110 protein-coding genes, 1 tRNA gene and 1 pseudogene (1 of these 112 running past the window's edge) are annotated in these 115,343 nt (G+C 54.4%); 33 read left to right on the forward strand and 79 right to left on the reverse strand.

Translation table 11 applies throughout. The features are described from left to right. The first annotated feature begins 38 nt into the window (after window positions 1-38). Window positions 39-1,697, forward strand: a complete 1,659-nt coding sequence (locus NYE92_RS07475) for a glucan biosynthesis protein D (protein WP_014605382.1) — start codon at window positions 39-41, stop codon at window positions 1,695-1,697. Between the two features lie 89 nt (window positions 1,698-1,786). On the opposite strand, the gene NYE92_RS07480 is transcribed toward NYE92_RS07475, so the two are convergent. The 16 genes from NYE92_RS07480 to lrhA form a co-directional block, all read right to left on the reverse strand. Next, the gene (locus NYE92_RS07480; RefSeq protein WP_259018820.1) at window positions 1,787-2,245 is read right to left on the reverse strand and encodes a GNAT family N-acetyltransferase; all 459 of its coding nucleotides are present in this window, start codon (window positions 2,243-2,245) and stop codon (window positions 1,787-1,789) included. Window positions 2,246-2,285: 40 nt separating this feature from the next. Next, complete coding sequence (locus tag NYE92_RS07485) at window positions 2,286-3,209, reverse strand: alpha/beta hydrolase (protein WP_064374125.1); 924 nt, start codon at window positions 3,207-3,209, stop codon at window positions 2,286-2,288. Between the two features lie 200 nt (window positions 3,210-3,409). After that, window positions 3,410-4,867: an NADH-quinone oxidoreductase subunit NuoN gene (gene nuoN / locus NYE92_RS07490; protein ID WP_013026503.1), complete on the reverse strand. Its 1,458-nt coding sequence runs from the start codon at window positions 4,865-4,867 to the stop codon at window positions 3,410-3,412. 6 nt (window positions 4,868-4,873) lie between these two features. Further along, window positions 4,874-6,394, reverse strand: a complete 1,521-nt coding sequence (gene nuoM / locus NYE92_RS07495; RefSeq protein ID WP_013026504.1) for an NADH-quinone oxidoreductase subunit M — start codon at window positions 6,392-6,394, stop codon at window positions 4,874-4,876. A 204-nt stretch (window positions 6,395-6,598) separates the two neighbouring features. Next, entirely contained in the window at window positions 6,599-8,434 is a 1,836-nt protein-coding gene (nuoL, locus tag NYE92_RS07500) for an NADH-quinone oxidoreductase subunit L (RefSeq protein ID WP_064374127.1), read from the reverse strand. Continuing rightward, on the reverse strand, window positions 8,431-8,733 hold the full coding sequence (gene nuoK, locus NYE92_RS07505; RefSeq protein ID WP_013026506.1) for an NADH-quinone oxidoreductase subunit NuoK: 303 nt from the start codon (window positions 8,731-8,733) through the stop codon (window positions 8,431-8,433). Before nuoK ends, nuoL begins: the two co-directional genes overlap by 4 nt. Then, the gene (nuoJ, locus tag NYE92_RS07510) at window positions 8,730-9,281 is read right to left on the reverse strand and encodes an NADH-quinone oxidoreductase subunit J (protein ID WP_014605380.1); all 552 of its coding nucleotides are present in this window, start codon (window positions 9,279-9,281) and stop codon (window positions 8,730-8,732) included. The genes nuoK and nuoJ overlap by 4 nt, the downstream gene beginning before the upstream one ends. Window positions 9,282-9,291: 10 nt before the next feature. Next, complete coding sequence (gene nuoI / locus NYE92_RS07515) at window positions 9,292-9,834, reverse strand: NADH-quinone oxidoreductase subunit NuoI (protein ID WP_013026508.1); 543 nt, start codon at window positions 9,832-9,834, stop codon at window positions 9,292-9,294. An 11-nt stretch (window positions 9,835-9,845) separates the two neighbouring features. Beyond that, window positions 9,846-10,823: an NADH-quinone oxidoreductase subunit NuoH gene (gene nuoH, locus NYE92_RS07520; protein ID WP_013026509.1), complete on the reverse strand. Its 978-nt coding sequence runs from the start codon at window positions 10,821-10,823 to the stop codon at window positions 9,846-9,848. Then, complete coding sequence (nuoG, locus tag NYE92_RS07525; protein ID WP_078828820.1) at window positions 10,820-13,543, reverse strand: NADH-quinone oxidoreductase subunit NuoG; 2,724 nt, start codon at window positions 13,541-13,543, stop codon at window positions 10,820-10,822. The genes nuoH and nuoG overlap by 4 nt, the downstream gene beginning before the upstream one ends. Window positions 13,544-13,654: 111 nt before the next feature. Then, window positions 13,655-14,995, reverse strand: coding sequence for an NADH-quinone oxidoreductase subunit NuoF (nuoF, locus tag NYE92_RS07530; protein ID WP_026021016.1), 1,341 nt, complete (start codon window positions 14,993-14,995; stop codon window positions 13,655-13,657). Window positions 14,996-14,997: 2 nt separating this feature from the next. After that, window positions 14,998-15,513 (reverse strand): NADH-quinone oxidoreductase subunit NuoE, encoded by a 516-nt coding sequence (nuoE, locus tag NYE92_RS07535; protein WP_013026512.1) that lies wholly within the window; start codon window positions 15,511-15,513, stop codon window positions 14,998-15,000. Window positions 15,514-15,515: 2 nt separating this feature from the next. Further along, a complete protein-coding gene (gene nuoC, locus NYE92_RS07540) occupies window positions 15,516-17,315 on the reverse strand; it encodes an NADH-quinone oxidoreductase subunit C/D (RefSeq protein ID WP_013026513.1) in 1,800 nt (599 codons plus the stop codon). A 117-nt stretch (window positions 17,316-17,432) separates the two neighbouring features. After that, a complete protein-coding gene (locus NYE92_RS07545; RefSeq protein ID WP_006120026.1) occupies window positions 17,433-18,110 on the reverse strand; it encodes an NADH-quinone oxidoreductase subunit B family protein in 678 nt (225 codons plus the stop codon). Window positions 18,111-18,125: 15 nt separating this feature from the next. Beyond that, on the reverse strand, window positions 18,126-18,569 hold the full coding sequence (locus NYE92_RS07550) for an NADH-quinone oxidoreductase subunit A (RefSeq protein WP_013026514.1): 444 nt from the start codon (window positions 18,567-18,569) through the stop codon (window positions 18,126-18,128). A 638-nt stretch (window positions 18,570-19,207) separates the two neighbouring features. Continuing rightward, window positions 19,208-20,131 carry a transcriptional regulator LrhA gene (lrhA, locus tag NYE92_RS07555; RefSeq protein ID WP_013026515.1) on the reverse strand — a complete coding sequence of 308 codons (924 nt, stop codon included), beginning with the start codon at window positions 20,129-20,131 and terminating at the stop codon, window positions 19,208-19,210. 959 nt (window positions 20,132-21,090) lie between these two features. On the opposite strand from lrhA, the gene NYE92_RS07560 reads away from it, so the two are divergent. Together NYE92_RS07560 and yfbR are read left to right on the forward strand one after the other, a co-directional pair. Beyond that, entirely contained in the window at window positions 21,091-22,308 is a 1,218-nt protein-coding gene (locus NYE92_RS07560; protein ID WP_014594167.1) for a pyridoxal phosphate-dependent aminotransferase, read from the forward strand. Window positions 22,309-22,378: 70 nt separating this feature from the next. Continuing rightward, window positions 22,379-22,978, forward strand: a complete 600-nt coding sequence (gene yfbR, locus NYE92_RS07565) for a 5'-deoxynucleotidase (RefSeq protein WP_013026517.1) — start codon at window positions 22,379-22,381, stop codon at window positions 22,976-22,978. Window positions 22,979-23,006: 28 nt separating this feature from the next. Here the strand turns inward: yfbR and NYE92_RS07570 are convergent, their stop codons facing one another. From NYE92_RS07570 to yfbV, 3 genes are all read right to left on the reverse strand, one after another. After that, window positions 23,007-23,666, reverse strand: coding sequence for a sugar phosphatase (locus NYE92_RS07570; protein WP_013026518.1), 660 nt, complete (start codon window positions 23,664-23,666; stop codon window positions 23,007-23,009). Window positions 23,667-23,679: 13 nt separating this feature from the next. After that, window positions 23,680-24,174 carry a YfbU family protein gene (locus tag NYE92_RS07575; RefSeq protein WP_026021018.1) on the reverse strand — a complete coding sequence of 165 codons (495 nt, stop codon included), beginning with the start codon at window positions 24,172-24,174 and terminating at the stop codon, window positions 23,680-23,682. Between the two features lie 143 nt (window positions 24,175-24,317). Continuing rightward, window positions 24,318-24,767 carry a terminus macrodomain insulation protein YfbV gene (gene yfbV, locus NYE92_RS07580; protein ID WP_014605378.1) on the reverse strand — a complete coding sequence of 150 codons (450 nt, stop codon included), beginning with the start codon at window positions 24,765-24,767 and terminating at the stop codon, window positions 24,318-24,320. A 334-nt stretch (window positions 24,768-25,101) separates the two neighbouring features. Here yfbV and ackA point away from each other — a divergent pair, with 334 nt between their 5' ends. Both ackA and pta read left to right on the forward strand, forming a co-directional pair. After that, window positions 25,102-26,304, forward strand: coding sequence for an acetate kinase (ackA, locus tag NYE92_RS07585; protein ID WP_014594170.1), 1,203 nt, complete (start codon window positions 25,102-25,104; stop codon window positions 26,302-26,304). 84 nt (window positions 26,305-26,388) lie between these two features. Beyond that, entirely contained in the window at window positions 26,389-28,518 is a 2,130-nt protein-coding gene (pta, locus tag NYE92_RS07590; protein ID WP_014594171.1) for a phosphate acetyltransferase, read from the forward strand. A gap of 50 nt (window positions 28,519-28,568) precedes the next feature. On the opposite strand, the gene NYE92_RS07595 is transcribed toward pta, so the two are convergent. Both NYE92_RS07595 and NYE92_RS07600 read right to left on the reverse strand, forming a co-directional pair. After that, complete coding sequence (locus NYE92_RS07595; RefSeq protein WP_105078779.1) at window positions 28,569-29,654, reverse strand: ABC transporter ATP-binding protein; 1,086 nt, start codon at window positions 29,652-29,654, stop codon at window positions 28,569-28,571. A 265-nt stretch (window positions 29,655-29,919) separates the two neighbouring features. Continuing rightward, complete coding sequence (locus NYE92_RS07600; RefSeq protein WP_029569024.1) at window positions 29,920-31,413, reverse strand: PLP-dependent aminotransferase family protein; 1,494 nt, start codon at window positions 31,411-31,413, stop codon at window positions 29,920-29,922. A gap of 118 nt (window positions 31,414-31,531) precedes the next feature. Between NYE92_RS07600 and NYE92_RS07605 the strand changes: the two genes are divergently transcribed. From NYE92_RS07605 to NYE92_RS07620, 4 genes are all read left to right on the forward strand, one after another. Then, window positions 31,532-32,794, forward strand: coding sequence for a 4-aminobutyrate--2-oxoglutarate transaminase (locus NYE92_RS07605; RefSeq protein ID WP_259018824.1), 1,263 nt, complete (start codon window positions 31,532-31,534; stop codon window positions 32,792-32,794). Window positions 32,795-32,910: 116 nt separating this feature from the next. Further along, a complete protein-coding gene (locus NYE92_RS07610) occupies window positions 32,911-33,936 on the forward strand; it encodes an ABC transporter substrate-binding protein (protein ID WP_013026527.1) in 1,026 nt (341 codons plus the stop codon). A 45-nt stretch (window positions 33,937-33,981) separates the two neighbouring features. Then, complete coding sequence (locus tag NYE92_RS07615) at window positions 33,982-35,247, forward strand: ABC transporter permease (protein WP_259018825.1); 1,266 nt, start codon at window positions 33,982-33,984, stop codon at window positions 35,245-35,247. Between the two features lie 10 nt (window positions 35,248-35,257). After that, window positions 35,258-36,082 carry an ABC transporter permease gene (locus NYE92_RS07620; RefSeq protein ID WP_014605373.1) on the forward strand — a complete coding sequence of 275 codons (825 nt, stop codon included), beginning with the start codon at window positions 35,258-35,260 and terminating at the stop codon, window positions 36,080-36,082. Window positions 36,083-36,410: 328 nt separating this feature from the next. On the opposite strand, the gene yfcD is transcribed toward NYE92_RS07620, so the two are convergent. Beyond that, the gene (gene yfcD, locus NYE92_RS07625) at window positions 36,411-36,935 is read right to left on the reverse strand and encodes an NUDIX hydrolase YfcD (RefSeq protein WP_014594178.1); all 525 of its coding nucleotides are present in this window, start codon (window positions 36,933-36,935) and stop codon (window positions 36,411-36,413) included. Window positions 36,936-37,045: 110 nt separating this feature from the next. Beyond that, on the reverse strand, window positions 37,046-37,687 hold the full coding sequence (yfcF, locus tag NYE92_RS07630) for a glutathione transferase (protein WP_029570323.1): 642 nt from the start codon (window positions 37,685-37,687) through the stop codon (window positions 37,046-37,048). Window positions 37,688-37,869: 182 nt separating this feature from the next. Between yfcF and NYE92_RS07635 the strand changes: the two genes are divergently transcribed. Further along, the gene (locus tag NYE92_RS07635; protein ID WP_014605370.1) at window positions 37,870-38,769 is read left to right on the forward strand and encodes a TIGR01777 family oxidoreductase; all 900 of its coding nucleotides are present in this window, start codon (window positions 37,870-37,872) and stop codon (window positions 38,767-38,769) included. Window positions 38,770-38,802: 33 nt separating this feature from the next. On the opposite strand, the gene NYE92_RS07640 is transcribed toward NYE92_RS07635, so the two are convergent. Genes NYE92_RS07640 through dalD form a run of 3 tightly spaced genes read right to left on the reverse strand, consistent with a single transcriptional unit; the run spans window position 38,803 to window position 42,982 of the window. After that, window positions 38,803-40,083, reverse strand: a complete 1,281-nt coding sequence (locus tag NYE92_RS07640; protein WP_013026533.1) for an MFS transporter — start codon at window positions 40,081-40,083, stop codon at window positions 38,803-38,805. A 34-nt stretch (window positions 40,084-40,117) separates the two neighbouring features. Beyond that, entirely contained in the window at window positions 40,118-41,581 is a 1,464-nt protein-coding gene (gene xylB, locus NYE92_RS07645) for a xylulokinase (protein ID WP_015699838.1), read from the reverse strand. A 9-nt stretch (window positions 41,582-41,590) separates the two neighbouring features. After that, window positions 41,591-42,982, reverse strand: coding sequence for a D-arabinitol 4-dehydrogenase (dalD, locus tag NYE92_RS07650; RefSeq protein ID WP_259019494.1), 1,392 nt, complete (start codon window positions 42,980-42,982; stop codon window positions 41,591-41,593). Window positions 42,983-43,174: 192 nt separating this feature from the next. Here dalD and NYE92_RS07655 point away from each other — a divergent pair, with 192 nt between their 5' ends. Further along, on the forward strand, window positions 43,175-44,125 hold the full coding sequence (locus NYE92_RS07655; RefSeq protein WP_022623441.1) for a sugar-binding transcriptional regulator: 951 nt from the start codon (window positions 43,175-43,177) through the stop codon (window positions 44,123-44,125). Window positions 44,126-44,130: 5 nt separating this feature from the next. On the opposite strand, the gene hisP is transcribed toward NYE92_RS07655, so the two are convergent. The 14 genes from hisP to pdxB form a co-directional block, all read right to left on the reverse strand. Then, a complete protein-coding gene (gene hisP / locus NYE92_RS07660) occupies window positions 44,131-44,904 on the reverse strand; it encodes a histidine ABC transporter ATP-binding protein HisP (RefSeq protein ID WP_013026537.1) in 774 nt (257 codons plus the stop codon). Window positions 44,905-44,912: 8 nt separating this feature from the next. Next, complete coding sequence (locus tag NYE92_RS07665; RefSeq protein WP_089528026.1) at window positions 44,913-45,629, reverse strand: ABC transporter permease; 717 nt, start codon at window positions 45,627-45,629, stop codon at window positions 44,913-44,915. Continuing rightward, complete coding sequence (locus NYE92_RS07670; RefSeq protein WP_014594185.1) at window positions 45,626-46,312, reverse strand: histidine ABC transporter permease HisQ; 687 nt, start codon at window positions 46,310-46,312, stop codon at window positions 45,626-45,628. The genes NYE92_RS07665 and NYE92_RS07670 overlap by 4 nt, the downstream gene beginning before the upstream one ends. 166 nt (window positions 46,313-46,478) lie before the next feature. After that, window positions 46,479-47,261: a lysine/arginine/ornithine ABC transporter substrate-binding protein ArgT gene (argT, locus tag NYE92_RS07675; protein WP_014594186.1), complete on the reverse strand. Its 783-nt coding sequence runs from the start codon at window positions 47,259-47,261 to the stop codon at window positions 46,479-46,481. Window positions 47,262-47,531: 270 nt separating this feature from the next. After that, on the reverse strand, window positions 47,532-48,101 hold the full coding sequence (locus tag NYE92_RS07680; RefSeq protein WP_013026541.1) for a UbiX family flavin prenyltransferase: 570 nt from the start codon (window positions 48,099-48,101) through the stop codon (window positions 47,532-47,534). Window positions 48,102-48,202: 101 nt separating this feature from the next. Further along, window positions 48,203-49,720, reverse strand: a complete 1,518-nt coding sequence (gene purF / locus NYE92_RS07685; RefSeq protein WP_013026542.1) for an amidophosphoribosyltransferase — start codon at window positions 49,718-49,720, stop codon at window positions 48,203-48,205. A gap of 37 nt (window positions 49,721-49,757) precedes the next feature. Continuing rightward, on the reverse strand, window positions 49,758-50,243 hold the full coding sequence (gene cvpA, locus NYE92_RS07690) for a colicin V production protein (RefSeq protein ID WP_026021019.1): 486 nt from the start codon (window positions 50,241-50,243) through the stop codon (window positions 49,758-49,760). Between the two features lie 265 nt (window positions 50,244-50,508). Then, window positions 50,509-51,300, reverse strand: coding sequence for a cell division protein DedD (gene dedD / locus NYE92_RS07695; RefSeq protein WP_015699833.1), 792 nt, complete (start codon window positions 51,298-51,300; stop codon window positions 50,509-50,511). After that, window positions 51,290-52,558 (reverse strand): bifunctional tetrahydrofolate synthase/dihydrofolate synthase, encoded by a 1,269-nt coding sequence (folC, locus tag NYE92_RS07700; protein ID WP_259018827.1) that lies wholly within the window; start codon window positions 52,556-52,558, stop codon window positions 51,290-51,292. Before folC ends, dedD begins: the two co-directional genes overlap by 11 nt. 91 nt (window positions 52,559-52,649) lie before the next feature. Then, window positions 52,650-53,564, reverse strand: a complete 915-nt coding sequence (accD, locus tag NYE92_RS07705; RefSeq protein ID WP_013026546.1) for an acetyl-CoA carboxylase, carboxyltransferase subunit beta — start codon at window positions 53,562-53,564, stop codon at window positions 52,650-52,652. Window positions 53,565-53,725: 161 nt separating this feature from the next. Then, the gene (locus NYE92_RS07710) at window positions 53,726-54,376 is read right to left on the reverse strand and encodes a DedA family protein (protein ID WP_013026547.1); all 651 of its coding nucleotides are present in this window, start codon (window positions 54,374-54,376) and stop codon (window positions 53,726-53,728) included. A gap of 25 nt (window positions 54,377-54,401) precedes the next feature. Next, the gene (gene truA, locus NYE92_RS07715) at window positions 54,402-55,205 is read right to left on the reverse strand and encodes a tRNA pseudouridine(38-40) synthase TruA (RefSeq protein ID WP_013026548.1); all 804 of its coding nucleotides are present in this window, start codon (window positions 55,203-55,205) and stop codon (window positions 54,402-54,404) included. Next, the gene (locus NYE92_RS07720; RefSeq protein ID WP_014594188.1) at window positions 55,205-56,215 is read right to left on the reverse strand and encodes an aspartate-semialdehyde dehydrogenase; all 1,011 of its coding nucleotides are present in this window, start codon (window positions 56,213-56,215) and stop codon (window positions 55,205-55,207) included. The genes truA and NYE92_RS07720 overlap by 1 nt, the downstream gene beginning before the upstream one ends. A 106-nt stretch (window positions 56,216-56,321) precedes the next feature. Further along, window positions 56,322-57,455 carry a 4-phosphoerythronate dehydrogenase PdxB gene (pdxB, locus tag NYE92_RS07725; protein ID WP_259018828.1) on the reverse strand — a complete coding sequence of 378 codons (1,134 nt, stop codon included), beginning with the start codon at window positions 57,453-57,455 and terminating at the stop codon, window positions 56,322-56,324. A gap of 149 nt (window positions 57,456-57,604) precedes the next feature. Between pdxB and NYE92_RS07730 the strand changes: the two genes are divergently transcribed. After that, complete coding sequence (locus NYE92_RS07730; protein ID WP_105088688.1) at window positions 57,605-58,504, forward strand: DMT family transporter; 900 nt, start codon at window positions 57,605-57,607, stop codon at window positions 58,502-58,504. Here the strand turns inward: NYE92_RS07730 and NYE92_RS07735 are convergent. Beyond that, on the reverse strand, window positions 58,485-59,873 hold the full coding sequence (locus tag NYE92_RS07735) for a sensor histidine kinase (RefSeq protein ID WP_105078788.1): 1,389 nt from the start codon (window positions 59,871-59,873) through the stop codon (window positions 58,485-58,487). The genes NYE92_RS07730 and NYE92_RS07735 overlap by 20 nt on opposite strands. Beyond that, a complete protein-coding gene (gene tctD, locus NYE92_RS07740) occupies window positions 59,864-60,535 on the reverse strand; it encodes a transcriptional regulator TctD (protein WP_014605360.1) in 672 nt (223 codons plus the stop codon). Before tctD ends, NYE92_RS07735 begins: the two co-directional genes overlap by 10 nt. Window positions 60,536-60,654: 119 nt before the next feature. On the opposite strand from tctD, the gene NYE92_RS07745 reads away from it, so the two are divergent. From NYE92_RS07745 to flk, 4 genes are all read left to right on the forward strand, one after another. After that, window positions 60,655-61,635, forward strand: coding sequence for a tripartite tricarboxylate transporter substrate binding protein (locus NYE92_RS07745; protein WP_080695281.1), 981 nt, complete (start codon window positions 60,655-60,657; stop codon window positions 61,633-61,635). Between the two features lie 12 nt (window positions 61,636-61,647). Then, window positions 61,648-62,079, forward strand: coding sequence for a tripartite tricarboxylate transporter TctB family protein (locus tag NYE92_RS07750; RefSeq protein ID WP_013026555.1), 432 nt, complete (start codon window positions 61,648-61,650; stop codon window positions 62,077-62,079). An 11-nt stretch (window positions 62,080-62,090) separates the two neighbouring features. After that, window positions 62,091-63,593: a tripartite tricarboxylate transporter permease gene (locus NYE92_RS07755; RefSeq protein ID WP_026021021.1), complete on the forward strand. Its 1,503-nt coding sequence runs from the start codon at window positions 62,091-62,093 to the stop codon at window positions 63,591-63,593. A 114-nt stretch (window positions 63,594-63,707) separates the two neighbouring features. Next, entirely contained in the window at window positions 63,708-64,748 is a 1,041-nt protein-coding gene (flk, locus tag NYE92_RS07760; protein ID WP_014605358.1) for a flagella biosynthesis regulator Flk, read from the forward strand. Window position 64,749: 1 nt separating this feature from the next. Here flk and NYE92_RS07765 read toward each other — a convergent pair whose 3' ends face one another. Beyond that, window positions 64,750-65,193, reverse strand: coding sequence for a rhodanese-like domain-containing protein (locus tag NYE92_RS07765; protein ID WP_014605357.1), 444 nt, complete (start codon window positions 65,191-65,193; stop codon window positions 64,750-64,752). 88 nt (window positions 65,194-65,281) lie between these two features. Here NYE92_RS07765 and NYE92_RS07770 point away from each other — a divergent pair, with 88 nt between their 5' ends. Next, window positions 65,282-66,721: a PLP-dependent aminotransferase family protein gene (locus tag NYE92_RS07770; RefSeq protein WP_259018830.1), complete on the forward strand. Its 1,440-nt coding sequence runs from the start codon at window positions 65,282-65,284 to the stop codon at window positions 66,719-66,721. A gap of 92 nt (window positions 66,722-66,813) precedes the next feature. Here the strand turns inward: NYE92_RS07770 and fabB are convergent, their stop codons facing one another. Then, a complete protein-coding gene (gene fabB / locus NYE92_RS07775; RefSeq protein WP_013026560.1) occupies window positions 66,814-68,034 on the reverse strand; it encodes a beta-ketoacyl-ACP synthase I in 1,221 nt (406 codons plus the stop codon). 152 nt (window positions 68,035-68,186) lie between these two features. On the opposite strand from fabB, the gene mnmC reads away from it, so the two are divergent. Continuing rightward, the gene (gene mnmC / locus NYE92_RS07780) at window positions 68,187-70,199 is read left to right on the forward strand and encodes a bifunctional tRNA (5-methylaminomethyl-2-thiouridine)(34)-methyltransferase MnmD/FAD-dependent 5-carboxymethylaminomethyl-2-thiouridine(34) oxidoreductase MnmC (protein ID WP_019106019.1); all 2,013 of its coding nucleotides are present in this window, start codon (window positions 68,187-68,189) and stop codon (window positions 70,197-70,199) included. 27 nt (window positions 70,200-70,226) lie between these two features. On the opposite strand, the gene NYE92_RS07785 is transcribed toward mnmC, so the two are convergent. The 6 genes from NYE92_RS07785 to prmB are packed head-to-tail and all read right to left on the reverse strand — an operon-like array spanning window position 70,227 to window position 74,808. After that, window positions 70,227-70,508 carry a YfcL family protein gene (locus NYE92_RS07785; RefSeq protein WP_013026562.1) on the reverse strand — a complete coding sequence of 94 codons (282 nt, stop codon included), beginning with the start codon at window positions 70,506-70,508 and terminating at the stop codon, window positions 70,227-70,229. A 34-nt stretch (window positions 70,509-70,542) separates the two neighbouring features. Next, window positions 70,543-71,088 carry an elongation factor P hydroxylase gene (locus NYE92_RS07790; protein ID WP_019106020.1) on the reverse strand — a complete coding sequence of 182 codons (546 nt, stop codon included), beginning with the start codon at window positions 71,086-71,088 and terminating at the stop codon, window positions 70,543-70,545. A 20-nt stretch (window positions 71,089-71,108) separates the two neighbouring features. After that, window positions 71,109-71,912 carry a sulfite exporter TauE/SafE family protein gene (locus tag NYE92_RS07795; RefSeq protein WP_014594199.1) on the reverse strand — a complete coding sequence of 268 codons (804 nt, stop codon included), beginning with the start codon at window positions 71,910-71,912 and terminating at the stop codon, window positions 71,109-71,111. An 8-nt stretch (window positions 71,913-71,920) separates the two neighbouring features. Further along, a complete protein-coding gene (gene mepA, locus NYE92_RS07800) occupies window positions 71,921-72,739 on the reverse strand; it encodes a penicillin-insensitive murein endopeptidase (RefSeq protein WP_022623444.1) in 819 nt (272 codons plus the stop codon). A 4-nt stretch (window positions 72,740-72,743) separates the two neighbouring features. Beyond that, window positions 72,744-73,829 (reverse strand): chorismate synthase, encoded by a 1,086-nt coding sequence (gene aroC, locus NYE92_RS07805; RefSeq protein WP_014605353.1) that lies wholly within the window; start codon window positions 73,827-73,829, stop codon window positions 72,744-72,746. A gap of 46 nt (window positions 73,830-73,875) precedes the next feature. Continuing rightward, entirely contained in the window at window positions 73,876-74,808 is a 933-nt protein-coding gene (gene prmB / locus NYE92_RS07810; protein WP_014605352.1) for a 50S ribosomal protein L3 N(5)-glutamine methyltransferase, read from the reverse strand. Window positions 74,809-74,968: 160 nt separating this feature from the next. Between prmB and smrB the strand changes: the two genes are divergently transcribed. Next, on the forward strand, window positions 74,969-75,517 hold the full coding sequence (gene smrB / locus NYE92_RS07815) for an endonuclease SmrB (RefSeq protein ID WP_013026568.1): 549 nt from the start codon (window positions 74,969-74,971) through the stop codon (window positions 75,515-75,517). A 274-nt stretch (window positions 75,518-75,791) separates the two neighbouring features. Then, on the forward strand, window positions 75,792-77,612 hold the full coding sequence (locus tag NYE92_RS07820; RefSeq protein WP_014594202.1) for a methyl-accepting chemotaxis protein: 1,821 nt from the start codon (window positions 75,792-75,794) through the stop codon (window positions 77,610-77,612). Between the two features lie 77 nt (window positions 77,613-77,689). On the opposite strand, the gene sixA is transcribed toward NYE92_RS07820, so the two are convergent. From sixA to NYE92_RS07840, 4 genes are all read right to left on the reverse strand, one after another. Beyond that, window positions 77,690-78,172 carry a phosphohistidine phosphatase SixA gene (gene sixA / locus NYE92_RS07825; RefSeq protein ID WP_013026570.1) on the reverse strand — a complete coding sequence of 161 codons (483 nt, stop codon included), beginning with the start codon at window positions 78,170-78,172 and terminating at the stop codon, window positions 77,690-77,692. A 201-nt stretch (window positions 78,173-78,373) separates the two neighbouring features. Continuing rightward, window positions 78,374-80,494, reverse strand: a complete 2,121-nt coding sequence (fadJ, locus tag NYE92_RS07830) for a fatty acid oxidation complex subunit alpha FadJ (RefSeq protein WP_259018833.1) — start codon at window positions 80,492-80,494, stop codon at window positions 78,374-78,376. After that, on the reverse strand, window positions 80,494-81,804 hold the full coding sequence (gene fadI / locus NYE92_RS07835) for an acetyl-CoA C-acyltransferase FadI (protein ID WP_014594204.1): 1,311 nt from the start codon (window positions 81,802-81,804) through the stop codon (window positions 80,494-80,496). Before fadI ends, fadJ begins: the two co-directional genes overlap by 1 nt. 162 nt (window positions 81,805-81,966) lie before the next feature. Beyond that, entirely contained in the window at window positions 81,967-82,263 is a 297-nt protein-coding gene (locus tag NYE92_RS07840) for a YfcZ/YiiS family protein (RefSeq protein ID WP_014594205.1), read from the reverse strand. A 358-nt stretch (window positions 82,264-82,621) separates the two neighbouring features. On the opposite strand from NYE92_RS07840, the gene fadL reads away from it, so the two are divergent. After that, window positions 82,622-83,896, forward strand: a complete 1,275-nt coding sequence (gene fadL / locus NYE92_RS07845) for a long-chain fatty acid transporter FadL (protein ID WP_078828831.1) — start codon at window positions 82,622-82,624, stop codon at window positions 83,894-83,896. Between the two features lie 166 nt (window positions 83,897-84,062). Here fadL and mlaA read toward each other — a convergent pair whose 3' ends face one another. From mlaA to ccmA, 10 genes are all read right to left on the reverse strand, one after another. Next, complete coding sequence (gene mlaA / locus NYE92_RS07850) at window positions 84,063-84,827, reverse strand: phospholipid-binding lipoprotein MlaA (protein WP_014605347.1); 765 nt, start codon at window positions 84,825-84,827, stop codon at window positions 84,063-84,065. A 131-nt stretch (window positions 84,828-84,958) separates the two neighbouring features. After that, complete coding sequence (gene ccmI, locus NYE92_RS07855) at window positions 84,959-86,170, reverse strand: c-type cytochrome biogenesis protein CcmI (protein ID WP_259018835.1); 1,212 nt, start codon at window positions 86,168-86,170, stop codon at window positions 84,959-84,961. Beyond that, on the reverse strand, window positions 86,170-86,625 hold the full coding sequence (locus NYE92_RS07860) for a cytochrome c-type biogenesis protein (RefSeq protein ID WP_022623449.1): 456 nt from the start codon (window positions 86,623-86,625) through the stop codon (window positions 86,170-86,172). The genes ccmI and NYE92_RS07860 overlap by 1 nt, the downstream gene beginning before the upstream one ends. Then, a complete protein-coding gene (locus NYE92_RS07865; protein WP_014605344.1) occupies window positions 86,622-87,176 on the reverse strand; it encodes a DsbE family thiol:disulfide interchange protein in 555 nt (184 codons plus the stop codon). Before NYE92_RS07865 ends, NYE92_RS07860 begins: the two co-directional genes overlap by 4 nt. Continuing rightward, the gene (locus NYE92_RS07870) at window positions 87,173-89,131 is read right to left on the reverse strand and encodes a heme lyase CcmF/NrfE family subunit (protein ID WP_078828833.1); all 1,959 of its coding nucleotides are present in this window, start codon (window positions 89,129-89,131) and stop codon (window positions 87,173-87,175) included. Before NYE92_RS07870 ends, NYE92_RS07865 begins: the two co-directional genes overlap by 4 nt. Continuing rightward, window positions 89,128-89,613, reverse strand: coding sequence for a cytochrome c maturation protein CcmE (gene ccmE / locus NYE92_RS07875; RefSeq protein ID WP_028715425.1), 486 nt, complete (start codon window positions 89,611-89,613; stop codon window positions 89,128-89,130). Before ccmE ends, NYE92_RS07870 begins: the two co-directional genes overlap by 4 nt. Next, the gene (gene ccmD, locus NYE92_RS07880) at window positions 89,610-89,843 is read right to left on the reverse strand and encodes a heme exporter protein CcmD (protein WP_013026580.1); all 234 of its coding nucleotides are present in this window, start codon (window positions 89,841-89,843) and stop codon (window positions 89,610-89,612) included. The genes ccmE and ccmD overlap by 4 nt, the downstream gene beginning before the upstream one ends. Next, entirely contained in the window at window positions 89,840-90,580 is a 741-nt protein-coding gene (locus NYE92_RS07885) for a heme ABC transporter permease (protein ID WP_014594213.1), read from the reverse strand. The genes ccmD and NYE92_RS07885 overlap by 4 nt, the downstream gene beginning before the upstream one ends. A gap of 54 nt (window positions 90,581-90,634) precedes the next feature. Continuing rightward, on the reverse strand, window positions 90,635-91,294 hold the full coding sequence (gene ccmB / locus NYE92_RS07890) for a heme exporter protein CcmB (protein ID WP_259018839.1): 660 nt from the start codon (window positions 91,292-91,294) through the stop codon (window positions 90,635-90,637). Beyond that, on the reverse strand, window positions 91,294-91,911 hold the full coding sequence (gene ccmA, locus NYE92_RS07895) for a cytochrome c biogenesis heme-transporting ATPase CcmA (protein WP_259018840.1): 618 nt from the start codon (window positions 91,909-91,911) through the stop codon (window positions 91,294-91,296). Before ccmA ends, ccmB begins: the two co-directional genes overlap by 1 nt. A 243-nt stretch (window positions 91,912-92,154) precedes the next feature. Between ccmA and NYE92_RS07900 the strand changes: the two genes are divergently transcribed. The 11 genes and pseudogenes from NYE92_RS07900 (at window position 92,155) to NYE92_RS07950 (ending at window position 102,583) form a co-directional block, all read left to right on the forward strand. After that, complete coding sequence (locus NYE92_RS07900) at window positions 92,155-93,087, forward strand: formate/nitrite transporter family protein (RefSeq protein ID WP_259018841.1); 933 nt, start codon at window positions 92,155-92,157, stop codon at window positions 93,085-93,087. 73 nt (window positions 93,088-93,160) lie between these two features. Then, window positions 93,161-93,235 (forward strand) — tRNA-Arg (locus tag NYE92_RS07905). A 179-nt stretch (window positions 93,236-93,414) separates the two neighbouring features. Beyond that, window positions 93,415-94,062: pseudogene (locus tag NYE92_RS07910) on the forward strand (tyrosine-type recombinase/integrase); the annotation flags it as partial. A gap of 71 nt (window positions 94,063-94,133) precedes the next feature. After that, window positions 94,134-95,254 (forward strand): IS3 family transposase gene (locus tag NYE92_RS07915; RefSeq protein ID WP_085980269.1). Its coding sequence is split into 2 segments (ribosomal slippage): window positions 94,134-94,392 and window positions 94,392-95,254, totalling 1,122 coding nucleotides; the frame shifts between segments, so codons are not numbered across the junction. Beyond that, the gene (locus NYE92_RS07920) at window positions 95,223-95,753 is read left to right on the forward strand and encodes a DUF4755 domain-containing protein (RefSeq protein ID WP_259018842.1); all 531 of its coding nucleotides are present in this window, start codon (window positions 95,223-95,225) and stop codon (window positions 95,751-95,753) included. The genes NYE92_RS07915 and NYE92_RS07920 overlap by 32 nt, the downstream gene beginning before the upstream one ends. Window positions 95,754-95,888: 135 nt before the next feature. Then, complete coding sequence (locus NYE92_RS07925; protein WP_058707759.1) at window positions 95,889-96,536, forward strand: EcsC family protein; 648 nt, start codon at window positions 95,889-95,891, stop codon at window positions 96,534-96,536. Between the two features lie 165 nt (window positions 96,537-96,701). Next, the gene (locus NYE92_RS07930; protein WP_210523906.1) at window positions 96,702-97,895 is read left to right on the forward strand and encodes a DUF4236 domain-containing protein; all 1,194 of its coding nucleotides are present in this window, start codon (window positions 96,702-96,704) and stop codon (window positions 97,893-97,895) included. Window positions 97,896-98,018: 123 nt separating this feature from the next. Further along, window positions 98,019-99,179, forward strand: coding sequence for a hypothetical protein (locus NYE92_RS07935; RefSeq protein WP_238493646.1), 1,161 nt, complete (start codon window positions 98,019-98,021; stop codon window positions 99,177-99,179). Window positions 99,180-99,335: 156 nt separating this feature from the next. Further along, window positions 99,336-100,133 (forward strand): malate dehydrogenase, encoded by a 798-nt coding sequence (locus NYE92_RS07940; RefSeq protein WP_210523909.1) that lies wholly within the window; start codon window positions 99,336-99,338, stop codon window positions 100,131-100,133. Window positions 100,134-100,538: 405 nt separating this feature from the next. Next, window positions 100,539-101,650 (forward strand): IS3 family transposase gene (locus NYE92_RS07945; protein ID WP_409035018.1). Its coding sequence is split into 2 segments (ribosomal slippage): window positions 100,539-100,800 and window positions 100,800-101,650, totalling 1,113 coding nucleotides; the frame shifts between segments, so codons are not numbered across the junction. 114 nt (window positions 101,651-101,764) lie between these two features. Then, window positions 101,765-102,583, forward strand: coding sequence for a DUF4225 domain-containing protein (locus tag NYE92_RS07950; RefSeq protein WP_013026585.1), 819 nt, complete (start codon window positions 101,765-101,767; stop codon window positions 102,581-102,583). Here the strand turns inward: NYE92_RS07950 and NYE92_RS07955 are convergent. The 6 genes from NYE92_RS07955 to NYE92_RS07980 form a co-directional block, all read right to left on the reverse strand. Then, window positions 102,580-102,903, reverse strand: coding sequence for a hypothetical protein (locus NYE92_RS07955; protein WP_013026586.1), 324 nt, complete (start codon window positions 102,901-102,903; stop codon window positions 102,580-102,582). The two genes, NYE92_RS07950 and NYE92_RS07955, sit on opposite strands and share 4 nt — an antisense overlap. Before the next feature lie 781 nt (window positions 102,904-103,684). Continuing rightward, window positions 103,685-104,398, reverse strand: a complete 714-nt coding sequence (locus tag NYE92_RS07960) for a glycerophosphodiester phosphodiesterase family protein (protein WP_014594217.1) — start codon at window positions 104,396-104,398, stop codon at window positions 103,685-103,687. A gap of 15 nt (window positions 104,399-104,413) precedes the next feature. Next, entirely contained in the window at window positions 104,414-105,523 is a 1,110-nt protein-coding gene (locus NYE92_RS07965; RefSeq protein WP_158150816.1) for an ABC transporter ATP-binding protein, read from the reverse strand. Window positions 105,524-105,528: 5 nt separating this feature from the next. Beyond that, window positions 105,529-106,593 (reverse strand): carbohydrate ABC transporter permease, encoded by a 1,065-nt coding sequence (locus NYE92_RS07970; RefSeq protein ID WP_158150814.1) that lies wholly within the window; start codon window positions 106,591-106,593, stop codon window positions 105,529-105,531. After that, window positions 106,593-107,507 (reverse strand): carbohydrate ABC transporter permease, encoded by a 915-nt coding sequence (locus NYE92_RS07975; protein WP_217697374.1) that lies wholly within the window; start codon window positions 107,505-107,507, stop codon window positions 106,593-106,595. Before NYE92_RS07975 ends, NYE92_RS07970 begins: the two co-directional genes overlap by 1 nt. A 44-nt stretch (window positions 107,508-107,551) precedes the next feature. Beyond that, the gene (locus tag NYE92_RS07980; protein WP_013026591.1) at window positions 107,552-108,928 is read right to left on the reverse strand and encodes an ABC transporter substrate-binding protein; all 1,377 of its coding nucleotides are present in this window, start codon (window positions 108,926-108,928) and stop codon (window positions 107,552-107,554) included. Window positions 108,929-108,988: 60 nt separating this feature from the next. Here NYE92_RS07980 and NYE92_RS07985 point away from each other — a divergent pair, with 60 nt between their 5' ends. Further along, on the forward strand, window positions 108,989-110,179 hold the full coding sequence (locus tag NYE92_RS07985) for an ROK family transcriptional regulator (RefSeq protein ID WP_259018844.1): 1,191 nt from the start codon (window positions 108,989-108,991) through the stop codon (window positions 110,177-110,179). Between the two features lie 201 nt (window positions 110,180-110,380). On the opposite strand, the gene NYE92_RS07990 is transcribed toward NYE92_RS07985, so the two are convergent. From NYE92_RS07990 to NYE92_RS08030, 9 genes are all read right to left on the reverse strand, one after another. Next, on the reverse strand, window positions 110,381-111,238 hold the full coding sequence (locus tag NYE92_RS07990) for a hypothetical protein (RefSeq protein ID WP_013026593.1): 858 nt from the start codon (window positions 111,236-111,238) through the stop codon (window positions 110,381-110,383). 136 nt (window positions 111,239-111,374) lie between these two features. Continuing rightward, complete coding sequence (locus NYE92_RS07995; RefSeq protein WP_015699804.1) at window positions 111,375-111,908, reverse strand: fimbrial protein; 534 nt, start codon at window positions 111,906-111,908, stop codon at window positions 111,375-111,377. A gap of 33 nt (window positions 111,909-111,941) precedes the next feature. Further along, window positions 111,942-112,445 carry a fimbrial protein gene (locus NYE92_RS08000; protein WP_014594224.1) on the reverse strand — a complete coding sequence of 168 codons (504 nt, stop codon included), beginning with the start codon at window positions 112,443-112,445 and terminating at the stop codon, window positions 111,942-111,944. Window positions 112,446-112,454: 9 nt separating this feature from the next. Continuing rightward, the gene (locus NYE92_RS08005; RefSeq protein WP_019106036.1) at window positions 112,455-112,967 is read right to left on the reverse strand and encodes a fimbrial protein; all 513 of its coding nucleotides are present in this window, start codon (window positions 112,965-112,967) and stop codon (window positions 112,455-112,457) included. After that, the gene (locus tag NYE92_RS08010; protein ID WP_015699801.1) at window positions 112,957-113,751 is read right to left on the reverse strand and encodes a fimbria/pilus periplasmic chaperone; all 795 of its coding nucleotides are present in this window, start codon (window positions 113,749-113,751) and stop codon (window positions 112,957-112,959) included. Before NYE92_RS08010 ends, NYE92_RS08005 begins: the two co-directional genes overlap by 11 nt. Further along, window positions 113,730-114,404 (reverse strand): hypothetical protein, encoded by a 675-nt coding sequence (locus NYE92_RS08015; RefSeq protein WP_014605331.1) that lies wholly within the window; start codon window positions 114,402-114,404, stop codon window positions 113,730-113,732. Before NYE92_RS08015 ends, NYE92_RS08010 begins: the two co-directional genes overlap by 22 nt. Continuing rightward, a complete protein-coding gene (locus tag NYE92_RS08020; RefSeq protein ID WP_014605330.1) occupies window positions 114,404-114,622 on the reverse strand; it encodes a FaeA/PapI family transcriptional regulator in 219 nt (72 codons plus the stop codon). Before NYE92_RS08020 ends, NYE92_RS08015 begins: the two co-directional genes overlap by 1 nt. Before the next feature lie 161 nt (window positions 114,623-114,783). Further along, on the reverse strand, window positions 114,784-115,338 hold the full coding sequence (locus NYE92_RS08025) for a fimbrial protein (RefSeq protein WP_019106037.1): 555 nt from the start codon (window positions 115,336-115,338) through the stop codon (window positions 114,784-114,786). Continuing rightward, window positions 115,338-115,343, reverse strand: the end of a protein-coding gene (locus tag NYE92_RS08030) for a fimbrial protein (RefSeq protein ID WP_217268014.1). Its footprint extends 573 nt past the window's final position; the window shows 6 of its 579 coding nt (coding positions 574-579); its start codon lies beyond the right edge, outside the window; its stop codon occupies window positions 115,338-115,340. The genes NYE92_RS08025 and NYE92_RS08030 overlap by 1 nt, the downstream gene beginning before the upstream one ends.

The following is a 115,343-nucleotide window of genomic DNA, read 5'->3' on the forward strand; positions in this document are numbered from 1 at the left end:
TCACAGCAAACTCGAACAGCTAAGGAATGATCTCTGGCATGAATCGCAGAATGTTTATGAAAGCGTCAATGGCCTTTTCCGCCGTAAGCGGTATGACAGGCTTATCAACGCTGTTCGCGCAATCCGCCTGGGCAGATGATGGCATTGCTGACGGAACCGCAGTACGCTTCGATTTCGATGAGTTGAAGAAGAATGCGGCCGCGCTGGCTAAAAAACCCTGGGGCGGCGCACCCGGCCCCCTTCCCCCCACGTTGGCAACCCTGACACCACAGGCATACAACGACATTCAGTATGATGCCAACCACTCTCTGTGGAACAATATTCCCAATCGCGAACTGGATGTGCAGTTCTTCCACGTAGGCATGGGATTTAAACGCCGCATCCGCATGTTCTCTGTGGACAGCGCCAGTCGTGAAGCACGCGAAATTCATTTTCGTCCTGAGTTGTTTAACTACAACGATGCCAAAGTCGATACCAAACAACTGCAAGGTAAAACGGATCTTGGCTTTGCCGGTTTCCGCGCCTTCAAAAAACCTGAGCTGGCCCGCCGCGACATTGTCTCGTTTCTGGGTGCCAGCTATTTCCGCGCGGTCGATGACACTTATCAGTACGGCCTGTCCGCGCGTGGCGTGGCCATCAACACCTTCAGCAACGGTCAGGAAGAGTTTCCAGACTTTACGGCCTTCTGGTTTGAAACGCCGAAAGCGGAAGACACCACTTTTACCTGCTATGCCTTACTGGACGGCGCCAGCATCACCGGGGCCTATAAGTTTGTCATTCACTGCGAAGCAGAACGCGTGGTCATGGAGATTGAGAATCATCTCTTTGCCCGCAAGGATATTCGTCAGTTAGGCATCTCGCCGATGACCAGCATGTTCAGCTGCGGCACCAACGAACGCCGGATGTGTAACACCTATCATCCGCAGATTCATGACTCCGATCGCCTGGCGATGTGGAGCGGCAAAGGTGAATGGATTGCCCGGCCGTTAAATAATCCTCAGCGCCTGCAGTTCAACGCCTACGAAGACGAAAACCCGCGCGGCTTTGGCCTGCTCCAGCTTGACCATGACTTTGAGAACTATCAGGACGTGATTGGCTGGTATAACAAACGCCCAAGCCTGTGGGTGGAACCGGTAGGCAAATGGGGCAAAGGCGCCATTAACCTGATGGAAATTCCAACCACCGGCGAAACGCTTGATAACATCGTCTGCTTCTGGCAGCCCGCAGAGCCGATCAAAGCCGGTAGCGAATACAGTTTTGCCTACAAGCTTTACTGGAGCGCCCTGCCGCCCGTTCAGAGCGATCTGGCCCGCGTAGATGCGACCCGCACCGGCATTGGTGGTTTCCCCGAAGGCTGGGCGCCGGGCGAGCACTTCCCGGATGTCTGGTGCCGCCGTTTCGCTGTGGACTTTATCGGCGGCGACTTGCAGGCAGCCGCACCGAAAGGCATTGAACCGGTGATTACGGTTTCCTCAGGCACCTTTAAACAGGTAGAGATCCTGTATGTCGAACCGATAAAAGGTTACCGCATCCTGTTCGACTGGTATCCCAACAGCGACAGCGTACAGCCCGTCGAGATGCGCCTGTTCCTGCGCACCAAAGACGAAACCCTGAGTGAGACCTGGCTCTATCAGTATGTGCCACCGCCGCCGGACCAGCGTAAATACGTTGACGATCGCCAGATGACCGTGAGCTAACGCTTCCGCCTCACGTGAAATGCATCTCAGGCCAACCGCCGGGATGCATTTTTTTTGCCCGACAGGGCACCTGAGCCGTGAGCAGCGCTTTACTGCCCTGCTCTGCGCATATCGATATGGGGAATACTGTCCTCAAGATAGCTGTCGCTGACCGTAATAAAGCCATGTCGCTGATAGAACGCCTCAAGATGCGCCTGAGCAGAGAGAAACTGTGAACGCCCCGGCCAGTGCTGCTCACAACTGGCGATTGCCTGTGTCATCAGCTGGTTGCCTAAGTTCAGGCCACGTGCCTTACTGGATATGATCACGCGTCCGATTTTCACCTCTGCCCCCGCGCGATCGGGTGACAATATGCGCGCGTAGGCCAGCAGATCCCCCTGTGCCATGCCGAGAATGTGGCGATTCTCGCCCTGCAAATCCAGGCCATCGACGTCCAGATAGGCGCACTGCTGCTCCACGACGAATACCTCACAGCGTAAAGCCAGCGCCGCGTAGAGCTGCGGAACGCTTAAGGCTTGATGCTGAAGATCCAGCCAACTGATATGCATGTCTTATCCTTACTAAAATGGGCCGCCAGCCCGGGAGGCATCACATCACTTTACCGCGCCGGCCTTTCTGCAGCCAGTGAAGATAATGTTGAGGCCAGGCCATGGTCGGCGTGCCGGGTTTTCCCATACCAAAGCCATGCCCGCCCGTGAGATAGCGCACCAGCTCGACGTCAACCTGATGCTGTTGGCAGGCGCTGGCCATGATCAGGGTGTTATGGGGATCGGAAACCGGATCGTCTTCGGCCTGGACCAGAAAAAAGGGAGGCGATGTCGATGACACGTAATTCTGAACCGACCAGGCTGCGTCCTCTGCCGCCGTCGCATGCGTTCCCACCAACATACGGTGCGTTGCGGTGTGCGTATAGGGCGCTTCCAGGGTGATCACCGGATAGATCAGCGCCGCCCCGTCAGCATAAGCTGGCGCACTGTCCAACGCATCAAGGGCAGCATAGCTTTGAAAGTCATGGCGCGTCACAGCCATTCCGAGTAAATGCCCACCCGCGGAAAAACCCAGCACCGAGAGCCGCTTTGCCTGCGGCCGTAACAGCCGCAGCGCGCGCTGGGCATCCTGCAGCGCGACTATGTTGCCCGCTGCCCAGCCCTCGCCGGGAAGCCGATAGCGCAGAATCGCCGCCGTATAGCCGCGTGCCGTTAACCAGCGTGCCGCAGGCCAGGCTTCTTTCGCCATTTCTATCCGTTTGTACCCCCCGCCGCCGGCTATCAGAACAACATGGCCGTTGGGCATGTTCGGTTTGATCACTGTCAGCGTCGGCACCGCGATATTGCGCTGTGCGCCCGAAGATGAGGTCTTAACGGCACCGACAGGGCCGCCGCCGCCGGGTGGCGTGCCAGGCCAGAGCGGAATCACCGTGTGTGAGATTTCCGGCTGGGATGCCCGCGACAGCGTGCTCTTTGCGACTATCAGCACAGCGGTGAAGCCTAATAAAAAATGACGGCGCTCCATAGGCCATGCTCCTGTAACAAGCCAGAGGACATTGCAGCAGAAAAATAGGGAGACAGAATGAAGATGACGCATTTTTTTAGGGCAGCAGCAACCCTTGCGTCGTCACCGGTCGTGCGGTTAAGTCGCTGCATGGTGCAGTAGGCAGATTTCAGACAAAAAAAATCAGGCCCTAGGGCCTGATTCAGTATGACAATCGACGATTACATCAGGGGCTGAGCCATCTGTACCAGTCTGATTAACGGCTGCGGATAAACACCTAACAGCAGTACCAGAATCGCTGAAATCAGTACCACCACGCCGCCCGCGGTGAAGGCCCAGTTATCAGGCGTATCGCGGTTGAGCAGTTCTGGTGGGCTCAGGTACAGGCTCACGGTCACGCGCAGATAGTAGTACAGGCCGATAGCACTCCCCACCACCACCGCACCGGTCAACCACCACAGGTGCGCACTCACGCCAGAGGCAATCACGTAGAACTTACCGATAAAGCCCAGCGTCATTGGAATACCGGCCAGCGACAGCATCATCACCGTCATCACCGCAGACAGAACCGGACGACGCCAGAACAGACCGCGATACGAGTAAAGTGAATCCGCATCCGGACCGCGATAAGGGCTCGACATCAGGCTCACGACACCAAAGGCACCCAGGCTGCTGAACAGGTAACCGGCCAGGTAAACCCCAGAGGTTTCCAGCGACAGCTGATGATCTTTCACCGCAATCAGCGCCACCAGCAAATAACCCAGATGCGCGATGGAGGAGTAACCCAACAGGCGCTTAATGTTGCTCTGCGAGATCGCCATCAGGTTACCGAACAGGATGGAAACGAAGGCGATGATACCCAATACCGTTCGCACCGCTTCGCTGTCGGTCACCGGCGCATACATGAACAAGCGCATGACGACACCGAAGATGGCGATTTTACTGGCCGTGGCCAGGAACGTTGATACCGGAGCCGGTGCCCCCTGATACACGTCTGGCGTCCACAGGTGGAACGGCACCAGCGACAGCTTAAAGCCCAGACCAATAATCAGCATTCCCAGGCCCACCAGCAACAGTGGCGCCTGAATCATGCTGTCAGTCAGGCTTTTGCCCAGGCTGACGAAGCCCAGGTTGCCAGAGTCAGCGTAAATCAGCGCAATACCAAACAGCAGGAAGGACGATGCCGCCGCCGACAGGATAGTGTATTTCAGGGCCGCTTCCAGCGAACGTTTCTGGCGGAACGCGTAACCAATCAAACCAAACAGCGGCAGTGACAGCAGTTCAATTCCGATAAACAGCGATGCCAGGTGGTTAGACGCTGACAGCACGATACCGCCCAGTGCGGCAATCAGGACCAACAGATAAAACTCGTCCTTGTTATCCGGGAAAGTCGCCAGCCATGGATAGGCAAACGTACAGGTTGCCAGGCTGGCCAGCATCACCAGTGCGGTATAAAACATCGAGTAAGCATCAACGCGCAGCAGCGGCGTGACGTCCATCGCCCCGACCTGGCCCACAAAATACAGCGACAGCAGAGCCAGGTTCAGGCCAACCACTGTTAGCGTGGCGTTAACAAAGTGATTGCGTCGCCAGGCAATGGACAGCATCACAACCACCACCGTCAATCCGACGATTAACAGCGGCAGCAACGCGATCAATTGTTGAGGAGTTATTGTCATGGCGAATTACGGCCTTGTAGTTGAAATTGAAGCGGTAAACCACTGCTGAATATTGCTCATTGCAGCATGTGAGGTATCCAGAATCGGCTGGGGATAAATACCCAACAGCACCAGCAGAACCACGAGCACGCCAATGGTCAGGAATTCACGTGCCGACATTCCCGGCAGTGGATCTTTAGATTTCGCTTCGCCGTAGTAGGCACGCTGCATCATGACCAGCGAATAAACCGAAGCGAAAACCAGACCAAAGGTCGCAATCACAATAATGACAGGAACGACCTGGAAGCTGCCGGTGAGGATCATAAACTCACCCACGAAGTTACCGGTGCCCGGCATCCCCAGGTTGGCGACAGCAAAGAACAGTGATAAACCCGGAATCCATTTGATGCGCGACCACAGACCGCCCATCTGACGCATATCACGCGTGTGCAGGCGCTCATACAGCTGACCACACAGGATAAACAGGGCCGCCGCAGACAGGCCGTGCGCAATCATCTGTATCACCGCGCCCTGAATGGCCAACTGGCTGCCGGTGTAAATCGCAATCAGCACAAAGCCCATGTGGGAAATCGAGGTGTAGGCAATCAGGCGTTTAATATCCGTCTGTGAGAAGGCCATCCAGGCGCCGTAGAAGATACCGATGATACCTAACCACATCGCGATAGGGGCAAACTCAGCGGATGCATTAGGGAACAGCGGCAGGCTGAAACGCAGCAAACCATAGGCCGCAGTTTTCAGCAAAATACCCGCCAGGTCCACTGAACCGGCCGTTGGCGCCTGACTGTGCGCATCGGGTAACCAGCCGTGAAGCGGCACCACCGGCATTTTCACCGCAAACGCGATAAAGAAGCCCAGCATCAGCAGATATTCGACGGTGTGCGACATGGGCGTTTTCAACAACTGCTCGTAGTTGAACGTCCAGACGCCGGTCGCGTTGTAGTGGACAAACACCAGCGCCAGAATCGCAATTAACATCACCAGACCTGATGCCTGGGTATAGATAAAGAATTTGGTGGCCGCGGTGATACGGGTTTTCCCGTCCGAGGCTTTATGTCCCCACAGTGCGATGAGGAAGTACATCGGCACCAGCATCATTTCCCAGAAGAAGAAGAACAGGAACATGTCGATGGCAAGGAACACACCGATAACGCCGCCCAGAATCCACATCAGGTTAAGATGGAAGAATCCCTGATACTTCTCGATCTCGTTCCACGAACACAGCACGGCCATCAAACCGAGCAGCCCGGTCAGCACCACCATTAATAGCGAAAGGCCATCAAGCGCTAAATGGAAATTAATGCCGAAACGGGGGATCCAGGGTACTGAGAAGCTCGATTGCCACTGCGGAATACCCGCTGCCTGCGTCAGTGAATAGCCTCCCTGCAACCACAGCTGCAGTGAAAGCGCCAACGTCAGCCCCATGGTGATCAGTGCAATCCAGCGTGGCACTTTCGCGCCGAAGCGCTCGGCGAGCCAGCAGATAAAACCACCGAAGAAGGGTATGAAAATTAGCCAAGGTAATAACACGGCATACTTCCCTTTTATGGCCTTTTATGAGCTATCTTACTTACCATTTTCATTCCCGGCAGTGCTCGCAATCCTCACGTACTTCAGTACGCTCCGGTTGCTGTGCGCTGGCGGTAATGAAACTGGCTGCGACGATTGCGCTCATTACTCGGTTATTTGGACATTCTTAACTGGGGTAAGCGAACTCACCCCGCTCATCAATCTTTAAATTACCAGCAACAGGGCCAGAACCACGACGGCACCCACGCTCATCGACGCCACGTACCAGCGCAGATAACCGTTTTCACTGACCACCAGACCTTTATTGGCGATACGTGAAAGCAACGCAGGGAGGTTCATCAGGCCGTTGAGCGGATCGCGTTTTAACAGCCACGCAATGCCCAGGTACGGTTTGACAAACACCTTGTCGTAGAGCCAGTCGAAGCCCCAGGCGGCGAACCACCAGGTGCCGAAGAAGCGGCCCGGTGCGCTGTTGGCAATACGGGTCACCAGCTGACGTTTGCCCAGCCAAAGTGCGGCTGCAATCACGATGCCGGAAACCGCGACCAGACCCGATGCAATCTCCAGCGTCACTTTACCGTTTTCACCAAACTCATTCGCCGGCAAAACGCCCGCCAGTGGTGGGGTAATCAGTGCGCCAACGAAGGTGGAGAGCACCAGCAGCACCAGCAGCGGCAGATGATGGGTAATGCCTTTACCCGCATGAGCATGAATCTTCTCTTCACCGTGGAACACGATGAAGATCATGCGGAAGGTATAAATTGAGGTCAGGAATGCACCCACCAGGCCCGCTACCATCAGGTTAAGATGACCGTTCGCCAGCGCACCAAACAGGATTTCATCTTTACTGTAGAAACCGGCGGTAATCAGTGGCAGTGCCGCCAGCGCGGCGCCGCCCACCAGGAAGCAGGTGTAAACCAGCGGGATGCTCTTACGCAGTCCGCCCATCTTAAAGATGTTCTGCTCGTGGTGGCAGGCCAGAATAACCGAACCTGAGGACAGGAACAGCAGGGCTTTAAAGAAGGCGTGGGTCATCAGGTGGAAAATCGCGGCATCCCACGCCTGTACGCCCAGCGCCAGGAACATGTAGCCAATCTGGCTCATGGTGGAGTAAGCGAGGACGCGTTTGATGTCCGTCTGAACCAGGGCAGCAAAGCCTGCCAGCACCAGGGTAATGGCACCGATAATGCCGACCAGATGCAGCACCTCAGGCGTCAGCAGGAACAGGCCATGCGTGCGCGCAATCAGGTAAACCCCTGCCGTTACCATGGTCGCGGCGTGAATCAGTGCCGATACCGGTGTCGGGCCTGCCATTGCATCGGCCAGCCAGGTCTGTAAGGGCAACTGGGCCGATTTACCGACCGCACCGCCTAACAGCATCAGGGTAGCCCACTGCAGCATGTGATTGTCCGCCGCAAAGTGTGCCGGTGCCAGCTCAACCATCTCGCGGAAGTTGAGCGTACCCAGTTCGTTGTAAAGGATGAACAGCGCAAAGGCCAGAAACACATCGCCGACGCGGGTGATGATAAAGGCTTTCATCGCCGCTTTGCCGTTTTCCGGATTGCTGTAGTAGAAGCCGATCAGGAGGTAAGAACACAGCCCTACCCCTTCCCAGCCCAGATACATCAGCATCAGGTTATCCGCCAGCACCAGAACCACCATGCTGGCGATAAACAGGTTGGTATAAGCGAAGAAGCGTGAATAGCCCTCTTCTCCGCGCATATACCAGGAGGCGAACATATGGATCAGGAAACCGACGCCGGTAACCACCGACAGCATGGTAAGCGAGAGGCCATCCAGAGTCAGATTGACCTGAATGTTAAAATTGCCCACGTGAATCCAGGTCCACAGCGCTTGGGTGAATGCCTGCTGCCCGTTAGCAAAGAAGTCAACGCCAACATACAGGGTAGTCAGTGCGGCTAACCCCACCGATCCCATTCCGACCGTCGCCGACAGATTCTCTGACCAGCGACCACGGGAAAACGCTAACAGCAAAAAGCCGATCAGCGGAAACAAGACAGTTAAATAGAGAAGGTTCATCCGCGCATCTCGCTCACAATATCAATGTTCAGCGTCTGACGACGACGATAGAGCTGAAGCAGCAGGGCCAGACCGATACTGGCTTCCGCTGCGGCGAGGCTGATTGCCAGAATATACATCACCTGACCATCGGCCTGTCCCCAGTAGCTGCCCGCGACGACCAGCGCCAGCGCCGCGGCGTTGATCATAATTTCAAGGCTGATCAGCATAAACAGCAGGTTGCGGCGCAGTACCAGCGAGGTCAGGCCAAGAACGAACAGCACCGCGGCCAAAATCAATCCATGTTGTAACGGGATCATGCTTGCTCCTTATTCGCCTGCGCGGCATCGTTTGAACGGTTGCTCAGGACTTCACCCTGGCGCTCTTCACGTCCCAGATGGAAGGCAACAACCAGACCGGCCAACAGCAGCATTGATGCCAGTTCAACCGCCAGGACATACGGGCCAAACAGGCTAATACCGACCGCTTTCGCGTCGATGATTTTACCGTCAATGCCCTGATCCTGTGCCGTCATGATGGCGTAAATCATGACCGCCAGTAGCAGAAAGGACACCAGACCGGGACCGATCCACAGGGACGGGCTGAGCCATTCGCGTTCCTGTTTCTCCGTGGCCTTGCCCAGGTTGAGCATCATCACGACGAACACGAACAGCACCATGATGGCACCGGCATACACGATGATTTCCAGCGCACCGGCAAAGTAGGCACCCAGGGAGAAAAAGACACCCGCCACCGATAACAGCGAAACGATCAGGTACAGCAACGCATGTACCGGATTAGTGTGGGTAATGACGCGTAACGTCGTCACCACCGCCACCAGTCCGCAAAGATAAAACGCAAATTCCATGCCTTGCTCCTTAAGGTAATAAGCCTTTGACGTCGATGGGTTTCGCTTCATTTTCAGCGTCACCTTTATCTTTACCGTCAATCGCCATACCTGCCATGCGGTAGAAGTTGTACTCCGGATATTTACCCGGCCCCGAGATCAACAGATCGTCTTTTTCATACACCAGATCCTGACGCTTGAACTCGCCCAGCTCGAAATCCGGCGTCAGCTGGATAGCGGTGGTTGGGCAGGCCTCTTCGCACAGGCCGCAGAAAATGCAGCGTGAGAAGTTAATACGGAAGAACTCTGGATACCAACGACCGTCTTTGGTTTCGGCCTTTTGCAGTGAAATACAGCCTACCGGACAGGCTACTGCACACAGGTTACAGGCAACGCAACGCTCTGCCCCATCGGGATCGCGCGTCAAAACGATACGACCACGATAGCGCGGTGGCAGGTAGACCGGCTCTTCCGGATACATCTGGGTTTCGCGTTTCGCGAAGGCGTGCATGCCTATCATCCAGATACTGCGAACTGTCGTGCCGAAGCCTACGACAATATCTTTTAATGTCATTTGTTTACCCCTTACTGCGCTGTGTACAGAATCACTGCGGCGGTCGCCAGCAGGTTCAACAGCGTCAACGGCAGACACACTTTCCAGCCGAACGACAGCACCTGGTCATAGCGTGGACGCGGAAGCGCAGCACGAATCAGGATGAACATCATCATAAAGAACGCCGTTTTCAGGGCGAACCAGATGAAAGGCGGCAGGAAAGGCCCATGCCAGCCCCCGAAGAACAGCGTCACAATCAGTGCTGAGACGGTGGTAATCGCGACGTATTCGCCCACAAAGAACAGGCCGAATTTCATCCCGGCATATTCAATGTGGTAACCGTCGGCCAGCTCTTGCTCAGCTTCTGGCTGGTCAAAAGGATGACGGTGACAGACCGCGACGCCCGCAATACAGAAGGTCAAAAAACCAAAGAACTGCGGGATGATGTTCCACAGGTGCGTCTGGCTGTTGACGATATCGGTCATGTTGAACGATCCCGCCTGGGCCACTACGCCCATCAGCGACAGTCCCAGAAACACTTCGTAACTCAGCGTCTGCGCAGAGGCGCGCATGGCACCTAACAGCGAGTATTTGTTATTACTCGCCCAGCCGGCAAACAGTACGGCATAGACAGCCAGGCCCGCCATCATCAGGAAGAACAGCAGCCCGATGTTCAGGTCGGTGACGACCCAGGTCGGCGAAACCGGCACGATGGCAAATGCCAGCAGCAGTGACACAAAGGCGATGACCGGCGCCAGGGTAAAGATAAAGCGGTCGGTGAACGGGGGAACCCAGTCCTCTTTAAAGAACATCTTGATCATGTCAGCAACCAGCTGCAAGGATCCGCCCCAGCCCACGCGGTTCGGTCCATAGCGGTTCTGGAACAGGCCGAGCAGACGACGCTCGGCGAAGCTCATAAACGCACCGCAGCCCACCACGACCAGCAGAATCACCAGCGCTTTACCCACGGCGATCAGAATGTCGATAACACCTGGAGTTAACCAGCTCATTGCGCCGCCTCCTGCAGAGAATCAATTTTTGCATTCGCCAGGAATGGCGGTACGCCCGGCAGACCGAGTGGAAGCCCCACCTGCCCTGCCTGCAGCGACGCGGAGAAACGCACAGGCAAGCGTACGGTTTCACCGGCACAGGTTAATTCCACAGACGCGCCACTGTTCACGCCCAGCTTAGCCGCATCCTCCGGGTTCAGGACCAGAGTGGGTGCCGACATACGCTGTTGGATAACCGGCGCGCGCTGCGTCATCTCTTCACTACCGAATAGCTGATAGTAAGGCGCGACGCGGAACTGACCGTTAGTGGTATACGCGCCAGGTACGCTGCTGAACCAGGCTAACTGTGCGTCGCTGGCTTCGAACAGACGCACGCCGGGATCGCCGTGACGCAGTTTACCGCCCACTTCATCCTGGAATTTGTTCCATGCCTGAGGTGAGTTCCAGCCTGGCGCCCAGGCAAAGGGGATCTGCGAACGCGGTGCGTTCGGCTGGTTGTTCCCTTCCATTGAGAAGGCAAACATCGTGTCCTGATCCTGCGGCTGACGCGGCTCGTGCACGCTGATGTTGGCGCGCGCGGCGGTACGGCCACTGGCACGATGCGGTGAACGCGCCAGTTTCTGACCACGGATACGGAAGCTGGCATCCGGTGCCGCCTCTTTAATGCCCTTCAGCTGTGGCAGACTGGCAACCACGGCATCAATGACGTGATCCAGCTGCGTCCAGTCAACGTGGCGGCTTTCCAGCGCGCTGTGCAGCGAATGCAACCAGCGCCAGCTTTCCAGCATCACGATGCTGTTGTCATAATAGGCAGGATCGTACACCTGGAAGAAACGCTGTGCGCGCCCTTCGTGGTTGATTGAGGTGCCGTCGCTTTCCGCGAAGCTGGCCGCGGACAAAACCAGTCCGGCTTTCTCCAGCGTGGCGGTGCGTTGATGATCAACGACGATCACGTTAGCGGCCTGATTCAGCGCCGCATCCACCTGCGCTTTTGGCGCATGGCGATAGAGATCGTTTTCCAGTACCACGACCGCATCGGCTTCGCCGCTTTGCAGTTGTTCTAGCGCCTGGTCCAGGGTGTTTCCGCCCATCAGGCCCAGCCCCATGCTGTTCGCATGGCCTGCCAGTAAGGTGATACCGACGTCTGCGCCGCGCGCTTTCAGCGCTTTCGCCACGTTCGCGGCCGCTTCAATCATGGCAGTGCTGCCTGAGTGAACACCGGAAACGATCAGCGGTTTTTTAGCGCCGGCCAGCGCCTGCACGACGACATCCAGCTTGCCGTTCAGCGCAGCGTCGAAATCGCTTACGGCCGGGGCGCTTTCGTCCAGCGCATTGGCGATGGCAAATCCAAGACGTGCCTGATCTTCCACTGGGGCACGATAGCTCCACGCGGCAATATCATCGAGACGCGTTTCATCGACGTTGGTGACAAAGAGCGGATGCTTAGCGTGCTGACCGATATTCATGATGGCCGCGATTTGCCAGTCTGCGACTTTCTGCGCAGCGGCCATTTCACGGGCCTTACCTTTCACAGCCTGGCGCACAGACAGGGCCACGCGCGCGCCAACCTGGGTCAAATCTTCCCCCAGCACCAGCACCGCATCGTAGCTTTCAATTTCACGCAGCGATGGCGTATAAATTCCGCCGTCACGCAGCACTTTTAACAACAGTTCAAGGCGTTCCTGCTCACCGGCAGGCATGCCGGTAGAAAAGTTTTCGGCCCCGACCAGTTCACGCAGCGCAAAGTTGCTCTCGACGCTGGCACGTGGCGAGCCGATACCAATCACGCGTTTCGCCTGGCGCAGCACGTCTGCCCCGACGTTCACCGCCTGCTCCGCATTCAGCGTCACGCGATCGCTGCCGCGCAGCTGCACCGGATGGTGAGGGCGGTCCTTCAGGTTGACGTAACCGTAACCAAAGCGACCACGGTCACACAGGAAGTAGTGGTTAACGCTGCCATTGTAACGGTTTTCGATGCGGCGCAGCTCGCCATAGCGCTCACCCGGACTGGTGTTACAGCCCACGCTGCACTGCTGACAGATGCTGGGCGCGAACTGCATATCCCATTTACGGTTATAGCGTTCAGAGTGGGTTTTATCGGTAAATACGCCGGTTGGGCAGACTTCAACCAGGTTGCCGGAAAACTCGCTTTCCAGCGTGCCGTCTTCCGGGCGGCCAAAGTAAACGTTGTCATGCGCGCCATAAACGCCCAGATCGGTACCGTCAGCATAATCTTTGTAATACCGCACACAGCGGTAGCAGGCGATACAGCGGTTCATCTCATGCGAAATGAACGGGCCAAGGTCCTGATTACGGTGGGTGCGTTTGGTGAAGCGATAGCGGCGGAAGCTGTGGCCGGTCATTACCGTCATATCTTGCAGATGACAGTTACCGCCCTCTTCGCATACCGGACAGTCGTGCGGGTGGTTGGTCATTAACCACTCAACCACGCTTTCACGGAACTCTTTCGCTTCGCCATCATCAATAGAGATGAAGGTGCCGTCAGACGCCGGCGTCATACAGGACATGACAAGGCGGCCGCGGGTATCTTCAGCGTTCTGGAATTGCTTTACCGCACACTGGCGGCAGGCACCCACGCTTCCCAGCGCCGGATGCCAGCAAAAATAAGGAATATCAAGGCCCAGAGACAGACATGCCTGTAGCAGGTTGTCCGCTCCGTTCACATCATATTCTTTACCGTCTACATGGATTGTAGCCATAGTGACATGCTTCCGTAAGGCTCGTCATAAACGAGCGTTAATCAAATTCTTGTTCCTGCACACTGCAGCAGGAACGGCGGCACAGGGCCAGCTCCCGTGGATAACGGCGAATTACCAGCGCGCTTTCAGCAGGTTTGGCTGAATACCACCGATCGATCGGGTATTACCAAACACCTGCGGCGCGATACCGGCTTCAAACTCTTCACGGAAATATTTAATGGCGCTTTGCAGCGGTTCGACTGCACCGGGTGCGTGGGCGCAGAACGTCTTGCCTGGGCCGAGCTGGCGGCAAAGCTGCTCCAGGGTTTCGATATCCCCCGGCTGGCCTTTTTTCTGCTCCAGCGCGCGCAGGATCTTCACGCTCCACGGCAAACCATCGCGGCATGGCGTACACCAGCCGCAGGATTCACGGGCAAAGAACTCTTCGAGATTGCGCACCAGTGAAACCATATTGATTTCATGGTCCACGGCCATGGCCAGCGCCGTACCCAGACGGCTGCCCGCTTTACCGATGCTGGCGAACTCCATCGGCAGATCCAGATGCTGTTCCGTCAGGAAGTCTGTTCCCGCCCCGCCCGGCTGCCAGGCTTTAAAGCGCAGACCATCGCGCATGCCGCCGGCATAGTCTTCCAGGATTTCACGGGCCGTGATACCGAACGGCAGTTCCCAGACGCCAGGGTTTTTCACCCGACCCGAGAAGCCCATCAGCTTGGTACCCGCATCGTCGCTCTTAGACAGGCCCTGATACCACTCAACGCCGTTTGCCAAAATAGCCGGCACGTTTGACAGCGTTTCAACGTTGTTCACGCAGGTCGGCTTACCCCAAACGCCCGCGCTCGCCGGGAAAGGCGGCTTAGAACGTGGGTTAGCACGGCGTCCTTCCAGCGAGTTAATCAGTGCGGTTTCTTCACCGCAAATATAGCGGCCTGCGCCGGTGTGGACGATGAGTTCGAAATCGAACCCTGAGCCCAGGATATTTTTACCCAGTAACCCGGCTTCGGTCGCTTCAGCGATGGCACGGCGCAGATGCACCGCCGCTTCAATGTATTCGCCACGCAGGAAGATGTAGCCACGGTAGGCTTTCAGGGCAAACGCACTGATCAGCATGCCTTCAACCAACTGATGCGGCATCTGCTCCATCAACAGGCGGTCTTTATAGGTGCCCGGCTCCATTTCATCGGCGTTACACAGCAGGTAACGGATGTTCATGGATTCGTCTTTCGGCATCAGGCTCCACTTCAAACCGGTAGAGAAGCCTGCACCACCGCGTCCCTTCAGGCCGGAATCTTTCACCAGCGCCACGATCTCGTCGGGTGCCATGCCCTTCAGTGCTTTTTCCGCACCGGCGTAGCCGTTTTTGCTGCGGTACTCATCCAGCCATACCGGCTGCTGATCGTCGCGCATGCGCCACGTCAGTGGATGGGTTTCGGCAGTACGAATGATCTGTTTAATTGTCATTGATACTGCTCCAGCAAAGAGGCGATGCCTTCCGGCGTCAGATGAACGTGCGTATCTTCATCCACCATCATGGTTGGGCCTTTATCGCAGTTACCCAGACAGCAAGTCGGCAGCAACGTAAAGCGGCCGTCGGTCGTGGTCTGGCCGGGCTTGATATTGAGGTTTTCTTCCAGCGCAGCCTGAATGCCCTGAAAACCGGTAATGTGACAGACCACGCTGTCGCAGTAGCGGATCACGTGGCGGCCAACCGGCTGGCGGAAAATCTGGCTGTAGAACGTTGCCACACCTTCTACGTCGCTGGCGGGAATGCCCAGAACGTCGGCAATCGCATGAATCGCGCCGTCTGGTACCCAGCCACGTTGTTTCTGTACGATTTTCAGCGCTTCAATTGACGCGGCGCGTGCATCTTCGTAATGGTGTTTTTCGTGCTCAATCGCATGGTGCTCTTCCGCACTCAGCACGAAGACCTCGTTAGGGTCGATCGTTTTAATAGCAATGTGTTGATCGTGCATAATTAGCGGTCCACGTCTGACATAACAAAGTCGATACTACCGAGGTACACGATTAAATCGGATACCAGGCTGCCACGGATTACCGAAGGAATCTGCTGCAGGTGCGGGAAGCTCGGCGTACGCACACGTGTGCGATAACTCATCGTGCTGCCATCGCTGGTCAGGTAGTAACTGTTAATCCCTTTGGTCGCCTCAATCATCTGGAAGGATTCATTGGCCGGCATAACCGGGCCCCATGATACCTGCAGGAAGTGAGTGATCAGGGTTTCAATGTGCTGCAGCGTGCGCTCTTTTGGCGGCGGGGTTGTCAGCGGATGATCGGCTTTAAACGGCCCTTCCGGCATGTTGTTCAGGCACTGTTCCAGAATACGCAGCGACTGCCACATCTCTTCCATTTTCAGCTGTACGCGCGTGTAGGCATCGCTGATACCGGCACCCACGGGCACTTCGAAGTCGAAGTTTTCATAGCCTGAATAGGGACGCCATTTACGCACGTCAAAATCGAGACCGGTGGCGCGCAGGGCTGCACCTGTGGTGCCCCAGGCGAGCGCTTCTTCCATATTGTAGGCTGCCACACCTTGCGAACGGCCCATCAGAACGGTGTTGCGCAGCGCCGCTTTGTCATACTCTTTCAGGCGCTTTGGCATCCAGTCCAGGAAGTCACGCAGCAGGCGCTCCCAGCCTTTCGGCAGATCGTGTGCCACACCGCCAATACGAAACCAGGCCGGGTGCATACGGAAACCGGTAATCGCCTCAACCACATCATAAATTTTCTGACGGTCGGTAAAGGCAAAGAACACCGGCGTCATTGCGCCAACGTCCTGAATAAAGGTCGAGATGTACAGCAGGTGACTGTTGATGCGGAACAGCTCAGAGAGCATGACGCGAATAACATTCACGCGGTCAGGCACCACGATACCAGCCAGTTTCTCAACGGCCAGTACGTAAGGCATTTCGTTAACGCAGCCACCAAGGTACTCAATACGGTCGGTGTAAGGAATGTAGCTGTGCCAGGACTGACGTTCGCCCATTTTCTCTGCGCCACGGTGGTGATAACCAATATCCGGGACGCAATCGACGATCTCTTCCCCATCCAGCTGCAAAATGATGCGGAAAGCACCGTGCGCTGACGGGTGGTTTGGACCGAGGTTGAGGAACATGAAATCTTCGTTGGCGGTGCTGCGTTTCATGCCCCAGTCTTCCGGCTTGAACGTCAGCGCTTCCATTTCCAGATCTTCTTTCTGCTTCGTCAGCGTGAAAGGATCGAATTCGGTCGCACGCGCAGGATAGTCCTTGCGCAGCGGATGCCCTTCCCAGGTCTGCGGCATCATAATACGCGTCAGATGCGGGTGACCATCAAAGGTGATACCAAACATCTCCCAGGTTTCGCGCTCGTACCAGTTGGCATTGGCGAAAATATTGGTGATGGTCGGCACATGCATATCGTTTTCAGATAAAGCCACCTTGAGCATGATGTCGCGATTGCGTTCAATCGAGAGCAGGTGGTAGAAAACGGAAAAATCCGCAGCAGGTAAACCGGCGCGGTGGGTACGTAAGCGTTCGTCCATGCCATGCAGGTCATACAGCATGACGTACGGCTTAGGAAGTTTTCGCAGGAATGTAATGATTTCCAGCAGCTGTTCACGCTTTACCCAAACAACCGGAATACCGGTGCGGGTCGCCTGAACGGTAAAGGCATCCGGCCCAAAACGATTACGCAGCTCGCCGATCACCGGGTCATCCAGGTGATCCCGGGTTTGCCATAGCGGCTGAGCGAGATCTTGCGTGGTCAAATCTGTCATACGTTACTCACCATTCCGGCCTGATAACAGGCGCTCAAATGAAGGCGTCAGGATGGTGCCATGCATTAATTTGTGGTGTTGTCTGCTGCAGGCACTGATTCCATCCATACGGTTAACTTAAACTTCGTCTGGTGTACGCAGGTTGGTTACTGCAATACGTTCGCCACGCTTACGTTCACGCTCAGACTGCATATTGGCACGGTAAACGCCCTGGTCTCCGACCACCCACGAAAGGGGACGGCGCTCTTTGCCAATGGATTCCTGCAGCAGCAGCAGTGCCTGCATGTAAGCTTCAGGGCGCGGCGGGCAACCCGGGATATACACGTCAACCGGCAGAAACTTATCAACGCCCTGCACGACAGAATAGATATCGTACATGCCGCCTGAGTTGGCACAGGCACCCATGGAAATCACCCATTTCGGCTCCAGCATCTGATCGTACAAACGCTGAATCACCGGGGCCATTTTGGTAAACGGCGTACCGGCAATGACCATGAAGTCGGCCTGACGTGGCGATGCACGCATAACCTCTGCACCGAAACGCGCGACGTCGTGCACGGCGGTGAAGGAGGTGGTCATCTCAACGTAGCAGCATGAAAGACCAAAGTTGTAAGGCCACAGGGAGTTTTTACGTCCCCAGTTCACCATGTCGTGCAGGGCGTGTTCGAGCTTGCCCATGTAGACGCTGCGATGAACGTGCTGCTCCAGCGGATCGCTGACGATTTCCTGCTTTTGCAGAGGGTAACGGTCGTTCTCACCACCGTTTGGGTCTATGCGGGTGAGCGTATAGTCCATCTTATTGCCTCTCTTTTACTGCTTATGAGGATTGGTGTGACTTACCGTGGGCGTTTTAACCACGATTCGCCGGCGTGCAGGCGTCCAGTCCAACGCGCCAATGCGCACCAGATAAACCAGGCCCGCCAGGAGCACCAAAATGAAAATTGCGGCTTCCACAAAGCCGACCCAGCCGCTTTCACGGATAGAGGTCGCCCATGCGTATAAAAAGAGAGCTTCTACGTCGAAGATAACGAAGAACATCGCTACCAGGTAGAATTTTGCTGATAAGCGGAGGTGAGTGTCACCGACGGATTCAATGCCGGACTCAAAAGGTGTGTCTTTGTAACGGGCACGCGCTCTGCCGCCAAGCAGCCAGCCTCCGGTTAACATGAACGCACAGAGGCCAAAAGCGATGACGATAAATACGACGAATGCCCAATGCTGAGCGATGATTTCGGTGGTAGTTGACATACTCATTGCTTACTCATCAAAAGTGGCGCGGGCATCCTGCTCGGGTTCTGGCAGCAAACTCACCACATCGATTCAAAGGGAAGGATAAAAACCTTACAAATTTTGCTGTTACTCTGCAATAAGCAGCAATTTTATGGGGTTTTTTACTCCTTTCTATAACCTTTTGTCAACTTTGACAAAAGTATCCAAACTTTATTTTACACCTACATCATATTATTAACATATGATGCGCGTGTTTCCAGCTAAATCGCTTCAGTCTGTAAGGGTAATTTTAGTGTAGCGGGTATTTGCGCGCATGGATCGTGCAATTAACCCTCATATTTTGACAGGATTTCGGGGGTTTTCCTTCCCTTGGGAATGGCTATTTTGTTGATCCAGAACACAGAATTATCTTTTTTGTGTTAAATTTCAGCAGTTATCAGACTGATTCGAATCAAATATTTTACATTTTGCCTCTCGCCCGCCATTTACATCGCGCTGAAATGCTTGCGGGCAGGCGATAAACTCAGCGTCTCCGGGCGGGTTTTTATTTCGCAGGAAAAAGGTCAAAAAAAAGCCTCCTGTTCTTTTTACAGAACAAGAGGCCTGTTTACAGCCATTATCTTACCGGTGAATGACGTTTTTTTTGCGACAGCGTGAAAATGTTACTCTTCGTCATCCAGCAACAGCGTGCCGTCAGCGTTGGCCACCATGTTGTACGGATCGTGCGTGGACTGCATAGCATTAAAGATAGCCAGCGCCAGCTCGTTGTCGCTGTCGGCATTACGGCACAGCAGATACTGCGTATCCGGTAAAACCGGCAAGCCTTCTGCTGCGCCCATCACGCGCAGTTCCGGGCTCATCATTTCTACCGGACGCGCCGTTACACCCAATCCTGCTTTGACTGCCGCACGAACGGCCGCCAGGGTTGATGCAACGTAAGAGATACGCCACGGGATACCGGCTTCGTTGAGATGATCAATCGCCATATCACGATACGGACTGGGTTCATCAAGCAGTACCAGTGGAATAGCTTCTCCACGCTGGAACACATAATCCGCCGCGCAATACCACAGGGTCGGAGAGGTACGCAGAACCTGATGGGTAAAGTTACCCGGGCTTGACGTCGTGACGACTAAGTCAACTTCGCCCTGATTCAGCATTTCCATCATGAACGGATTGCGTTTCACGCGAACATCAATCGCCAGTTTTGGATAGACAGAGGTCACGCGGTTTAACAGGAACGGCAGAATGGTATCTGAGGTATCGTCAGAAGCGCCAATCGTCAGTACACCCTGGATGTTGCTGTACATCAGTGAAGTACAGGCTTCATCGTTAAAACGCAGGATTTTCCTGGCATAGCCCAGAAGCTGAATGCCGTGTTCAGTTAACAACTTGTTGCGGCCATGTCTGGCAAACAACTCTTTACCGACCAGTTGTTCCAGACGTTGCATCTGCTGACTCACTGCCGATTGCGTTCTGCACACCGCAGCAGCAGCGGCTGCAAAGGTGTTCAGGTCAGCTACAGCAACAAAAGTCCGGAGCAGATCGAGATCGAGATTGAGTATCGGACGATTTGCATTAGTCATGTTTTTTCTTCACTTATTAGATTTTTAAGAACTACTATCCTGGTGTTATTACAAGCTTATCAAAGCGATAAGCGGTAATGATGCTTCATGACGTCCCGGCAAAGGGCCGACATAAAATTTACTTACGGAGGAAGACGGTACTTCCCTGCAAAACAGGGAAACCGGGTCCTGAAGACAGAGACAACTTCTGTACCGAAGGCACTGGATGCAAAAATGCGGGAAGCTGTGTAGTTGTCTTTTCCTACCCCCAAAGTGCCCTCAGGCAGGGGTAAACGGGTCTGTAATACGCTAACGGTACGCAGCGTTTAATCTCATCAAATATTAAATTATACTTAATCATTTTTGACCGCAAAATGGAAATGTTTTTGTGAAAAGCATTGCATATTTTGATCAAATAGCATCTTACATCCCTTCGAGAATGTCCTGAGCGGACGTAACCTGCCTGAAAACAGGAAATACGACTTTTCAGCGATGAAACATGCATTGATGATGCTCCCGGTTGTCTCTCCCGGCCCTGAAAATCTTATAAAAAACCTTTGATATAAGATAGTTAACATTATGCACCATCGTTTTTTTTCAGGTTACTCTGAGTTGAGGCCGCTTTTTGCGTGCAAATTTTATGCATCAATAAAGCATAATTAAACTATTTCACTCATGACGCATCACAGATTCTCAGATTGTTTTACGGCCTTCAGGTTCATTATCGGCAAAATAAAAGCAGACATTACCCAGCGCTCAATTTTTAATCGCAGCATAATAAACTAATAAAACTCAAAAAAACAAACGTTACAACCGGCCTGCTTGATAACCAATACGCATTCCATCGTCTGGCTGGAGACAAAGATGCTGAACACGCCAAAACCGCGCCCTGCCCTTCTTTTGTCGGCCTGAGGAGAGTACATTGTGCAGGTTTGTTTTCAGCGGCAGGCACAAGGATTCTGCACATTAAGGCGGCCACAATGACTTTTCAAATTGATAAATCCGGCAAACTGGACAATGTCTGTTACGACATTCGTGGACCGGTTTTAAAAGAGGCTAAACGCCTCGAAGAAGAAGGTAATAAAGTTCTTAAGTTGAACATCGGCAATCCGGCCCCCTTTGGCTTCGAAGCGCCGGACGAGATTCTGGTTGATGTCATCCGTAACCTTCCCAGCGCACAGGGATACTGTGACTCCAAAGGATTGTATTCTGCTCGTAAAGCCATCATGCAGCACTACCAGGCGCGTGACATGCGCGACGTCACGGTGGAAGACATCTATATCGGCAACGGTGTTTCTGAACTCATCGTCCAGGCCATGCAGGCGCTGCTGAACAGCGGTGATGAAATGCTGGTGCCGGCACCTGACTACCCGCTGTGGACCGCGGCCGTGTCGCTCTCAAGCGGCAAAGCCGTGCACTACCTGTGTGATGAGTCCGCAGGCTGGTTCCCGGATCTGGATGATATCCGCAGTAAAATTACGCCACGCACGCGCGGCATCGTGATTATCAATCCCAATAATCCAACCGGTGCGGTTTACAGCAAAGCACTGTTGATGGAAGTCGTTGAGATTGCCCGCCAGCATAACCTGATTATTTTCGCTGACGAGATCTACGATAAAATTCTGTACGACGACGCACAGCATCACTCTATTGCTGCACTGGCGCCGGACTTGCTGACCGTAACCTTTAACGGCCTGTCTAAAACCTATCGCGTAGCGGGTTTCCGCCAGGGCTGGATGGTGCTAAACGGCCCCAAAAAGCATGCTAAAGGTTATATCGAAGGGCTGGAGATGCTGGCATCCATGCGTCTGTGTGCCAACGTCCCCGCGCAGCATGCCATTCAGACTGCGTTGGGCGGCTATCAGAGCATTAGTGAGTTTATTGTGCCTGGCGGGCGGCTCTATGAACAGCGTCAGCGCGCATGGGAACTGATCAACGATATTCCCGGCGTGAGCTGTGTGAAGCCGCAGGGCGCACTTTATATGTTCCCGCGTATTGATGCCAAAAAATTCAATATCCACGACGATCAGAAAATGGTGCTGGATTTCCTGCTACAGGAGAAAGTGCTACTGGTTCAGGGAACGGCGTTTAACTGGCCGTGGCCCGATCATCTGCGCATCGTGACGCTGCCGCGCGTCGACGATCTGGAAATGGCGATCAATAAGTTTGGCCGTTTTCTGCAAGGCTACCGCCAGTAGTCCGGATGCGCCTATACTGATGTGATTTCGGGGAGAGCACGCCTCTCCCCTGTCGCAAACAGGAATTACCATGACTCAGAGCCATTTCTTCGCCCATCTTTCCCGTCTCAAACTCATCAACCGCTGGCCGCTGATGCGCAACGTGCGCACCGAGAACGTCTCTGAACACAGTTTGCAGGTCGCGATGGTTGCCCACGCGCTGGCCATCATTAAAAATAAGAAGTTTAACGGCAACCTTAATGCCGAGCGCATCGCCATGATGGCGCTGTATCACGACGCCAGTGAAGTGCTGACCGGAGACTTACCCACGCCGGTGAAGTACTACAACGCGCAGATCGCCCACGAATACAAAAAGATTGAGAAAATCGCGCAGCAGAAGTTGATTGAGATGCTGCCGGACGAGTTGCAGGATGTTTACCGTCCGCTGATTGATGAGCATCTGCACAGTGAGGAAGAAAAAGCCGTCGTGAAACAAGCCGATGCGATCTGTGCCTACGTAAAATGCCTGGAAGAGCTGTCGGCCGGCAATAATGAGTTTTTGTTAGCAAAAGCGCGGCTGGAAAAAACCCTGAATCAGCGTCGTTCGCCCGAAATGAGCTATTTCGTGGAGGTCTTCATTCCCAGCTTTAGCCTGTCTCTGGACGAAATCTCGCAGGACACGCCGCTCTGACAATGGCGGCTTCACGCCGCCCTTTTACCTAGCCTTGATGGTGAAACGCAAACTTGCCCGTCGATCGTTTGGTGACCACCAGCGATTCCAGTGAAGTCAGGCGCAGCGCCACTTCGTCAATGCGTGGCGTATCATCAGGCGCATTCGCGGCGATCACGGCACAGCCCGCAGCTAACCCGGCGATCACGCCGGCCGGCGCATCTTCTACCACTACGCAGTCGGCTGGCGACAGCTTTAACCTTTCTGCACCCAGTAAGTAAGGATCGGGTTCTGGCTTGCCCTTCGCCACCTGTTCGGCCGTAATAAACACGGCAGGCTGAGGTAAACCTGCTGCTTTGTGACGCGCATGCGCCACCGGAACGGAGCCGGAGGTGACAATCGCCCAGGGGATTTGCAACGCATTCAGCTGCGTGAGCAACGCTTTTGCGCCTGGCAGCGCCCGCACGCCGTCCGTGTCTTCTGCTTCCGTTTTTTCCAGCGCCAGAAACTCGGCCTGGATTGCGGCTTCTGACTGGCCCGCCATAAAGTGGCGCAGTGAAGTAATCGCCTGCTTTCCGTGAATGAAGTCCAGAATCTCATCAGCCGCAATGCCATGACGTGCACCCCAGTTGCTCCAGGCGCGTTCAACCGCGGGTAGCGAATCCACTAAGGTGCCATCTAAATCAAATAAAAAACCACTGTACTCCACGCGTCACTCCTCATCAGGCGTTAATGATTTGCGCAATCTCGTTTACGCTTAAATGGTATTGGCGAGGACAAGTCTGCCACAAAGCCAGCATACGTTGATACTTTTCCCACATCGGCGTTTGCGCATTAAAGCCATGCGTTCCCGCATCAAAATGGGTATAGCGCCCTTCGATGTTCACCATAAACCGCACATAACCGAGATAGCGGGATTCCGTGGCGGCATCAAACCCCAGAAATGCCAGACGTCGTGGGTCGATATCGCCTTGGGTCTTGAGATTAGCCCAGGAGACCTGCAGCGCGTGGTGCATTTCCATAATGTCGATAAGCGTCCGGCAGGTCTCTTCGGGAAGCTTGCCAAACTCTTTGTCCAGCTCCCGCATTTGCAGGCCATAGCCACGCTCAATGATAGTCTGGTAGCGACGAAAACGTTCGGCGCTCTCCGGTTCCAGCATTGCCATGATTTTGTACTGGTTAGTCAGGATCAAACGTTGCGCGTGGGTCATTTCCATCATCTTGTCCTCCAGCCCGCGGGCTGTTCAGGTTTTATACGATGGAAAGATAATTACACAGGGGAAGCGATGCGGGCGTAGCCACATCGCTTTTCATTGATTTAACCGCAGGTTTGCGTGCAATAATTTCTGCACGGTGCGGATTAAAGATCGTCCAGAAAGGTGCGGTCCAACTGTTTAAAGGCGCGCTTAAGCAGATCGGCCAGTGCCTGGTAAGTTGGTTTGCCTTCAACCGGTGCGATCGCCTGACCTGCGGCTTCCAGCTTCGTGCGCACTTCATGGAACCAGCGCAGCAGCGTGGGCGGCAATGGGGTGACGGATCGCTTACCCAGCCACCATAATCCCTGCATAGGCAAACTACAGGCAAAGAGAGCCGTTGCTACTGCCGGGCCCAATTGCCCACCCATCGCGATCTGCCATGTGAGCGTAAAGACCGCCAGCGGCGGCATAAAGCGAATCGCAAAGCGCGTAGCCGTCGATACCCGGTTCTCAGGAAAGACCGGTGCCAGGCGTTTATCGTTGGGCCAGGTCTTCATATAATGCTGTCCGCGTTGAAACATCCGGAACCAGCCGGTGTGAGATTCATTCGCCATGGCTCGCCTCAACTAATACTGTATTTTTTGAAAAATAATTATAACCACACAACTTTACGTAACATCCTTCAAATATTTTTGTCTTTAAAGGTGACTCCGGCTATTCTGACGCCGTTTTAACAGCGTCACTGCCGCAACTTCCCTTGTAACAGAGACGACAAGGCCCGTTTTAAGCGAAATTTCAAATTTATGCGTAAAGACTCAATTTTTTTTTGCATAAAACGCACTATTTTGACCTGGGTATGACTTCTGTCATTAATCTGGCTGCGTCGATGGGCTACGCTGTAAGTCTGATTGCGTTATTTTTAGCCACTTTTAACAAATAGGTACTTCCATGTCGAGTAAGTTAGTACTGGTTCTGAATTGCGGCAGCTCTTCTCTCAAGTTTGCCATTCTTAATCCCACCAGCGGTGAAGAATTCCTCTCGGGTCTGGCTGAATGCTTCCACCTGCCCGAAGCACGGATCAAATGGAAACTTGATGGTCAGAAGCAGGAAGCACCTTTAGGTGCTGGCGCAGCCCACAGCGAAGCGCTGAATTTCATTGTTAAAACAATTCTGGCACAAAAACCAGAGCTTTCAGCACAAATCGCTGCAATAGGTCACCGTATTGTTCACGGCGGCGAAAAACTTACGCAGTCAGTGGTCATTTCTCAGTCTGTTGTGCAGGGTATCAAAGATGCATCATCTTTTGCACCACTGCATAACCCAGCGGGCCTGATTGGCATTGATGAAGCCATGAAAAACTTCCCGCACTTATCTGACAAGAATGTGGCGGTTTTTGACACGGCTTTCCATCAGACAATGCCGGAAGAGTCCTACCTTTATGCGCTGCCGTATGCCCTGTATAAAGAGCACGGCGTGCGCCGCTACGGTGCGCACGGTACCAGCCACTACTATGTCACCCACGAAGCGGCAAAAATGCTGAATAAGCCGCTAGAAACGCTGAACATCATTACCTGTCATCTCGGTAACGGCGGGTCTGTTTCTGCTATCCGTAACGGTGAGTGTGTGGATACGTCTATGGGCCTGACCCCGCTGGAAGGCCTGGTCATGGGGACCCGCAGCGGCGATATCGATCCGGCCATTATCTTCTTCCTGCACGACACGCTGGGCATGAGCGTCGATGCCATTAACAAGATGCTGACCAAAGAGTCGGGGCTGTTAGGGCTGACCGAAGTCACCAGCGACTGCCGTTATGTTGAAGACAACTACGCCACCAAAGAAGATGCTAAACGCGCAATGGATGTCTTCTGCCACCGTCTGGCCAAATACATTGGCAGCTATACCGCGCTGATGGACGGTCGTCTCGATGGCGTGGTCTTCACCGGCGGTATCGGTGAAAATGCGGCGATGGTGCGTGAGCTGACCCTGGACAAGCTGGCGCTGCTGGGCTTTGACATTGACCACGAGCGCAACCTGGCGGCTCGCTTTGGCAAGTCAGGTTTTATCAACAAAGAAGGCACTCGCCCGGCAGTGGTGATCCCCACTAACGAAGAGTTAGTGATTGCCCGAGATGCCGCTCGCCTTACCGCCTGATCTCATTTCGTCGTCAGCTCCGGCTGACGGCGTTGTTTTGACACCCAGTGAAATCTGAGAGGTTCAATCGTGTCACGTACAATTATGCTCATTCCGACCGGCACCAGCGTCGGTCTGACCAGCGTTAGCCTTGGCGTTATTCGCGCCATGGAACGTAAAGGCGTTCGACTGAGCGTTTTCAAACCCATTGCACAACCGCGTGCGGGCGGCAATGCACCTGACCAGACCACCAGCATTGTGCGCAAGAGTTCAGGCATCCCGGCCGCAGAGCCGCTGCCGATGTCCCGTGTGGAATCGCTGCTGGGTTCTAATCAGCAAGACGTGCTGATGGAAGAAATTATTGCCCGCTACCACGCCAATGCGCAGGATGCTGAAGTGGTTCTGGTTGAAGGCCTGGTGCCTACGCGTAAGCACCAGTTTGCCAGCGCGCTGAACTATGAAATCGCCAAAACGTTAAACGCTGAAATCGTCTTCGTGACCGCGCTGGGTAACGATTCTCCCGCACAGCTCAAAGAGCGTATTGAACTGACACAAAGCAGCTTTGGCGGTTCGAAGAATAAAAGCATCACCGGTGTGATCATCAACAAGCTGAACGCGCCCGTTGATGAGCAGGGCCGTACGCGCCCTGACCTGTCTGAAATTTTCGATGACTCATCGAAGGCCAGCATCGCGAATATCAATCCTGACCAGCTGTTTGCCAACAGTCCCTTGCCCATTTTGGGTTGTGTGCCGTGGAGCTTCGACCTGATTGCGACCCGCGCCATTGATATGTGCCGCCACCTGAACGCCCGGATTATTAACGAAGGTGAAATTCAGACCCGCCGTGTCAAATCAGTGACCTTCTGCGCACGCAGCATCCCGCACATGCTTGAGCATTTCCGCCCGGGCTCGCTGCTGGTCACCTCGGCTGACCGCCCTGACGTGCTGGTTGCCGCCTGTCTGGCCGCGATGAACGGTATTGAGATCGGTGCCATTCTTTTAACCGGTAACTATGAAATTGACGAGCGCATCGCCAAACTGTGCGATCGCGCCTTCCAGACTGGCCTGCCGGTCTTCATGGTCAAAACCAATACCTGGCAGACCTCGCTCAGCCTGCAAAGCTTTAACCTCGAAGTACCGGTTGATGACACGCAGCGCATTGAAAAAGTCCAGGAATACGTCGCAAGTTACATTAACGCGGACTGGATCGAGTCGCTGACCGCCACGTCTGAGCGCAGTCGCCGCCTGTCGCCGCCGGCTTTCCGCTATCAGTTAACCGAACTGGCTCGCAAGGCTGGCAAGCGCATTGTTCTGCCGGAAGGGGATGAACCCCGTACCGTTAAAGCCGCAGCAATCTGTGCCGACCGCGGCATTGCGACCTGTGTCCTGCTGGGCAATCCGGATGAAATCCAGCGCGTTGCGGCAGCCCAGGGCGTTGAGCTGGGTAAAGGCATTGAGATAGTCGATCCTGAAGTGGTGCGTCAGAACTATGTTCCGCGTCTGGTCGAGCTGCGCAAAAGCAAAGGAATGACCGAGGTGGTTGCGCAGGAACAGCTGGAAGATAACGTGGTGCTGGGCACCATGATGCTGGAAAGCGGGGAAGTTGACGGGTTGGTCTCGGGCGCGGTACATACAACGGCCAACACCATTCGTCCGCCGTTACAGCTGATCAAAACCGCGCCCAACAGCTCACTGGTGTCATCCGTGTTCTTTATGCTGCTGCCAGAGCAGGTGCTGGTCTACGGCGACTGCGCGATCAACCCCGATCCAACGGCTGAACAGCTGGCAGAAATTGCCATTCAGTCTGCCGATTCAGCGAAAGCCTTCGGCATCGATCCACGCGTCGCCATGATTTCCTACTCAACCGGTAATTCAGGTGCCGGTAGCGACGTGGAGAAAGTGCGTGAAGCCACGCGTCTTGCGCAGGAAAAACGCCCGGATCTGGTGATTGATGGGCCGTTGCAGTACGACGCGGCGATTATGGAAGACGTGGCAAAATCCAAGGCGCCCAACTCGCAGGTTGCCGGACGCGCAACGGTCTTTATTTTCCCGGATCTCAACACCGGTAACACCACCTACAAAGCGGTGCAGCGTTCCGCTGACCTGATTTCAATCGGGCCAATGCTGCAGGGCATGCGTAAGCCGGTCAACGACCTGTCACGCGGCGCACTGGTAGACGATATCGTCTACACCATTGCCCTGACGGCGATTCAGTCGCAGCAGGCTGAAGGTTAATCCCTTCCCGTTGAACAAGAGCATGCAGACTGCATGCTCTTTTTTTATGCCTATTGCAGCGTAACGTCGAGCGCGCGCAGGTGCTGAGGTTGCCAGGACAAGGTCACTTCACTGCCCGCCGTCCAGCCGGGTGAGACCTCCGATGAGGCCATTTTCACCATAAAGTTTCCCTGACCAGCAACTTCCGTCAGCATTCTCACGTGGTCACCCAGATAGATAAACTGCTGGATTTGGGCCTGGACCGACTGATCGCCCGGTTTGGCTGCATTTACGTTGATGCGTTCAGGGCGGATACTGAGCTGTATTTTCTTGCCCGGAGAACTGGGCCGCACCTTCAGCGCATCCAGCTGGATACCGTTATCCAGCGTCACCTGATAGTAATCACCCTGCTGCCCTGACTGGGTTGCCAGCAGGCTGTTATTCTCGCCAATAAACTGCGCCACGAAGGCGTTGTCGGGCTGTTCATAAAGCTTATTCGGGCTGTCCATTTGCTGAATCATGCCGTCGTTAAAGACCGCCACCCGGTCAGACATGGTCATAGCTTCGCTCTGATCGTGAGTCACGTAAACAATGGTCAGCCCGAGCATGTTATGCAGCTGCTTAATTTCCATCTGCATGTGTTCACGCAGCTGTTTATCCAGCGCCCCCAGCGGCTCGTCCATCAGGATCAGTTTAGGTTCAAATACCAGCGCCCGCGCCAGGGCCACCCGCTGCTGCTGGCCGCCAGACATCTGTGCGGGATAACGGTCTGCCAGCGAAGTGAGTTTAATCATATCCAGCACCCGCTTAACTCGCTGGGCAATATCGGCCTTGCTCAAACGACGAATCGACAAAGGAAACGCCAGATTTTCGGCCACCGTCATGTGGGGAAAAAGCGCGTAGTTCTGGAATACCATACCGATATCACGCTGATGCGGCGGCAACGTGTGCAAAGGTTTATCACGAAGCAGTATCTCGCCATCGGTGGGCGTTTCAAATCCTGCCAGCATCATGAGGCTGGTCGTTTTCCCGGAGCCTGACGGCCCTAACAGGGTCAAAAACTCGCCTTCTGCCACATCCAGATTGAGGTTGCGCACCACCAGCTTGTCGCCGTCGTAGCTCTTTTTGATATTCCGAAAACTGACAAAATTTCTCATGGCGTAATCTCGTAAACAGGATGAAAAAGGGTTTCGGCACGATTCATGCATCATCCTTTTGACGTGCGAATCCTGTCGGGCCTTTTTTTAGCACTACCACAACGCATTTGATTTGCACAAGCAGAATTTGACAATCTAAAAAGAAATGGCTTACAAATTTACTTTGCAGGCCATTGTATTTTATTGTCTTTTTAAATTTAACATTAAATTAACGTGACAGTTATCACAGAATCAGGCAATACCAGGGATGCGCACTGATGGTGCATCAGGGCGAGACAGACGCCACCTGCAGGTGATGTTGCAACCGGGTCAGGATAGGCGCGAACGCGGCGGGAATGGCGGCTTCGTCAACACAGGCATAACCCAGCAGCAATCCGCGCTGCGGCGTGCCCCGAAGATAATAGGACGACAGGGGACGTGTTAATACACCGCACTGTTCCAGCTCTGCGCTAAAGGCCACATCGTCAATGCTGTCCGGCAGCCTGAGAACCAGATGCAACCCCGCATTGCTGTGATGCACTATCCAGTCGGCGCCCAGCGATGTGCTAATCACCTCCACCAGCGCAGCACGGCGGCGGCTGTAAATCTGCCGCATGCGTCGTACGTGGGCCGCATAGTGCCCTTCCCGAATAAACTCCGCCAGCGTGAGTTGTACTAACCCGTAGCCGCCGCGATACAGCTCGGAGTGCGCCATTTTCATCCGTGCCGCCAGGGATTTAGGCACCACCATGTAGCTGAGCCGGATGCCGGGATACAAGGTTTTACTGAAGGTGCCCAGATAAATCACTGGGGCATCCGCCGCCAGGCCCTGTAGCGCAGGAATGGGACTTCCGGTAAAGCGGAACTCGCCATCGTAGTCATCTTCCACCACCCAACTGCCGCTGCTTTTTGCGCGCTCCAGTAATTCATGGCGCCGCTGCAGGCTCATGACCGCCCCGAGAGGATACTGGTGAGAAGGCGTCACACAGATCAGGCGAGGCACCGGGCTGTCTGGCTGCTCGGGCGGCAAAACCAGCCCCTGATCGTCAACCTGCGTGGGGATCAGCGTGACGCCGTTCACCGCCAGCACATTGCGGATCCCCCAGTATCCCGGCTCTTCGACGATGGCCCTGTCTCCCGGATCGCAAAGCATTTTCGCCAGCAGATCCAGCGACTGATGGGTTCCGGCGGTGATCAGTACCTGTTCGGGGGTGCAGTTCACCGAACGGATCACCCGCAGGTAATCCGCCAGCGCCTGTTGTAACTCAACACAGCCGCCGTGGCTGGCATAGCTCAGGTTTTCAACCGGCAGCCGTCGGCTCAGGCGGAGCTGAATTTTGCGCCAGATGTCGTGCGGCATATGGCTGACGTCCGGCACACCGGGCATAAATGCCCCCCACTGATGGCTCCCGGCACCGCTGCTCGCCAGCAGGCGTGAACCCCGTCGCGACAGTCTGACGGGTTTCATCGGCGGCGTGACGGGCCTGATCAGCGGCTCACCCGGCACCTGTTCCGGCAGCACGGTACTGACGAAGGTGCCGCTTCCGGTGCGGGTTTGTACATAGCCCTCAGACTGAAGCTGTTCATAGACTGCCAGCACGGTATTACGTGAGACAGAAAGTTCGCGAGCAAGGTCGCGGCTGGCGGGCAGTCGCGTCGCGGTGGCAATGGATCCGTCCTGAATCGCTGCCTGCAAGACATCATACAATCGCTTATTCAGCGTACCGCCGGAAAGCGAGGCCAGACGTTGTGCAAGCAGGTCACCGAGTAAGCTTCGCAAAATTGGTACCTCAAAATAAAAAAAACTGGCTCTGGATTATAAAACCCTGAAAACGCTAAAAAGCAAGGAGGCAGATTCCACTGTAACAATATGGCAACAAACACCATGAGGTCGCGTTATGAGTAACAGTGAAGTGCAGGTCCGTCGTCTCAATGCTACGCCGCGCGGCGTGGGCGTGATGTGCGATTTCTATGCGGTGAAAGCAGAAAACGCTACGTTATGGGATCACCAGGGCCGTGAAATTATCGATTTCAGCGCAGGCATTGCCGTGCTGAATACCGGACATCGTCATCCCAAAGTGATCGCCGCCATCAAAGAACAGCTCGATCATTTTACCCACACCGCGTTTCAGGTTGTGCCTTACGAAAATTATATTGCCTTGGCGGAAAAACTGAATGCGCTGGTGCCGGTAAGCGGCCCCGCCAAGACCACTTTTTTCTCCACCGGCGCAGAAGCCGTTGAGAACGCGGTCAAAATTGCCCGCGCGGCAACCGGCCGTCCCGGCGTCATCGCCTTTACGGGGGCCTTTCACGGCCGCACCAACATGACGATGTCGCTGACGGGCAAAGTGGTCCCCTACAAAACCGGTTTCGGCCCCTTTGCCAGCTCAGTATTTCACGCCCGCTACCCGAATGCACTGCATGGCTGTAGCGTCGATGACGCGCTGGAGAGTTTACAAACCATTTTCCGCTGCGATATCAGCCCGCAACAGGTTGCGGCCATTATCTATGAACCCATTCAGGGTGAAGGCGGCTTCAATGTCGCGCCGCCAGCGTTTGTGACCGCCCTGCGCACGCTGTGCGATCAACATGGCATTCTGCTGATCGCCGATGAAATCCAAAGTGGTTTTGCCCGCACCGGCAAGCTGTTTGCCAGTGAATACTATCCTGACGTGCAGCCAGACCTGATCACCATGGCAAAAAGCCTGGCGGGCGGTATGCCGCTATCGGCGGTTTCAGGGCGGGCTGACGTAATGGATGCGCCCCTGCCCGGCGGCCTGGGTGGCACCTATGCAGGAAGCCCACCGGCCATTGCCGCTGCGCTGGCCGTGCTGGAGGTCATTCGCGATGAAAACCTGTGCGAGCGCGCCCTGCTGTTAGGCGGGCAACTGACGGAAACGCTGCAGGGCGCAGGCTGTAGTGCGCTGGCAGAGGTGCGCGGTCGCGGTTCTATGATCGCGGCTGAATTCACCAACAGCGAAGGCCAACCCAGCGCAGAGATCGCCAAAGCTATTCAGCAAGAGGCGCTGGACGAAGGGTTGCTGCTGCTCACCTGCGGCGTACACGGCAACGTTATTCGTTTCCTCTACCCTCTCACCATTCCGGATGCGCAGTTCCGCACGGCACTGAATCTGCTGAACCGTATCCTGGGCAAGTATTAGGTTTCGCGGGCTGACGCGCCGCACGTTCCGCTGCGGGTCAGCCCCTGGCATCATGATTGCAAGGCAAACACCGGGCAGAGGAATCTGCCTGAACATAATAATTCAGGAGTTCGGGGATGATGAAAAACATAGCGGCACTGGTTCTGGCAGCGGTGGCCATCCAGGCACAGGCCGAAAATCTTACGGTGGTGTCCTTTGGGGGCACCAACAAGGACGCACAGGATAAAGCGTTTTATAAGCCTTTCATGGCCTCGGGGAAGGACAGCATTGAAGCCGGTGAATATAACGGCGAAATGGCACGCATCCGCGCAATGGTTGAAACCAAACAGGTCGGCTGGGATGTTGTAGAACTTGAAACCCCGGAACTGGAGCGGGGCTGTGAAGAAGGGCTGTTTGAAACCCTGGACTGGAGCAAGTTAGGCAACAAAGCCGACTTTGCCAAGGGGAGCGTGAGCGAATGTGGTGCGGGCTTCTTCGTCTGGTCTACCGTACTGACCTACGATGGCAACAAGCTCAAAACCGCCCCCACCAGTTGGGCAGATTTTTGGGATGTGAAAAAATTCCCCGGCAAACGCGCCCTGCGTAAGAGCGCGAAATACACGCTGGAAATCGCGCTGATGGCGGACGGCGTGAAGCGCGAAGACGTTTACAAGGTGCTGGCAACCCCGGCGGGCGTCGATCGTGCCTTCAGGAAACTGGATGAGCTAAAGCCGAATATTCAGTGGTGGGAATCGGGCGCGCAGCCCCTGCAGTGGCTGGTTTCAGGCGACGTGACGCTGGCATCGGCCTATAACGGCCGCATCGGCACCGCTCAGGCAGAAGGTCATAATTTCAAAATCGTCTGGGACGGCAACCTGTACGACTTCGATAACTGGGCGATTGTGAAAGGCTCAAAGCACAAAGCGCTGGCAGAGAAATTTATCGCCTTCTCGCTGCAGCCCGAGAACCAAAAAGTGTATGCCGAAAATATTCCTTATGGCCCCGCCAATATCAAGGCAGGCAAACTGCTGACGGCCGATCGTCTGGCTCAGTTGCCAACGGCACCGGAAAACATGGCCAAAGCCGTTCAGGTTAACGCCACATTCTGGCTGGAACATGGCGAAGAGCTGGAACAGCGTTTTAACGCCTGGGCCGCGAAATAACCCGCTGCCGGACCCGCTCCGGCAGCCCCCTTTCAGGAGATCGGCATGAGTCAAAACCCCGTGATGAATTCAGCGCCCGTCAGACGTACGGAAGGCGCGTTCAGTCTGCGCCAGCAATTTAACCGGGCAGGTTGGTTAAAAACACAACGCTCCCTGTTTTTAGTTGCCCCGTTACTGATTTTCGTCGTGGTGTGCTTTTTGTTCCCCATCGGCTCTATCCTCAGTATGAGCGTCAATAACCCTGAGCTTCACGACGCACTTCCGCAAACCAGCCAGGCCCTGGCTAAATGGAACGGCAAGGCGCTGCCGGATGAAAGCCTGTTTGCCACGCTGGCGAAGGAAGTCAGCGCGGCGCGCGAGCAGGGCCAGATCTCTGGCATTGCGAAGCGATTGAGTTATGAAGACAATGCGTTTCGTCGCCTGATCCTGGCCGTGCCCCGCCAGGCCCCCGAGGATGGGGTTAACGTCAAAGCCACCCTCATTGATAAGCAGCCCCTGTGGGGCGAGCTGTCTACATGGCAAACCCTCAAGCGCGTAGCCAAACCCTATACCAGCTATTACCTGCTGTCAGTGTTTGACCACAAGGTTGATGCAAAGACCGGCGACATCGTCGCGCAGTCCCCCGATCAGGCGCTTTATGTGAACGTTCTGCTACGTACGCTGTGGATGGCGACCGTGGTCACCTTGCTGTGCGTGGGCCTGGGCTATCCGCTGGCATACTGGCTGGCGAAGCAGCCGTCCAACCGCGCCAACCTGCTAATGATTATGGTGCTGTTGCCCTTCTGGACCTCATTGATCGTGCGTACCGCCAGCTGGATTGTCCTGCTGCAGTCAGGAGGATTAATTAACCGGACGCTGATGGCGACAGGGTTCATCGACAGTCCGCTCACGCTGGTGTTCAACCGGGTCGGCGTGTACATCTCTATGACGCATATCCTGCTGCCCTTCATCGTGCTGCCCTTGTATGCCGTCATGAAAGGGATTTCTCCCAGCTATGTCCGGGCGGCCGTGTCGCTGGGTGCACATCCCTTTGTGGCCTTCTGGCGCGTCTATGTCCCGCAGACCTATGCCGGGATTACCGCAGGCGCGCTGCTGGTGTTCATGATGGCGATTGGCTATTACGTTACGCCAGCGCTGTTGGGCGGGCCGGACGATCAAATGGTCAGCTACTTTGTCGCCTTTTTTACCAACAGCACCATGAACTGGGGCATGGCCGCCGCCCTGGGGAGCCAGTTGCTGATTATCGTGACGTTGCTGTATGTGGTGTATTCACGTGTCACCCGGACGTCATCCGAGGCGGCAGTACGTTAAGGAGCAAATGATGAAACAACAAGGTTCGACGTTGCTGCGGGTCTGGCGTTACCTGTTTAATTTTTACGGCGCAGCGGCACTGCTGTTTTTGATTGTGCCTGTTCTGGTCATTGTGCCGCTGTCGTTTAACGAAAGTTCGTTTCTGAGCTATCCGCTAAGTGGCTTTTCGCTGCGCTGGTACGAGGCCTTTTTTCACTCGAAGGAGTGGATAGGTGCGTTAATGAACAGCCTGCTGGTTGCGCCGCTAGCCACGCTACTGGCTAGCGTACTGGGCGTGCTGGCCGCCATGGGCCTGGTGCGCGGCGAGTTTCGCGGCAAAGGTCTGGTGATGGCAATCATTATCTCTCCCATGGTGGCGCCCGTCGTGATCATCGCCGTTGGCATGTTTTTCTTCTTTGCCAAACTGTCACTGCTGAACAGCTACCTCGGCCTGGTGTTAGCCCATGCCCTGTTGGGCGTTCCTTTTGTGGTGATCACGGTGGTCGCCGTACTGAAAAGCTACGACACCAATCTGACGCGGGCCGCTGCCAGCCTCGGTGCCTCTCCGCTGCTGGCGTTTCGAAAAGTCACCCTGCCGCTGATTGCACCGGGCGTTTTTTCCGGGGCACTGTTCGCGTTTGCCACCTCATTTGATGAAGTTGTCGTGACGCTGTTTCTTGCCAGCCCAACGCAGCGGACGCTGCCGATTCAAATGTTTGCCGGTATTCGTGAAAACCTCGATCCCACTATCGCGGCCGCCGCCACAATCATGATTGCGGCTTCGCTCCTGTTACTGATCGTCATGGAAGTCCTGCGGCGGCGCGGGGAAAAGATGCGCCAGCCACAGCCGGTTTAGATAACAGTCAGCAAACCGGTTCAGGTTGTTAAACCGCCCACAGGGTTAACGTGTGGGCGGTTGTCTGATCTGGACAGTGCGCACCCAGCCCCTGTCAGCCTGGTCATGGGCAAAATCACGTCAGGGGCTGAACGGGCGGTACCACCACAGTTTGTTGAAACGGGCCAGCATGCTGTGCCGCATGTTCTACGGCACGCACCACGTCGTTGAGCGCAAACGGCGTTCCACTAAAGGCGGGAAGTTGATCATCAGGCGAATGAGGCGGCGATCAACGCCGCGTGCCCGCTTTGCGAACGGCCACGACCGCCCGCAAAGCTAACAGAAGGTATCAGTGACTGTTTTCGTTGTTGCGGCTCAGCCACAGGGATAAGGCTTTGAGTGAATCATCGGTAAACTCATCACAGCGGGCGGTGATTTCATCCGGGGTCATCCAGAAAATTTCATCCACTTCTTCTTCCTGCATAGCAAAAGGGCCGTGCGATACACAGCTGAATAATCCTCCCCAGACGCGGCAATGCTCATCTTCAAAATAGAATTTGCCATGTTCTGCAAAAGGCACATCCGCAATGCCCAGCTCCTCTTCGGCTTCACGCCGCGCCGATTCAAGCATGTCTTCGCCACTCTGCACTACGCCGCCAGCCGTCGCATCCAGTTTGCCTGGCATAAAATCTTTGATTTCAGTACGGCGCTGAACCAGTATTTTCCCCATACCGTCATGAACCACGATATAGGTCGCGCGGTGACGTAAGCATTGCGCGCGCATCTGCGCACGCGTGGCCTGTGCAACGACTTCATTCTCTTCGCTTACGATATCGACCCATTCGATTTCGCCACCAGCAGTTTGATCCACCATCCGTAACCCTTTCCTGTTTAGCGTGTCTTTATGCACGCGCTGTTTGCCACACCTATATCATAGTGTGTCGTAAGGTAATCACTTATGACAACTTGAGCAAGCGCCGATCGCTAGCGATTTTTGCCGCTTTCCGTTAGCCATAACTGTACTGATGCCCGCTGCCATTGAAACTCAGCATAGTGCTGCAAACGCGCAGGCAAGGTATCGCCATGCAGCGCCAGTCGATTAAGCATGACAGCCAAATCGGTATCTGCAATGCACCACTCACCAAATAAATTTTGCTGACGTTCTGGCAACAGGCGCTGAACAGCGGCAATCAGTTTTTCGGCGGCCTCAACGGCTGCAGGCGACAAGGGCGCAAAGCGCTCACCGGCAAATAACACCTCGGTAGGGCGCTCCTGGCGAATGGGCAGCAGATCGCTGCGCAGCCAGGCCTGAATTTGCCGGGCGCGGGCGCGTTTCTCGCGATCTTTGGGATAGAGGCGTTCAAATTCAGGGGCAGCAAAACGCTCTTCGAGGTATTCGCAGATGGCCGATGATTCACTCAGCATAAAGTCATCGACCTGTAAGGTCGGGACGCGGCAGGTTAACGACAGATCGCGATAGGCCTCAGCATGCTGCTGGTTTTGCGATAAATCGATACGCTTTACGCTAAAAGGCACCCCTTTTTCGCTGAGCGCAACATAAGCCGACATGACATAAGGACTAAAGAAAGATGAATCTGACCACAGGGTGATGGAGGGGTAATTCATCTGCTACCTCAAATAGCTGACAGGGGTGCATCATCTTTACCGATTTTTATTTCTGAAAACAACCAGGCGCTGGTCCGATGTTTGCGCTCAACTGACTAAATTACGAAGCGGCTCACGCCACACGGGTACGACTCTTCTATGATGAAGTAAGCAAAAAATAAAAAATCAGACGGAGCCGCACTATGCATATCTTAATTACCGGTGGAACCGGGCTTATTGGCCGCCATCTTATTCCACGTCTGCAACAGCGTGGCGACACGGTCAGCGTGGTCACGCGCGACGTTGCCGCTGCACGAGACATGCTGGGGGAAGATATCGCGCTCTGGTCAGGCCTGGCGCAACAGCACTCGCTGGATGGCGTGGATGCCGTTATCAACCTGGCCGGTGAACCCATCGCGGATAAACGCTGGACAGAGGCCCACAAACGGCAGCTGTGCGAGAGCCGCTGGCAGATAACGGAGCGCATTGCCTCCCTGATTAACGCCAGTACCACGCCACCGCGCGTCTTGATTTCGGGATCGGCAACGGGCTTTTATGGCAACACGGGCGACGTGGTATTAACCGAGGACGATCCCGGACAGAACGAGTTCACCCACGAACTTTGCGCCCGTTGGGAACAGCTGGCGCTGACCGCGCAGAGTGAGCGCACCCGCGTCTGCCTGCTGCGTACCGGCGTGGTGCTGACGCGAGAAGGCGGCGCGTTGAGTAAAATGAAACTGCCGTTTAAGCTGGGAATTGGTGGCCCGATTGGCAGCGGCAAACAGTATATGCCGTGGATCCACATTGATGACATGGTCAGCGGCATTCTGTGGCTGCTCGACGATGATGCCTGTAGCGGCCCTTTTAACATGGTTGCGCCCTACGCCGTGCGCAATGAGCAGTTTGCCGCTACCCTGGGTGAGGTGATGCACCGCCCGGCTTTCATGCGCACGCCCGCCAGTGCCATCAAGCTGATGATGGGAGAATCGTCTGTACTGGTGCTGGGTGGGCAACATGTGCTGCCAAAACGGCTGGAGGCGTCGGGTTTTCGCTTCCGCTGGTATGAGCTGCAGAATGCATTACAGGATGTGGTGAAAAGCTGAGGATCAGGGGAGCACTTGCTCCCCTTCCCTTTTTTACTGAGAGGTGACCGCGGTTTTCGACTTCACCGTGGAACGCAGCGCGCCGTGATTCGGTTGCGGTACGCGGATGATAAACGTCAGCACACCGGCAAACACATACAGGCAGGTGTAAGCCCACACCACGCCGACGATATCAAAGAACGGCAGCATCATGGAGGCGATGGCGGGCGCAACAAAATTGCTCATGCCTGCGGACAGGTTATACACCGAGACGGCCGCGCCCTGATGATGGGGCTCCAGCGTAGGGAAAACCGCCGTCATGGGCACAAAGGCCGCCACGAAAATGCCCAGCATCACGGCAGGAATCAGGGCGACCAGGAAATTGTGACCGGCATAGACAGGCAGGTAATAGAACGCCAGGCTGGAGATCGCCATGCCGAGGCAGCCAAACCAGCGCACCTGGCGAATCCAGCCAATACGTTCACCCATGATGCCCCAGAAGATATTGGTAAAAATGGTGACAAAAAAGAACACCGCCCAAATCTGCAACCACTCTGACAGCGTAAACCCAAGCCGATCCACAAACAGCAGCGGCATAATGATGGCAAAGCCAAACAGCGACAGCGTATTAATAATGCGGATCAGACAGGCGTAAAACACATGCTGGTTGGTGAACAGGATAGTCACCGCACGCGACATTTCCGTCATTTTTTCCCGCAGGGGTAAGTTGACGCGAGAACGATCGACCGGCACGTTGCGCAGGCTAAAATAGGCCAGCAAGCCGCCACAGGTTACCCAGCCAATCGCCAGCCAGAGCGTGCCGGTTTCACCAATAGAAGGAATGATCAGGCTGGGCAGATAGCTCCCGACCACGCCGATGCCCACCGAATACATCGCCCAGAACCAGCCCGTGGCAGCCGCCAGCCGTTCCCGTGGCAGCACCTGCACCAGCAGCAACATAAATGAGTAGATAAACAGCGGATAGGCCAGGCCACGGATACCGTAAAACAGCAGCATAAGAGGATAATTGCGCATCCCGAGCCCCAGGCTCATAAACAGGGCATGCATGACAACCCACAAGATAAAACCGATCAGCATAGCGCGCTGCGGCGTAATCAGCTCCGCCACCACACCGGATGCCCAGGCGGCCAGCGCCACCGCTAAACCGTAAAAGGTAAACACCAGCGCCGACTGCCCCGGCGTGAATCCCATATCGGTAATATGACGTGACAGGAACGCCATCTCGAAACCGTCACCTGCCATAAAAACAGCGATGGCGACAAATCCCCAGATCAGATGTTTGGGCAAGCCAAACCAGTACGCAGTAGAGTGCATGACGATCGTCCTTCTCTGTTTGGTTACAGGTTAATCAGGCCAGCGAACGGGACTGAGAGTGTTGACGGTAAAGCTCACGGAACTGAGCCAGCCGTTGCTGCAGTCCCTGACGAACCTCAGGATTGGGCAGGAAGCGCGCCTGTATCGGGGGTTTAAGACACACCTGCGCTTCATCACCGCCCGCAGCCAGCCAGGCCAGGCGCGCCGCGCCCAGTGCACCGGATGCGCTGGCGGGATGCGTCACGACAGGCAGCGCCAGCACATCGGCGATCAGCTGCGCCCACAGGCTGCTGCGCGCGCCGCCGCCGGTCAGGCTGAACTGGGTAATGGCACGCCGTCCTTCCCCTAAGACGGTCAGGCCGTCGGCCAGGCCAAAGGTTACGCCTTCGAGCACCGCATAGCCTAGTAAGGCACGCTGGGTTTCGTGCCGCAGATAAAAAAACGCGCCCGTCGCATCAGGATCGTTGTGCGGGGTACGTTCTCCAGAGAGATAAGGCAAGAAAAGCGGGGCCTGCTGTTTTTGTGCCGGACCCAGCGCAGCAATCTCTTCCAGCAGTTGGTTTTCACTGACCGAGAGCAACTGGCACAGCCAGCGCAGGCAGCTTGCGGCGCTGAGCATGACGCTCATCTGGTGCCAGCGGTCAGGCAGCGCATGGCAGAAAGCGTGCACGCCTGACTGCGGATCGGCCTGCAGCCGGTCATTAACCACAAAGATGACGCCAGAGGTGCCAAGTGAAATAAACGCATCGCCAGGATTCACGGCGCCCACGCCAACCGCCGAGGTGGCATTATCCCCGCCGCCGCCTGCAATGATGACCGACGAGGAGAGCCCCCATTCGTCGGCAATCGCCGGCCGTAACGTGCCGCTGACGGCATTCCCTTCGACGAGTGCAGGCATCTGGTCACGACGCATTCCCGTTGCGGCCAGCAGTGCCGCTGACCAGTCGCGTTTGGCGACGTCCAGCCATAAGGTGCCCGCGGCATCCGAGGGATCGGTGACAAAGCGCCCGGTCAGGCGCCAGCGCAGGTAATCTTTTGGCAATAACACTTTGCTAATGCGACGAAAGCAGTCAGGCTCATGCCGGGCCACCCAGCACAGCTTTGGGGCCGTGAAGCCCGGCATGATCATATTGCTGCTAATGTGCATGATTTCGGGATGATGCTGACCCAGCCAGTGGCATTCTGCCGCGCTGCGCGTGTCATTCCACAGAATGCAGGGCCGTAAAACTTCACCCTGCTCATCCAGCAGCACCGCTCCGTGCATTTGTCCTGACAGCCCAATCGCCTCTATCGCAGACCAGGCCAGAGGTGCCTGCTGACGCAGACGCGTGATGACCTGATGGCAGGCGCGCCACCAGTCATGCGGGTCCTGCTCTGCCCAGTGCGGATGGGGGCGCTGCACGGCCAGAGCGGCATGTTCCGATGCCACGATCTCGCCCTGCGCATTCACGATCAGCGCTTTAAGCTCAGAGGTGCCGATATCGATACCCAGATACATATTCGCCCCCTAAACTACGGCCAGCGGTTGTTCTGGCTGGACTTGCCACGTTTCCAGCCCGGCGACGGTGGTGCTAAGCCGCGCATGAAAATCCTGTGATGTGGCCAGCTCAGCAAACAGGGACGTCTGGGTCATGTAAGCCTGTAACGGATCGGCATGGGCAAACCACAGCTGAACCACTTCAGGTTGCAGCACGCCATCCTGATAGTCATAAGGCAGCTCGCCGCTGGCCCAGCGTTGCAAAAACAGATAGAACAGCGCCGGGAGCACCAGGCTGGCCGCAGGCGGCGTGCCGCGCTGATAGCATTCCCGCAGCGTCGGCGTCACCATGGCGGGAATTTTTGACAGACCGTCAGCGGCCACCCGTTGGTTGGTATCTTTTATCCACGGATTGCTAAAGCGGGACAGGACAACATCCCGATACTCCGCCAGGTTGAGCGGGCTGGGTGAAAGTGAAGGTATGACATCCTGTGAGACATATTCCCATGCCATCTGGTGGATGGCTTTCTGCCGGGTGCTTTCATCAATGTAAAGCAAACCGATAAGCGTGCCCGCCCAGGCAATGGCGCTGTGGGTGGCGTTGAGAATACGAATCTTGGCTTCTTCCCAGGGCAACACCGACTCGACCAGCTCGACGCCCACCTGCTCCAGCGCCGGACGCCCGGCAATAAAATCGTCTTCGATCACCCACTGGATAAAGGACTCCGCCATCACCGGCACCGCATCATCTTTACCGGTTGCCGCCTGAACGCGCTCCGCGACGTCAGGAGTAGGACGCGGGGTGATTCGATCCACCATGGTATTCGGCGAGGTGGTGTTATCACGCACCCAGGCGGCCAGCTCATCTGCCCCTTTTGCCGCAAGGAAGGCCAAAAAACCCTGACGGAAACGCTCACCGTTATGGCGCAGATTGTCGCAGTTCAACAGGGTCACGGGCGCCCCACCGTTGACGACGCGTGCCGTCAGGATGCGCGCCAGCGCGCCATACAAGGTTCGCGCCTCGCCATTCAGATCCGCCTGGATATCGGGCTGCTGCAGATCAAGCTCATGTTCCGATGTTAAATAGTAACCCGCTTCGGTCACGGTGAAGGCGATTACCCGGGTGCATGGATCGGCGCCCTGCTGCACCAGCGCGCTGATCTCTTTGTCCCACGGCAGAATTTGCCGAATGGAGGTAATGGTCTCGTAGTGACGCTCGCCCTCAGGCGTGACCGTCTCCAGCACATATTCCCCTTGCTGGGCGGTTAGCTGCGTCAGCAACGGCGTTGCGTCATCGCGGATATTGCCCAGCGCGATATGCCAGCGGCTGTCGCCCTGCTGCATCAGGCGGTGCAGATACCATGCCTGATGGGCACGATGGAAAGAGCCTGCGCCGATATGCATCCAAACTGATGGTGTCATCATGACCTCTTTAGGCATTTGTTTAAATTAAGGGCATTTGCCCGATGCACATATGTTAATCAGAGGTAACGTCAAGGTTCTGTGATTAATTTCACATTTAAGACATTGGCCCGTTAATTGAGCTTTTGCCCTGATAGGCTTTTAAACAGATTGCGCGATAAAATGGCGATCCGCAGAGAAGGGAATGGCGCAATGAACAAAGAAGAGAAGAAACAGGAGTTGGCGGCGCGTGCCGCCTGGATGTATTACGTCGCTGGGTTAACACAGCAGGAGATCGCCCGGGCACTGGGATTGTCGCGCCAGGTGGCCCAGCGTTTGATTTCCGGGGCGCGTGAAATGGGCATGGTCAGCGTAAAGATCGCCCACCCCGTGACGCACTGCCTGCGTCTGGCGCACGACGTGCAGGAGAAATTTGGCCTGCAGCACTGCCGCGTGGTGCCTTCCGGCGATCTGGACGACAATGCCATACAGCAAATGCTGGCGGTAGAAGGCGCAGAGGTGATGTCGCAGTTTATCAATAACGACGAGCCGCAGGTGTTTGGCATCGGTTCGGGAAAAACCCTGCGTGCCATTATTGATGCGCTTCCCTGGGTTGAACGACCGCAGCATCACTGTGTTTCCATGATTGGGGCCATCGCCCGCGACGATTCAGGCACCCGCTACGACGTGCCGCTTAAGCTGTCTGAAAAAATGCAGGGCAAGTATTTCTTCATTCCCGCCCCGCTGTTCGCCGACAGCCCAGACGATAAGCAGATGTGGTGCCAGCATCAGGTCTATCAGCGCGTGGTCAACCGTGCACGACAGGCCCACGTCACCTTTTTGGGAATTGGGGAGGTCAATCCCGGCTGCCCGCTCCATGCCGAAGGCTTTATCACAGACAGCCAGGTGCAGGCGCTGAATGCGCGCGGCGTGGTCGGTGAAATGCTCGGTCATTTCTTCAATCAGCAGGGCGAACGCGTGTTAGGGGAAACCGATGCGCTGTTAACCAGCGTGGCGCTGGAAAGCCAGACGACGCGCAATATCATCGGCTTTGCCGGCGGGGAGCGAAAATATGCCGCTATTCAGGCGGCGTTGAACGGCGGCTGGATATCGGGCCTGGTGACCGATGAAGCCACCGCCGTGCGCCTGCTGAATAACCGATAGCTTGCCTACTTAAGCGATCCCTTCAGGAACTGCTGTAAGCGCGGGCTCTTGGGCTGACCAAATAATTCAGCCGGTGGCCCCTGCTCCTCAATTTTCCCCTGATGCAGGAAAATGACGTGGCTGGAGACGTGACGGGCAAATTCCATTTCGTGCGTGACCACCACCATGGTTTTCCCCTCTTCGGCCAGCTTCTGCATAATACGCAGCACCTCACCGACCAGCTCAGGATCCAGGGCTGAGGTGGGCTCATCAAATAACAGCACCTCCGGCTCCATCGCCAGCGCGCGGGCAATGGAGACGCGCTGCTGCTGCCCTCCCGAGAGATGGACGGGATATTTTCCCTGCGCGCGCTCGTCGATGCCGACCTTGTTCAAATAGGTAATCGCGCGCTCACGTGCCTGCGCTTTACTCAGGCCCAGCACCTGAATCGGCGCTTCCATAACGTTTTCCAGCACCGTCATGTGGCTCCACAGGTTGAAATGCTGAAAGACCATGGTCAGACGGGTACGAAGCAGGCGCAGCTGCTCCTTGTCTGCCACCTTCAGCTGGCCGTCCGTATCGCGTACCAGGGTAATAGCGGTCTTGTTGACCACAATGGTGCCTTCACTCGGCTTTTCGAGGAAGTTAATACAGCGCAGAAAGGTACTTTTCCCGGAACCCGACGAGCCAATAATACTGATGACATCGCCCGCATTGGCGTTCAATGACACACCTTTTAATACTTCATGTTCACCGTAACGTTTATGCAGGTCGGTGACGCTTAATTTGTTATCAGCCATAGTCTTACTCAATGCGATGAAGAAGGTTTCACGTGCGCCAGCCAACGACGTTCCGCAAGACGAAACAGGCTAATCAGCACGTAAGAAATAATCAGGTATAACACGGCCGCAATGCCGAACGCGGTAAAGGGCTGATAGGTTGCCGCGTTAATGTCCCTGGCGATTTTCAGCAAATCAGGCACGGTTGCGGTAAAGGCCAGTGCGGTAGAGTGCAGCATGAGTATGACTTCGTTGCTGTAAACCGGTAAGGCCGTGCGCAGTGCAGAAGGCAAAATAATGCAGCGATACAGTTTAAAGGTCGAGAAGCCATAGGCTCGCGCCGCTTCGATTTCACCGTGTGGCACGGCACGAATCGCCCCGGCAAAAATTTCCGTGGTGTAAGCGCAGGTATTAAGGGTAAATGCCAGTAGCGTACAGTTCAGGCCGCTGCGGAAAAACGAATTCAGTAGCTCTGTGCCTTTCACGATTTCCAGCGTATACATGCCGGAATAGAACACCAGCAGTTGCACATAGAGTGGCGTACCGCGAAACACATAGGTAAAGAGCCACACCGGCAGGCTGATAAAACGATTGGGTGATACACGCGCAATCGCCAGCAACACGGCCATGCAGCCGCCCAGTACGACCGAGACAATCAGCAGCCATAGCGTAATCGCCACGCCTGTGAAGCGATAACCGTCTGTCCAGAGCAGCGACTTCCAGTATTCGTGAATAATCTCGATCATAGCTCCGCCCTCTTCACGCCGACCGTGTAGCGGCGATTGAGCCACCAGAGAATGCCGTTAGACAAGGTGGTAAAGACCAGATAAATCACGCCCGCCACGATAGCAAAATAAAACGGCTGCCAGGTGCTTTTACCTGCCAGCTGCGTGGCTTTTACCACATCCTCCAGCCCCAACAGGGAAACCAGCGCCGTGGCTTTCAGGATCACCTGCCAGTTATTACCGATGCCGGGCAGCGCGTAGCGCATCATCGCAGGGAACAGGATACGGCGGAAAACCTGCGAACCGGTAAAACCAAACGCCGTGGCGGCTTCAATCTGCCCTTTTGGCACCGCCATAAAGGCGCCACGGAAGGTTTCGGTAAAATAGGCGCCATAGATAAAGCCCAGGGTGATGATGCCAGCCACCATGGGATCGATATCGAACTGGGCCAGGCCAAGCGCATCGGTGAGATGGTTGAGAGCGATCTGCAGGCCGTAGAAAATCAGCAGCATCAGAACGAGGTCGGGCACGCCACGAATCAGCGTCGTGTAGCCCTCAAAAATCAATGACAGCAGGCGATTGCGCGACAGCTTCGCGCCTGCGCCAATCAGACCCAGGATCACCGCCAGCAGCACCGAGCTCAGGGCGAGCTCAAGCGTAACCAGCGTGCCTTTTAAAATGACATCAGAGTAGCCATACAACATGGAAAAGGTCCTGTCGTGGGGTGGAAACGACGCTGCGCCGTCGTGCAGACGGGCAGCGCAGCTTCTGTTCTCGCATAGCCGATGACACAGGGTTGCTCCGACCAGAGGGATCGGGACAACCCAGGGCTTATTCTGTTATGCGAACAACAGAGGCGAAGACGACAGATCAGTCACCGTACACGTTGAAATTAAAGTATTTCTTCGCAATTTTGTCGTAGGTACCGTCTTTACGCATTGATTCAAATGCTTTGTCGATGGCCGCTTTCAACTCGGTATCGTCTTTACGTAATCCCATACCGGTTCCGACACCGAAGATTTTATCGTCTTTCACGGCCGGACCTGCGAACGCATAGCTTTTACCGACAGGCTGTTTCAGGAAGCCTTCGGCGGCCTGAACTTCGTCCTGGAAGGCGGCGTCAATGCGGCCGGCGGTCAGATCCTGATAGACCAGATCCTGGTTGGCATAAGGCGTTACGGTCACGCCTTTTGGACGCCAGTACTCATTCGCGTAGGTTTCCTGAGTAGTGCCCTGCAGCACGCCGATGTTTTTGCCTTTCAGCGCCTCAGGCGTCGGCTCGATTTTTGATCCTTTCGGCGCGACTAAACGTGCGTTAGCGGCATACAGTTTGTCTGAGAACGCAATCTCTTCCTGACGTTTAGCGGTGATGGACAGCGAGGAGATGATGGCATCGATTTTCTTCGCTTTCAGCGACGGAATCAGCGCATCAAAATCGCTTTCTACATAGGTACACTTGGTCTGGATACGTTTACAGATTTCGTTAGCCAGGTCGATATCAAAACCAACCAGCTGTCCTTGCGCGTTTTTCGACTCAAACGGCGGATATGTTGGGTCAGTGCCGACACGAATCGAGGTCGGTACTGCTGCAAATACGCTGGCCGCACTGGACAGGCCCAACATTAAAGAAAGAGCCAGAACACGCTTCTTCATAGATTACCCTCAAGTAAATTGCTTATTGTTATGTGATGCATGATGTGTGTTTGCGACGAACACTGCCTTTTCCTGTGCATGTTTCATGCCAGTTCTGCAGTTTTGCCGTCTGCCCAGCCGCCCGTTTGGTGACGAAAAGACTGGGTTTGTGAAAGGAATATATCAGTGATGTCGCAGAGAAAAAGCGATGTTGTGAACTTTTAGTTCAAGAAATGCAGGAACAGTGATCGCTCCCGCGTTTCTGCACCAAAGAAGGGCGAAAGAACACGCTTATGCACCTTGCCAGCGCACAAACAAGTCCTGCGGTAGTTCAATATCAAACTGATCAATGACCCGATTAACGGTCTGATCGACAAGCTGTTCGATAGTGGTTGGACGGTGGTAAAACGCCGGCACCGGCGGCATGATGATGGCCCCCAGTTCGGCCGCGGTCGTCATCATGCGCAGATGACCAATATGCAGCGGGGTTTCACGTACGCACAGGACCAGTTTACGCTGCTCTTTCAGCACCACGTCTGCTGCGCGCGTCAGCAGCGAATCGCTGTAGCTGTGAACAATACCGGACAGGGTTTTCATTGAGCACGGCAGGATCACCATGCCCAACGTTTTGAACGACCCGGAGGAGATACTGGCGGCAATGTCCCGCACGTCATGAACCACGTCGGCCAGCGCCTGGACGTCCCGCAGGCTGTAGTCGCTTTCCAGGCTCAGCGTCTGACGTGCCGCATGGCTGATGATCAGATGGGTTTCCACGTCGCTGATCTGCTGCAAGACCTGCAATAGCCGGACGCCATAGATCACGCCGCTTGCGCCCGAAATACCAATAATGAGTCGTTTCATCGTTCAACCTTGCAGTGGCAAAGTGCACCATAATAGCGCAGACCGGCAGAAAACACAGAGGGCGGGATAAATCCCGCCCTCCTTTTTGCATTCAGGTTCGCTTACCCTTCGTTATGCAGCTCGAGGTTTTCGACTTCGTTTTGACGGGCGATGGCTTTCGCATCGTCGTTACGCAGGGATTCCAGATATTCAAGATAGCCCTGATCGACGTCTTTCGTCACGTAGATGCCGTTAAAGACGGAGCACTCAAACTGCACGATATCCGGGTTCTCTTCCCGTACGGCTTCGATAAGGTCATCGAGATCCTGGAAAATCAGCGCATCTGCTTTGATAATCTGGCGAATCTCTTCCACTTCACGGCCGTGGGCAATCAGCTCGGTCGCGCTGGGCATATCAATGCCGTAGACGTTAGGAAAGCGCACTTCCGGCGCGGCAGACGCAAGATAGACCTTTTTCGCGCCCGCCTCTCGCGCCATCTCGATAATCTGCTCGGAGGTGGTGCCACGAACAATTGAGTCATCAATCAGCAGCACGTTCTTATCGCGGAACTCAGCGCGGTTAGCGTTGAGCTTGCGGCGAACGGCGCTGCGGCGCAGTTGCTGGCCCGGCATGATAAAGGTGCGGCCCACGTAGCGGTTTTTCACAAACCCCTGACGGTAAGGCTTATCAAGGATGCGGGCGATTTCCAGCGCGGTATCCATCGAGGTTTCCGGAATGGGAATCACCACGTCGATATCCAGATCTTCCCACTCGCGGGCGATCTTCTGACCCAGCTTGGTGCCCATGCGCACGCGGGCGCTGTAGACCGAAATCTTATCCAGGAAGGAGTCCGGACGCGCAAAATAGACGTATTCGAACAGGCAAGGATTGTTTTTTGGATTTTCGGCACACTGACGGGTTGAAAGCTGCCCCTGCTCAGTGATGTAAACCGCTTCACCCGGTGCCACGTCACGGATAAATTCAAAACCCAGGGTATCCAGCGCCACGCTTTCGGAGGCGACCATGTACTCGGTACGGCCATCGGCAATGACGCGTTTGCCCAGCACCAGTGGCCGAATGCCGTTAGGATCGCGGAAGGCGACCATGCCGTGACCGATGATCATCGCCACCACGGCATAGGCGCCACGCACCTGCTGGTGGACGGCAGCGATGGCGGCAAACACGTTATCGGCTTCCAGCGGATAGTGCTGAAAACGATCCAGTTCCTGCGCAAAGATATTCAACAGGATTTCAGAATCGGAGGTGGTATTAACGTGACGACGGCCTTTTTCGAACAGCTGCTTACGCAGCTCGTGGGCATTGGTCAGGTTACCGTTATGGGCAAGGGAAATACCGTACGGCGAGTTAACGTAGAATGGCTGGGCTTCAGAAGCGCTGGAGCTGCCCGCGGTAGGATAGCGTGCGTGACCAATCCCCATGTTGCCTTGTAAACGTTGCATATGACGCGCTTCGAAAACATCGCTGACCAGACCATTAGCCTTACGCAGGCGGAAGCAGTTCAGCGCATCGATGGTACAAATGCCTGCGGCATCCTGCCCACGGTGCTGGAGCACCGTTAACGCGTCATAGATCGACTGGTTGACCGGCATGAAACCGGTGATACCGACAATACCGCACATGTTGTCATTTCCTCATTAAGCCGTACGCCCGGTGGTCTCACCGGGGCAAAAAACTCGACGTGCTTTTCAGGTAGTCAAAAAACCACCTGATTATAGAACTGAACTCGGGAATAAGTTGAGACTGCTGCCAGTCCGGGCTCTTTGAAAAGCCCGTGAATGTATCCAGGAAGAACAGCAGAGCGGCCACGATGAGCACACCACGCAATGCCCCGAAACAAACGCCTAATACCCGATCGGTTCCCGACAGGCCAGTTTTCTCAACCAGCGAGCCGATAACGTAGTTCACGATTGCGCCCACAATCAGGGTCGCGATGAACAGCACCGCAATCGCGATTCCGTTACGAACCAGTTCGTCGTCAAAACCTGTGAACCAGACTGCAAGGTAGGCATAGTAATGACTGGCGACAAAAAACGCGCATCCCCAGGTAACAAGAGATAAGGCTTCGCGGACAAACCCTCGAACCAGGCTGACCAAAGCCGAAAAACCAACTACCGCAATAATGACGTAATCAATCCAGATCATGAACTCTTCCAGCGCCAGTGCCATTGCACCCCTGCTTCCAGTTCGGGGCGCATTCTAACAGAAAAAGAAAACGTTTGCGTAGGGGTTTTCAGGTTCTGCATCCATAAAAAAGGCGATGAAAAAATCCGTCTTCGCCTGTGTCATTTTCACCCCGCTAACAGGCTGAAAAGTTGTCAGAAATTTAGCGTTAAGCCGGGTCAGGCACTGCCGTTCTCATCCCGATTGGCGCTGCCTGTTATTTCTATCGGCAGCGCCAATCGGCGCTTTAGCGGGCGCTGTAAGACTTAACCACGCCGCTCAAGCCTGAAACGTTCTTCAGCTCGCCGACGGCCGCCTGCATCTTCGCTTTTGACGCATCCGGCCCCACATAAATGCGGGTGATTTGCCCCTGCACGGGCGTAGACGGCACGGTATAGGCCCGGTAACCCGACAGGCGCAGTTTCGCCACAATCTCGTTAACCTTGCTGGCGTTCTTGAGTGCGCCTAACTGAACAACGTAAGCCTGACCGGCAGGCTGCGTTTCTTTGGGCTGCTCCGCAGGCGCGGTTTTTTCCGCAGGCTGCGACTGCTCGGCCGGTTTAGTTTTTTCAACAGGCTTAGCCTGCTCAACCGGTTTGGTTTTTTCTACCGGTTTGCTCTGCGTCTGCTCGACCGACTTCGGTTTAGCCTGCTCAACCTGTTTGGGTCGGGTTGGCTCAACCGGCCTGGCTTTCGGCGCTGTCGTGGCCGGAGACGAATGGACCGGTGGCGGTGAGACCACGCTCGGTTCGCTACTTTGCTCGGGCTGACTGCTGCCCTCGGCGGCGGCATCATCATCCGTATCAGAATGGCTGACCGCACTGCCTGCGCCTGCTGGCGGATGTGCAGGCAGCGACTGCGTCACCGGCGGCACCATTTCGCTGTCCTGCTGGTCATCGGGTTTGGGCACCAGCGGGATCGCGGCAAATTCTTCTTTATAATGTTTTTTCTTACCATCCAGCAGCCCCGGCAATACGATCACGCCGACGGCCACCAGAATAACGGTACCGACTAAACGGTTTTGAAACTTACTCGCCACGTCCTTTCTCCGTTTCAATCGATTCCATAACCTGCGCCACCGTCAGGAAAGAGCCGCAGACCAGAATAATATCCTGCGCTTCCGCCTGCTGGCGCGCCTGGTGCCAGGCCTGTTCAACATCCGCAAATGCCTGAGCGGACGTTACGTGCGCCATGAGCTGCTCCGCGCTGGCACCGCGCGGACCGGCCAAGGGTGCGCAATACCAGCAGTCCACCTGAGGTGCCAGGGCCGCCAGAGTGCCGGCAATGTCTTTATCGTGCAGCATCCCCACAACCGCATGGACGCGTCCGCTTTGCGGCAATGCAGCCAGTCGCGAGGCCAGATAGGTCGCCGCATGCGGATTGTGGGCAACGTCCAGAATCACCCGTGGGGATTCGCTGATGGTCTGAAAGCGTCCCGGTAAAATCGCCAGCGGCAGATGCGCACGAATGATTGCATCGCTCACGTTCAGCCAGGAGGCGCGCAGCGCCACCAGTGCGGTAGCCGCATTTGGCAACGGCACCTGAGGCAGCGGTAAATCATGCAGCTCGCCTTGCGCATCGCGCAGCGACCAGCTCTCTGCCTGCTGATGATAGTGCCAGTCGCGCCCGTGCTGCATTAACCGCGCACCTTTTTCACGGGCAACCTGAGCAATTGTGGCAGGCATATCAGGTTCACCGACCACGGCGGGTTTCGCCTGGCGGAAGACACCGGCTTTTTCCCGGCCAATACTGTCACGATCCGGGCCAAGCCAGTCGGTATGATCCAGCGCGATACTGGTAATCACCGCGACATCCGCATCGACAATATTGGTCGCGTCCAGCCGACCGCCCAACCCGACTTCCAGAATGACGACATCCAGCCCCGCCTGCTTAAACAGGTTAAGCGCCGAGAGCGTGCCAAATTCAAAGTAGGTCAGAGAAACCGTACCCCGTCCGGCCTCAATATCGGCAAAACTGGCGCTGTGTTGGGCTTCACTGAGTTCCTGCCCCTGAATCCGGACGCGCTCGGTGTAGCGCACAAGGTGCGGCGAGCTGTAAACCCCAACCCGATAGCCGGCTGCCATCAGTAAGGTTTCCAGGGTGCGACAGGTGGTCCCTTTGCCATTGGTGCCCGCAACGGTAAAAACGAAGGGTGCAGGCTTGAGCAGGTCCAGACCTTGCGCCACCTGGCGAATACGATCCAGGCCCAGTTCTATCGCCTGAGAGTGGAGGTGCTCAAGATAATAAAGCCACGTGGCCAAAGGCGACGTGGCTTGAGGAAGGTGAAGATTGTCCATATGTCCCGTTTTGCAAATTTATACCCGATGAAAGCCGCAAGGTATACGGTGCATTGGTGGAAGGCGCGACCTGCGCACCTTCTGTCTCCTGTCAGGCCTCGTTGCTCTCCGGATGGCTCGTCGCAGGTGCGAACGCTTCACCGTCGTGCAGCGGTGCGGGCAGATTCATCATTTTTGCCAGCAGACTCGCCAGTTTATAGCGCATTTCCGGACGACGAATGATCATATCAATCGCCCCTTTCTCGATCAAAAACTCACTCCGCTGGAAGCCCGGCGGCAGTTTTTCACGAACGGTCTGCTCAATCACACGTGGACCCGCAAAGCCGATCAGGGCTTTAGGTTCGGCAATATTCAGATCGCCCAGCATCGCAAAGCTGGCAGACACGCCGCCCATGGTCGGGTCGGTCAGCACCGAAATATACGGCAGACCGCGTTCCTGCATTTTCGCCAGCGCGGCACTGGTTTTGGCCATCTGCATCAGCGACATTAACGCTTCCTGCATACGCGCACCGCCACTGGCGGAGAAGCAGATCAGCGGGCAGTTATCTTCCAGCGCCTGCTCAACAGCCCGGACGAAACGTGCGCCAACCACCGATCCCATTGAGCCGCCCATAAAGGCGAATTCAAAGGCGGCCGCCACAACCGGCATACCGTGCAGCTGACCTTTCATCACGATCAGCGCATCTTTCTCATTCGTGGCTTTCTGTGCAGCAACCAGACGATCTTTATACTTTTTGGAATCCCGGAACTTCAACAGATCCTTGGGTTCCAGCTCGCTGCCCAGCTCAACCAGCGTGCCCTGATCGAGCAGGCTCGCCAGGCGCTCACGGGCATGCATGCGCATGTGGTGGTCGCACTTAGGGCAGACCTCAAGATTACGCTCCAGCTCGGCACGATAAAGTACCTGGCCACAGCTGTCGCATTTCGTCCACACTCCTTCCGGAATACTGGCGCGACTTGTGGGCGTAATGTTGCTTTTATTAAGAATGCGTTCAATCCAGCTCATTGATGACCTTTCTGTTTAAAACTGACCTGGTCCAGTCGTCTTGATACTGCTGAAAACCGCTTCAGCAGACGGTAAATGTCGCTCATTAAACCACAACCAATTAAGACTGTGGATAAAAATCTGGTCTTACCCCTGAGCAACGCGGCTACTCAGGGATAATTTTACTGCTTAGCCTGGCGGCGATGGCGCCAGATTTCAATCACACCTGGCAGAATCGACACCACGATAATCCCGAGGATAAGCAGCTTAAGGTTTTCCTGTACCACGGGCAAATCGCCAAACAGATAACCCGCATAGGAAAACAGCAGCACCCAGGCCAGCGCGCCCGCGACGTTAAACAGGGCGAAGTGGCGGTAGGACATGTGTCCCATTCCGGCGACGAAAGGCGCAAAGGTCCGCACAATGGGCACGAAGCGCGCCAGGATAATGGTTTTCCCACCGTGCCGGGCATAAAAGGCATGGGTTTTATCCAGATAGCTGCGGCGGAAAATTTTCGAGTTCGGGTTGCTGAACAGCCGTTCGCCAAAGAGTTTGCCGATGGTGTAGTTCACGGCGTCCCCCAGAATAGCGGCAATGACCAATAGCGCCACCATGAGATGCACGTTGAGATCGTTACCCGGCAACGCGGCCAGCGCCCCTGCCACGAACAGCAGTGAATCACCCGGCAAAAACGGCGTGACGACTAAGCCCGTTTCGCAGAACAAAATCAGAAACAGGATGGCGTAGATCCAGATGCCATACTGCGCGACTAATTCGGCCAGATGCACATCAATGTGCAGAATAAAATCGACCACAAAATGGATAAACTCCATAACGATCCCTTGTACGTAAGGTTAATTAATCCGCGAGGAACAATGGCCCCATCGCCGGCTGAGGTAAAGCAAAATGCACGGGATAATCCACCGCCACCAGATAAAGCCCTTCGGCTTTCGCCGTTGCCGCCGCCAGCGTGCGATCTTTAGCCGCCAGCAGTTCCGCCATCCAGGATTCTGACTGATTGCCGCAGCCAATTTCCATCAGACTACCGACAATATTGCGCACCATATGGTGCACAAACGCATTGGCTTTAATATCGACAATCACATAAGGCCCGTGGCGCGTGACGTTCAGGTGCATCACGTTGCGCCACGGCGTTCGCGACTGACACTGCACGGCGCGGAAAGAGGTAAAATCATTCTCGCCCAGCAGGCACTGTCCGGCGCGCTGCATCTTTTCTACATCCAGAGGATAGTAAAAATGCGTCACGCCATTACCCAGAATCGCCGGACGGAGCCGCTGATTGTAGATCAAATAGCGATAACGCCTGGCGGTTGCGCTAAAACGCGCGTGAAAGTCGTCCGGCACCGCCTTGACCCAACGTACGGCGATATCGTCTGGCAGATTGGCGTTCACGCCCAGCGTCCAGGCGGCATCGGCGCGCTGCGCAACGGTTTCAAAATGCACCACCTGGCCGGTGCCGTGTACGCCGGCATCGGTGCGGCCGGCACAGAACACGCTGACCGGATGGTCGGCCACTTTCGACAGCGCCCGTTCCAGCTTTTCCTGCACGCTGCGCACTTCCTGCTGTCGTTGCCAGCCATAGTAGCGGCTGCCGTCGTACTCGATGCCCAGTGCCAGTTTTTGTGTCTGACCTTCTGACATCAGTACATGTACTCCTGAACCAGCTTCTCAGCGGTCTTCACCGCCATCAGCGCACCGCCGAAACGGACGTTGTCGGCCACCGACCAGAACTGCAACAGCTCAGGAATGCCGTAGTCGTTACGCACACAGCCAATGCTCAGTTCATCGCTGCCCGAGGCATCGGTAACCGGCGTCGGCACCGCATCCTCTTCGCTCAGATGAATATCCGCAGCCAGCGCCAGCTCTGCCCTTGCCTCTTCCGCCGACAGCGGGCGCAGGTTTTCAATATGTACGATCTGCGCATTGCCATAAAATACCGGCGCCTGAATGCTGCTGACCGCCACGGGCAAACCCTCGTCCTGCAGGACTTTACGTACCTGATCGACCAGACGGCGCTCGCTTTCTACGCTGCCTTCGCTATCTGCCAACTGCGGCAGAAGGTTAAAGGCCAGCTGGCGGCCAAAGTGGTGTTCGTCAGCGGGCACGCCGTTCAGCAGACGCGCACTCTCACCGGCCAGCGCATCCACGGCCACTTTGCCGTGGGTGGAGACAGAGATCAGATTGGTGACCTGTAAACGGCCCAAACCTGCCGCATCCACCAGCGGTTTGATTGCCGTCAGCAGTTGACTCACCAGATTATCCGCCACGCTGATGATGTTGCGATTACGGTAATCGGCCAGCACCTGTGGATTCACATCCGGCACCACCAGCGGCACGTCCGGTGACAGGGCAAACAGCTCGCTGCTGTCGATCACCAGACAGCCCGCGCCCGCCGCCTCTTCGGCATAGCGTTCTGATGCATCGCGACCGGCGACAAAAAAGGCCAGCTGCGCCTGTGACCAGTCAAACCCGGCCGCGTCTTCAACGCGCACAGAACGTCCTTCAAAACGTTTGATTTCACCGGCACCGTTGTCGCTCGCCAGCAAATACAATTCACCAACCGGGAACTGGCGTTGAGCCAGTAGTTCCAGTACAGCGTTCCCTACTGCGCCTGTTGCGCCCAGTAGCGCAATATTCCAGCCGTCAGACATGTTGGTTTACCTCAGACAATGACATAAAAACAGAAGGCGGTGATGTCACCGCCCGGGGATTCAGAATTATCCCTACCTTCAGCCGCGCGTTACCCGGCTGAACCCATCAGGTTGAGGATAATATGGCGTTAAAGCCCAGCTGAATAAGCTGCTCAGCGGTGGCTTCATTATCACAGTTCACCTGTAATGATGACCATTCGCGACGCTCTTCATACTGTTTGCGCAGGCGGTCAAACTCGCCCGGTTTTGCCGCCACTTTTCGCAGGGGCGCATCATCGCGGCGCACATCATACACCAGATGCACTAACCGTTTCAGCGTTGGCTGATCGAGCGGCCCGTTCAGGCTGATCTGGCTGAATTCCGGCGTCGGTAGCATGCTACTCAGCGGCACCTGCTGCGGTTGACCAATAAAGTCGCACCAGGCCTCAAAAACCTGGGTGGTGCCGCGCGCCTTGCCCTCCAGGGTATAACCAGCAATGTGGGCCGTCGCGATATCCACCTTATCCAGCAGCGCCAGGGAGAGATCCGGTTCAGGTTCCCAGACGTCCAGCACCACGCTGAGATCGGGACGCATGTTCAGGACTTCCAGCAGCGCGGCGTTATCCACCACCGGGCCGCGGCAGGCGTTAATCAGAATGGCGTTGGGCTTCAGGGCCATCAGCCGCGCGGCATCGGCCAGATGCCAGCTCTTGTAGGGGCCAGATTTAAACAGCGGCGTATGAAACGTTAAAATATCGGCCTGTTCCACCAGCGCATCGAGCGAGTGAAAATCCTCTTTGTCACCCCGGTCAGCGCGCGGCGGATCGCACAGCAGGGTTTTCACGCCCCAGGCTTCAAGGCGTTTCTGCAATCGCCCGCCCACGTTACCGACGCCAACGATACCCACCGTGCGATCGCGCAACTGAAAACCGTCGCGCTCCGCCAGCAGCAGCAAGGCAGAAAAAACATACTCTACGACGGCGATCGCGTTACAGCCCGGCGCGGCAGAAAATGCAATGCCCGCCTGCTCAAGCCAGTCTTCGTCAATATGATCTGTGCCCGCGGTTGCCGTGCCGACAAACTTTACGGGCTTGTCCTGCAGTAACGCAGCGTTAACCTGGGTCACGGAACGCACCATCAGGCCATCGGCATCGGCCAGTTGGGCTTCAGGAAGCGGCCTGCCAGGGACAGCGACCACCTCGCCCGTGCGGCTAAAGAGTTCACGGGCATAGGGCATGTTTTCATCGACGAGAATTTTCACCACGGCTTTCCTGTGTGTTGCATTTAAGGGCGCTATTTTGGCACAAAAGCCCCGCGTTAGCCTAACCACGCTGTGCAGTGAGTGCTAAGGCTGGCAGAAAGGGGCAACACAGGCGTACACTGCGGCGGGTCTGAGGCTGGAGTCATATTATGTTCTTTTTGTTCCCGCTGTTTGCGGTCTTAATTTGGTCGGTTAATGCTATCGTTAATAAATTATCGGCGAGTGCCATCGAGCCTGCGGCGATTTCTTTTTATCGCTGGTTACTGGCGTTGCTGGTCCTGACCCCGTTTGTGTTACCGGGTGTGATACGGCAATGGCAGACGATCCGGCCGCACCTCTTGCGCTTGATGGTTCTGGGTCTGCTGGGCATGGCGCTGTACCAAAGCCTGGCCTACTATGCCGCGCACAGCGTGAGCGCCCTGTTTATGGGTATTATCGCCGCGCTAATCCCACTGTTAACGGTATTGCTCAGTGTGGTCATACTGCGCATTGCCCCGACCGTGGGGATTCTGGCGGGCAGCCTGATCTCCTTTTGTGGCTTAATCTGGTTGGTCAGCGCAGGCAATCTTGATCAGTTGCTGCATCACGGCATCGGAGCAGGTGAAGCCATGATGCTGGCGGCCTCAGCCAGCTATGCGCTTTATGGCGTGATGACCAAACGCTGGTCAATTCCGCTGCCGGTCTGGCAGAGCCTGTATGTGCAAATTGCCTTTGGCGTTCTGTTGCTGTTACCCGGCTTTCTGATGACGCCGGACGTGGCGCTTACGCCGCATAACCTTCCGCTGGTGGCTTTTGCCGGGCTGTTTGCCTCGATTCTTGCCCCCTGGCTGTGGATCCATGGCGTGCAAAAATTAGGTGCCAGCATCACCAGCATCTTTATGAATTTGACGCCGGTTTTTACCGCCCTGATTGCGGTGCTGTTTCTGCATGAGCATCTGCACAGCTATCACTGGATCGGCGGCGGTCTGACGCTGACGGGCGTTTTGCTGGCACAGCGGCTGCGCAGGCCGCTGAGCGCGCGCAAATCGATTAAGGCCGATCCGCGCTAAAATTGACGGAAACACGCAGTCCGCCCAGTAACGGACTGCTCTCCAGCGTGACGGCCGCCCCGTGCCAGGCACAAATATCCTGTACCAGCGCCAGTCCAATGCCCGCTCCGGCCTGCATCGCGGCATTATCCAGCCGGATAAAAGGCCGCAGTGCTTTTTGTTGCTCTTCCCGGCTAATCCCCGGTCCCGAGTCTTCAATTTGCAGCCTGCCGTTCTCTACGCGGGCCGTAATCATGCCCTGCGCTGGCGTGTACTTAATCGCGTTATCCAGCAGGTTGGCGCACATCTCGCCCAGCAACAGCGCATCGCCTTTCACCTCACCGTGCTCATCCCCTTCGTAACCCAGGTCAATCTGTTTCGCGCGCGCCGCTGCATAACGACTCAGGCACGCTTCACGCACCACTGCCGCCAAATCCACCCGCGTCATGGGTTTATCTTCCCCGTGACGGGCTTTGATGCGCGACAGTTGTAACAGACGGTCGGTGAGCAGAATGGTGTCATCCAGCGTGTAGTGCATGCTCTGTAGACTTTCCCGCCACTGTTCGGGCCGATCGCTATCCAGCGCCGTGCTAATCTGCGTTTTCAGAATGGTGAGCGGTGTGCGTAGCTGATGCGCGGCATCGGCGCTGAACCGATCCTGCCGTGCCAGCAATTTTCTCAGCCGTTCCAGATAGCGGTTAAAGGCCACAATGAGCGGCTGAAGTTCCGACCAGGGCAGCGAAGGCAGCGGGGTCAGTTCAGCACCGTCGCGGCGCAGGACAATCTTTGACAGCCGACGTAAAGGCCGTAATACCCGGCGCAGCATCATGCTCGCCAGCAACAAGGCGATGAGCACCAGCGCGCTCTGGCTAAGTAAGGCTGTCCGCATCAGCCCCTGGGCAAACGCCTCACGGGAATGGATAGTTTCCGCCACCAGCACCAGCGCCATACCTTCCACGCCCGCCTCGCTGACCGGCTGCCATAAGGCCGCGACCCGAATGCGCTGTTTCTGGTAAAACCCGTCATAAAAATGGACTAACGCAGGATAGGCTTCAGACATCTCGCTGGTGGCCGGAATCGGCGGCAGCCCGTCATAACCCGACAGCGTTTTGCCCTGGGGCGAAATCACCTGGTAAAACAGGCGATCGTTCATATTGCGCTCAAAGCTGTCGAGCACGACCCAGGGCACATCGACCTCCAGATGCTGATGACGGACCACCAGCCGCTCGGCAACGGTGCGCGCAGAGGCCAGCAGCGAACGATCGTAGGCCTGATTCGCCGCCGCCAGGCCGCTCTGGTAATGCGTATAAACCGACAGAATCCACAGCAGGAGCAATGGCAGTCCCAGCCAGGCGAGCAGCTCTCCCCGTAGCGAGGTGATTAATCGCATGCCAGGGTTTCCAGGCTGTAACCCAGACCGCGTAGCGTCACAATACCGACATCACTTCCGGCCAGTTTTTTGCGCACCCGATGCACATAGAGTTCAATACTTTCCGGGCTGGCTTCATCCGCCAGCGTAAAGGTTTGTTCATACAAATGTTGCCGCGAGACCGGGCGACCCTGACGCTGCATCAGCGTAGTCAGCACGCTGGATTCTCGCGGCGTCAGCGCCAGCGGTTTTTCGGCCAGCAAAAAGTAACCCTCGCCGTTCAGCACCAACTGGCCCAGCGTTTGGTTTTGTGGCGATTGCCCCTGAGAACGCCGCAGTAGCGCTCGCAGGCGCGCGTCCAGCTCATCCAGTTCAAAGGGTTTGGTCAGATAGTCATCCGCCCCGGTGTTCAGACCGCGCACGCGGTCATCCAGCGTAGTACGCGCGGTCAGCATCAGTACCGGCACAGTTTGTCCCCGGCGGCGCAGCCGGGTTAATACTTCAATGCCGTCCAGGCGCGGCAGAGAGACATCCAGTACGACCAGCGCATAGTCTTCACTTTGCAGGCTGTGATCGGCCGCCAGGCCGTCCGCCACCCAGTCCACAGCAAAGCCTTTTTGTGTTAACGCTTTCTGTAACCACCGCGCCAGCTCGGCCGTGTCTTCCACCAGTAAGAGACGCATATCACATCCTTTCACTAAACCTCATGAATGAAAGGTAAATGAAAGGTTGCTGTTTTAACAATTCAATAACACCGAATAGTCGGTAGTAATCACACTCTGAAACAAAGATGGAGCGCACGATGAAAAAAATAATCCACACCGCCCTCGCCTCTGCCCTACTGGCTCTTATGTTGCCCTCATCAGGTTATGCTGCTGCACCCGACAGAACAGAATGCATCGCACCGGCTAAACCCGGCGGCGGTTTTGACCTGACCTGTAAGCTGATTCAGGTTTCGCTGATGGAAACGAAGCAGATCGAGAAGCCGATGCGCATTACCTACATGCCAGGTGGCGTAGGCGCGGTGGCCTATAACGCGATCGTTGCGCAGCGTCCTGCCGAAGCCGGTACGGTCGTGGCCTTTTCGGGGGGATCGCTGCTGAACCTGTCGCAGGGAAAATTTGGTCGCTACTCGGTTGATGACGTGAAGTGGCTGGCGGCGATCGGTACCGATTACGGCATGATTGCCGTGCGTGAAGACGCGCCGTGGAAAAACCTGGGCGAACTCATGGCGGATATGAAAAAAAATCCCACCAAAGTGGTGGTGGGTGCGGGTGCCTCTATCGGCAGCCAGGACTGGATGAAAACGGCGCTGGTCGCAAAAGAAGCCGGTATTGATCCGCGCAAAATGCGCTATGTCGCGTTTGAAGGCGGTGGTGAAGTCGTCACCGCCCTGCTGGGTAATCATATTCAGGTGATGTCGGGCGATCTCAGCGAGATGGTGCCGCATTTACAAGGGGGCAAACTGCGCGTGCTGGCGGTAATGGCAGACAAACGCCTGCCCGATCAGTTGGCCTCGATTCCTACCGCCAAAGAGCAGGGCTTTAACGTGGAATGGCCGATTATTCGCGGCTTCTATCTTGGCCCTAAAGTCAGCGATGCCGATTATCAGTGGTGGCAGAGCGCCTTTGAGAAAATGGTGCAAACCCCGGAATTCAAGAAGCAGCGTGAACTGCGTGGCCTGTTCGAATTCAATATGTTTGGCGCTGAACTGGATAAATACGTGAAAGACCAGGTTGCCGCCTATCGCGAGCAGGCGAAATCCTTTGGTCTGGCTAAGTAAGCGGGAGAGATCATGAGCGATCGTATTTTTGCCACCTTGTGGCTAGTGCTGTGCCTGGCGGGACTGGTTATCGCCTGGCAGATTCAGAGTGAATACAGCTATGAGCCTGTCGGCCCACGTCCTTTTCCGCTGGTGCTTCTCAGCCTGATGGCTTTCTGTGCCGTGATGCTGCTGCTGAGAAAACCGGATGCCATCCAGTGGCCCACGCCCGCCACACTGAAACGCCTGGTGGCGCTGGCGGCGATGATGCTGGTGTACGGCGGGATGTTTGAAACCCTGGGCTTCCCGTTAGCGACCTCGCTGCTGACGTTTGGTATCGGCCTGCTGTTTGGCGCGCGCTGGTGGGCCGCTGTGCTGTCCGGCGGTGTAATGGGATGGTCACTGTTTTACGCCTTCGACCATCTACTGGACGTTACCTTGCCTGCTGGCAGCCTGTTTAATTAAGGAGAGAAATGATGGAAACCTGGTCTTTCCTGATGCACGGCTTTGCCGTTGCCATGACGCCGGAAAATCTGCTGATTGCCCTTATCGGCTGCTTTATCGGCACCATCGTAGGCTTACTGCCGGGACTCGGGCCGATCAACGGCGTAGCGATTTTGATGCCGCTGGCGTTCGCCCTGCACCTGCCTGCAGAATCCGCGTTGATTCTGCTGGCCACCGTTTATCTGGGCTGTGAATACGGCGGACGTATTTCGTCGATACTGCTCAACGTTCCGGGCGATGCCGGCGCCATTATGACCGCACTGGATGGCTATCCGATGGCGCAGCAAGGTAAAGCGGGCGTGGCGCTCTCTATTTCTGCCGTCAGCTCCTTTGTCGGTTCCACCATCGCTATCATCGGCATCATCTTATTCGCACCGCTGCTGGCCCGCTGGTCGCTGGCGTTTGGCCCGGCCGAATATTTTGCGCTTATGGTCTTCGCCATTGCCTGTCTGGGCAGCATGATGAGTCAGAACCCGCTTAAATCATTCCTGTCGGCGTTGATCGGGCTGAGCATGGCTACCGTGGGCGTGGACGCGAATACCGGCGTCTATCGCTTCACCTTTGACAGCGTTCACCTTTCTGACGGCATCCAGTTTGTCGTGGTCGTCATTGGCCTGTTCTCAGTGAGCGAAATTTTGTTGATGCTGGAATCCACCCATAGCGGGCAAAAGGTGGTGCGTGCCAGTGGCCGCATGATGTTCAATATGAAAGAGGCCGCTATGTCTACGGGTGCCACACTGCGTGCCTCATTTATCGGCTTCTTTGTGGGCGTGCTGCCCGGCGCGGGCGCTACTATCGCCAGTGCTATCGCCTACATGGCCGAGAAAAAAATCACTGGCAGCGATCAGTTTGGTAAGGGCGATATTCGCGGTGTGGCTGCGCCGGAAGCGGCGAACAACGCCTCCGCCTGCGGCTCGTTTATTCCGATGCTGACCCTGGGCATTCCCGGTTCCGGCACCACCGCGGTCATGGTCGGTGCGCTGACGCTGTACAACATCACGCCTGGACCTGCGATGTTTACCGAACAGCCGGATATCGTCTGGGGACTGATTGCCGCGCTGCTGATTGGTAACCTGATGCTGCTGATCATGAACATCCCGATGATCAACGTGTTTGCGCGGATGCTGACGATTCCGCTGTGGTTTTTAGTTCCGGCTATCGCCGCCATCTCGGCCGTGGGCGTTTATGCGGTGCACAGCACCACCTTTGACCTGCTGCTGATGGTCGGACTGGGGATTTTCGGCTATATCCTGCGGAAAATGGATTTCCCCATGTCACCGCTGATTTTAGGTTTCGTGCTGGGTGAAATGCTGGAGCAAAACCTGCGGCGTGCCTTGTCGATCAGCAACGGTGAGATGGGCATTCTGTGGGAAAGTCCGATTGCGAAAGTCCTGTTGATCCTCGCCGTTGCCGTATTAATCGTGCCGCTGCTATGGAAACGGCTGCGCCGTAAGCCCGCTCCCGCGCATCAGTAAGTAAATCTTTGTTCGAAACACACAAGCCCCGTGGATTTCCCAGGGGCTTTTGTTATCATAGTGTATTCTGTTTCCGGCGCACCCCACGCTGTTCTGTTTCCCAAGGAATCCGCCATGCAACCTGTCAGCGGCCCCGGTGTGCCGGTCGGCGATCGTTCATCTGTTAATCCGCAAACTGACGCCCCGCGTACGGGAAGTGTTGCCGGTGAACAACCCCTTTCTCCTGCCCAGCGCACGACGCTTGAGCGCCTCATTGTGCGCATCATGTCGCTCAGCACGCTTAAAGCGCCTGAGCTCTGGGCCGGCCTGCGTCATGAAGTCGGTGTTAAAAGCGAAGCAGAACTCCAGTCACGCCATTTTCCGGCTGCGGAGCAGTTTCTTAACAACCGCCTGGCGCAGGTGCAGACCGGTCACGGTACGCGTCAGTTAATGACGCAACTCACCGACCTGTTGCCCAAAGGCAATAACCGCCAGGCGGTAAGTGATTTTATCCGCCAGCAGTTTGGTCAGACGGTGCTGAGCGCATTAACCCAGGATCAGCTTCGTCAGGTGCTGACCATGCTGCAAAATGGTCAGATGGCCATTCCGCAACCTCAGCAGAGCCGCAGCAGCGATCGCACGCTGCTGCCTGCCGAGCATCAGGCGCTGAATCAGCAAATTGTGCGCCTGGCTGCCGCGACGGGCGAATCCAGTGGCAAAATATGGACCGCCGCACTAAAGCTGGTAAACCTGACCAGCGGCGATCCGATCCCGTCACGCCACTATCCGCTGCTCACTCAGTATTTACAGGTCCGTCAGACGTTAAGCCAGCACAGTGCGCCAACGTTGCAGCTGATTGAAACCTCGCTGAAACACCCTCTGGATCAGCGTGAACAGCAGATGCTGGAAGACTACAGCCTGCAACGCTTTCAGGCCACGCCTCAGATGGTGCTGACCCCGACGCAAACCCAGGATCTGCTTAACTTCCTGTTTGCACGTCGCGCAGAAAGAGCACACGAGCAAGCCCTGGCCGATAACGAACTGAATCCGCATCCCATCTGGGCGCCCATCTCCGGCTCGCTGCCGCCTGTCCTGCAGCCGCTGGCAGCGCGCCCGGTGCTGAGCGCGGTCGTCGGGTTAATCGTTCTGGCCTTTTTACTCTGGCTGGTGCTGTAAGTTAACACCCACAGGATGCCGCAGAAGCCGTCTGCGGCCATTCTCCCGGCTCGTCGCCCCATGCCATGGGATGGCCATCGCGCTTCCAGAAATCCAGCCCGCCAATCAGTTCCTTGACCTTAAATCCCAGCAACGCCAGCTGATAAGCCGCTTTGGTCGAACCATTGCAGCCAATGCCATCACAGTACGTCACATACAGCAGGTTGCGATCCAGTCCGGCTGTGCTGGCTTCATTCATTTCCCGATGCGGAAAATTTATTGCTCCGCAGAGATGACCGGCGCGGTAAGCCTCGATCTGACGGGCATCAATGACGACAACGCCCGGTCGCTGATGGGCCAGATCGTCAGCCAGATCCCAGGCATCGGTGTAATAAGCCAGTTTGGCCTGCAGATATGCAAGGCTCTGCTGCGGTGACGCGGGGGGAAAACCTAAAACAGATGACATCGTTTTTTCTCCTGTTGTGGCAGACAGGCAGTTTACGGCAAAGTGGACTGCTGGATAATACCGCTTTCAATGAGCCCATAAGACCACGATGACTTCCCCGCTGCTGCAACTGTTTCATCATCAGGCAACCGGCGGTCTGCGCGACCGCCTGTGCGCCACGCTTCGCCAGTGGATAGAGACCGCGCACCTTCAGGCGGGTCAGAAACTGCCCTCCAGCCGTCAGTTGGCTGCCGATTTGAATCTGTCACGCGTTACGGTTGAAGCGGCTTACGCTCAGCTTGAAAGTGAAGGCTACCTGCGGCGGGAGTCCGGTCGCGGTAGCTTCGTTGCCATCACGCTGCCGGTCAGCGCGCCGCGCCCCCGCGCTGACCGCATGGCGCATTTCTCGCAGCGCGGCCATCAGATACTGGCGACAGGCGGTTGTCAGGATGCGCCCTTTCCGTATGCCTTTTCGGCAGGTTCGCCAGATTTGCGCGCCTTTCCTCATCCCCTCTGGCGGCGCTTAACCGCCCGCGTGCAGCGCACCGCAGGCCCTGGCGTCATGGGCTATGGCGATCCGTTGGGGTACCTGCCACTTCGCCACGCGCTTGCAGACTACCTTGCCCTGTCTCGTGGGGTTCACTGTGAGGCTGAGCAGGTGATTATTTTGACCAGTTCACAGCAGGCGCTGCAGCTGCTGTCGTTAATGCTGATTGATCCCGGTGATGAGATCTGGATGGAAGAGCCGGGCTATGCGGGGGGGCGCAATGCCTTTCTTGCTGCAGGCGCACGGGTGCGCGGCATTCAGGTGGATGCCGAGGGGGCGATTCCTCAAGCCGGAACAGCAAAGCTGATGTATCTGACGCCTTCGCATCAGTATCCCACCGGCGTGTCATTAAGCCTGCCGCGCCGTCTGGCCTGGCTGGACTGGGCACGGCGCAACGGCAGTTGGCTGATTGAAGACGATTACGACAGCGAGTTTCACTATGACGATCGCCCTGCGTCTGCGCTGCACGGACTCGACAACGATAACCGGGTCATTACCCTCGGCACATTTTCAAAATCGCTGTTTCCGTCGCTACGTCTGGCATGGATGGTGGTGCCCGGCCCGCTGGTCGCGCCCTTAGGTCGCGCGCGCAGCCTGCTTGACGGGCACAGCGCCCTGCTGCCCCAGGCGGTAACGGCGGAATTTATGCAGCAGGGGCATTTTGCCAGCCACCTGCGTTTGATGCGCCAGCTTTACCATAGCCGCCGCGATCGCTTACTCGAGCAGATAGCGCAACGCCTGACGCCCTGGCTCAGCCCCTTTCCCTGCCCGGGTGGACTGCAGACAACCGTTGCTCTGCGGCAGGGCGACGAAGCGAGGCTGAGCTTACAGGCCGAGAAGATGGGGTTATTGCTGCCTCGCCTGAGTCCGCTCTACGGCGATGGCGCGCGTCAGCAAGGCTGGATTCTGGGTTTTGCGGCGCTGACGCCGGATGAGATAGTGGCCGGGTGCGATAAGCTGGTGAGGCTGCTTTCATCAGGCTCATCACCCAACCGTCGCTGAGGGATAATCAAAACAAAAAAGGCCGGCAAGCCGACCTTTTCGCAGGGTTCACGTCGTGCCGCGCAGCGCGACGCCACGTTTTTAACCGGGCATTAAGCCTGGTATTTACGCATTGTCAGCGTGGCGTTGGTGCCACCAAAGCCAAAGCTGTTTGACATTACCGTGGTCAGCGCTTTTTCAGTTGGCTGAGTCACAATATTCATCCCTTCTGCCGCCGCGTCCAGCGAGCTGATATTGATGCTTGGGGCAATAAAACCGTGCTCCAGCATCAGCAGCGAGTAGATAGCTTCCTGCACGCCCGCCGCCCCTAAGGAGTGGCCGGTCATCGCTTTGGTTGCAGAAATATACGGCGTGTTGTCGCCGAACACTTCGCGAATGGCACCCAGCTCTTTCACATCACCGACTGGCGTAGAGGTTCCGTGGCTGTTCAGGTAGTCGATTGGCGTATCCACACCGTGCATCGCCATCTTCATGCAGCGCACTGCGCCTTCACCGGATGGCGCAACCATGTCTGCCCCGTCCGACGTTGCGCCATAGCCCACGATTTCAGCGTAGATGTGCGCGCCACGCGCCAGCGCATGTTCCAGTTCTTCAACCACGACCATACCGCCGCCGCCCGCAATGACGAAGCCATCACGTTCGTTGTCATAGGTCCGTGAGGCTTTTTCTGGCGTGTCGTTATAACGCGTAGAAAGTGCGCCCATTGCATCAAACTCACAGGCCATTTCCCAGCACAGCTCTTCGCCGCCGCCCGCAAAAACGATATCCTGTTTGCCCAGTTGAATCTGTTCAACCGCGTTACCGATACAGTGCGCGGAGGTCGCACAGGCAGAGCTGATTGAATAGTTCACGCCGTGGATTTTAAACGGCGTAGCCAGACAGGCTGAAACGCCTGACGCCATTGCCTTAGTCACCACATAAGGCCCTACGGCTTTCAGACCGCGTGGGCTGCGCATGGCATCCGCACCAAAAACCTGAAAACGTGGGGAACCACCGCCAGATCCTGCAATCAGACCTACGCGAGGGTTATTCTGGTAAGCTTCGTTGCTCAGGCCAGAATCTTTGATGGCTTCTTCCATAGACAGGTAAGCATAGATGGACGCATCACTCATAAAACGCACAACTTTGCGATCGATGAGGCCGGTAGTATCGAGTTTAACGTTACCCCAGACGTGACTACGCATGCCGGAATCTTTCATCTCCTGGGAAAAAGTGATGCCTGAGCGGCCCTCACGCAGAGATGCCAGCACCTCTTGCTGGTTATTACCAATACTGGAAACGATCCCTAAGCCAGTAATCACAGCACGTTTCATTCAATCTTCCTCACCACTTCTGTTATTTGACGAGCACTCTAGCTTACACTTGTACGCCGAACAAGTCCGATCAGCCATTTCCTTTTGTAAATTTGCGTCATGTCACGCCGACCGATAAGATCCTGACACTCCCTGAAAAATGAGCCTTTACTGTGAAAACACCCCAGGTTGAACACGCCAGACTGAGCTGGAACGAACAGGGTACACCTGTTTCCCGAGCGTTTGACGACGTCTATTTTTCCAATGACAACGGTCTGGAAGAGACACGTTATGTCTTTCTGGGTGGCAATGATTTCCCACAACGCTTTCATCAGCACCCGCGCGATCTGCTCATTGTTGCCGAAAGCGGGTTTGGCACAGGCCTGAACTTTCTCACGCTCTGGCAGGCCTTTGATTCCTTCCAGCAACATTATCCTGACGCGCCCCTAAAACGTCTGCACTTCATCAGTTTTGAAAAATTCCCCCTGACGCAGGCCGATTTAACGGCGGCCCACCAGCACTGGCCCGAACTGGCCCCCTGGGCTGAACAGCTCCAGCACCAGTGGCCGCTGGCACTGCCAGGCTGCCAGCGGGTGTTATTTGATTCGGGCCGCGTCACACTGGACCTGTGGTTAGGCGATATTAATGCGCTAATTGATAATTTTGATGACAGTCTGCATCGCCAGGTGGATGCCTGGTTTCTGGATGGCTTTGCGCCGTCGAAAAATCCCGATATGTGGACGCCGGAACTGTTTGCGTCGATGGCGAAACTGGCCCGGCCAGGGGGCACATTTGCAACCTTTACGGCAGCGGGTTTTGTGCGGCGCGGGTTGCAACAGGCGGGCTTTGCGGTGACCCGGCGTAAAGGCTTTGGGCCGAAACGGGAAATGCTGTGCGGTTCGCTTGAGGCCGCGCCTGCGCTGACTCATCGCCAGCCCTGGTATGCGCGCCCTGCCCTGTCCGGTAAGGAGATCGCCCTGGTCGGCGGCGGCGTTGCCAGCGCGACGCTGGCCCTTGCCTTACTTCGCCGGGGCTTTCGCGTGACGCTCTACTGCGCTGACGAGGCACCCGCGCTGGGGGCGTCCAGTAATCGTCAGGGCGCGCTCTATCCGCTCCTTAACCAGCACGATCCTGCCCTGGCGGCTTTCTTTCCTGCCGCATTCAGTTTTGCCCGTCGCCTGTATGATCAACTCGATCTGCCTTATGAACATGACTGGAGCGGCGTATTGCAGTTGGGCTGGGACGAGAAAAGTGCCAGTAAGATTGCGCAGATGCTGGATATGGCCCTACCGGCTGAGGTCGCCTTTGGCGTCAACCAGGACGAGGCAGCCGCGTTGGCAAATGTGGCGCTGGATTGCGGAGGTATATTTTATCCACTGGGCGGCTGGCTGGCCCCGGCCGAATTAACCACAGCCCTGCTGTCCCACTGCGAGCAGCGTGGATTACGCATTCACTGGCTGCACCGCGTCACCGCACTGACGCAGGTTCAGCAAGGCTGGCAGTTAACCTTTGACGAAAAGCCCGCAACCCAGCATCAGGCTGTGGTGCTGGCTAATGGTCATGCCATGACCGATCTGCCTCAGACCGATGCCCTGCCGGTTTACCCGGTCGCCGGTCAGGTCAGCCATATCCCGGCTTCACCGGCCCTGTCGGCACTGAAAACGGTACTTTGCTATGACGGCTACCTCACGCCAGCCAGCCCGCAGTTTGGTACGCACTGTATCGGGGCCAGCTATCATCGTGGCGACACCTCTACCGCCTATCGCGAAGACGATCAGCAGCAAAACCGCAGCCGTCTGCAGCACTGCCTGCCACACAGCGACTGGGTGAATGACGTGGACGTCAGTGAGGGCGAGGCGCGCAATGGCGTGCGCTGCGCCACACGCGATCATTTGCCCATGGTCGGCAGCGTGCCGGATTACGTGGCAACGCTTGACGTTTATGCCGATCTTGCTCAGCAGCGCGCCCGCGAGGCCGAGAGCGAAATGGCACCCTGTTTCCCTGGCCTTTATCTGTTTGGTGCGCTTGGCTCACGCGGGCTGTGCAGCGCCCCCCTGGCGGCGGAAGTGCTGGCGGCTCAGCTTAGCGGTGAACCCCAGCCGCTGGACCTCAACACGCTCGCGGCGCTTCATCCCAATCGTTACTGGGTAAGAAAACTACTGAAGGGTAAAAAAGCGGGGAAATAGCACAGGGCGGTCTGCCGCCCTGACTACTCAAGCCGTCTGACGGGCCTGTAAAAACAGGTTATCCCACATGCCAATCACCAGCGCCTGGTCCCGTGGCGATAACTCCCCGGCAGCAATGGCATTTTGCAGGCTACGTGTCACCTGAATCTGTAGCGCCTGCGGCGTGTGGTCGTCCAGCAGTTCCACTTCAGCGACTGCCAGAGTGAGGTGGCCGCGCAGATAACCGCTGGCAAATAGCTCATCGTCACTGGCGTGCTCAACCATATCGTCAATCAGGGCCAGAATACGTGCCTCAAATTCTGCGATCATCTCATCATTCCTCTGTTATTAAGTCCCTTATGCATCACAGATCGTCCGGCCAGGGAAACTGCGATGCGGTCAGAGAAGGCCTGCCATAATAGTCAGCCAGGGCTGAAATAAAGCGTGCGGGGCGCTCAGGAATACCCGACGCCAGATAGCTCATGACCTGGGCATGAACTTTACGCTGAAAGCCAATGCGATCTGGCTCACAATCGCCTTCGAGATTGTCACAACTGACGTTGAAGGGAAAGCCTGCGGCTACACAAAACATCCACTCCAGCGCCTGCGGCTTCACCTCAACCGCTTCAAACTGGCTCTGCGTTTGCGCGTCGCGTCCGTCCGGACAATACCAGTAGCCAAAATCCACTAACTTACGCCGGGCTTCGCCAGCAATGCACCAGTGTGAAATTTCATGCAGCGCGCTGGCATAAAACCCATGAGCAAAAACCACCCGGTTCCATGGTGATTCATCATCCGCTGGAAGATAGATCGGTTCGTCATCGCCTTTAATTAGACGGGTCTGAAAATCGTGGCTAAAGCAGTCATCAAACAGCGTAATAAGCTGCGCGTAATTATGTGTTGTTGTCATTAAGTCATCACGTAAAAGTATTACAGATTCAGCGTGCTCAGCCAGGCCATCAATTCGCTGCCGTGGCTGTCCCAGAGCAGCTTGATGCTCATCACCGCCGAAACGATGACCACCATCGGGCGAATCAGCCTTTGTCCGCGTGCCAGCACCAGCCTGGCGCCCAAACGAGCCCCGCAAAAAGCCCCCAGCATCATGATAAGTCCCGTGCCCCAGACCACTTTGCCACCAAACATAAAAAACAGCAGGCTGCCCAAGTTTGAGGTGAAATTGAGCAGTTTGGCGTGGGCGGTGGCTTTCGCCAGGTTGTAGCCGCATAGCGTCACGAAGCCCAGCGCGTAGAAAGAGCCCGCACCGGGTCCAAAGAAGCCATCATAAAAGCCGATACAGCCACCGCCGACCAGGGCAAAAGGCAGCCCCTGCAGGCGGTGAACGCGATCGTCTTCACCGATGCGCGGCATCAGCAGAAACCACATGCCAATAGCAATCAACAACAGCGGCAGCACCTGACGCAAAAAATCAGCCTGAAGGTGCTGGATCAGAATGGCACCGCCAACCGCCCCCAAAAAGGTCATGGCGATATTCAGCCGCTGCTCGCTCAGCTTAATCGCCCCGCGCCGGACAAAATAGAGGCTGGCCGAGAACGATCCGCCGACCGACTGCAGCTTGTTGGTTGCCAGCGCCTGAGCCGGTGACAGCCCGGCCGCCAGCAACGCGGGAACGGTTAACAGTCCGCCGCCGCCCGCAATGGAGTCAATAAAACCTGCCAGCAGCGCAATGAAAAACAGCAGCGCGACCAACAACGGGCTGACAACGAACCATTCCATGGGAACCCTTACAGTAGATGTTTATCCAGCAGTGCCTGACAGGCCGCAGGCAGCGGCGGCGGTTCACGTTTCACCGGTGCAGAGCCAGGCTGCCTGGGCAAAAACCAGCTTTGCAGTTCTGCGCCGCAGCCGTCACCGGCAGGCGGCGGTGCCTGCTCTTCACAGTCGGGGCTGCCCTGCGGACAGCGTAAACGGACGTGCATGTGGGCGCGATGCGCAAACCAAGGACGCACCTTACGCAGCCAGGCCCGGTCTGTGCCTGCATCGGCACACAGCTGCTTTTTAATCGCCGGATTGACGAAAATACGCGTGACATCTTCATCTTTCGCCGCCAGCTTAATCAGGCTGTCAATCTCAGGCTGCCAGTGGCGCGCCACCACGTTCTTGTCGTCGGCGGTGACGAGGTCCAGCGGCTGGGGCTTAAGCAGCTGCTGCGCGCTCCAGCGGGTTTTAGGCAGTTGCAGCCAGATGTCCACGTCCAGCCCGGTTTGATGGCTGGCATGTCCACTGCTGAAGCGCCCGCCCGCCGCCATGCCCATATCGCCAATCAACACGTTTCCTAGCTGGAGGCTATGGGCCTGGGTGGCCAGGCGCTGGATAAACAGGATCAGATCGGGATGCCCGAAATAGCGGCGCTGATCCTGACGCATCACCTGATAATCAGGCGAATTAAGCGGTAAAGCCTGCGCACCCACAATACAGCCATTGGCAAAGCCACCAATAGCCGTCGGTTGACCCGCAATCGGGTGCTGGATGCGCTGCCACGGCGTCGCCGCCAGGCTGGCCGCGCTCAACAACAGCGCGCTCACCATCAGCAAAATTTTCATTGGCTTACCAACGTGGCACGGTGGAGTGCACATCGCCACACTGCGCGCGCTGGCGCAGCAGATGATCCATCAGCACGATGGCCATCATGGCTTCGGCAATCGGCACGGCACGGATGCCCACGCAGGGATCGTGGCGACCTTTCGTGATCATCTCCACTTCCTCGCCGTCGCGGGTGATGGTTTTCCCCGGCACGGTAATACTGGAGGTGGGCTTCATGGCCAGATTGGCGCTGATTGTCTGACCGCTGCTGATGCCGCCCAGAATACCGCCCGCATGGTTGCTCTGGAAACCACTGGCGCGAATTTCATCGCGATGCTGACTGCCACGCTGATTAACCACGGCAAAACCGTCGCCGATTTCTACCCCTTTCACCGCATTAATGCTCATGAGCGCATGCGCCAGGTCGGCATCCAGGCGATCAAAAACCGGCTCGCCCAGGCCTGGTGGTACGTTTTCCGCCATGACCGTGACCTTGGCCCCAATCGAATCGCCTTCCTTCTTCAGGCCGCGCATCAGCTCGTCCAGCGCGTCCAGCTTGTCCGCATCCGGGCAAAAGAAAGGATTATCTTCCACAATGCTCCAGTCTTTCAGTTCACAGGCCACGTCGCCGATCTGCGCCAGATAGCCGCGAACCACAATATCGTGCTTCATCTGCAGATATTTTTTGGCAATCGCCCCAGCAGCCACGCGCATCGCGGTTTCGCGTGCTGATGAACGGCCGCCACCACGGTAGTCACGCGTACCGTACTTCTGCTCATAGGTGTAATCCGCATGGCCAGGACGGAACAGATCTTTAATGGCACCATAATCCTGCGAGCGCTGATCGGTGTTCTCAATCAGCAGGCCGATCGAGGTACCGGTGGTCACACCTTCAAACACGCCAGACAAAATTTTCACCTGATCCGGCTCACGGCGCTGGGTGGTATAGCGCGACGTGCCTGGACGACGACGGTCGAGATCGTGCTGGATATCGGCTTCGGTTAACGGGATGCCCGGCGGCACGCCATCAACAATACAGCCCAGGGCAATACCGTGAGATTCACCAAAGGTGGTGACGCGAAAGAACTGTCCGATGCTGTTTCCGGCCATTGAGATTCCTTGTTACGGTTTGACGGGCGAAAGTTCGCCCATCCTTTTAGTCTTTATAAAATGAGAAATGGTGCTGTGCATCCACGATCTGCTGGCGGGTGAGCATAAAGACGCCGTCGCCGCCATTGTCGAACTCCAGCCAGGTAAAGGGCACATCGGGATACTGTTCCATCATGTGCACCATGCTGTTGCCCACTTCGCAAATCAGCACGCCCTGCTCGCTCAGGTAGCCCGGCGCGCAGGCAAGAATGCGGCGCACCAGTTTAAGGCCATCGCTGCCCGCCGCCAGCCCCAGTTCGGGTTCATGCTGATACTCGCTCGGCAGATCGTCCATATCTTCCGCATCGACATAGGGCGGATTCGTCACGATCAGGTCGTACTGCACCGGCGGGAGTTCGCGGAACAGATCGGCGCGGATCGGCGTGACGTGATGAATCAGGCCGTGCTCTTCAATATTTTGCTCGGCGACCGCCAGCGCATCGTGGGAAATATCCACTGCATCCACTTCTGCGTCCGGAAAGGCATAGGCGCAGGCAATCGCAATACAGCCGCTGCCGGTGCACATGTCCAGAATATGTCGCGGTTTGTCCGTGATCAGACCGGCAAAGCGGTTTTCAATCAGTTCCCCAATGGGCGAACGGGGAACCAGAACCCGTTCATCAACGTAAAACTCATGGCCGCAGAACCAGGCTTTATTCGTGAGATAGGCGACCGGGATGCGCTCGTTCACGCGGCGAATGACGCGCTCAACAATGCGATGGCGTTCGCTGGCCGTAAGGCGCGCGTTACGCATGTCTTCAGGGATATCCAGGGGCAACCACAGCGTGGGCAGGACCAGCTGGACAGCTTCGTCCCAGGGGTTATCTGTGCCGTGTCCGTACCAGATTCCGGCAGCCGTAAAGCGGCTCACTGACCAGCGCAGCATATCCTGAATGGTGTGCAGTTCGTTCACTGCCTCATCGACGAAAATTTTGTCCACGTAGCCCTCCGCAGGCCTTTTACTAATTCGGCCGATAGTTTGCCACGAAGCCGAGGAGAATTCAGCGCAGCAAGGTGAAAAAGCTGACAATTAATGACGGTTAACGGTAAGGTATCGGCTTCTGCTGTTAATCAGCCACCTCAGACATGATTCACCACCCATGAGTAAAAAAAACCCCCTGAGCCAGGATGATCAAGCGCTGTTTCGCCAGTTGATGACAGGAACGCGTCAGTTAAAACAAGACACTATCGTACACAAACCGGCGGTTAAAACCCGGGAAGTGCCGATAAAAAGGCTGCTGTCTGAACAGGCGGATAACAGCCACTACTTTTCCGATGAGTTCCAGCCGCTGCTTTCCACTGAAGGGGCGACGCGCTATGTGCGCGCGGACGTGAGCCATTTTGAGCTGAAAAAGCTGCGTCGGGGCGATTACACGCCAGAGATTTTTCTCGATCTGCATGGGTTAACACAGATGCAGGCCAAGCAGGAGTTAGGCGCGCTAATTGCCGCCTGTCGTCGCGAACACCTTTTTTGCGCCAGCGTGATGACCGGACATGGTAAACATATTCTAAAGCAGCAAACGCCGCTTTGGCTGGCTCAACATCCCTGGGTAATGGCCTTTCACCAGGCACCTAAAATGTTTGGTGGCGACGCTGCCTTGCTGGTGCTGATTGAAGTAGAAGAGTGGCAACCGCCAGAGCTGCCCTGACATTCAGGCAGCAAAACGGCTTAAGCACCTTGCCCCGCTGCCTCCCCCTTTGACGGGGGAGCCCGTTAAACGGACTCACACGTCGCTCCCCTTAAACGCCCGATCCCGACCCTGTTTGGCCAGGCGTTCTGCTGCTTTCTGTTCAGGCTGACGCAGACTATTTGCTTAAGAAACTATTTATATTCAATACAAGTTTTCCCTTGCCGATAACGTCTAGGCATTTAGGCACATTAGGCTTCAACATTTTGGCGTATTGACCAAGGGAACATTTTGAATGAGCGCATTAAGTCATTTTTTTGAGAATTTAAACGTAGGTAAAAAGTTAATGCTCGGTTTTGGACTGATTTTGCTTTTGAGTCTGGCCGTAGCGATATGCGGTATTAAAAACCTCAACGATATTAGCGTCCGGGCCGAAAAGCTCAGGGAGCTGAAAAGTGTCAACGATCGGTTTTCACAGGCCAAAGATGCCCGGCTGCAATTCGTCAGAACACATGATGAAAAATTCATCGATCTGAACGAAGCCATGCTGAAAGAGGTGGATCAGAACCTGAGAAATTTGGGCGTTTTTCGCTGGGATGCCAGTCAGCAGGCGATGATTACGGCGATGCCGTCAGCCATTGCCACCTACCGGCAGAAACGGGCCGATACCGTGCAGGCCGTTCGTAATGGGGCTCAGGCTTTACAAAGCCTGTCTGTCGAAGAAGAAATGCGGGGGATCAGCCAGCTTGCCACGAGCAGCAGCAATGACGCGCAGGTTGCCGCAGCCTTACAGGAAATCAATAAGCATCTGGCTGGCGTCGCGGTGCGGGTGAAACTCTTTGGCCTTGAGCACAAAGATGCCGATCGCAGCGCACTCAGCAACTTCCTCACTGAAACCGTCGGGCTTATCGCACAGGTTGCGCCTCGCCTTAACCCGGCAGACAGTGCAACGCTCGCAAAAATCAGCGAACAGCTTGACGGGAAACAAGCTGACATTAATGCGCTGATGGCCTCCGTGAAAGCAGGCGAAGAGGCCACGGCCGAGCTGGCGGTTGCGGGTAAGACCCTGACGGACATGAGCAATAACTTGTTTACGCAACAGCTGGATGCCACCAATCACGATGCCGGACAGGCCGTGTGGTTAATGGCTGCCATTGTTATCGCTGCCATCGTGGCAGGTATTGTTATCGCCCTGTTCATTACCCGACAGCTGACGCGTCCACTTTCTGAACTGCTAAACGTGGCGAACCAGATGGCGCGTGGCAACCTCAGCATCATGCTCAACTCGACCCGTCGGGATGAGCTGGGCGAGCTCATGCGCGCGGTAGGCGAGATGAGCGATGAACTGCGACGGATTATCAGCGGGATTCGCAGCGGCGTCACCAGCGTCAGCCAGGCTTCCGCAGAAATCGCCTCCGGGAATAATGATTTATCGGCACGGACAGAAAGCCAGGCAGCGGCCCTTGCGCAAACGGCAGCCAGCATGGAGCAGTTGACTGCGACAGTAAAACAGAACGCCGATAATATTCATCATTCCAGCAGGCTGGCGCAGCAAACCTTTGACACGGCGAGCCGTGGCGGAGAGCTGGTGACCAATGTCGTCAGCACCATGGATGAAATTTCTGCCAGCTCGGGGAAAATCTCCGAGATCACCTCCGTCATTAACAGTATTGCGTTTCAGACCAACATTCTGGCACTGAACGCCGCGGTAGAAGCGGCAAGGGCTGGCGAACAGGGCCGTGGTTTTGCCGTCGTCGCAAGTGAGGTGAGAAATCTGGCGCAGCGCAGCGCGCTGGCGGCAAAAGAAATCGAAGCGCTTATTCAGGACTCGGTTGCGCGCATCCGCGCCGGTTCACAGCTGGTCAGTCAGACAGGTAACACTATGGGAGAAATCGTCACCTCGGTCAGCAATGTGACAGAGATACTGAACGAGATCTCTCACGCGTCTGAAGAGCAGAACCGCGGCATTGCGCAGGTCGGCGTGGCTATCGTTGAAATGGATAACGTGACGCAGCAAAACGCGGCCCTGGTGGAACAGTCGTCTGCGGCGGCAAGCGCGCTCCATGACCAGGCGCAAACGCTGGCGGGCTCAGTATCACGTTTTGTGATTGCCTGACCTGCAGGGAAAGAAGCAGACGGGAATGACGTTCGGGGGTCGTTTTCATGTTCGGGCCAGTAAATGGCCCGACATTATTACATCGCTTTCGCGAGTTTTTTGGGGCTGACCTGCCATAACAGTTTGCCCTGACTTTCAGCCGGATCGAAGTCAATGCAGGCAATGGCCGAGGTGGCAAACATCGGTGGGGTTTCCTGGGGGCAAAGCTCCGACACCAGATAGCCCACCAGTGGCAAGTGGGAGATAACCAGCGCCGATTTAACCCCTTCATTCGCCAGTGCCTGCAAATAGCATCCGACCAGACCGGGATCGCCGCCGGGGGTCAGTTCCGGCAAAATATCCTCCCCTTCTGGCAAAGGGAACGCCTCACGAAATGTGGCAAGCGTCTGCTGCGCACGGAGATAGGGGCTGACCAGTACACGTTCAATGTCAACAGACTGACCTTTTAACCAGTTCGCCATTTGACGTGATTCGTCACATCCACAAAGCGTTAAAGGCCTGACTGAATCACTGGCAGCCTCAAGAGCCGCATCGCCGTGACGCATGATAAAAACTTGCATAAAGCACCGCTGTTGTTTGTCGACATCGCCTGATGCATCCGCATGAGGCGCTTCATTCTGCGAATGAACGTCGTGTTGTACCCTAATGACTTCAGTATAGTCAACCGGTTGTTTATTAAATAAGCACCTGTCAGATTCGTGCAGCGCCTCACGCTTGTGCGGCGCGTTTCTAACCCCCTGAATCGGAGTGGGTATTCGAATTTATGAAGAAGTGTAAAACTTTGTCTGCTGCTCCGCTGCGCGCAGCAACGCGTCACAGGGCGCAAAACGGTCCCCGTACTGTTGCTGAAGCCGCGTTAATCTGTTGACGATTTCTGCCGCGCCCAGCCTGTCGATGTAATGGAACGGCCCGCCCAAAAAGGGGGGAAAACCAATGCCAAACACCGCACCGATATCGCCGTCCCGCGGCGAGCGGATAACCTGCTCATCCAGGCAACGCACCGCTTCGTTTAACATCATCATCATGCACCGTTCGGCAATCTGCGCGCCGCTTTGCTTTGCCACCGGCCGGGTCTTCACTAAGCCGTACACCGCCGGATCGACCTTCTTACGCGACAGACGCGACGATCCGTACAGGTAGAATCCCCTACCGTTTTTGCGTCCTTTGCGACCGTCTTTGATCACGGCATCCAGCGCGGAAGGCGCGGCAAACCGCTCGCCATAAGCCTGCTGCAGGCCCGGTGAAATCTTACTGCCGACATCAATGCCAACTTCATCCAGTAGCTGAACCGGCCCCACAGGGAATCCCGCCTTCACCAGCGCCCGATCAATGTGATCGATCGGTTCCCCCTCCACCACGCAGCGCATGGCCTCGTTGATGTAAGGTGTGAGGATACGGTTGACGTAAAAACCAGGTTTATCGGCCACCACTATCGGCGTTTTACCCTGTTTCCGTGCCAGCATTACCGTACTGGCAAGCGTTTCAGGCGAGGTCGTGGCATGCGGGATCACCTCGACCAGCGGCATTTTTTCCACCGGGCTAAAATAGTGCAGGCCGATGATGTTCTCCGGACGCCGTGCCGTCGCCGCAATCTCTGCAATGGGAATCGATGAGGTATTGGAAGCAAAGATCGTCTGAGGCTGACAGTTCGCCTCGACGTCCGCCACCATCTGTCTTTTCAGATCCAGGTCCTCAAAGACCGCCTCAATCACGATATCGCGCTGGGTGAATCCCTGATAGTCGGTGCTGCCGCTGATGCGCGCCATCTGCTGCTGACGCTGTGCCGGACTGATTTGCCGGCGTTTCACTTTTTTACTCAGCAGATCCCAACTGGTTTGCAGGGCATGGTTGATGCCTTTAAGACTGATATCCTTGATGCGCACCGGTAGCCCCGCATTAACGGCGCTGACGCTGGCGATCCCGCCGCCCATCAGCCCGCCGCCCAGCACACCGACCCGTTGGAGTGGTCGTGGTTCAGCTTGGGTGCCGTTCTCTTTCTTGATGGCGGTGGAAGCAAAAAACAGGCTGCGCAGCGCGGCCGACTCTGGCGTCATCGCCAGTTCGCCAAACGCCCGCGCTTCCGCGGCGTAACCGGCCTGGCTGCTCTGCTCCAGGCCGATGCGAACCACCTCGATAATGCGTCGTGCCGCTGGGTAGTTACCCTGGGTTTTACGATCGGTTTCGCGTCTGGCCAGTGCGAACAGCGCCTGACGAGCCATCGGGCCCTGCAGCAGACGATCGCGCAGGGGCAGCGGCGCTCTGCGGTATTTCCCTTTCTTCACCAGTCCAACGGCGGCGTCAAGCAGGATGGCCTGCGGCACGGCATCATCAACAATGCCCAGCTTTTTCGCCTGCCTGGCCCGCAGGTTCTTACCGGTAAGGATAAGCGGTAAGGCTTTCTGTACGCCGATTAAGCGAGGCAGGCGCTGCGTGCCGCCCGACCCCGGCAGCAGCCCCAACTGCACTTCAGGCAGGCCAATACGGGTTTTATCGTCCAGCGAACAGATGCGCGCGTTGCAGGCCAGCGCCAGCTCAAGCCCGCCGCCCAGACAAGCACCATGGATTGCCGCCACCACAGGAAATGGCAATGCCGCAATCGCCGCCATCACGTCCTGCCCTTGTCTGGCCAGCGCTTCTGCCTCGTGGGCGCTCTGGCAGCGATCGATCATGCTGATATCGGCCCCTGCAACAAAGTTGTCAGGTTTGCCTGAAATCAGCACCAGTCCCAGCAGTTGCGGATGCTTGCGTGCTTCCGCAATAATTGCCGCAATCTGTGCCGCGAATGCCGCTTTAAGCGTATTCATCTTTTCATTGGGTACATCAATGGTGATCACGCCTACATGATCGTCCCGCATCTGTAATGTGAACGCGCTCTGTTCCATTATTCGGCCTCCAGAACCATTGCTGCCCCTAAACCCCCGGCGGCGCAGGCTGTGACTAAACCCAGCCCGCCGCCCCGGCGGCGTAATTCATTTAACGTCTGGGTAATCATGCGTGCGCCGGTTGCGGCAAACGGATGCCCAAAGGCGATCGATCCGCCCGAGACATTAAAACGTGCCTCGTCAACTTCGCCCAGCGCATGGGCGCGGTTCAACACGTCCCGGGCAAAACGTTCATCACGGAACATTTTCAGGTTGCTTAATGTCTGAGCGGCAAAGGCTTCGTGCATATCAATCAGGGTCAAATCCTTTAAGGTTATCCCGGCACGATCCAGCGCCAGCGGCGAGGCGTAGGCCGGCCCTAACAGCATGTCCTGCCAGACGTCGATAGCGGTAAACGCATAGCTGCGTAAATAGCCCAGCGGCTGTATTCCAAGCTCTTTTGCCCGGCCTTCACGCATTAAAATGACCGCCGCAGCCCCATCGGTAAGCGGCGTACTGTTTGCCGCAGTAACGGTACCGTGCTGACGGTCAAATGCCGGACGCAGCCGGGCATAATCGGCGGCTTTTGCATCCATACGCACATTATTATCTTGCTCGATGGGCGCTTTCCACGGCGGCACAAAGGCGGCCATCACCTCCTGACTCAGTACGCCTGACTGCCAGGCCTGGGCCGCGCGCTGATGCGAGCGCAGGGCCAATGCATCCTGCTCTTCCCGGCTGATGCCATGCGTTTTGGCCATCTGCTCTGCGGTATCCCCCATACGTAATCCCGTGGAGTACTCCGCAACGGCAGGCGGAACCGGTAACAGATCTTTAGGGCGCAGCCGCCGGAGAATGTGCAGCTTCTGTGAAAAGCCACGCGCTTTATTCATATCCACCAGCGCGCGCGCCAGCGTTTTACTGACCCCAATGGGCAGCACAGAGGAGGAGTCCGCCCCGCCTGCGATGCCGGCAGAAATCGTACCTGCCAGTAAGCTTTCGGTGACGTTTGCCACCGCCTGAAAGCTGGTGGCGCAGGCGCGGCTGACGCTATAAGCATCGGTATTGACGCTCAGGCCACTGCTTAAGACGATCTCACGTGCAATGTTTGGCGCTTCCGGCATTTGCACCACCTGACCGAAGACCAGTTGCTCAATCACCTCAACCGGGAGTTCACTTCGGGCCATGATTTCGCTGATCACCATGCGACCCAGTTCAACCGCAGGGATGCCGTGAAAACCCGTGGCCTGGCGAAGAAAAGGCGTACGTAATCCGTGGGTTATGGCGATGCGCTCGCCATTACGCGTCAGCAGTGACTGCGCTTTGCTCATTGTATCCACCTGTACATCGTGACCGAGGCATCATTGCCGAAAGAGGTCTGACCTGATCCACAGTGTTAACCACAAGCGGGTGCGCCGCCAACATCAGGAGGAGAAAAGTGAGATAAGAAACACGAAAATGAAAAACGCCGCGGAGCAGCGGCGCCGAAATGTTTAACGTAAACCCAGTTGGAAAATCAGGGTTTCGGCCTGACAGCTAAAGGTAAAGTCGATATTAAGCTGCACGCCACCGGCCTCTTCTACCATGCTGGAATCGATAACGCAGGGTTCTGACTCGACCTGACGCGCCCTTTCCGTCAGCTGCGCCAGTTTCGTTTCGGCATCGGCGCGATCTTTACACCATGCTGACCAGCTGGCCGTACAGTCTGAATTATCCATCACCGTACCAACATCAACGCAACAGCAGGCAGCCGTTTCCGTCGCGCTACATTTTTTTAAAGCATTTGTCATGATTTTCTCCTGACATCACATCATAAGGTGGATGAGTTTTCTGCTGAAAATTTTACGCTCTGGCTTATCAACCCGCTACACACACCGCGCTAAGTGACGAATATCACAATAAAATTTGATGTGGATCAGTTTTGCTCCTGCCGCTCTGCCCATTTATTCCCGAGAAGTGTTAAGCAGATCGAATTTTCACCTATCAAATTGGAAATATTTTAAAAACAATATTGCAACATGTGTACAGGTCGGACCTATACTCTCCGCACTGGTCTGATATGTGCATTTGACATCAGTCCATACAATCCGCCGTTCCTTGTTACGCGACGTCACAACGTTAAATAATAATTCACATGAGGTTGTGGTCATGAACCATAAAAACCTGTTCGCAAAGTCAGCCGTGGCAGCTGCAGTAGCGCTTATTTCCTCTAACGTATATGCAGCCGGATTTCAGTTAAATGAATTTTCTTCCATTGGTTTAGGTCGCGCTTATTCTGGCGAAGGCGCAATGGGTGATACGGCGGCCTCAGCCAGTCGTAACCCGGCAACCATGGCACTCATGGATCGCCCTGAATTTTCAATCGGTGCGGTTTACATCGATCCTGAAGTGGATATCAGTGGCCAAAGCCCGACGGGCCGCAGCCTGGACGCGAAAAACATCGCACCGAATCAGTGGATCCCTAACCTGCATTACGTCCAGCCTCTCAATGACAAGTGGTGGGTAGGCGCGTCAGCGACGTCTAACTACGGCCTGGCGACAGAGTTTAACAACGGTTATACCGCGGGCGGATTCGGTGGAAAAACCGATCTGATGACCGCTAACCTGAACCTCAGTACGGCCTATCGTCTTAATGAACACTTCAGCTTCGGTGTGGGCTTTGATGCGGTTTATGCCAAAGCAAAAATTGAGCGCTACGCTGGCGAATCCTTCTCGGCACTCAGAATTCCTGCGGATACCCAGATTGCTCGTCTGAAGGGAGATGAATGGGGCTATGGCTGGAACGCCGGTATTCTTTATGAAGTCGATGAAAACAACCGTTTCGGCTTCACCTACCGCTCTGAAGTGAAAATCGATTTCGATGGGGATTACAAAAGTAATCTGCCTACTGCCCTCAATGCCTTTAACATCCCCGGTGCGCCTTTTGGCACAAGCGGTAACACCATTCCGGGGTCACTGACCCTGAACCTGCCGGAAATGTGGGAAGTTTCAGGCTGGCATAAAGTGGCACCACAGTGGGCCGTGCACTATAGCCTGGCCTACACCAGCTGGAGTCAGTTTCAGGAGCTGAAAGCAACGGGCTCAAACGGCCAGACGCTGTTCTATAAAGATGAAGGTTTCCACGATGCCTACCGCATCGCACTGGGTACCACCTACCAGTACGACAAAAACTGGACCTTCCGCAGCGGTATCGCCTTTGATGACAGCCCGGTTCCGGCTGACAAGCGTTCTATCTCTATCCCGGATCAGGACCGTTTGTGGCTGAGCGCCGGTGCCTCTTATGCGTTTAACGACGATGCATCGGTAGACGTCGGCGTGTCTTACATGCACGGTCAGAAAGTGACCGTGCAGGAAGGCTCCTATACCTTTAACTCTAGTGGTAAAGCCTGGCTGTATGGCGCAAGCTTCAACTACAAGTTCTGATGCGGGAAATGCATAAAAAAAGCGACACTGAGTGTCGCTTTTTTATTGCTCATGGGAACGTCACACGTCATTCAGTCTGGTGACAACCCTGTAACAGCTTCACGTCATCACCCCGGGCCGCTTATCAGGCCGCCCTTGCGACAGGCGGCTTCTGGCGGGCCAAGATTTACTGCGAATCAATGTCTTTCAGATCGTCCTGGATCGCCGCCGCATTCGGATTTTCTTCTGGCTTCAGCTTGCCGCCGCGCGCCAGGAAGTCGTAGCGCTGGAAGTAGGCGCTACGGATAAAGGCGTAAGGATCGCGTTGCTGTTTCAGGATTGCATCCGAGTCCAGCAACTGTGCGCGCGATTCGATGCCTTCCAGCGTCCATTTACCGATGGACATGGGCCAGGTCAACCAGCCAAGCACAGGATAAAGCGTATCGACGTAATCACCGCCGTCCTGACGTATCGTGAAGCTGCCATAGGCCGGTAACTGCACATAAGGGCCATAGCCCACGCCATAGTGACCGAGCGTGGTACCAAAACGCTGCGGTCCCTGGCGCGCCAGTTCCGGATTGGCTTTACCGGCGACATCAATGAAACCGCCCAGCCCCAGCACCGTATTCAGGAAGAAACGTGTAAAGTGGATACCTGCATTGCGCGGCTCGCCGACCAGAATCGCATTTACCATACTGGCAGGTTCGCTGAGGTTGCCCAGGAAGTTGCTGAGGCCTGCGCGCGCAGGCACGGGAACATAGTCGCGCCAGGCCACTGCCACAGGGCGCAGCACGTAAGGGTCCAGCACGTTATAGTTGAAGTTAAACATTGTGCGGTTAAAACCTTCAAGCGGATCGCTACGCCCTGCAGGCGCATCGTCAGCAGGCTTTGAACTGGCACAACCAACCAGAAGCACACTGGTCAAAGCCAGGCTGGTCAGGCGGTGATCCATTTTTTTCTCCCTGTGCATATAAGTTATTTATACCCTGCTGAGTTTCAGCGGGTAGATCAGCGCAGTCCAGCAAGCATAGCTGATATCTCCCGTGCGGTTGGCAGATTCAGACATTGCCAGACGCCAGCCGGTTAAGGCTGCTGTTTATCAATCGCGACGTCAATGTGCTGATGGCCATCCCAGGGGACTATCGCGCTGACGCCAAACCAGTCGCCCGGCTCAGGATTTGCGCGGCCATTTCGTGCAATCCTGACGCGAACCTGAATCTGTTTCTGCGTTGAAAGACGTCGGTCCTGTAACATGGCATTGCTGTCATCCAGCGTCAGCGACACGGGAAAGTGTCCGGGCGAGACGCGTTTCACCGCCACCGGCACCGGCGAGACGCCGTCAGTCACCGAAATATACATGACTCCGCCCGGCGGTAACATTTTTTCTGCCTGGGGAGAAAGCGTCACCTCGACCGTTAGTTGACTGCTTTGCTGCCCTGCATCGGTTTTGGCTTGCTCAATGCTGCGCGCAATGCCCTCACGACGAGGATCGTCGGCCGGTAACACCTGCAACAGGGTTTGCCAGCTGTCTATCGCCTGCGAATACTGCTGTTGTTCAAACGCATTATAGGCCAGCAGGCTTAGGGTGCGGATATCCTGCGGATGCTGTTTAAGCAGATCCTTGAGCAGCAGCCCGGCCTGGCGGTTATCCTGAGGATCGCCCGATCGCGTCAGCACCTCAGCATAATCCTGCTGCAGGGCAAAATTATTCGGTGCCAGCTGCAACGCATGCTCGAAAGCCTGACGCGCGCCCGTGGCATTGTTGAGTACCATACCGAGGCGGCCCAGCATCGCCCAGCCACTGAGGTTATCAGGTTCGGTTTGCAGCTGGCTGCGCAAACCGAGCTGCAGGCGAGAGAGCTGCTCTTGGGTAAGTGGCCGGGCATGGGGATCCATGAGCTGGGCGCGCAGCGCCGGATACGCTTCCTGCACCTGGAGCCAGCCACTTAACTGCGTTAAGCCACCGGTTTTAAGATAGCTTGCCAGTGACACGATAACTAAAACGATCAGGCCGGGTAACAGCACCCAGCGACGGCTGCGGTGCGAGTGGGCATCCGAAGCGGGCGGAATATCGCTAAGCAGGGTTTGCTGTAACTCCTGCTCCATCACGGCGCGATCGGCAATCACGCCCTGCTCTTCGTCCAGGGTCATCTCAGCCAGCCGCTGCCGATAAAAATGCGTATTAAGGTTGTCGCGCGCTGCCGTGTGGGTTTCACGTTGACGCCAGCCTGCGGCTAAAAACAGTACGCTGGCCGCCAGCAGCAGCAGAAAAATCGTGAGTAAAAAGACAGCCATTATCGTTTCCTGTCCGACTTCAGAATCGCCGCCAGACGCTGTTGTTCCTGGTCATCAAGCTCGCTTCGGGTTTTACGCTGACGACTACGCCACACGATCACGGTACCGCCCACAATCACAAACAGCGCCGGGCCAGCCCACAGGATCAGTGTTGAGGGCGTGACAGGCGGCTGGTAACTGACGAAATTGCCATAACGCGCCACCATATAGTCGATGATTTGCTGACGGCTCTGCCCCTGCTTCATCAGTTGATAAACTTTCAACCGCATATCTGACGCAATCATCGCATTAGAATCGGCGATGCTGTTGTTCTGGCATTTGGGACAGCGCAGCGAGGCCGTGATTTCACGGTACTGCTCCTCCTGCGCCACGGAGTCAAACGCATAGGTATCAATCGCGGCCCACAGGCTGGCGCTAAACAGCAGCCCACAGAGCATCATCATCAGGGATCTCATGCGCCGCTCTCCTTCGTGTATTTATCCCACAAGGGTTTGACTTCCTGTTGCCAGACGCGCGGGTTCAGATCGCCAGCATGGCGATAGCGAATAATGCCTTTGCCATCAATCAAAAAGGTTTCAGGTGCGCCATAAACGCCGAGATCGAGGCCCAACATCCCGTTACCGTCATACAGGCTGAGCGCATAAGGATTACCCAGCGTGTTCAGCCAGGTTACTGCCTTCTGGCGATCGTCTTTGTAGTTCAACCCTACAACCCGAACGCCCTGCTCTGCCAGCTCATTAAGATAGCGATGCTCGGCGCGGCAGGTCGGACACCAGGTCGCCCAGACGTTCAGCAACAGTGGTTTACCGGTGATCAACGTTTGCTGATCATAGGTTTTGCCTGGCTTATCCAGCGCCTCCAGCCTGAACACGGGCAAGGGCTTACCAATTAAGGCCGATTCCAGCCGTGAAGGATCGTCCCCTTCCGCATTACGTGACAGCTGCCACAGCAGCGCGGCAGCCAGCAGTAAAAATAATCCCAGCGGAACAAATAGAATTTTTTTCATGTCCGCACCTCACGATCGGCTTTCTTGCGCGAGCGATAGCGCGGGTCGAGCAAACAGAACAGCCCTCCGACGGCCATAAACAAGCCGCCAAACCAGATCCAGCGGACGAAGGGTTTGTAGTAGATACGCACCGCCCAGCTACCGTCACTGAGCTCTTCACCCAGCGCGGCGTAAAGATCGCGGGTAAAGCCGCCGTCGATCGCCGCCTCGGTCATCATGGTGCGCGCGGCAGAGTAAAAGCGTTTTTCCGCATACAACACGGCTTCCGGCTTGCCCTTGCGGGAAACGTCAATGACCGCCACGCCGCCGCTGTAATTAGGGCCTTGTAAGTTCTGAACATCACGAAAAACAAAATGGTAGTGATGGATATCGACGCTGTCGCCCGCTTTCATGCGCACGTCGCGCTCAACGCTGTATTGGGTACTGAACGCAATGCCAATAACGGTGACGCCCACGCCGAGATGTCCAAGCACCATGCCCCAGTGACTGCGCGAAAGGTGACGTAATCCGGTAAAAAAACGATGACGATGAGTGGCACGCTCATGCAGCTCCATCAGGGTCAACAGGATGATCCATACCGCCATCAGTAATCCCACCACCGTCATGGCTTGAACACGATCCTGCAACCACCAGGGCAGCAGCACAGAGGCCAGCAGCGTCACGAGCAGCGCTATCAGCAGACGACGAACCAGTTTTTGTGGTTCATCGCGTCGCCAGCGCACTAACGGCCCAATACCGAGCATTAACGCCAGCGGAGCCATTAACCAGCTGAACATGGTATTAAAGAAGGGTTCGCCAACGGAAATGCTGCCCAGCCCTAACTGTTTATGCACCAGCGGTAACAGCGTGCCGAGCAGGACCACCAGCATGGCCGCGATTAGCAGCACGTTATTCCCCAGCAGAAAAGATTCTCGCGACCAGAGCTCGTTTTGCACCCGACTGCGCACCTGGCCGCCTTTAATGGCATACAGCAGCAGCGAGCTGCCAATCACGATGACCAAAAATGCGAGAATAAACATGCCGCGCGCCGGATCGGAGGCGAAAGCATGTACCGAGACCAGCACGCCGGAACGGACCAGGAAGGTGCCGAGCAGGCTCAGGGAGAACGCGGTAATAGCCAGCAGCACCGTCCAGGCCTTGAAGGTGCCGCGTTTTTCCGTAACCGCCAGCGAGTGCATTAAGGCGGTGCCCGCCAGCCACGGCATAAAGGAGGCGTTTTCCACCGGGTCCCAGAACCACCAGCCGCCCCAGCCCAGTTCGTAATACGCCCAGGCGGAACCCAGCACAATCCCAATGGTCAGGAATAACCAGGCGGCGGTAGTCCAGGGACGCGACCAGCGCGCCCAGGCGGTATCCAGCCGTCCCGCCATTAATGAGGCGATGGCAAAAGCAAAGGCCACGGAGAAGCCGACATAGCCCATATACAGCAGTGGCGGATGAAAGATCAGGCCGATATCCTGCAACATTGGGTTAAGATCGCGACCGTCTACGGGAAAATCGGGCAGCGTTCGGTTGAAGGGATTGGAGGTGAGGATGATAAACAGCAAAAAGCCCAGATTGATCATCCCCATCACTGACAACACCCGGGCCAGCGCGTCCTGCGGCATACCGCGGCTGAAGATTGCCACGGCCAGCGTCCAGCCACTCAGCAGCAGCACCCACAGCAGTAACGAGCCTTCATGCGCGCCCCAGGTGGCCGCAATGCGGTAGTAAACCGGCAGCAGTGAGTTTGAGTTGTTGACGACATAGCTCACGGTAAAATCGTTAACGATAAACGCCCAGACCAGCAGCATAAAAGCCCCCGCGACGCAGGCAAACAGGCCAACGGCAAGCGGACGTGCCATGCCCATCAGGCGGGCATCCTGGCGCCAGGCGCCCCACAGCGGATAGACGCTGAGCAGCAGCGCCAACGCTAATCCAAGACAGAGTAAGAAACTGCCCAGTTCTGGCATCATGGTGTACGTCCTGCCGGGTTATTCGCGGCCTGTTGCGCAGAGGGTGCGGGTTTCATCGCGGTGCTGATTTCGGGAGGCGTGTAGTTTTCATCATGTTTTGCCAGCACTTCGTTGGCTTTGATCAGGTTGCCGGGCTCAAGTACGCCCTGCGCGACAACGCCCTGACCTTCGCGGAACAGATCCGGTAAAATGCCGACAAAGCTCACGTTGACCACACCGCGACCATCATAAAGCTGGAAGGAAACCGCCAGCGTGTGGGGATCCCGCGTTACGCTGCCAGGCATCACGACGCCGCCCACGCGCAGGCGCTGTCCGGGCTCAGGCTTGATATGCGCATCGCCTTTTCCCTCCAGGATTTCACCCGGCGTATAAAACAGATCGATATTGGACCGCAGCGCATACATCACCAGTGCGGTCGCCAGCCCAAGTCCGGTAAGTATCGCCACCACGACATACAGGCGATTACGACGGCGGGTATTCACTTCTCTTCTCCTGCCGTAGGGTTGGCGGTACGTTGAACGTTGGCCGCTCGCAGGCGGCGCTCCCGTGCATCACGCTGGCGAATGTCCGCCAGCAAACGTCGGTGTGACCACCTACTATGCAAGATCAGGGCGAAAAGCGGCACCAGCGTGCCTGCCACCGCCAGCCACACATAAAAGGCGTAGCCGCCCATGGCAACGAAGTCATGCCATGAGGCAAAAGCGGGCGTCATACTTTGCTCCTTGTCTTCGCCAGGGCAATTGCCCAGGGACGTTTACGTTCCGTAAGCAGGATCAGGTTACGTAAGCGCATCAGCGTTAAGGTGATAAACAACAGCAGGTCACCCAGGATGGCCCAGCGCAGCGGCGTGCGCATCGGCGGCGCGATCGCCTGTTGCAGCAACCCGGACGATCCCTGATGTAAGGTATTCCACCACTGCACAGAGAAATGAATGATGGGCAGATTGATCACCCCGACCAAAATGAGCACGCCTGCGGCCCGCCCGGCCATGCGACGATCGTCGAAGGCCTGATACAGCGCAATCACGCCCAGATATAAAAACAGCAGCACCAGTTCTGACGTCAGTCTGGCATCCCATATCCACCAGGTTCCCCACATCGGCTTGCCCCAGGCAGAACCGGTGACCAGCGCGATAAAGGTAAACACGGCACCGATTGGCGCCATCGCCGCTGACACTAAATCGGCCATTTTCATCTGCCAGACCAGCCCCGTGAACGCCGCAACGGCCATCGCGCTGTATATCCCCATCGACCACATGGCCGCCGGAACGTGGATATACATAATGCGAAAGCTGTCACCCTGCTGGTAGTCTGCCGGTGCATAGCCAAATCCCCATACCCAGGCCAGCAGCAGTACCGCCGCACTGGCCAGAGCAAACCACGGCAGCAGGCGACCGCACAACTGATAGAGCCGTTCGGGCTTAGCCAGCTGATGTAATCCTTTCCACATGTTCAATTGCTCACATTAAAATAAACGCTAATAACACGTCTGAGGCGTGCTGATTTAGTGCAGCGTAATCCGCAACGCCGCGGCGGTGGCAAAAGGCGCCAGCGTTGCACTCGCGACCAGCATCGCCCCCAGCAACGCCAGATACCCGCCAATGGCGACGCCCTGTCCTGCGGCATCAATGGCCGCACTGGCAAAAATCAAGACAGGAATCGCCAACGGCAGGACCAACAGGCTGAGCAGCACGCCACCACGACGTAATCCCACAGTCAGCCCCACCCCAATTGCGCCAAGAAAACTCAGCGTCGGTGTTCCCAGCAGCAGCGTCAGTGCCACCGCTCGCCAGCTCGGGATATCCAGGGACAGCAACAGAGCCGCCAGCGGCGAAAACAGGATTAACGGCAAGCCGGTGACCAGCCAGTGGGCAATCACTTTGCCCAGCACCACGACCGGCAGCGGCGTGGAAGACAATAAAAGTTGCTCCAGCGTGCCGTCATTGAAGTCATCGCGAAACAGCCTTTCCAGCGCCAGCAGCGAGGAGAGCAACGCGGCAACCCAGACAATACCAGGCGCGATCCGGGCCAGTTGCTGAGGATCGGGACCGATACCCAACGGGAAAAGCGTAATCACGATCAGGAAAAACCACAGTGGATTAACCACCTCCGCACCGCGACGACAGGCGATGCGTAATTCACGTTGAATAAGACGACACAACATTACTGCCACTCCATGGCATGCAGGCGAACGGTTTTTATCTGGCCGTTCAGCCCCGGCAGCGCCTGATGACTCGTCACAATAACAGAACCGCCCTGTTGCGCGTGTTCCGCAAAGCGCCCCATTAAGGTCTCGACGCCGACAGGATCAAGAGCGGTTAAGGGTTCATCCAGAATCCACAGGGTTGCCTGGGTCAGCCACAGCCGGGCCAGCGCGATTCGCCGCTGTTGCCCTGCAGAGAGCTGTGCGGCTGGCACGTCTTCATAGCCCGCCAGTCCGACGCTGGCCAGTGCAGTAAAAATGTGCTCATCGCGGCAGTTCGGATGATAAAAGCGTAGATTTTCCAGCGCCGACAACGCCGAGGTGATCCCCGGCAGATGCCCAAGATAAAGCATGGCCTGATGCCAGACATCGCGTTGCTGATGAATTTGCTGCGACTGCCAACGCACCTCGCCGTGTTCAGGCGTGCTCAACCCGGCCAGAATCCGTAGCAGCGACGTTTTACCGGCCCCGTTTGGCCCTTCAATTTGTACGATATCACCTGCCGACACGCGAAACGTGAGCGCCTCAAAGAGCGCACGTTCATCACGCACACAAAGCAGATTCATGATTTCCAACATGGAGGGGTAAATCGCGCCAGCCAAATAAGGCGCAAATGATAGCACAATGTTGCAGTGTGCCGAAGACCGTGCGCGGCCCCCTTTCCCACTGAGGTTAGATATTCGTGCTTTTCACGACGTTAAGCGGACAAAAAGCGCACCACAGCAAAATGTTGTAACTTTTGTTAGCTGTTGTAGAAACAATTTCGCGAGCCAAAAAACGACTACGCTTATAACGCATTTGCACTGTTACCAGGAGAAAACATGAAGCCTTCATCAAGCACCAGTCAGGGACCTAACGGCGTAGACAGCGAAGAGAAAGAACAGGGCAAAGAGGATATTGAAGTGGATGAAGACGCCCTGCCCTCTCGCGCCGCCGCTATCCATGAGGAGATTCGTCAGGACGGGGAAAAAGAGCTGGAACGTGACGGTATGGCGCTGCTGTGGTCAGCTATTGCTGCCGGGCTGTCGATGGGCGCCTCGCTGATGGCTAAGGGCATTTTTCAGGTGCATCTGGATGGCGTGCCCGGCGCGTTTTTACTGGAAAATCTTGGCTACACCTTTGGCTTTGTGATTGTGATTATGGCACGGCAGCAACTTTTCACTGAAAACACCGTGACCGCCGTCCTGCCCTTTATGCACAAACCTACTGTGAGCAATCTTGGCTTATTGCTTCGCCTGTGGGGCATTGTGCTGCTGGGTAATCTTATCGGGACAGCGTTCGCAGCTCTGGCGTTTACTGAAATGCCGATTTTTGATGAAGCCACCCGCCAGGCCTTTACCGACATCAGCATGAAGGTAATGGAACATACGCCGGGCGAGATGTTTGCGAATGCGGTGATTTTAGGTTGGATCATTGCCACCATGGTCTGCATGTTCCCCTATGCCGGTGCCGCCAAGCTGTTTGTCATTGTGATGATGACCTGGCTGGTCGCGCTGGGCGATCTGGCGCATATCGTGGTGGGTTCCGTCGAAGTGCTTTACCTGGTATTCAACGGCAGCATTCCCTGGACCGAGTTTCTCTGGCCCTTTGCTATCCCGACGCTGTTGGGCAATCTGACGGGCGGTACGCTGATTTTCGCCCTGATCAGCCATGCGCAGATTCGCAATGATATGGGCGAAGTTGCCCAGGCAAAGGCGAAAGCGGAACGACGTAAAGCGGAGAAAAAACGTCAGCAGCAACAAGAAGAACGCTAAATTGCTGACAGAATGAGCAAACGCGCGGCGGTGTAGTGAATCCTGCCGCCTAACTGCGGTATACTGCGCTGGCGTCTCCTTAGTTAAATGGATATAACGAGCCCCTCCTAAGGGCTAGTTGCAGGTTCGATTCCTGCAGGGGACACCATATGTTAGCCCATCTAAGTATTTTAAAGTCTAGTCAACTCTTCAACTTCAAACACTTACCTTCCTTTTATAGCCCGTTAACGTACACCGTCATATTTCAAAATCCACTCTGTTTTGTTGGTACATATGTTGGTATTTTAAGTTCGATAATGCAGATACCATCAGAAGAGGGTTTTTAGTATGGCGCTAACTGAGTTAACAGTAAGAAATACAGAGCCTTCTGATAAACCTGTCAAATTGACAGACGGTAATGGTATGCATCTTTTGATCACCACAAGTGGTTCCAAATACTGGCGTTTCCAGTATCGCTTCGCTGGCAAACAGAAAATTCTCGCACTGGGTGTATATCCTGAGGTTTCATTGTCTGAAGCCAGACGACGAAGAGACGAAGCTCGTCAGCTTGTCGCAAACCATGTAGACCCAAGTGAGAAGCGAAAAGCGCAAAAGATTGAGAGCAAAGGCTTGCTAACATTTGAGCAAGTTGCACGACAATGGCATACCAGTAACAGAACCTGGTCAGACAGTCATAGAACAACTGTTTTGAACAGCCTTGTTTCCCATGTTTTCCCTGTCATCGGCAAACGTAATATCAGCGAGCTAAAAACTCGTGATTTATTGGTTCCTTTGAAAAAAGCAGAAGCTTCAGGACACAATGAACTGGCTTCCCGCTTACAACAGCGCATTACGGCGGTAATGAGGTATGCCGTTCACAATGCGTTGATTGAACAGAATCCTGCAAATGACCTCGCTGGTGCTGTTGTTTCCACTAAAAGTGTTCATCGCCCTGCCCTTTCTTTGGAGCGTTTGCCAGAACTGATGAATAGACTGTGACCTGCTCCCCGTTGATTAATACACCGTGATGTTAGTAATGTCTTCATAAGCCACATGAGGACATCCCCATGAAGAAGCGATTTTCCGACGAACAGATCATCAGTATTCTCCGCGAGGCAGAAGACGGGGTTTCGGCCCGGGAACTCTGTCGCAAGCATGCCATTTCAGATGCCACCTTTTACTCCTGGCGCAAGAAGTTCGGCGGCATGGAAGTTCCCGAAGTGAAGCGGCTCAAGTCGCTTGAAGAGGAGAACGCCCGCCTCAAGAAGCTCCTTGCCGAAGCCATGCTGGATAAGGAGGCACTTCAGGTGGCTCTGGGGCGAAAGTACTGACGACAGACCAGAAGCGGGAAGCCGTGGAGGTCATGTGTGAGGCAATGGGTCTGTCGCAACGCCGTGCCTGCAGTCTGGCTGGTCTGTCACTTTCAACCTGCCGTTATTCGGCCCAGCGTCCTGCTGCTGACGCGCAACTGTCTCTACGGATCACAGAGCTGGCACTTGAACGCCGGCGATTTGGTTACCGGCGGATCTGGCAGTTATTGCGCCGGGAGGGCCTTCACGTCAACCATAAGCGGGTTTACCGCATCTATCACCTTAACGGTCTGTGTGTAAAACGCAGGTGCCGCCGTAAGGGTCTGGCGACTGAACGGCTTCCGCTTCTCCGCCCGGATGCGCCGAACATGACATGGTCAATGGATTTTGTCATGGATGCACTTGCCAGCGGCCGCCGGATTAAGTGCCTGACCTGTGTGGATGATTTCACGAAAGAGTGTCTGACGATCACAGCCGCTTTCGGGATTTCAGGTGTTCAGGTCACGCGGATTCTGGACAGCATTGCGCTGTTTCGTGGATATCCTGCGACAATAAGAACCGATCATGGTCCGGAATTTACCTGCCGCGCGCTGGATCAATGGGCCTTTGAACATAGTGTTGAGCTGCGCTTAATCCAGCCAGGCAAGCCAACTCAAAACGGATTTATTGAGAGTTTTAACGGTCGCTTTCGGGATGAATGCCTGAATGAGCACTGGTTCAGCGATGTTCTTCATGCCCGGAAAATCATTAATGACTGGCGGCAGGACTATAACGAGTCCAGACCTCATTCATCGCTGAATTATCAGACGCCATCTGAATTTGCAGCAGGCTGGCGAAACGGGAAACATGAAGAAAAACCCACCGACATTACTAACTGAAGGTTGTATTAATCAACGGGGAGCAGGTCACCAGCTCGCTATCGTATGGATTTTCGCAAGCATCATGCTCTTGATGTTTGCCTACAAAAAATTTCGCATTAAGAAGTGGAATGCCAGCACCAGAGACCATTTTGGCGAGCAAGACGGGATGTGGAGTCATGAATTCGGTTCAACTTTTATGAAGCTCGACCAGCAAAGAGGACTTATCCATCTCAAGGAAGAGAACAAACAAAAGACCTATCCGTTCTCAGCAATCAAAGAGTGGCGATACAATTTGTCTACTACGAGAGAACGGGCTGGTATCAACAAAGAACTCGACCGCACTCATGATTTCAGAGAATCGGGCTTTTACATCGCAGTGGACGATGTTCAGTATCCAGAATGGAGAGTAATGTTCTTTCCCCAAAAGGGTGACTTCAACTCGCAAGAAGGCATCCGGGATACGGAACTGCAGCTTAAGAGCTGGATGCATATTTTTGACAACTTAATTAACAGATAAAATTTAAAGTGTTATTTATCATAAACTTAAAAAACCAATCATCTGATTGGTTTTTTTTTAACTCTTAACTGTAAAGATAAACTTAACCAATCCGATAAGTTCTATGTTTTCACAAAATTTCAATAGGGACTTAGAATGGCTGAAGCGTTAAACGAAGGTAAAATCATGCAGGCTCTGAACTGGGCCTACGATAAGGCTCTGGATGGAAGCATACCAGGAACAGACTCGGCCTATGAAATGGCGGAAAGCTATCTAAAAGGTGATGACACTTTAGTTGAAAAAGTAAACTCCCTCATTCGGTGGCAAAATACTAAATCAGCCACAACAGGATTTGTCTCCGGCCTTGGGGGAATCATCACCCTCCCTGTAGCAATCCCCGCAAGCATAGCTACAGTCATTTACGTTCAAATCCGCATGATCACGGCTATCGCTCTAATGGGCGGATATGATGTAAAAGATGATCGCGTAAAAACCATTGTCTATAGCTGCCTTGCAGGTAATGCCGCAAAAGATATACTCAAAAGCACGGGCATCATCATCGGTTCCAAAATGTCCACTCAGTTGATCAAAAGTATTTCAAAAGAAACCATTTTTGCCATCAATAAGCAGGTCGGTTTTAGACTGCTGACGAAGTTTGGTGAAAAAGGAGCTATAAATTTAGGCAAGATGATACCTATTGTAGGCGGGATCATAGGGGGCACTTTCGATGGTGTTTCAACCAATATCGTTGGAAATGTTGCTCGTAAAACTTTCATTGAAAATAGCGCATTACAGTCGAATTGATAATAAGAATTCTTATTAAAAGAAACTAATACTGAAAAGTTTTTAGCATTAAATATAGAATTTTGCGAGCGATTTTAATATATTTTCAAACTTGGCACTAAAATATTAATGAGTTAAGGGGTTAGCAATTATCACTCCTTAACTCACTATCTCAAGGAATTACTTATGTCTCTCCGCTTCAGAAAAACATTTACCCTCTTTCCTGGAGTCCGTCTTAACATTTCCAAAAGTGGTATTAGCGCAAGTATAGGAGTGCCTGGAGCAACGGTTAATTTCGGACAAAGAGGGGTAAAAGCAACATTTGGGTTGCCTGGTTCGGGTTTATCATATTCTACATCGACTATACCCTATGAAACCAAACCTTCAATCATTGAAGAGCCAGATATTGCATCCCAAAAGCATTTATTCAATATACCGCAATCATTTGATGACAACATTCCTTCCAATGCAAAAATATATATGCCTCAATGCGGTATGAATGAGATATCAAGTGCATCAGTTGAAGTTTTAACAAGTACCTCACTTTTACCTTTGAGAGATTTAATTGCTAAAGCACGAGAGCAAAGAGAGGAAGTAAAGTCTGATTTGAAAGAAGCTCTTGCAGAAGAATCAATGCAAAAAAAAGAATTAACACGTCGGAAATCAAGTTTTTTCCGATGGTTTTATAAGAAAAGCATTGCTGAACTTGAGATGAAGTTACCTCAAACGCAGGCCGAAATATCTCGTTTAAAGTTGTGGGAAGAAAACACCAAAATCTCTATAAACTTCGAAAACAGTGATGCTTCACAGCGAGCATATGCAGCAATGGTTCGTGCATTTGACGCTTTGAAGTCCAGTATAAAAAAATGGGATATAACCGCCGATAAGTCTACTGATCAGTTCGCGGAAAGAACTCTCGCAACGAGAACTGTAAATCGTCATCCCGTAACTTTCGGTTACAGCTCTACTGAGCTTATTCAGTTCGCAGGAAGGGCTATGCGCTTTGAAAATATCAATGGTGACGATATTTTGCTCTATCCTGGTGTTGCTGTGATCCCTCGTGTAGATGGGGCATTTGCTTTAGTAGATATAAGAGAGTTAGACATCAATTGTGAGGCTCATGGATTTCATGAGGAAGAAGATGTTCCTAAGGACACAGAAATAGCTGGCTATACTTGGGCTAAGACGAACAAGAATGGCTCTCCTGATCGTAGATTTAAAGACAATTATCAAATTCCGATTTGTATTTATGGAAATATTACATTCCGGTCTCAAAGTGGTGTAACAGAAGAATATATGGTTTCAGATGCAGATTCAGCAAGAGTATTTGCAGAAACAGTCAAAATTTATCAGATGTCACTTGCCGACTCTCAAAATTAATTATATTAAAAAAATAATATAAAAACAAGTAGCCCCATTAAAACTAAGGACAACCACTGATATAGATTTTAATTGAATAGCTAAAAATCAACTTCAACAATAATCTAATGTGAGAAAATTTGTATGGTAACTAAAGGCATGTCGATTTTAAGAAGTTCATTAGCAATAAAATTCATCAATATAATATCAGTTGCTGGATGCATTTATTTTTTAGGTGTTTCCACATTATGGATTTATCTATATAGATTAGGCAGACTTGATTTATTTAATGCTGTGGCTGAAAAAGAAAAAACACTTGACATAATAACCTTTTTTTTACTTTTTTCACTATTAATATTTGCACTTGCTTTATTTATGCCATCTATAATTTCAGTTTTATTTTTAAGCAAATCGAACCAAAAAGATAAAAAAACCCCTGACAGCTCCAGTTATTCAATAAAAGCAATCATAGTTACATCTTCACTTACAATCATATCTATGGACGTAATATCATATTTGCTACCTTCCAATATCGCTGTAACTTCAATAGTTTTAACTTTTATACTTGCAATCGTTTTAAATACTCTATTCTTTTATATATTAGAAGGTAGAAGTTATAAGAGCTTGCCATATTACGACGATAACAATACGTTTCAAAAAATTAGTTTGCATCTTTCACCTCCTTTTATGATCAGTATGATCGCAATTCTGCCATTGATTTTTTTAATAGGATTATATCCATTACTTCAAATAGATAACGAGTCTGCGCCTTTAAGTCTAATAAGTATAATATCAATGTCATTACCTGTGATAATTTTAAGCCAGATTCCAGCAGAAATATTCTTAAGGAAGAACAAAACAAACTCAGTATTTAAAAGGACTTACTATGCTATATCATCCTCTTTAGTTATTATTATCATGCTATCTTTTATAATCAAATCCATCCCTGTGATAATAATTGATGCTTCACTAAGGTTCTCAGGTGTTACGGATTTCAGAGTGCATAATTATACTATAAATGGAAAAATTTATACTGAGGAGATATTTGATTACCCCGAATGGGAAAAGAAAAGCCTAAAATCTGAAAATAAGTTCACTATAACTGGTGTAACCATTTTTTCTTATAAAGATATAAGCCTGATATGTCCAAAAAACATTATTGACATCTATAAAGAATCGCGTAAATTCTCAATGTTTAATAGTAAAATAGATGATGAAAATCTAAAAAAACTTAGAGAGAAAACACAAGAGTGTTTCATTTTCGATAAAAAGGAAATCATGCAATGGAATCCTCCTCATAAATAATTTTTTAATTTAAAACTTACTGCCTGTTGGTATTTATTTAATTATATACAACTGATATTACTTATTTAAAAATATACTGGGCAGTATGATAATTGTTATAAATTGTAAATCACATAAAAATACAACTTAAAATCTATTAAAGCATGGGGTGAAAAAATGATCCAGCAGAATTTAGAAGAACGTTTTGGATTACTTGAAAAAGAACTCGCAGATGTTTTATCCACAAAACATCTACAATATAATGCATTAATGAACACAACTGAAGAATATGTTGACCACATAAAATATACAACATGGATATCTAAGGCTAAAAAGCTTTTAGAAGACAGTTTTGGAAAGGATTCAGATTATTACAATGATTTTAAAAAAGCTCAAAAGGGTTTCTATTCAACAAGCTACCTCATACTAAGCAAACAGTTAAAACCTGTATTCGATGCTGCTCAGCAGGACTTGAAGTATACAAAATCAGTCTCAACAAAAAATACAATCGCTCCGAAGGATAATTTAGACATAATTATCAACTTACTTAATAGATTCCCTGCTTTTTGCCGCCAGCTAAGTAAGAGGTATAACAATAGAGAAACACTAGAAATAAAAGATGAGTATGATGTTCAAGATTTAATTCATGCTTTATTGAAGTTACATTTCGATGATATAAGACCTGAAGAATATACGCCAAGTTTTGCTGGCGCAGCTTCACGACAGGACTTTCTGCTAAAAGATGAAAAAATAGTAATTGAGGTAAAAAAAACAAGAAAATCATTAGGTGCCAGCAAGATTGGTGAGGAACTTGTTGTTGACATAGCTCGCTATAGTGTGCATCAAGATTGTGAGACTTTAATCTGTTTTGTATATGACCCAGAATACTGGATAAATAATCCAAAAGGAGTGGTGGCTGATCTTGAGTCACTTGATACGAAGGGAAAAGTAAAAGTCATTATCACCCAACTTTGATAATCTTAATTCAAGGCATTTATTACCGGCTTCATGTATTGATAGATATTTGTTTTCTTGCTCGACTCAAGTTACTTTAAAATCTGATAATCATTGTTAAAGAAAGGTGCCGTTATGGATAACTACTGGGACAGGAACAAACAATCAAACTACTTTCTAAGTATGGCAAGTCTTGAGGCTAATCACTTAGTCAATGTTGCCACATCCCTCTCACAGTTCCATCTCAAGGATGCGCTAGTCCGTGTAAGGTTTCAGGATGAAATAAGGGAGTTCACCCGCTTGCAGATCCAGACAATCCGCAATTCTACCTCAGATGATAAGTGTCAGTGTAAGCACACCCGTTTTAGTTCCACGCACTTTTAGAGATCTTCCGACATACTGATTATGTCCTGTGAGGAGATCACCATGCGTAAAGCCCGATGCACCGAACACCAGATCATTGCCGTTCTGAAGTCCGTCGAAGCCGGACGTACCGTTAAGGATGTCTGCCGTGAAGCCGGTATCTCTGAAGCCAGCTATTACAACTGGAAAGCGAAGTTTGGCGGTATGGAAGCCTCTGATATAAAAAAGATGAAAGACCTGGAGGATGAAAACCGTCGCCTCAAACAGATGTTTGCTGATCTCAGCCTTGAATGCCGGGCACTTAAAGAAGTCATCGAAAAAAAGCTTTAAAACCAGCGATAAAGCGTGAGCTCGTCGGTTACCTGACTGCGCAATTTACCATGAGCATTCGCCAGGCCTGCAGGACGTTATCGCTGAGCAGGACGGTCTGTTTTTACCAGCCCGATACCCGGCGTGATGAACCGGTGATCCAGGTGCTGACTGAGCTGGCAGAGCGCTACCCGCGATACGGCTTCAAAAAGCTGTTCCAGCTGCTGCGCAGGCAGGGTAACACCTGGAACCATAAACGCGTTCACCGGATTTACTGCCTGCTGAAACTGAATTTTCGTCGCAAGGGAAAACAGCGTTTACCCGCACGTAACCCGGCGCGACTGGCTACGCCGGAAGCGCTTAACCAGAGCTGGTCCATCGATTTTATGCATGATGCGCTGGTCTGCGGCAGACGCTTCCGGACCTTTAATGTGGTTGATGACTTTAACCGCGAGGCCCTCGCCATAGAAATCGATCTGAATATCCCGGCACAGCGGGTGGTCAGGGTGCTGGACAGAATCGTGGCAAACCGGGGTTATCCACTGAAACTGCGGATGGACAACGGACCAGAACTGGTCTCACTGACGCTGGCACAGTGGGCTGAAGAGCATAGAGTGATGCTGGAATTTATCAAGCCGGGAAAACCAACGCAGAACGCCTTTATCGAACGGTTTAACCGGACGTACCGAACAGAAATCCTGGATTTTTACCTGTTCAGAACGCTGAATGAAGCTCGGGAAATCACAAGTCGCTGGCTGATGGAATACAACAGCGAGCGGCCTCATGAATCCCTGAATAACCTGACGCCGGAGGAGTACCGGCTGATGGCCGAAAAACCGGAAACCTCAAAAAGTGCGTGGAACTAAAACGGGTGTGCTTACACCCCCTCTTCTTCAAACCTTGCTTTGGATGTATTTGTTTTGTTTCTTAACCCACGCTACTTTAATATTCGATAAATCCTGCTAAACAAAGGTATCGTTATGGACAACTACTGGGACAGAAACAGGCAATCAAGCTACTTTCTGACTATGGCAAGCCTGGAGGCCAACCACTTAGTCAATGTGGCAACATCCCTCTCACAGTTCCATCTCAAGGATGCCCTTGTTCGCCTGAAGTTTCAGGATGAAGTGCGAGAGTTTAGCCGCTCGCAGCTTCAAACCATCCGCACTGCTACCTCGGATGACAAATGTCAGGAGTGCATCCAAAATCTCAAGCAGGAAACCCAAAACTTGAAGATTCAAGACAGGATGCTCAGAACAGGAGAAGCTGTCGTATCGTCTTCTGTGCAGTTTTACCATGACCATGAAAAAGTCATTGGGTATGTCATTGACGGTATCGGCGTCGTGCTGAGTGGCATGCAAATTGTTGCAGGGGTTGGTCTAATCGTAGGCTCTGTAACAACAGGCAATGTTATCGGAGTAGTGGCAGGCTCAGCCCTGGTGATGAATGGTGTGGGTTCTGGGATTGAGAGTATAGGTAAGCTAAGTGGTGTGCCTCACCCATCTAACCCAGTAAGAGATAAATATGAAGACGCAGCCGATTTTCTCGGTTTTGATAAGCGCTTAGGATTGTTAACCTACCAGGTCGTGGACCTGACAACATCATACTATGGCCTTTTCAAGCTTACCCTAAAACCTGAAGCATGGAGGTTATACAAATATCTACCAACCGATCACTATCGCAAAGTCCAGCTTCTGAGTAAACCAGCACTCGCTCTCAAAGGTTTGGGTGCTATACACAAGGGAACTGGAATAGGTATGAACCTTTACCAAATGAAAAACAATCCTGCACAGAACTAATGTTTATTCTTCCTGATAAATTTGTATGATTTCCAGGCTAAGTTAAGAGGCGTGACGAAATACACCACGAAGAAAGCGAAAGTCAGGACGATGATGTATGGGATGGCATTTGAAGAGTCTGCATTAAAAATGCCGTTCAATCCAATTAGAGCCAAAATAACCAGAGCAATGACCCCTCCCCAAAAGCGTTTGCTAAGATCAATCACGAGACTCTGAAGTGTGTCTTTTTTAGATTCATCTTTGTTAATGATGCTTTTGAGTTTACCGATATTCTTGGCAGAAAAACCGTTATCGAGAAGTTTTTGCTCAAAATCGTTCATTCAGTGCGCCCTGAGTCGATATAGTATTAAATTTATCATATCATAGCTTAAAGTTAAGATGCCACATGTTCTGTTGACGGAGAATTATCATCGAATTCTTTTACAGGAGTAATCCAGCACAGCAATCATATATCAATGCATTTAAAGAAACATATCACTTCCAAGCTCTTTTCTTTACGTCAAACCATTGCTTTTAATAAAGATTGAGAATTAAAAAATAGATATAATCTGGCTGCTTTATAAAAATTCAGCACATCAAGGGCAACTTTCAGATCGTTTCAGACAGAATGAAAACCTTGCCTGAACAAAAAAAAGCCATGACACTCATCACACAATTAAAATATAGCCACCAAGCTAAAACCTTCTCAAAAATATCTAAAGTTAGAGAATGTCAGAATATTTTCGCTTTTCCTTTTCCTTTTCCTTTTCCTTTTCCTTTTCCAACCTTAATGAGTTTCACTTTGAAATTAACATATAAAAAAGAAAATATTTTTCGGCATGCATCTATAAGACTTAAATGTAATAATAAAATATAGCACCATTTAAAAAATCATTTACGTTAAACACCTTTTCGCTTATGAGTACAAATTACATCCTTTGGAAATACACTTTTATCAAATCAGAATTCACTATCCAAATATTCTCTTCATTGTAAAAACCTTGCACTACCTTCATCCAATTCAAACATCGAGATTATTTTGATTTCAAAGCAGTATTTTGCTTCGACGTTCTAAAGGTGCTTCCCAATGAAAAACACCTTCAGGTGCGCTATTCGATCATATTACATGGCTGTTTGATTACGTATTGTACTAAAAATATCCGGCCGATTAAGGTTAATATAATCGACGCCCGCCGCCGCGATTTCCTGATGAATTGCTATGTCGTCACCACCGTAATAAACCATGATTTCAAGCTCGGCCTGACGGCTCGCTTCAAGGATGGCTCGATTACGCATCTGTTCTACGCTCAACTCAATGAGCGATGCATGATGGACGGTTCTCACAAGAGAGGGCGACATCGCGATATCAAGGGTGATCATTTTACGAAAGTCCGGCGCGGCGGCCTGAAGACCGCGGCGCATTTCCTCGGAAAACGAAAAGAAGAATGTGTCACGGACCATACCGAGATCCCGTACCAATGCAGCTACTTTAGCCGGATCGCAGTATTTCAGCTCGATATAAACGCCCGCACGACCGCGCAAATGCTCAAGATAAGCATCAAGCCGCGGCACCATGGCACCTTTAAAGCGCTCGTCGAATCCGCTTCCCGCATCCAGCGCATCGATATCGCGCGATAAGGCATGACCCACAGGGCCGGTGCCGTTAGTGGTTCGATCCAGCGTTTCATCATGGATGACATAGAGCACGCCATCGGCACTTTCTCGCACATCCAGCTCAATGTAATCAGCCCCCTGTTCCAGCGCCAGGTCTGCGGAAAAGAAGGTGTTCTCTGGCGCAAAATGGTTGGCGCCACGATGTGAGACGATTCGGGTCATTAGGGTAATTTCCTGTTAGCTGGCAGCATGGACATGTTTGCCGGTATGGCAGAATACGGAGAGGTTGGCATGAAGATCGACGATGCGTTTACCGGACGAATTAAAAATCAGGGTCAGCGCGGATTGGCATGCGATACCGATTCGGGAACCGGGCGCATGACGCACTGCTTCACCGTATTCCAGTGCATGGAGCCTGCCGGCTGGCGTGTCTATCGTGTAAAACACTTCGCGTCCCATCGGCTCAACGGTCATCACCTCTCCACATAGCGGCGCATCATCAGGGGCAACCAGGCTGATATCCTCTGGACGCAGACCAAAACAGACGGGGCCATCGTATCCGTGATTCAGTTCGAGTGACATTTGTCCCAGTTGCAGGAAGCGCCCCAGGGCTTGCCCCTTCACCAGATTCATGGGCGGCGAGCCGATAAATCCTGCCACAAAGAGATCGTCAGGACGTCGGTAAAGATCCTCTGGCGTACCGATCTGGACGATTTCGCCCTGATTCATACAGATAATCCGATCGGCCATGGTGATGGCTTCCATCTGGTCATGAGTGACGATCAAGGTGGTGAAACCAAGACGCTTCTGAAGATTCTTAAGCTCTGTCCGCATGGTGATACGGAGTGTTGCATCAAGGTTAGAAAGGGGTTCGTCAAGTAACAGGATATTCGGTTCCTTGACCAGGGCGCGAGCCAGCGCCACGCGCTGCTGCTGCCCACCTGAAAGCTGCGACGGACGTCGATCGAGTAGTGCGCTGATTTGTACAAGACTGGCCGCTTCTTCCACGCGCCTGGCGATTTGATCTCTATCTAATTTCTTAAAGCGCAACGGAAACGCGATGTTCTCACGCACCGTCAAATTCGGGTAAAGCGCATAAGACTGGAAGACGATACCGACATTACGATCGCGGGCATCAATGCGATTGACATTGTGCCCGTCAAACGCGATCTCACCACTGCTTGGCGCATAAAGCCCCGCCAGCAGAAACAGCGTCGTTGATTTACCACATCCAGATGGCCCGAGGATAGCGACGAATTCGCCGTTCTCAATGGTAAGATTGATCGGTTTCAGGACCTGGGTCTCGCCCCAGTTTTTGGTGACATTGTTGAGAGTGATCGAGGCCATGACAATTATCCCTTAATACCGCCAAAACTCATTTGGGTGATGTATTTCTGCGTGAAGGTGTAGAGAACGAGCACGGGGAGCAGGTAAATAATGCCGACGGCGGCGATCATGCCGTAATCCGCGCCGGTATTGTCCTGTGCAACAAAGAAGAGGTAGAGGCTCATCGTCATCTGGCTTTTGTCGATGAGTAACGTCTGAACAAAGACGTACTCCTCCCAACCGCGCAGAAAGGTAAAGGTGGCGATCGCAATCAGTCCGCTACGCACCTGGGGCAACACCACCATGCGTAAGGCCTGAAAACGGGTGGCACCATCAGTCACCGCACTCATCTCAATATCCCAGGGCACGCCGTCAAAAAAGCCTTTAAGAACAAAGATCGCATAGGGCAGTTCCAGCGCACTCATGACCATCACCACGCCGGAGAGATGGTTGAGCAGGCCCATATAATGGAGCTGGATAAAGATGGCGATGGTGAGTGCCAGCGCGGGGAAAGCATGTAACAGCAGCAAACCGCGAAGAAAATTTTCCCGGCCGGCAAAGGCAAAGCGGGATAGCGCGTAGGCTGCTGGCGTGGCGACGATCGTCACAATCAGCGTCTGAGAGACGGCAAAGATCAGGGAGCTGCCCAGTGCCGTCCAGACCGATGGCATCAGATCCACACGCGTTGTGCCGGTATTCGCGATATCCCGCAGCCAGAGAAACCGGTAGTTGTGCAACGTCAGATAGGGCATCAGAAAGATCATCACGAGGAGCAGCACGATGATGCCGAGCGCACTCCAGGACAATACCGGCCTGCGCAAGCGCTCTGCCATAAAAGCAAGCACGATCGCGCCGAGATAAGCCACGCCCGCAATGGCGCTGGTGCGCCAAAGAACAAGCCGACTGATAGATGCATCAGAGGTGGTCAGGGATTTCGCAAGAAGCCAGAGGTAAGGCAGCAGGATCGGAACCGAAATCAGCGTCAGGAAGAGAATGACCACAGAAAGGAAGCCGACACGATTGACGGTACCTCTGCGTTCAAGACGGGCCCATTTCGATGTGGCAACCGATGTGGTTTGGACGCGTGACATCATAATACCTCGATTTTCGGCGCGGCGAATGTCGCGCGCATATTGCTGACACGCCACTGTATTAAGGTCGCGGCGACGCCGATCACCATCAAACCCAGCGCCAGGGCCGCACCATAGGCATAAGCACCATTTTCAAAGGCACGACGGTAGATATAGAGCGCATAAGGTGTGGAGTCGTAAACGGGACCGCCCCCGGTGATGAGCAGAATGTATTCGTAGGTCGTCATCAGGGAGAGCCCCTGATAGATCGTAATAAATCGAATGGGCTGAGACAGCGCGGGGGCCACAACATAACGCAGCACGCCCCACTCGCTCGCCCCATCTATCCGTGCCGCATTGGCAAGATGTGAAGGGATGGAACGAATCGCTGACGTCAGAATGACCATGGCAAAGGATGCGCCGACCAGGCCATTGGCCACCACGATCAGAAACAAGGGGAAATCATTGCGCAGATTCATCGGCTGCAACCCGAAGGAACCCGTTATCTGATTAAGCAAACCGGACGGCGTGGGATCGACCACCCATATCCACAGAATGCTGTAGAGCACGGCCGGTGACATGCGCGGCAAAAGCCAGAGACCGCGAAACAGATTCCCGAGTCGGTCAGGGATTGCCGTTGATGTGATAGCCAGCAGCGCACCCAGACCGACATTGAAAAGAAACAGCGTCGCCGTTACGTAAATCAGCGTTGTTAGTAGCACGCCCGGAATACGCGCATCACGCGACACAATCCGCTCAAAGTTATGCAGTGTCAATTGACCGACCCGAAGATCCGCACCCATATCGGTAAAGGCGATAACGGTATTGACGATGATGGGCGCCAGGAAAAAGACGACCAACAGCGCGATAGCGGGCGCGAGATAGAAGACGGGCCGGGCGGGCCGGTGCGCCCGAGGCTGGAACTGCGACATCATCTCACCTCCCTCAATATTAACGATCGCATTAGGCGGGCTAAACCCTATTTGTTGGCAACGGACGAACGGATTTCTATATCGTCGCCGAACTGCAGTTCTAACTCTTCAGCGATAAAATCAACGGCCTGTTTTGCGGTCATTTTCCCTGTTTCCACGGCCTGTAGGCCGCTGAACAGCACCTTGTTGTAGCTGCCAAACTGCGTCTGATTGGGCACGAACTTCGCATGCGCCATCATGGGCGAGGCAGCAGACAACACCCAGTTATCCCGGTATTTCGGCATCGCCGTTTGCGCGTTGCTGATGGCGGTGTGATAGGAGGTTACGGCATGTTCGTTGTTAAAATAGGGCAGCGTTGCTAATGCCACGAGTTCGGCAGCGATGTCGGCATTTTTACTTTTGGCATTCACCGTATAGAGAAGCGGATGCGACAGGTTTGAGGGCTGGCCGCCCTTTTTGGCCGCGGGAGCAGGAATCCAGCCTATCTTATGAAAATAACCGTCTTTGTCCGACGGCCAGACAGCCCCATTTTTGTCACCCAGTTGCCAGGCCACTGCCCAAACACCCTGGTGGAAAATAAACGCCTTCTCCTGCTTGAACGCGCCCTGAATGGCATCCCAGCTCATCGCCGTATTATCGACTGGCGTGACGCCCTGCTTAGCATTACGCGCATACCAGCCAAGGGCGTCTGCCATTTCCGCTTTGGGGAAGATGAGTTTGCCGGTCTTCTCATCCATAAATTTCACGCCGTATGACTGAAAAACCATAAGATAATCAATACCCACGTTCGGGCGGTGCAGCATGCCATACTGGGCCGCTTTACCGTCCACGACCTCTTTGGCCAGCGCAGTCAGATCGTCAAGGGTGAAGTCACCGGATTCCACCCTGGCAGGGATAGCGTTAATAAAAGCTTCATCCTTGCCGATTTTTCTCAACATATCTTTGTTGTAGAAAAACATGCGTATTTCGGCATCCTGCGGTATGCCATAAATCTTGCCATCGTTTGCTTTTGCTGAATCCCACAGCACAGGCAGGATATCGCTGTAGACCCACGGCGCAGCAGCGATCTTATCGTTCATTTGCAAGGCATAACCGTCCTTAGCAAACTGGCCAATCCACTCATGAGGCAGCACATAGATATCCGGCCCCTGCCCGACGGACATCGCCTTCAGCATGTCCATCGCGAAGTCGTCCCAGCCTTTGACCGCACTGCTGTTGGCCTGAATCACGATATGTTTATCGACACCCGCAGCCTTGAATTGCTTGTTCATGATGTCGGCGGCATCTTCAATATTGGTGATGCGGTTGGGTGCGCTGCGCTCAGCAAGCGTGGAGAGTTTGATGGTGATCTCTTCGGCATGGGCAATGCCGACACAGAGCGCGGAAATCATTACGCTTGCCAGGAGAGTGCGTTTTTTCGACATGGTTTTTATTCCCGTTGTACCTATTATTTAAGTAAGTTAATTTATTTAAATGACAGGTTCATGACCACGCGACAACGACAGGGAGAAGCGGCATTGACTTCATCGAAGTATTGGGAAGGAATCGGTACAACGCAGTCTGCGGTGCTGCGTTATCTGCGTCGCAACCACGCCGCATCGCGTGCCGAGCTCGCCGAGGGCTGTGGCGTAACAGCGGCTGCCGTCAGCATGATGACCCGCGATCTCATCAGGCGAGGGATCATCGTCGAAGGGGCGCGTCGCCCGTCTGGCCGGGGCGCTCCGCACATTGATCTCACGCTGAATTCCGCCATTGGTTATGCCGTTGGAGTTCATGCCAGCCGCTTCTCCATTACGCTGATGCTGCTTGATTTCACAGGGAAGCGGGTTGACGAAATTGAGCTGCGCGGCCTTTACGATAACTTCGCCACGGCCCGGTCAGCGATTCAGAAGGGGCACAGAGCCCTGCTTGAGAGAAACCACATTCCGGATACTTTAGTGATTGGTGCAGGCATTGCCATGCCCACGCGATTCCAGCGAGGCGTTGCTCCCCTTCATCTGGCTCCCGAGGTGCTTTCCTGGGATGAACCCGGACTGTTCGAGTCCATTCAGCAGGCGCTGGGCTGTCCGGTGTTAATTGAGAATGATGCCAATGCTGCAGCGATGGGTGAAATGGCACTGGGTAATGCGGCTAATCATGAAGACTTTCTCTATCTCTATCTGTCAGAAGGCGTCGGCAGCGGCATTATTCTGGGTAGACAGCGTTATCGCGGTCATCTTGGCAACGCGGGCGAAATTGGTCTGTTACTGCCACTCGACAGGCCCCGCCCCTCCTTTACTGACCTTGCGGCATGGTGTCAGCATCGCCTCGGCCAGATACCGGATGGGCGCTCACAAGACATCTGGCAGCGATTCCTTACTGAAAACGTCAGCGTTCTCGACGAATGGATCGAACGAACAGGCCCGGAAATCGCCCGTCTGGGCTTTATGCTGAACGCTGTTCTTGCCCCTGCGGCGATCTATGTGGGGGGAACACTGCCTCAAAACGTTCGTGAACGGCTCGCGGTCTGGCTCGACTTCTCCAGGCTGGATAGCTTAAAGGGCAGCCGTGTCGTGCAACCCGAGATCTGCCTGCCGGATATCTCCGCCACGGATACCGTCGCATTTGGGGCCGCCGCCATGGTTCTGCATAACGTTGCCCAGCAGGATGGCGGGGATCGCCAGGGATTTAGCTGACATCTCAGCCTCATTGAGTGGTTAAAATGCAGCGCCCATGAGTGGGCGCATTCAGCGTGAAAACAGTTGCTCCCTGTTACCCTGACTCACAGGGCGATGATTAACAGGCCTGGCTTCCCACAGGCTTTTAGATCCGACCAGAATGGCCCGTGCAACATTGTGCCCTGTCAGGCCCGGTAAATATCAATCCTGCCAGCACGATTACGGGTAGGAAATAAACAGTATTGCTGTACTGTTAAAAGCCCCTGCCACAGGTTGCCCCTTCAATTCCGCTTGCAGCTTATAAGTCGTTGAGCCTTGCTCCGTTGAAACCAGCCTTTGGGATTGTATCAACTGCCCATCGATAGTTAATTCGGCTTTCATGCCGTTACTTAAAGGGACAGAGGAATCTTCACTTGTCAGATCGATAATATAGTTGGCCGGTCCCGAGCAATACACGCTGATATCCTTTTCCCGCGTCTGTCCTTCAGCCTCTCCCACATGGACTATGCCAAAATCGATATCCACATTAGGAGTTTCCATCGCGCACCAGGTTTGGGTCGGCGGCGATAACTTGCAAGAGTTATAACTGGAGGTAAACGTTGTGCCGAGCACCGAATTAACATCATTGAGATAGCGTAAACAAACCCGGCCGCGCGTCAGCCGCGAATCTGACCCCACATTGTCAGGGACGGTCGCCATATATTGCCCGCCTGGATCTATTTTCTCATGCAGACAATCGATAAATTGATGTATGTCATCGGTGGGGCAGCCTTCCCCGCGAGCAATGATATTTTCGGGTGGCACACTGGTATTCCCGGGGCCTGCACAACTGCCACCACTTTGTGTGCACCAGTAAAAATAAATCGCAATCCCTGAGTTTGCCGTAACGTAGTGAGGTTGATGGGGATCGATGTAACTCGTGGCGCGTCCGACATGAAATTCGACCTGTGTGCCGGGCACTTTTTGCGTGTTACCCACAAAAATCGGGAAAGGTGCATTCTCATGCAATAAGGCTTTCACCGGGCATGACGAAAACAGCAGAAAAAACACGCTGGTTAGGAAATAAAAAAAACGCATGAGGTTTCCTCACAGACTATTCATTACAAAAGGCTTTAAGCTCCGCCTTTCGCCACAGGATTCGCGACAGAGAGGCGCCTTGAGTGAAAACCGCGCCGTGTGGGCGTCACCTTTCAAGTTAAGGCACCCGCCGTTTTCACTGAAACTCAGCGCGTAACGTTACCCTGGCCGTGAAATCGCCTTCATCCAGCTCCGCACCTTCACGCTGAACCAGCACGGCTTCTATCTTCGGTAGCGTCTGGCCATTCACCTTGTACGCTTTGTTGAGTTCAAACGCCGCATCGTCGATATACAGTTTCACGCCCAGATCCGCCTGCTCTGCGGTCACGACCGTTGCGCTCTCGTTATCAAATCCTGCCGCTGTACCGGCGACGGTTAACACCAGGTTCCATGCCAGATTACTGCTATCGCACTCCAGCCCCGGGTTAACGGCCTGGCGATACAGACCATCGGGAACGCTTTTAATTCTGATGCTTTCCCCAAAGCTGATTTCCAGCGTGCTGTCTCCGTTAAGGATGCAGGACGGCGGGGTGATAAGCGTTCCTTTGAGCGCAAGATTGTTCGCGTAGACATCGGGTGCAATCAGGGCTAATCCCCCCAACAGCAGACTGCCCACCCGTATTCCGGGCCACCGATGTCGACCTTTCGCATATCCTTCATAACCAGGCATCCTGACTCCTTGATTTGTCATGATGTTCCATGTTTACAGGTAATTCGCTATCAAAGACGCGACGACGCTGAACTCTCCGCCGTTGAGCGTTACGCCCTCCTGCCTGACGGGCCGAACGGTAAAGGTGAGATCGGGCATGCCCTGCGCGCTGACGTTCGTTTGGATCCAGTCGTTGAGCGGCATCGTTCTGTCACCATAGATCAGGCGAAAACCGAATCCCGCCTGATGACCGGCAAGCAGTTCAGGGTTGAACGCCGAGGTGATGCCATCAATGCGCAACCGCACATCGCGTGAGCTGCAGTCCAGCGGAACCACAACCTCCCGGCTGTAAACATTGCTGTTGTCATCGTCCAGCCGGGTTGTCATCACATCATCACCAAAATTCACCGTGATGGTGTCACCGTTATTAACGGTGCAGGGAATACGTTCGATTAGCGTGCCGCGAAACGTCACATCCGCCTTCGGGTTCTCACTGGCTGCGTTAACCGGCAAGCAGAATACGGCGCTAAACACGAGCGGAATATAAACAGGGTGCATGCTGGCTCCTTACTGATACTCAAACACCATCGTTCCATTACCTGTAAAGGTACCGGCCGTGGGCAGAGCGTTGTTCTGTACTGCCAGCACGGCCCATAATTCGGGCAACGCGCCGTCGTTATAATTGAATGCAACGCTGCTGCCCGGCGACAGCGCGGCATTCTCATGCATTAACTGAATACCCAGTGCCGATTTGCTGGTTGCAAGCAGCGAAGTATTAAACGCAGCCGGTTCGCCGATAATCGTGACTTTTAGCCCCTGTTTAGCCAGGGATGTACACAGCAGGCTGTACATGATTCGTGTCTTTTTATAATCAACGCCGTTTATTCGGCTAATCACCACATCCTCACCAAAGTCCACCTCGATGGGTTCCTGGTTGTTGACCACGCATTCCGGCGTCTCCACCAGAATGCCGCGGATGGTCAGCGTGGTCATATCCCCATTGTTAACCTCTGCCTGTACGCTGCTCGCCATGAATGCAGTCAGCAGCAGAAGGCTGCACAGCCTGAATTTAGCTTTCATTGCGCTCCGCCTGCTGTTGCCTAAAGGAAATCTCATCCGGTATGCGCGATTTCTCTGCCTGGCAGGTGTTGCCGTTGCAAATAAACGGCAACAACCGTTGGCTGCCGTAATCGCTGACGAACATCAGAACCGGCGTGCTGCCTAACTCACTGACGGTCGGACTGAGCAGTTGGCGGCTTTTCGGTGCCACCATGACGGGTTCAAAACGTGCCAGTCCGCTTCCGGTCAGGCTTCGTCTGACTTCGACGAAGGAAAAATGGTAGGGCGTTGGGTTGTGCACTTCATACTGGTTTCCCTGCTTAATCAGCGTCAGGGTTTCCGTGCCGGGAACCGTATCTGACATCGGATCCACGTTCAGTCCTTTAGGGCGATAGAAGACTTTGAGCCGGATCTGCATCGCCAGCGTCAGAACGTTGGCTTTAGCCGATTTTGGCGGTATTTCCCGCAGATTAAGGTAGAAAACGCTTTCCCTGTCTGTCGGCAGCGACGAGATGGCCGGGAGAACCTGAATACGCACCAGCGTCTTGCCGCCCGCTTCAACACGCTGCACCGGCGGCAATACCATCAGCGGACCGCTGATTTTTTTTCCGTCTACATCTTCCATCCAGCCCTGCGCCAGGTAGGGATCTTTTTCATTGCGGTTGGTTACGTTCAGGCTGATCGACTTTTCCCCCTGATTAAGGATCAGGCGCGATCGATCAACCGTCAGCGCGCCATGGGCATTCACACTGCCTGCCAGCGCCAGAATGGCCCAGAGCTTTATCAATATCGCTTTTGTCCACATAGCAAAATGTCCTGTTGTGTTTCCGGCTGCCCGAGGCAACGCCTGTCTCTTTGCGCAGTCGGCGTGATGTTCTGCGGGATGCCGCCGCGCTGTTCCACCGCCTGCCCGTGCGCTAACCGGGCAGGTTTCAGCAGGTAATCGCTTTTAAGGCCGCGCAACAGGCGAAAACGAATCAGCAGAGAAACCGGCCCTGTTGCCCCAATTTTCTTCATCACAGCAAGTCGAATACCGCTGTCACGTTTACTGTGTGACTGGTGTGGTTTGCCCTGTATAAAGGCGCGCATATAGATCACTTCACGCCGGGTCAGGTAAATGGCCTCTTTTTTTACCGGCACCTTCAGGTGCGCGCATCGCGCCTTGATGTAAAGTTTCTCCATCAGTGCCTGCCGGGATTCGCCCGCGTCTGACAGCAGGATGCGCTTCGGATCCACCAGGCCGCTTAACACCGACAGCACCGGGTTACTGCCGGCAATCACAATCATGCATCCCTTTGCGAGCCGTGGATTCATGCTCCAGGCGAGCAGCGCTTGCATCGTCGGAAAGTAGAATCCCTGAAGGCGAATCTGCTTGCCCAAATGGTCTGACAGCGCCTGCTGTATCGCCTCAAGCCCAAGCTGGAAGAAGGCGTTTGAACACACACTTGTGCCAGTCATCAACGACCCGCCCAGCGCCGGGCCGCCCCCCGCCAGGGCTTTTCACGCGGCAGCGCCTTGACCCGCCCTTCTTTCTCAAGATCCAGCAACAGCAATCGGGTTTTGTACACGCTAATATCCAGCGCATCAGCGATGTCTCGGGTGGACAGTCCTTTGTCCACGTCCCTGGCGGTGCCCAGCACGGCAAGGCACTGTTGTTTCAGGCGTTCGTTACGCATATCACCTCCCTGATCAGTACCCGGCCGCGCACGCTGGCCGGATGAGTTTGAGTACCGGCTTGATGGCCTTGATCTAACAAGCTGAAGATATTCAACGGCTGTACCTCCTGATGCTGTGCGCTTTGCGGCCTTGACTACAAGGCGGCAGTAACGGTGCTGTTTTATTCGTATTGCAACTGAAAGGTGATCATTGCACTGTATTCCCCTAACGTGACCTCGCCATTTGCGGCCGTACGCTGCAATCGGGCCAGCCACTCCAGCCGATTTTCCGTGTCGGTGAGTTCAACAGGCGGCTGAAGCACACCGGGAAGTACCGCGTTACCCTGAGCATCGTTGACCGCCAGCCCCAACCCTTCCACCGTGCCATTCAGCGCAAAAAGTGCAGGATTTACGGCGTTTTTATCGCCAAAAAACGTGACGCTTACCTGCGAGCCGACAGACAGGTCACACTCTTTTAGCGCAATGGAAAAGTCGACCGGATAGGACTGATGATTGGTGGTAAAGTGCCGGGCGACGATGGGCGAGAAGGCTACCGTCTGATCCACCGAATCCATGTCGACCAGACAGGGCACGGCAAGCAGCGTTCCGCGGAACACAACGTCCGTTGATCCCGCATCCGCTTTCGCCCTGACCAGCAGCAGCGCGGTGAACATCGTGAGGCCAATCGCTATCAGCAAACCACCGCCCGCGCGACGAAAACGGATTAGGTTCTCCATCACTC

Source organism: Pantoea sp. B566, from assembly GCF_024793925.1.
GTDB lineage: Bacteria > Pseudomonadota > Gammaproteobacteria > Enterobacterales > Enterobacteriaceae > Pantoea > Pantoea ananatis.

Bases quoted from the DNA above. Each gene is read 5' to 3' on its own strand.
- NYE92_RS07480 (WP_259018820.1), bottom strand. From the start codon at position 2,245: ATGCATATCAGTTGGCTGGATCTTCAGCATCAAGCCTTAAGCGTTCCG.
- NYE92_RS07670 (WP_014594185.1), bottom strand. From the start codon at position 46,312: ATGTTGTATGGCTACTCTGATGTCATTTTAAAAGGCACGCTGGTTACG.
- NYE92_RS07640 (WP_013026533.1), bottom strand. From the start codon at position 40,083: ATGCACTCTACTGCGTACTGGTTTGGCTTGCCCAAACATCTGATCTGG.
- NYE92_RS07990 (WP_013026593.1), bottom strand. From the start codon at position 111,238: ATGCGTTTTTTTTATTTCCTAACCAGCGTGTTTTTTCTGCTGTTTTCG.
- dalD (WP_259019494.1), bottom strand. From the start codon at position 42,982: ATGACACCATCAGTTTGGATGCATATCGGCGCAGGCTCTTTCCATCGT.
- NYE92_RS07860 (WP_022623449.1), bottom strand. From the start codon at position 86,625: ATGAGATCCCTGATGATGATGCTCTGTGGGCTGCTGTTTAGCGCCAGC.
- NYE92_RS07820 (WP_014594202.1), top strand. From the start codon at position 75,792: ATGAGCGCATTAAGTCATTTTTTTGAGAATTTAAACGTAGGTAAAAAG.
- NYE92_RS07885 (WP_014594213.1), bottom strand. From the start codon at position 90,580: ATGTGGAAAGGATTACATCAGCTGGCTAAGCCCGAACGGCTCTATCAG.
- yfbV (WP_014605378.1), bottom strand. From the start codon at position 24,767: ATGGCGAATGAATCTCACACCGGCTGGTTCCGGATGTTTCAACGCGGA.
- NYE92_RS07865 (WP_014605344.1), bottom strand. From the start codon at position 87,176: ATGAAAAAAATTCTATTTGTTCCGCTGGGATTATTTTTACTGCTGGCT.
- fadJ (WP_259018833.1), bottom strand. From the start codon at position 80,494: ATGGAACAGAGCGCGTTCACATTACAGATGCGGGACGATCATGTAGGC.
- NYE92_RS07950 (WP_013026585.1), top strand. From the start codon at position 101,765: ATGGACAACTACTGGGACAGAAACAGGCAATCAAGCTACTTTCTGACT.
- mlaA (WP_014605347.1), bottom strand. From the start codon at position 84,827: ATGGATCACCGCCTGACCAGCCTGGCTTTGACCAGTGTGCTTCTGGTT.
- NYE92_RS07680 (WP_013026541.1), bottom strand. From the start codon at position 48,101: ATGAAACGACTCATTATTGGTATTTCGGGCGCAAGCGGCGTGATCTAT.
- xylB (WP_015699838.1), bottom strand. From the start codon at position 41,581: ATGTATCTGGGTATCGATATCGGCACCTCTGAGCTTAAAGCGCTGATC.
- flk (WP_014605358.1), top strand. From the start codon at position 63,708: ATGCAACCTGTCAGCGGCCCCGGTGTGCCGGTCGGCGATCGTTCATCT.
- NYE92_RS07955 (WP_013026586.1), bottom strand. From the start codon at position 102,903: ATGAACGATTTTGAGCAAAAACTTCTCGATAACGGTTTTTCTGCCAAG.
- yfcD (WP_014594178.1), bottom strand. From the start codon at position 36,935: ATGGTGGATCAAACTGCTGGTGGCGAAATCGAATGGGTCGATATCGTA.
- lrhA (WP_013026515.1), bottom strand. From the start codon at position 20,131: ATGACTAATGCAAATCGTCCGATACTCAATCTCGATCTCGATCTGCTC.
- nuoL (WP_064374127.1), bottom strand. From the start codon at position 8,434: ATGAACCTTCTCTATTTAACTGTCTTGTTTCCGCTGATCGGCTTTTTG.
- NYE92_RS07595 (WP_105078779.1), bottom strand. From the start codon at position 29,654: ATGAGAAATTTTGTCAGTTTTCGGAATATCAAAAAGAGCTACGACGGC.
- sixA (WP_013026570.1), bottom strand. From the start codon at position 78,172: ATGCAAGTTTTTATCATGCGTCACGGCGATGCGGCTCTTGAGGCTGCC.
- NYE92_RS07735 (WP_105078788.1), bottom strand. From the start codon at position 59,873: ATGCGATTAATCACCTCGCTACGGGGAGAGCTGCTCGCCTGGCTGGGA.
- yfbR (WP_013026517.1), top strand. From the start codon at position 22,379: ATGACTCAGAGCCATTTCTTCGCCCATCTTTCCCGTCTCAAACTCATC.
- truA (WP_013026548.1), bottom strand. From the start codon at position 55,205: ATGTCAGAAGGTCAGACACAAAAACTGGCACTGGGCATCGAGTACGAC.
- NYE92_RS07980 (WP_013026591.1), bottom strand. From the start codon at position 108,928: ATGTCGAAAAAACGCACTCTCCTGGCAAGCGTAATGATTTCCGCGCTC.
- aroC (WP_014605353.1), bottom strand. From the start codon at position 73,829: ATGGCCGGAAACAGCATCGGACAGTTCTTTCGCGTCACCACCTTTGGT.
- nuoI (WP_013026508.1), bottom strand. From the start codon at position 9,834: ATGACATTAAAAGATATTGTCGTAGGCTTCGGCACGACAGTTCGCAGT.
- NYE92_RS07965 (WP_158150816.1), bottom strand. From the start codon at position 105,523: ATGGCCTCGATCACTCTCAACAATGTCACCAAAAACTGGGGCGAGACC.
- NYE92_RS07485 (WP_064374125.1), bottom strand. From the start codon at position 3,209: ATGGAGCGCCGTCATTTTTTATTAGGCTTCACCGCTGTGCTGATAGTC.
- NYE92_RS07930 (WP_210523906.1), top strand. From the start codon at position 96,702: ATGTCTCTCCGCTTCAGAAAAACATTTACCCTCTTTCCTGGAGTCCGT.
- NYE92_RS07635 (WP_014605370.1), top strand. From the start codon at position 37,870: ATGCATATCTTAATTACCGGTGGAACCGGGCTTATTGGCCGCCATCTT.
- NYE92_RS08010 (WP_015699801.1), bottom strand. From the start codon at position 113,751: ATGTGGACAAAAGCGATATTGATAAAGCTCTGGGCCATTCTGGCGCTG.
- NYE92_RS07545 (WP_006120026.1), bottom strand. From the start codon at position 18,110: ATGGACTATACGCTCACCCGCATAGACCCAAACGGTGGTGAGAACGAC.
- NYE92_RS07610 (WP_013026527.1), top strand. From the start codon at position 32,911: ATGATGAAAAACATAGCGGCACTGGTTCTGGCAGCGGTGGCCATCCAG.
- NYE92_RS07925 (WP_058707759.1), top strand. From the start codon at position 95,889: ATGGCTGAAGCGTTAAACGAAGGTAAAATCATGCAGGCTCTGAACTGG.
- nuoJ (WP_014605380.1), bottom strand. From the start codon at position 9,281: ATGGAATTTGCGTTTTATCTTTGCGGACTGGTGGCGGTGGTGACGACG.
- nuoG (WP_078828820.1), bottom strand. From the start codon at position 13,543: ATGGCTACAATCCATGTAGACGGTAAAGAATATGATGTGAACGGAGCG.
- accD (WP_013026546.1), bottom strand. From the start codon at position 53,564: ATGAGCTGGATTGAACGCATTCTTAATAAAAGCAACATTACGCCCACA.
- nuoC (WP_013026513.1), bottom strand. From the start codon at position 17,315: ATGACAGATTTGACCACGCAAGATCTCGCTCAGCCGCTATGGCAAACC.
- NYE92_RS07550 (WP_013026514.1), bottom strand. From the start codon at position 18,569: ATGAGTATGTCAACTACCACCGAAATCATCGCTCAGCATTGGGCATTC.
- NYE92_RS08015 (WP_014605331.1), bottom strand. From the start codon at position 114,404: ATGACTGGCACAAGTGTGTGTTCAAACGCCTTCTTCCAGCTTGGGCTT.
- mepA (WP_022623444.1), bottom strand. From the start codon at position 72,739: ATGAAAATTTTGCTGATGGTGAGCGCGCTGTTGTTGAGCGCGGCCAGC.
- NYE92_RS07790 (WP_019106020.1), bottom strand. From the start codon at position 71,088: ATGACAACAACACATAATTACGCGCAGCTTATTACGCTGTTTGATGAC.
- NYE92_RS07970 (WP_158150814.1), bottom strand. From the start codon at position 106,593: ATGTCACGCGTCCAAACCACATCGGTTGCCACATCGAAATGGGCCCGT.
- NYE92_RS07730 (WP_105088688.1), top strand. From the start codon at position 57,605: ATGTTCTTTTTGTTCCCGCTGTTTGCGGTCTTAATTTGGTCGGTTAAT.
- ccmA (WP_259018840.1), bottom strand. From the start codon at position 91,911: ATGTTGGAAATCATGAATCTGCTTTGTGTGCGTGATGAACGTGCGCTC.
- NYE92_RS07755 (WP_026021021.1), top strand. From the start codon at position 62,091: ATGGAAACCTGGTCTTTCCTGATGCACGGCTTTGCCGTTGCCATGACG.
- NYE92_RS08025 (WP_019106037.1), bottom strand. From the start codon at position 115,338: ATGGAGAACCTAATCCGTTTTCGTCGCGCGGGCGGTGGTTTGCTGATA.
- NYE92_RS07720 (WP_014594188.1), bottom strand. From the start codon at position 56,215: ATGTCTGACGGCTGGAATATTGCGCTACTGGGCGCAACAGGCGCAGTA.
- smrB (WP_013026568.1), top strand. From the start codon at position 74,969: ATGAGTAAAAAAAACCCCCTGAGCCAGGATGATCAAGCGCTGTTTCGC.
- NYE92_RS07575 (WP_026021018.1), bottom strand. From the start codon at position 24,174: ATGGAAATGACCCACGCGCAACGTTTGATCCTGACTAACCAGTACAAA.
- pta (WP_014594171.1), top strand. From the start codon at position 26,389: ATGCTCATTCCGACCGGCACCAGCGTCGGTCTGACCAGCGTTAGCCTT.
- NYE92_RS07935 (WP_238493646.1), top strand. From the start codon at position 98,019: ATGGTAACTAAAGGCATGTCGATTTTAAGAAGTTCATTAGCAATAAAA.
- nuoK (WP_013026506.1), bottom strand. From the start codon at position 8,733: ATGATCCCGTTACAACATGGATTGATTTTGGCCGCGGTGCTGTTCGTT.
- fadL (WP_078828831.1), top strand. From the start codon at position 82,622: ATGAACCATAAAAACCTGTTCGCAAAGTCAGCCGTGGCAGCTGCAGTA.
- NYE92_RS07665 (WP_089528026.1), bottom strand. From the start codon at position 45,629: ATGATCGAGATTATTCACGAATACTGGAAGTCGCTGCTCTGGACAGAC.
- ccmI (WP_259018835.1), bottom strand. From the start codon at position 86,170: ATGGCTGTCTTTTTACTCACGATTTTTCTGCTGCTGCTGGCGGCCAGC.
- nuoE (WP_013026512.1), bottom strand. From the start codon at position 15,513: ATGCACGATCAACACATTGCTATTAAAACGATCGACCCTAACGAGGTC.
- NYE92_RS07770 (WP_259018830.1), top strand. From the start codon at position 65,282: ATGACTTCCCCGCTGCTGCAACTGTTTCATCATCAGGCAACCGGCGGT.
- NYE92_RS07745 (WP_080695281.1), top strand. From the start codon at position 60,655: ATGAAAAAAATAATCCACACCGCCCTCGCCTCTGCCCTACTGGCTCTT.
- NYE92_RS07785 (WP_013026562.1), bottom strand. From the start codon at position 70,508: ATGATCGCAGAATTTGAGGCACGTATTCTGGCCCTGATTGACGATATG.
- NYE92_RS07475 (WP_014605382.1), top strand. From the start codon at position 39: ATGAATCGCAGAATGTTTATGAAAGCGTCAATGGCCTTTTCCGCCGTA.
- NYE92_RS07975 (WP_217697374.1), bottom strand. From the start codon at position 107,507: ATGATGTCGCAGTTCCAGCCTCGGGCGCACCGGCCCGCCCGGCCCGTC.
- purF (WP_013026542.1), bottom strand. From the start codon at position 49,720: ATGTGCGGTATTGTCGGTATCACCGGTTTCATGCCGGTCAACCAGTCG.
- tctD (WP_014605360.1), bottom strand. From the start codon at position 60,535: ATGCGTCTCTTACTGGTGGAAGACACGGCCGAGCTGGCGCGGTGGTTA.
- NYE92_RS07795 (WP_014594199.1), bottom strand. From the start codon at position 71,912: ATGGAATGGTTCGTTGTCAGCCCGTTGTTGGTCGCGCTGCTGTTTTTC.
- nuoN (WP_013026503.1), bottom strand. From the start codon at position 4,867: ATGACAATAACTCCTCAACAATTGATCGCGTTGCTGCCGCTGTTAATC.
- fabB (WP_013026560.1), bottom strand. From the start codon at position 68,034: ATGAAACGTGCTGTGATTACTGGCTTAGGGATCGTTTCCAGTATTGGT.
- NYE92_RS08000 (WP_014594224.1), bottom strand. From the start codon at position 112,445: ATGCACCCTGTTTATATTCCGCTCGTGTTTAGCGCCGTATTCTGCTTG.
- NYE92_RS07765 (WP_014605357.1), bottom strand. From the start codon at position 65,193: ATGTCATCTGTTTTAGGTTTTCCCCCCGCGTCACCGCAGCAGAGCCTT.
- cvpA (WP_026021019.1), bottom strand. From the start codon at position 50,243: ATGATCTGGATTGATTACGTCATTATTGCGGTAGTTGGTTTTTCGGCT.
- NYE92_RS08005 (WP_019106036.1), bottom strand. From the start codon at position 112,967: ATGAAAGCTAAATTCAGGCTGTGCAGCCTTCTGCTGCTGACTGCATTC.
- ccmD (WP_013026580.1), bottom strand. From the start codon at position 89,843: ATGACGCCCGCTTTTGCCTCATGGCATGACTTCGTTGCCATGGGCGGC.
- ackA (WP_014594170.1), top strand. From the start codon at position 25,102: ATGTCGAGTAAGTTAGTACTGGTTCTGAATTGCGGCAGCTCTTCTCTC.
- NYE92_RS07985 (WP_259018844.1), top strand. From the start codon at position 108,989: ATGACCACGCGACAACGACAGGGAGAAGCGGCATTGACTTCATCGAAG.
- hisP (WP_013026537.1), bottom strand. From the start codon at position 44,904: ATGGCTGATAACAAATTAAGCGTCACCGACCTGCATAAACGTTACGGT.
- NYE92_RS07870 (WP_078828833.1), bottom strand. From the start codon at position 89,131: ATGATGCCAGAACTGGGCAGTTTCTTACTCTGTCTTGGATTAGCGTTG.
- NYE92_RS07940 (WP_210523909.1), top strand. From the start codon at position 99,336: ATGATCCAGCAGAATTTAGAAGAACGTTTTGGATTACTTGAAAAAGAA.
- fadI (WP_014594204.1), bottom strand. From the start codon at position 81,804: ATGAGCAAAGCGCAGTCACTGCTGACGCGTAATGGCGAGCGCATCGCC.
- NYE92_RS07995 (WP_015699804.1), bottom strand. From the start codon at position 111,908: ATGCCTGGTTATGAAGGATATGCGAAAGGTCGACATCGGTGGCCCGGA.
- NYE92_RS07560 (WP_014594167.1), top strand. From the start codon at position 21,091: ATGACTTTTCAAATTGATAAATCCGGCAAACTGGACAATGTCTGTTAC.
- folC (WP_259018827.1), bottom strand. From the start codon at position 52,558: ATGGACAATCTTCACCTTCCTCAAGCCACGTCGCCTTTGGCCACGTGG.
- NYE92_RS07920 (WP_259018842.1), top strand. From the start codon at position 95,223: ATGAAGAAAAACCCACCGACATTACTAACTGAAGGTTGTATTAATCAA.
- NYE92_RS08020 (WP_014605330.1), bottom strand. From the start codon at position 114,622: ATGCGTAACGAACGCCTGAAACAACAGTGCCTTGCCGTGCTGGGCACC.
- NYE92_RS07605 (WP_259018824.1), top strand. From the start codon at position 31,532: ATGAGTAACAGTGAAGTGCAGGTCCGTCGTCTCAATGCTACGCCGCGC.
- NYE92_RS07900 (WP_259018841.1), top strand. From the start codon at position 92,155: ATGAAGCCTTCATCAAGCACCAGTCAGGGACCTAACGGCGTAGACAGC.
- NYE92_RS07655 (WP_022623441.1), top strand. From the start codon at position 43,175: ATGAACAAAGAAGAGAAGAAACAGGAGTTGGCGGCGCGTGCCGCCTGG.
- ccmB (WP_259018839.1), bottom strand. From the start codon at position 91,294: ATGTTGTGTCGTCTTATTCAACGTGAATTACGCATCGCCTGTCGTCGC.
- NYE92_RS07620 (WP_014605373.1), top strand. From the start codon at position 35,258: ATGAAACAACAAGGTTCGACGTTGCTGCGGGTCTGGCGTTACCTGTTT.
- NYE92_RS07960 (WP_014594217.1), bottom strand. From the start codon at position 104,398: ATGACCCGAATCGTCTCACATCGTGGCGCCAACCATTTTGCGCCAGAG.
- NYE92_RS07710 (WP_013026547.1), bottom strand. From the start codon at position 54,376: ATGGAGTTTATCCATTTTGTGGTCGATTTTATTCTGCACATTGATGTG.
- argT (WP_014594186.1), bottom strand. From the start codon at position 47,261: ATGAAGAAGCGTGTTCTGGCTCTTTCTTTAATGTTGGGCCTGTCCAGT.
- NYE92_RS07615 (WP_259018825.1), top strand. From the start codon at position 33,982: ATGAGTCAAAACCCCGTGATGAATTCAGCGCCCGTCAGACGTACGGAA.
- NYE92_RS07840 (WP_014594205.1), bottom strand. From the start codon at position 82,263: ATGACAAATGCTTTAAAAAAATGTAGCGCGACGGAAACGGCTGCCTGC.
- yfcF (WP_029570323.1), bottom strand. From the start codon at position 37,687: ATGAATTACCCCTCCATCACCCTGTGGTCAGATTCATCTTTCTTTAGT.
- NYE92_RS07750 (WP_013026555.1), top strand. From the start codon at position 61,648: ATGAGCGATCGTATTTTTGCCACCTTGTGGCTAGTGCTGTGCCTGGCG.
- nuoH (WP_013026509.1), bottom strand. From the start codon at position 10,823: ATGAGCTGGTTAACTCCAGGTGTTATCGACATTCTGATCGCCGTGGGT.